A 115343-nucleotide genomic window follows, 5' to 3' on the forward strand; every position below is an offset into this window, starting at 1 on the left:
ACAGGGGTCCCGTCCAGGGTGACACGCCGCCGGGTGACGTCCAAGGTCAAGGGCCCATGGCGAATCGTTTCAGGTTCTGGAATTGCGGGTCGGCCTTTCCGGAGCGCCACGTGGAGCCGGGCCGCCAATTCCCGGGGACGCAGGGCTCGTTTCGAAATGAAATCGCACGCCCCCAATCCCAGAGCGAGAACCGTGTCGGTCTCCCGTCCGCGTACGGTCAACATGAGAATCGGGATGTCCTGGGTTTTGGGATCGCTTTTTAATAATCGACAGACTTCGGTGCCGTCCATGCCCGGCAGATTCCAATCCAGTAAAATCAAGTCCGGAAGGCCTTCCCGCGCCCGGTTCACGCCTTCCCGCCCGTCCTCGGCCATGATCACCTGAAACCCTTCTCCGGTCAGATGTTCCTCGATCAACCGTCGGAAATCCGGTTCGTCGTCGATGACCAAAACACGCGCGCCGCTCATAGGGTGGACCGGACCGGAAAAATAATGGAAAAGACGCTCCCACGGCCCGGCGCGCTGGTGAGTTCCATCCGTCCTCCCTGGGCTTCCACCAGGCCTTTGGCGATGGCCAATCCGAGCCCTGTTCCTTTCGGCCCTTTCACCTGGTCCTGCGATGGGCGGGCCTGTTCAAATCGGTTAAAGATTCGTTCCTGGTCAGCGGGGGCGATGCCGGGCCCCGTGTCGGAGACCGTTAGGCGAATTTCCCCGGGCGTGACCACGCTCGCCAGGGAAACCCGACCGCCGGCCGGGGTAAATTTAAGCGCGTTCGCCGTCAGGTTGGTCATCGCCTGGTGGAGTTTGTCCGGGTCCGCCCAGACGGTCAGATCCGCCGGGACATTGAGTTCGATAACGATGGATTTTTCAAGGGCTTTGGCGGCGAAGAGGTCCACCACTTCGCGGACCAACTCCGCCACGCGCACGGTGGCGGGGCGAACATCGAGGCCCTTTGCCTCAATCTTGGCCACGTCCAGCAGGTCGTTAATGAACCGGCCCAGCCGCGTGGCGTTGTTTCGGACGATGGTGAGATGCTCTCCGGCGTTGGCGATGCGCCCGCCCCGAACGTCTTTATCGATTAGGACGGAGTAACTTTCAATGGCGGCCAGGGGCGAGCGAAGCTCGTGGGTGACGTTGGCCACGAAATCTTCTTTCATGCGGTCCAACTCCGCCAGGCGGAGGGCCATCCGGTCAAAGTCCTCCGCCAGTCGGCCCAACTCGTCTTTTCGATGGAGGTGGATCCGGTGGTCCAGGCGCCCTTCGGCCACGGCCCGGGTTCCCTCAGCAATTCGCAAAATGGGGCCGGTTAACCCGCGCGCCAAAAGAACCGACCCCCCGATGCCCAAAAGGAGGACAACGAAGAAGGCATTCCCCCATCGCCGTGTTGTGTCTTTCAACACGGCTTGGATCTCCTGGTCGACGGCGGTCTGGGAGAACACCACGGCGGCTACGGCGGTCGGTTTTCCATTGGCGGTGACTTTCAAAGATAATCGTGTCAGGGTTTCGCCTTTCAATTTTCGCCAGGTTTGTTTTTCCATTCCTTGGGACACCGATATGGTTTTTGCCTGAGATGGGATCTCTACGGGGGACTGAAGAGGAACGAGCGGCCGCCCGACGCTGTCGGCGCAGGTCGCTTCGCGAACGGCGGGGGACCGTTGGAGGGCGCGAGCCGCGTTGATGGCCGCCAAATGATCCTGAACCAGGACGGCGTCACGGCAGGCCTGGGCGAACCCTTCCATCCAAGCCAGGCTCGTTTTTTCGGCCTGGGCCTGAAGGTGAAGTCGTTCGCTTCCGTACAACGCCGCCCCAACGGCGGCTAACGTCGCCACCAGCAGAGACACCGTCCACAGACTGATCCTCGTGCGTAGGTTCATGGGCGAGGGGCCTTCGTCCCGATTTCTTTTCTCACGCGTTCCAAGGCCCTTTGAATCTTATTATCTTCCGGAGCCAAGCGCGCCGCTTGCTCGAACAAATTTAATGCCTTGGCAAGATCTTTCATATCGTAGGCGCGCACCGCCTGCTCAAACAGTTGATTCGACCGTTCTTGCCGTTTTGTCTGGAGCGACCTTTCGATGTCTTTAGCTCGAACGGCGCTGTCTTTGTAGTTCATACCGCCGGCGCGGGATGCCTGATAGAGTCGCAGGGCTTCTTCCAGGCGGTCGTTTCGGCGAGCCTTCTCGGCGTCCTGGTAGAGGGCCTCCCGGCAAGAAGAGGCGCCGGCCTGGGCTTCTTTGGAATCTGGGACCAGTTCCAACAACGACAACCATTGGTCCAGGGCCGAGGCCCACTCTTCCTTGTCCATAAACCGGCGAGCCCTTCGACGACGGTCGTCCTGTTCCCGGCGTTGTTCCTGTTGGAGTGTTTTCGCGGCTTGGGCCAATCGGGCGGCCCCCGCCCGGGCCTCCGCGGAATCGTAGAGCGCCCGGGCTTCCCTGTGGTCGGGTTGAACCTCCAGAAGTTTGCGAAAAAAGTCGGCCGCGGCCTCGAAGCGTCCTTCTTTGAAGGCTTGGTCCCCAAGGATCAACAGTGTCTCCGGATCGAGACTTTCCGAAAAACGGGCCTCGACGGAGTGCGACAGTTTCTTCGCCCGGTCGTTGGACGGCGAAAGGGCGAAAACCTCCCTCAGGGTTTCACGGGCTTTCACCATCTGCTTCGCCTTGAAATGTTTTTCCGCCAGGGCGAGCTGTTCTTCGAGACGAGCTTCTTCCGGCAAACGCTCTCCGAACCGAACCGAAACGTCCAAGCGATGGGAATCACCCACCGTTTCTCCCGGAAGGAAGGCGTAGTTCAATTGGAACCGACCCTTCTCAAATCCAGCCCCGAAAACGAGTGTGTCCAAAAAGCTGTCGGCTCCGTGCAGAGAACGGTATCCCACCCTCACCCTCAGCCCCATGGGGAGCGGGGCGAACTCCACTCCCAGTCGGGAACGAACTGTTCCGTCCTCAAAGGGTTCCACTTGCCCGGTCACCAGCCAGGGGGAGCGCCCCCCCGGTCGTTTCGGCGCGCCGAACACCCCGGCGCCCCCCAGGCGCAGGGACGGGTGGAGGCCCACAGAACTCGTTCCAATTTTTAAGTTCGGGCCCAGGTTGTTGAGGCCCACCCCCCAGGACCAGCGTCCCTGGCGCCCCAGGGCTCCGAGGTCCACCCCCCAGGTCTGTCCGGATTCCGTTGTGAGGTCCTGTCGGATCGCCTTGGCGGTCACCCCGGCCGAGAGGGGGCCCACAGGTTGGGCGAAAGAGAAGGCCACTAAGGTTTCTTGCGGACCCGCACTGCCAGTCACCGCGCCGTCCTCCACCAGATCGAAGGATTTCACTGAGGCGTGAGCCACCCGGGCCCCCCAGGTCCGCCGTTCCTGGCCCCACCAGGCCGGCCGCACCAAACGAAGGTCGTTTCGCGATTGGTCTCCAAAATCCTCTGTGTGGCTGAAGGCGACCTCCGACAGTGGGAGTTGGTTCAACCCAGCGGGGTTCCAAAAGAGAGCACCGGCGTCGTCCGCCACCGCCGCGAAGGCGCCACCCATCCCTTCCGCCCGAACCCCCGGCGACCAGTCTAACAAAGTCAGTCCCGCGGCCGAAGATACCGGTGGTCGGAGGAACGCGCCAAGGAACGCAATGACAAAGATCGGGATCCGCACCCCGGTCGCGCCGGTTGAACATCGTTGGAAAAAAAACATTCTAGTCCACGAGGATCTTATTGGTGATCCGCTCGCCGTGGAGTTCCAATATCAGGAAGTAGACCCCCGGATCCACTCGATTCCCGTGGGAATCGGCCCCGTCCCACACCACCGGGACGATGCCGGGTTCCACCGTCATGTCCAGCAAGGGCCGCACTTCCTCGCCTTGAGCGTCAAAAACCTGGGCCCGCAGGCGGGTCGATTCCGTGACGTGACAATCGAAAGCGGCCTTCGTCCCCGGGCGAAGACGGTTGGTGCCGGTGATCACACCGGGTTCCCCCGGGGTGAGGACGAGGGAGTCCTCCGCCCTTTCGCTCTCCCGGCCCACGCTGTTGCGAAAAACCGCTTGAACGGTTTTGGTTCCTTCCCCCGAAGTAAACGTGATTTCCGGATCGCTCCGATAGGGGATCCATTGGTCTCGAAAGGCGTCGGCCACATCGCCTGAAAGCTTCATCTCCTGAGGATCCCCGCCCACCGTGATCGCCAGCTTCACCCGGGGAGAGGGGGGAACGGGGCCTGATTTGGACCGAGGGGTTGCGGAGCGGTTCGAACCCATACACCGCCTTGACGGCGCCGTAGGGGGCTTGGTACGTGATACCGAAATCGTCAAAGACCACCAGATCCCGAAACGCATCTCCGTTAAGGTCGGCAAAGGCGATGTCGCCGAAGTTTCCGTCCCAGACCAGAGAGCTCGCGTTCAAAGCGTTCAGATCGAACCCCCCCGGGCCGTTATCCGTGCTCAGCATGGCCAAAACTCTGCGGAAATTTCCTCTATTCTCCATAAGGAATAGATCGGGAATTCCATCCCCGTCAAAATCGTGGAACCCGCCCATCCCCGGTAACGAATAATTTGGGGCCAAAATCGGAAAGCTCTGCACCGCGTTCGGAGCGCTCGTGGATAAATCTAAAATCCGTCCGGCGGAGATGTCGGTCCCGGGAAAAACGGCGGCAGGGGGAAAAGAGTTGAATGGGCCCAAATGAACCAAGAGCTCGTCCCGACCATCCGCCGTCAAGTCGCCCGCGGCGGTTCCGCTTATATGTGACTGGGAGGACGCGCCCCACACCCGCACGTCCGCCGCGGGGCTTCCGAGTATCCAAAGGGAGGGGAATGTTCTCCCGCCGAACAAGATGTGAATTTCCCCGTTGTCCGTTCGACCTCCTACGTCCGCGTTGGGAGCCGAGAGAACAAGATCGTCCCACCCGTCTCCATTGAATTTTCCCTTGGTTACAAACGACCCCAAATTCCCTGTGCCCCGGATAACAGGCAGAGGGTGTGACCCAGCGAGATCGATGGTCCCCGCCAGGGGCACCGATCCGCCGAACACCAAGTAACATTCGTTCACTCCGGGGGCGCCCACCAGGAGGTCCTCCCGCCCGTCCCCGTTAAATTCGCCCACCACGAGGGAACTGCCCAGAAGAGATTGAGGTTTCCCAAGGATCACGAGATCACCGGGGGTCGTGTTGAGGTCCATCACGGAAGGAGGGGCCATGGACCCCCGGATGATATGAATCTCTCCCCGATCGCTCGTTGCGTTTTGGGAATTGCCGATGACCAACTCCTTTTTCCCATCTCCATCCAAATCCGCGAAGCCCAACGAATCGGAGTTGAAAATATAGTAATTCGCCAAGATGCGTAGGTCCTCGTCTGCCGAAAAGAGCGTTTTACCTGACGAGCCGCCAAAAAACAAACTGATTTCGTGTTGATAATTGGTCCGGGGTAGACTCACTGCCACATCGTCCCTCCCATCCCCATTGAAGTCTCCCGCCGCTAAAACCGCTGGCGTCCAATAAGCGCTTGTGGGGAAGCGGTCATTAAAAATATCGACGTTCTCTTCCCCCGATTGGACGTTGACGATGGCCCTGGCGGAAAGGGGAAAAAAAATCACCAGGAGCACACCCAATGGAGGGAAGGTTCGGTTTCTCGGGACGTCGCCCATGGGGTAAGTATAAGCCTGTTACGATTTTCTGCAAGTCTTATCGCCACCCAAAAAAACATGGATTTACAGATTTAACACAGGGGTAACCTGACTGAAATCCAGGTGAAATAGGTGTTCGGTAGACTGGTGGTAACGAAAGGCCGGGCGGTGAAACTTTTCCCCGGCGCCGGAGGAGGCAACCATGAGAAACATTCCTTGGGTTCAACGAGTCGCGATGATGCTACTGCTCTCTGTTTGGTGGGGGGTGGCGATTTTGGCCGTTTGGGGGATTTCGCGAGGAGTTCCTTCCTTGGGCAGTCTTTCCTTGTTGGGGATCTTCGTTTTTTCTTACCTCGCCTTCGGCGTCCTCCTCTATCGGACCGGAAGATTCTGGCGGCCGCTTCCCGCCGGGGAAATAATTCCCGATTCCCGCGGGGAATGGGCCTACAACGTGTTTCATCTCCCGTTCATGTTCTTCCTTTATTACCCGGCCGTTTTTTCCGGAATAATTCCGCCCCCCTTGAGCCGGCTTTTTTGTCGCCTGTGGGGAATGGAGATCAACTCCAACAGCTATCCCAGCCGTTGCGCCTTGACGGACCCCCCATTCATCCGAGTGGGGCGGGATGTTATTTTTGGCTATCAGGCGACTGTGACGGCCCACGTCATGGAGGGAGGGCGATTGGCCCATTACGCTATTCGCATCGGCGACCGTGTCACCATCGGGGTCAACGCCGTTATTCTGGCCGGGGTGACCATCGGGGAGGGCGCCATCGTGGCCGCCGGATCGGTGGTCCCGAAATTCACCCGCATCGGTCAAGGCGAAACCTGGGCGGGCATTCCCGCCCGTTGCATTCGTCGACCCTTACCAGTGGCCGAAAAAGTCGTTGCTCCCGTGCAAGTGGAGCGAATTTCATCCCCGGCAGACAACGCCAGTCTGAACAGAAGCGAACGATGAAAGCGGGCGGAAATACCTACAAAGGAGCGATGCCATGATCTCAAAATTGTTGGGCCTCCGCATCTTTGAGGTGGAAGTCTCCAGCTTCTGCAACGTCCACTGCCGCTATTGTCCACGGGAACTGGTCCCGGAATCCGGGCTGATGACGAGAGAAACGTTCTCCCGTTTTTTAGACGGCTTGAATTTGGGGCGGATGGACTCTGTCTCATTCGTCGGCATGGGTGAGCCGACGCTCAACCCGCGGTTGTCGGAATTCGTTCGGATGGTCAAGACCCGTTTCCCTAAGACGCACACGTGGGTGACCACCAACGGCACGAACTTGACGGCCAAGACCCTGCCCCCTTTGTTGGCGGCCGGGCTGGACACGTTGGGCATCAGTTTCAACGGGTTGGACCCCAGGACCTACGAGCAAAACATGCCCGGCGCAAAATTCGAGAAAACGTTGACCCATGTGGATGACTCGGTGCGTGCGGCCCGGTTGGCGGGGGGGCACACGCGCGTCCAAATCAACTACATCGTGACGGCCGAGAACGCCGAACGCGAGGCGGAAATTCAAGCCTTCTGGCGGAAGCGAGGCGTCACGCACTTTCGCCCACAACGGATGCATGATCGTGCCGGAACGGCCTCGGCCGTGCCCGGAATGTCCACGGTGGATTCAGCGGGTCTTAACGGCCGCCCGTGCGTGCGCTCGGCTGTTATGCCGTTCATCAGTTGGAAAGGCGAGGTGCTTCCCTGTGCGCACGACATGCGCCGCGTGAACGTGCTCGGCAACGTTTGTCAGGAATCGTGGGGGGACATTGAAACGCGTCAGCGGGACATCTTCCGTTGCACCCAATCGCCGGCCATGTGCGCGGCCTGCAAGGATCCCTTGCGGCATGACATGCTCAAAAAAATGGATGAAGTGGTGCGGAAGGAGTTGATAGTGCGTGTGAAAGATCGTTTGTTCACCCCCCTGCGCTCCACAGTTTGTTGGCTCCGGGGTTTGGTGCACAGGCGTGGGGTGCCGCCGGTGGGAAGCGTCGTGCTGAGTCCGGCGCCCCGTGATGTCGAATCGACGGGGCCGGTCGCGATGCCAACGGGCGATCTCGTTGACGGAGCGGAAATGGACTCCCCCCAGCCGGTTCTGTCGAAATGAGGGGATGTCGAGTTTTATGAAGTCGGATCGGGGTGCAATTTTTCATTTGCAGTCCCCGTCCTATCTTTAAGGAGGGTGTCATGGACAAGAAAAAGGTTCTCTTCATGCCGGGTTCGTTTTCTCTGGCGCACGTGGGCCGGTTGATCAGCCTGGCGGAGTCTCTGCCGAGCGATTCCTACGAGGTGGTGTTCGCCTGCGAAGAGCGGGACCAGCGGTTCATCCCGGCCCGGTTCGGCCGCCGCCGCGCTACGTCCCTCCGAGCGGAGGAGTTCCGCCGCCGCCTGGAGAAGGGGCACCCCCTGATCGACGCGCCCTTTTTGCGCCGCCAGGTCGCTGAAGACATTCATCTTTTGAAGTCGCTCCGCGCCGACCTGGTGGTGGGCGATTTCCGCCCGTCCCTCTCCATCAGTGCGTCCGTGGCGGGGGTCCCCTACATGAACGTCGTCAACGCCCACTGGAGCCCCTGGTCCAAGGAACCTTTTCAAGTTCCCGCCCTCTTGGACATCATGCCCGTCCAATGGATGGGGTTCCGCTTTGGGAAGAAGTTCCTGGACTCCATCATCCCCCTGGTTTTTCGTCTGCACAGTCGGGCTTTCAACCGGGTGCGGCGGGAGCATGGGTTGGCGGCTCTCCCGCACGATCTGCGGGGCGTCTATTCGGCGGGGGACTACACGGCCTACGCGGACCTGCCGGACCTGGCCCCGACGCCCGGGGCGCCCGCCGGACACCGCCACATCGGACCGGTTCTCTGGGAGCCGGACGTGCCTCTCCCTCCTTGGTGGGCGGATCTGCCCACCGACAAGCCGTTGGTCTACCTCTCCGCCGGGTCCACGGGTCGGACGGATTTCCTTACGAATGTATTGGCGGCGTTGGCGGATATGCCGGTGACGGTGGCAGTGGCGACGGCGGGAAGGACGACGGTGGCCCCCGTTGCCGGGCGGGTCTTCGTGGCGGAATATCTACCGGGCCTTCCGCTCTGTCAAAGGGCGGCACTGGCGATCAATAACGGCGGGGCCGGCGGCGTCACTCAAGCCCTCACGGCGGGGATCCCCGTTTTGGGGATCGCGGCCAACATGGACCAGTGCATGGTGATGAAACCCGTGGCGCGGTCGGGCGCGGGTCGGATGGTGTTGGCGGGGGAGGCGAAAACGTATGCCTGGCGGGAGGTGATCGGGGAACTGCTTTCCTCCCGCGCGGCAAAGGCGGCGGCGGAAGCTCTTTCGCGCCGGCTGGCCCTCCGATCGGCTCCGGAAGCGTTCCACGGGTGGGTGGATCAAATCCTGGGGGTTCGAAGCGAGCGCGCGGCGGTGCCGTTGATCACGTTCTTGCGTGGCGCGGTGAGCCGCTACTGGGAGCTGAACCTCTACCAAACCCTCGTTCAGGAAACCGGCGCAAACCCCCACGTGGCCGACGAATCGATCCAAAAGACGCCGGTCGCCAATGGCCCGGCGGGGAGGTAACCATGTATGCGATTGGGGAGTTCCGGTTTTTGGTGGCCACGACGCCGGACCTGCTGGACGCCGTCCACCGGCTCCGCTACCAGGTCTATGTGGAGGAGTACGGCTACGAGAAACCCGAAGATCACCCCGCAGGGCTGGAGAAAGACGCCTTCGATTCCCGCGCCATCCACATGGCCGCCCTGGACGGCCAGGGGCGGGTGGTGGGCACCATCCGGTTGATCCTCAACTCCGAGCTGGGTTTGCCCGCCTTACAGCTCGTGGAATCCCACTACCAGGACAAAAATCCCTCCTCCAAGAAGATTGTGGAGGTCTCCCGCTTCGCGCTCACGCGGTCCCTGCGGGGCAAGGCGGGAGAGGAGGGGTTCCGGGAACTGGACTTTTACTTGCGGAAGCTGTCGGTGAAACCCCCCGCGACGGCGGAGGGGCTGGACAACCGGGTGATCGTGCTCTTGGGTCTGATTCACCTGATGTTCACGGTGATGCGCGCGATCCACGCCACCGACCTCTACATCATGGCGGAGCGGCGACTGTGGCTCCTATTGAAACACCACAAGATGAAGTTCCGCCAGGTGAGCCCGGAGATCGATTACCACGGCAAACGGGCCTGTTTCGTGGCGCGATCGGTGGACGTGGCTGAACCCATGCTGGGGTTCCGCCGGGTGTTGACCCAAACCCTAGCGCGGACGGGCGCCCCGGCGAACCAATTCCAATTGCCGGCGCTTTTGGAGGCGGAAAGTTTCGACCTGGCGGGGTTCCGGTTCCAGGTGGCGAGTTCGGAGGCGGTGTTGGAGAAGGTCAGGGGCCTGAACCCTCCGGAACGAAGGGAGGGGCTATCCATTCAATTGGCGGCCCTGGACCGAGAGGGCCGGGCGGCGGGGGCGGTGCGGTTGGTGTTGAACGCGCCAGGGAGTTCGAAGAAGGAAGGGGCGATCGCGGGGTTCGCCCTGGCGCCGGAACATCGGGTGCCGATCCAGGGGGTATTGGACCCCGACGGCGGGCCGCTCTCTGTGCGGGAATGTCGGAAGGCCGCGGTGGTGGCGCTCGGGCTGATGCGTCTGCTCTACTGGGTGGGCAAAGGGCTCCGGCTAACCACCTGGCGGGTGAACCTCCCGGATTCCCTCGTCGGGATGATGGAGGGCCAGGGCATCGTCCTCCACGCGCTCGGGTCCGGAAACTACCAAATCCGGTTGTCGGAAGTGGAGGGACGGCTCCTCCACTTCCAGGGACTGCGGGAGAGTTTTAAGGAGATCCTCGCACAACGCCAGGGGAGGCGATCACCCCTGGAAGAATTACTAAATCGCTTCGAAGCGCGGGAAGAATCTCTTGAGCTAACCTCCCCAGGGGCCGTGTTTGGGGCTCGGGTCGTCTGAGAAATTTCCTATTCCACTTGACCCATCCGGCGGGCGGGCAGGCCTCCCCAGATCTCCCGAGGAGGGATCACCGTGGATTTGGGAACCACCGCCCCCGCCGCGATCACGGCGCCTTCCCCCACCGTGACGCCGCCCAGGATCACCGCGTTGACGCCGATCACGGCGTTGTCTCCGATCCGGATGGGGCTGTGCGACACCCGGTTCGCTCCTTCGATCGCGTGGGGGATCAGGGAGGATTGGTATCCCATAATCACATGGTCTCCCACCGTGACGAAACGCGGATCAAATATCATGCCGGCGCCGGGGTAAGTGTTTCGACCCAGTCGCGCGCCAAAAAGCGAAAAGAAAAGTCGGGTGAGAGGGATGGGGATCATTCCCGAAAAAGCGAGCGGATAGAACAGGCAAAACAAAAACGGCAAATAGAACACATGGTAGATGAACTCCTGCCGAGACCCCGGGGGAACGTCCCCCTCCCGCAGGGGGAAAAAGCCCATCAACGCGCGGTGGATTCCTAAGCCCACGATCACCCAGGCCGTGGCGAAAGCGAAGAAATACAAAAAGGGCCCCGCCCCGGGCAACCGGGGAACAAGGAGTCTGGCGATTCCTCCGGCAACTCCCATCCAAATCCCCATCAGAACAAAAGCGGCGATCCTTTGAGGCCACGGGATATTCCGCACGTGAGTTTCCCCTTTTTCGACTTGGTCCTCGTCCCGGTCAACGAAACCCGCAAAAGGGGCCATCGCCCCTCCCCGACCGGACGCTCCTCCCGGCTCCCGTTTTCTGCAGAGGACCGAGCCCTTGCGCAAGATGGCTCGAGGAATGGGTGCCACGGTCAATCCATCCTCCCCTTTGGATGCAGTGGGCGACGGGTTGAATCATCATTCTACTCGTCTGACACTGGACGTGCAAGGGAGCGGGGAGGTTTGCGCGAGAGACCTGCGGCGTTGGTCTGGTCTACGAAATGATCGTCCACTGGCGGATGTTGTAGCCGCTCCGGAGAACCGGTGCGGCCCAAAGCCTACGGGGACTGGGCGTGGTATCCCTCCGCATGGAGGAACACCCGCGAAGAAGAGTTCCTCGTTGCGGGCAACGCGATCCCCTTGACTGGGTGGGGTTCCCCCGTTAGACTACTGTTATGAGCGGAAAGCGGGTCCTTTTCGTCGCCGAGGCCGTGACCCTGGCCCATGTGGGGCGCATGGTGAGCTTGGCGGCGGGGCCCCGCAAGGTTGCCCACCCTCCGGCGCCGGACCGGCTGGAATTGCACGTTTCTCCTTATTTCTCGGGCCAAGAAACCTGCCGGCCGGCGGACCTGGTGATTCATAATGGCGGGAGCGGGAGCGTCAATCAATGCCTTCTGGGGGGCGTTCCATTCATCGGGGTGGCCTCGAATCTGGACCAGTTTTCCACCATGTATTTCGCCGAGCGGGCGGGGCTTGGAAAAACCATCCGAGCCGACCGCGTCGTCGCTTCCGCCGTGGCGCGCCTGGCGGGGGAACTTTTGGACGACGCCTCCCTTCGTCAAAGGGCCGCCGCCGTCCGGTCCCGCGCCCAAGCCTTCAAGCCCTCCGACATCCTGATGGAGGAATTGGATAAGATGGGTTTGGGGCGTTCCTGAAGACGGTCCTTCGGGTGTTCCAAGGAGGCGCGGGAAAAGTGGTAAAATCCCCGCGGGAGTTTGATCCCAACCACCATGACACGTGCCAGCGCTCCCCGGGGAACCCGGGACATCTTTGGTCTTGATGGGCGTTCCTTCCGCCGGTTGGAAGAGAGCGCGGCGAACTGTTTTGGGGCCTATGGGTACGAAGAGATCCGGACCCCGTCCTTCGAGAGCGCGGACCTTTTTTCCCGAGCCGTGGGGGATACGACCGACATCGTTGAAAAAGAGATGTATTTGTTTGAGGACCGTGGCGGCCGGCCCCTGGCTCTCCGGCCCGAAGGGACGGCGGGCGTGGTGCGCGCGTATTTGGAACACGGATGGGACCAGTCGGCTTCGGCCAAGAAACTCTGGTATGGGGGGCCCATGTTCCGGGCGGAACGGCCCCAGGCTGGACGGTACCGGGAATTCTGGCAGATAGGGGCCGAGTTTTTCGGAAACCCTTCTCCCCAGGCCGACGCCGAGACCCTTTTGTTGGTTCGCGACATCCTCCAACGTTCGGGCCTTAAAGAGGGCCTTCGCTTTTTGATCAATTCCATCGGGTGCGCCGTTTGTCGGCCGGGCTACCGGACCGCGTTGAGCGGGTATCTCGCCGCCCGAAAATCCGAGCTCTGTGAAAACTGCGTTCGACGGTTGGAACGAAATCCCCTGCGGGCTCTGGATTGCAAGGCGGATGGAGCGAAGTTCGGGGACGCGCCTTTGATGGCCGACCACCTCTGCGACGCCTGTCGCCTTCACCGGGACGAGGTGCTCGCCCTCTTAAAGAGCGCCGCCTTCCCCTATGAGGAGTCTCCCCGTTTGGTGCGGGGCCTGGACTATTACACGCGGACGGTTTTTGAGGTGACGGCTCCGGGACAGGGGGCCCAGGACGCCATTGGCGCTGGCGGGCGTTACGACGGGTTGGTCAAACTGCTGGGCGGGCCGGACACGCCCGCCGTGGGGTTCGCTCTCGGGGTGGACCGGGTCGCCCGGGCGCTCCAGGTCCAGGGGTTCGCGGACCGTCCGCTCCGGAAAATATTTTTGGCCCAGGCCGGGGCCGGGACCAGCGCCACGGCTTTCAAGTTGGCTTGGGACCTGCGGGTTCAATCCCAATCGGAAGGCGCCCCCGTGGCCGTTGAACTGGGGGTGTCTTCGAAAAGTCTCAAGGCCCAATTCCGCGCCGCCGACGGATGGGGGGCTGATTGGCTGGTCCTGGTGGGGGAAGACGAACTCAAACGAGGAGCGGTTGTCCTTAAAGATTTGCGCCACCACCGTCAGGAGGAAGTCCCCTGGCGGAGGTGGAGCTGAAGCTGTTCAATCGCATCGCCGTGGAGCCCCTCTCGTGAAACGAACCGTCTATTGCGGCCAAGTTCGGCCGGAGCAGGTAGGAAAAAAAATCACCCTCGCCGGTTGGGTTCATAACCGGCGGGACCACGGCGGCGTCCTTTTCATTGATCTGCGGGACCGGGAAGGGTTGGTTCAACTCGTCTTCCATCCGGAACGTCCGGAGGTGTTCGCCCAGGGCGAGGCCCTGCGGGGGGAATTCGTCGTGGAAGTGTTCGGCGAGGTCAAGCCGCGGCCCGCGGGCACCGAAAACCCCCACCTTCCGACGGGGGCCGTGGAGGTGTGGGTGGAAACCTTGGAAATCCTGAACCCCAGCCGGACCCCTCCCTTTGAAATTTCCGAACATTCCAACGCCAGCGAGGACGTGCGGCTTCAATACCGGTATCTGGACCTGCGCCGGCCCCCTCTTCAGAAAAATCTGATCCTCCGCCACCGGGTCACCCAGACGGTGCGGAGCTTCTTGGCGGACAACGGATTTTTGGAACTGGAAACGCCCTTCCTGACCAAGTCCACGCCCGAGGGAGCCCGCGACTTTCTGGTGCCTTCGCGGCTCTCGCCGGGGAATTTCTACGCCTTGCCCCAATCGCCCCAGCTGTTTAAACAGCTCTTCATGGTGGCCGGTTTCGACCGCTACTACCAAGTCGCCCGTTGTTTCCGTGACGAGGACCTGCGGGCGGACCGACAGCCGGAGTTCACCCAGATCGATTTGGAGATGTCGTTCATCGAAGAGGAAGATATTCTGAGCCTGGTGGAGGGACTGTTGAAGAACGTGTTCAAGGCCGCCCTTGGTAAGGACGTGGAAACCCCCTTCCCCCGGTTGTCCTACGCGGAGGCCATGGCTCGTTACGGTTCGGACAAGCCGGACCTTCGGTTCGGGATGGAGATTCAGGAAGTTTCCAGCGTTTTCGCTAAGACGGGTTTTCAGGTGTTCGCGAAAGCCTTGGCCGCCGGCGGCGTGGTGCGGGCCCTGTGTTATCCCGGCGGGGCCGCTCTTTCCCGGGCGGAAATCGACAAGCTGACGGAGTGGGTGAAAACCTTCGGCGCCAAGGGTCTGGCCTGGCTCAAAATGACGGAGAAGGGGGCGGAATCCTCCATTTCGAAATTCATGAGCGAAACCGAACTGGCCGAACTCCCCCGCGCCGTGGGAGCCAAGACCGGCGACATCGTTTTCTTCGGCGCCGGACCCGCCGCCCAGGTGGCGGCCTACCTGGGGCCGCTCCGGCTGGAACTGGCCAAACGGGCCGGGTGGACCAAGACCCAAGGCGTCTTCAAATTCCTCTGGGTGGTGGATTTCCCGCTTTTCGAATTCAGCGCGGAGGATAAGAAGTGGAACGCCGTCCATCACCCTTTCACTCGCCCGGCGCCCGAAGATGAAAAAATGTTGATGGAGGGGTGGACCGACCGACCGTTGGAGTCCTTGAGTTCCCGAGCCTACGACATCGTGTTGAACGGATCCGAGATCGGCGGCGGGAGCCTGCGGATCCACCAAACGGGCCTCCAATCGAAAATCTTTGAAGTCCTCGGCATCGATCCGGCCTCTGCCCGGGCCAAGTTCGGGTTCCTCCTGGACGCCCTGGACTACGGCGCCCCGCCCCACGGCGGATTGGCCCTCGGCTTGGATCGCTTGGTGGCGCTCCTGACGGGGGAAGATTCCATCCGGGACGTCATCGCTTTTCCCAAAACCCAGAAGGGGGCCGACCCCATGAGCGGCGCTCCCTCCACGGTGGATGAAACCCTTCTTTTGAGGGAACTGGCGCTCAAGATCTCCCGCCCGAGCGGACCGGTTCCGACGCCCGGCGCGCCTTTGAAATGATCGAGTCCAAGGGGGGCGATTCATGGTGACCCGACGCATGGCCCTGGCGGACCAGGAAGAAGCGGTTCTCCTCTTCGGTCCCCGGGATCGGAACATCAAGGAGATCGAACGGCGGTTTGCCGTCCAGGTCTTTGTTCGTCCCTCGGAACGGCTTCAAGAGGGGGGGCTTACCCTGGCGGTGCGGGGAAAGCCGAAACCCGTGGAGCAAGCCCTGGCCACGTTGGAAGAAATGAAACGTGCGGCGGCCCACTCCCGTCGGCAGGGCGGCCCGGTGGAGGCCGTGGAGGTTCCGAACCCCGGCGTCCCCAGCGGGCCCACCCCAGCGGACGCCGTTCTAAAAACCGTGACGGGGGAGGTCCTCCGCCCCAAATCGCCCACCCAGCGGGCCTACGTGAAAGCGGTCCAGGAAAAAGACATGGTGTTCGCCATCGGTCCGGCGGGCACGGGAAAAACCTACCTGGCCGTGGCCTGCGCCATCGCGGCCCTGGAGCGGGGTGCCGTCTCCCGCATCGTCCTCACGCGCCCGGTGGTGGAGGCGGGGGAAAAACTGGGTTTTCTGCCGGGGGATTTTTACGAAAAGGTCCATCCCTACCTCAAACCTCTCTACGACGCTTTCCATACCATGGTCGGCGCGGAGCGCTTTCGCTCTTTGCGGGAGGAGGAAATCGTCGAAATCGTGCCCCTGGCCTACATGCGGGGTCGAACCCTGGACGATGCCTTTGCCATCTTGGACGAGGCTCAAAACACGACGCCGGAACAGATGAAGATGTTCCTCACCCGCTTGGGGAACGGGTCCCGCATGGTCATCACCGGGGACGTGACCCAGATCGATTTGGAGAAAAAGAACCTGTCGGGGCTCGTGCTGATCCAGGAGGTTCTTCGCGGCGTGGAGGGGGTAGAGTTCATTCGTTTCACCGAGACCGACGTGGTTCGCCATCCGCTTATTCAGCGCATCATCCAGGCCTACGACAGCTGGGACGCCCGCCGAAAGGACCCGCCGGGCTCACCGGCCTGACCCCCATGCCGAACCTTTTCCTTCAGTTCGTAAGCCATTCCCTGAGGCCCTTCCTCCTCCGTTTGCTCCACTGGACGGAAAAAAGCGGCCCTCTGCCGGGCCCGCGGACTTCTCTCTTTTTGCACCGGGAGGTTCACGTCCCCACGTGGTTGGTGGCCCTCACGGTCTGGGCCATGCTCTCGGCGGTTCTTTTCTCCGAATTGGGGCCCGGCTTTCGGGCCTTGGTGGCGGTGTTGCTTCTGACCACGGGGCTCGTGGGCTTGTTCCGTCTCTTCATTCGCCACGACCATCCCGAACTTTACCATGACGACGACGCCATTGCTCTCGTGGGGATTCTGGTGGTGGGGGCCGTGCTTGGGATGGAATTGTGGTTCCGGCAAGGCTGGGTGTCCCCCTACGGAATGCCGCTGGCGGCGGTGAGCATCTTGGTGACGGTCCTCATCCACCCGCGGATCGGCGTCGTTCTCACGCTCGTGCTGGCGCTCCTTTTTGGACTCCTCAACGCATTTTCTCTTGAAGGATCCCTCGTGGTCTGTTTCGGCGGCATGGCCGGGGTCGCGCGATCCCTCCGCGTTCGGACCCGGCGCGACTTGACCTTGGCGGGGGTGTGGGTGGCCGGGGGGGGGTGGGCGGCGGTCGTCATACTGGCGCTCTTAGAACGGTGGCCCATGGACCAGGTCCTCTCCACCATGCGGTGGGTGGCGGGAGGGGCCGTTGCCTCCGTACTCCTCGTCCTGGCTCTTCTGCCGTTCCTTGAAATTTTCTTTTCCCGTCTCTCCAACATCCGTCTTTTGGAACTCTCCGATGTCAACCATCCGCTCCTGAAAAAGATGAGCCTGGAAGCGCCCGGAACCTATCATCATTCTCTCATCACGGCGTCCCTGGCCCAGGCCGCCGCCGAGCGGATCGGGGCGAACGCGCTCCTCTGTCGGGTGGGGGCGTATTTCCACGACATCGGGAAAATGGTCAAACCCGAATATTTCGTGGAGAACCAGGGGGCCCTCGGAAACCCCCACGAACTCCTGCCGCCCAACCTCTCCCGAATCGTTATTCAAGCTCACGTCAAAGACGGATTGGCCCTGGCTCAACGGCACAATTTGGATCGAATGATATCGGATTTCGTCTTGATGCATCACGGCACCAGCCGCGTGGAATATTTTTATCGGCGAGCCATTGAGCAGACCGGCGGTTCCGAAAGCGTCAACGAGGACCTCTATCGGTATCCGGGTCCGAAGCCCCACAGCAAAGAGACGGCCTTGGTGATGTTGGCCGATTCCGTGGAGGCCTCCAGCCGGACCTTGGAGGATCCCACCCATCAGCGGTTGGCGGACCATGTGGAACGGATCGTGGACGCTAAAATCGTCGACGGTCAGTTTGACCGGGTCCCCCTGACTCTGGCGGAGGTTCAGGAAGTGAAGGACTCCTTCGTGAACACCTTGGTGGGCGTCTACCACACCCGCGTCCATTACCCCACCAGCCAGGAAACCGACCTGGAACATCGTTCCCCGCCGCCGCGGGCCAAGTGAAAATCCTTTTCGCGGCTCGGGGGACCCCACCGGCGGGGGTGGAGAATCTCGCCCGGCGGGCGGTTCGGCGAGTCTTTGCGGGTCGCCGCCCGGTGCCCCGGGGCGAAATGAATATCGTGTGGACCACGCGGGAAGACCTCCGCCGGATGAACCGGCGGTTCCGCCGAACGGACCGGTTTACGGACGTCATCGCTTTCCGCCACGGACCTTCCGGCGTCATGGGCGAATTTCCTTTGGGCCCGCGGGGGGACGAGCCTTTCGGGGATCTCTACATTGCCGTGGACCAAGCCCGGGTCAACGCCCGCCGGTTTGGTGTTTCGCCAGCGGAGGAGCTTGTCCGCCTGGTGGTGCACGGAAGTTTGCATTTGTTGGGGTACACCGATTACGAACCCGCCGAAAAGGCCCGCATGTGGGCCGCTCAGGAACCCATCGTCCAATGCGTCGTGAAAAACGCCTCCGTCTGAGTCCTTGGTCCACGTCCTGATCCCGTGATCCTTTTTCAAATCACCGTTCTCCTTCTCCTTCTCGGCTTCTCCGTTTACTTCTCCCTCATCGAGGCGGCCATCACGACGTTGTCCGCTTTGCGGATGAAGAAGCTCTCTTTTTTCTCCCCGCGGCTGGCGCCGCTCTTTCAGGAATGGCTGGCCAACCCCCATCGGGTTCTCTCGGTTCTCATGGTGGGGAACACTCTGGTCAATATCAGTTTTTCTAGCCTGGCCGCGGTGGCGGCGGTCCCCTTGAACGATTATTTTTCCAGGGCCACCGTGAGCTGGACGGTCTGGGGCGTGGTCACGATCTCCCTCGTGGTCTTTGGCGAGATCGTCCCGAAGATCATCGGACGCACCTACCGTGAGCGCGTGGCCGAGGCGACCTTGCCTTTCCTGAGCCGCGCCACCCGGGCGCTGTATTGGATCTGGGGTCCCGTGGGCTGGGCCATTGAAAAATGGGTCCCGGCCCTCCACCAAGCGCCCGTCAATCCGCTCACGGTCGTGAGCTTGGAAGAACTTCACCACGTGGTGGCCGAGTCTCAGTCCGCCGGGCACCTTCCCTTGGATTCGGGAGACATGTTTCGTCGCGTGCTGGCCATGACCCAGCGGACCGCCGGGGAGGTCGCCCAACCCGCGGATCGTGTGGACGTCCTCGCGCTGGAGGTTTTGGACCGCCCGGACGGATGGAACCTGTTCGTGGATCTCTTGGTGGAAACGGGCCGGACGCGGGTTCCGGTGACGCGCGGGGGCCGTCCCGTCGGCTACGTGAACGTGATGGATTTTCTGGCGGCCGTCCGGTCCGGTCTCGCTCCGTCCGTGGAGGAGCGGATCCGTCCCCTCCGTTGGGTTCCGCCTGAAACCAAGGCCCTGGATCTCCTGGAACAATTTCGCGGTACGGGCGACGCGATCGCCCTGGTAGGAAACCCTGCGGCGGAAATGTCCGGATTGATCACGTTGGAGGATGTGTTGGAGGAAGTCGTGGGGGAGATATTGGACGAGTACGACCGGGAAGAGGCGGGAGCGTCGTGACGGTTCTTTTGATCAAAGGCGGGTGCGCCCTGGTCCTTTTGGTCCTGAGTGCGGGGTTCTCTTTGGCCGAAACGTCCTTCATGAGCCTTTCCCGTTTGCAGTTGGCGCGGCTCGGCAGGGCGCGGCCGGGGCGTTTGGACTTCTGGCAAAAGGATCCCGACCGCGCGCTGGCCGTCCTCCTCCTCATGAACAACGTGGTGAACGCGGGTCTGTCCGTCCTGTCCGTCTCCATGGCGCTGGACGCGGCGGCGTTCCTCCATATTCCGTTCCGCTGGGGCCGGGGGCTCTTCCCGCTGGCGAGCGGAGTCCTTCTGTTGTTATTGGGCGAAGTGGTCCCCAAAGTGGCGGCCCGGGCCCGCTCCGAATCTCTGGCGGTGGCGCTGGCCCCAGCGGTGAAGGTCCTGACGGATGTCTTAGGGCCCCTGATGCATGGATTGTTGGAAGGGGTGGAAATGTTGCTTTCCTGGCTCTCCCGAACGGTGCGCACGGATCGGGCCCAGTGGAATCAGGACGTGATCCGCGCTCTTTTGGACAACGCCCCCTTGGGGTCCCCCTTGCGCCGGGTTCTGAAGAACGTGGTCGGGTTCGCCCATACGCCTGTTTCGGCGGTCATGGTGCCTCGTTTGGAAATCGCCGCCGTGGACTTGCGGGCCGGGTTCGACGCCGTGATCGCCCGGATTTTGTCCTCGGGCTATTCCCGTCTTCCCGTCCATCGGGGGTCGATTGACGCCGTTGAAGGAATGGTCTATTCTAAGGACCTTCTGGCGCAATTGCGGAGCGGGCCGTTGATCGCTTTGGAAGATTTGGTGCGCCCCCTTCCGCGCGTTCCGCCGGACGCCCCCCTGTCCCGGCTCCTCCGCGACTTTCGCGCGGGCCATCACCACATGGCTCTTGTGGTGGAACCGGGGGGGAAAGTGTTGGGTCTCGTCACGCTTCAAGATACGCTGGAAGCCATCGTTGGAGAAATCGCCCAGGAACCCCGTCTCTTATGAGCCCCCTTCATCCCTCCGCCCTCTTCGTTCCGGAAATCAAACAACTCCTGGCCCAAAAAGATTACAGGGAGTTGAAGCAGGACCTTCTGGAAATCAACCCTGCCGATCTGGCGGAGGGGTGGGACCGTTTCACCCCCTTTGAGCGGATCGTGCTTTTTAAACTCCTGCCCATCGTCCGCGCCTCGGAACTGTTCGAGGAGTTGGACGTCCCGCAACAGGCGCACCTCTTCTCCGCGTTGGATCTGGGGGTTTTGGGCCCGATTTTGGAAGAGCTGGGGGCGGAGGCCGCGCAGGCCCTGTTCCACCGTTTGCCCGAGAGGACGGTGCGGCGCATGGCCACCATCGTGCGGCGAGCTCAGTCGGCGCGCGCGGAACGGGAATTGGTCTTCCCTCCCCACACGGCCGGTTCGCTCATGCACACGGATATTTTGAATCTGGGCCCCAAACTGACGGCCCAGCAGGCGTTGGATTTGGTTCGCGCCTCCAGCCGCCTTCACCGCATGAGCGACCTTCACGTCCTTTACGTGACGGACGAGCAGGGCCGGCTCATGGGCGTGCTGACGCCGCGGTCGCTGATCGCGGCGCCGCGGGACATGCGGCTCTCCCAAATCATGGGTCCGGTGCAACTCATCAAGGTCCGCGCCGACTTGGATCAGGAGGAGGCCGCGAAGGTCTTTTCGAAGTACAAGCTCCTGGCGGCCCCGGTGGTGGACCAGGACAACCGGCTCTTGGGCGTCCTGACCGTCGACGACATTCTCCACGTGATCAGCCAAGAAGCCACCGAGGACATCGCGAAGATGGCCGGAACCACGGCGGAAGAATTGGAAGACGCTTCCGCCGGCCGCGTGGCGCGGCTCCGGATGCCGTGGCTCATCATCACCTGCCTGGCCGAGGTGGGGGTGAGCGCCATCGTGCGGGGATTTGAGCACACGCTGGCCCAGGCCGTGGCCCTGGCCAGCTTCATGCCGTTGATCGCGGCCATGGGGGGGAACGTGGGCGCCCAGTCGTCGACTCTTTGCGTCCGCGGTCTGGCCACGGGCCACATCCAGCCCAGCCAATGGCGACGAATGGCCCTGCGGGAACTGCGCGCGGGGATCTACATGGGGTTGGGATACGGGTTCGCGGTGGGGCTGGCCGCCTCCGTCATTTATTGGGGCCGCTTCGGCCTGGCGTTTCCCTTGGTGGTGGGCGTCGGGGTTCTCTTTTCCATGACCGTGGCTTCCACCATGGGGTCCGTGGAACCTTTCGTTCTCCACCATTTCAAAATGGATCCCGCCGTGGCCGTGGGGCCTCTGGTCAGCACCATGACCGACCTCCTGAGCGTGACCGCCTATCTTTCTCTCGCCACCGCCGCCCTCTCTCTGGGATGGCTCCGCTGATCGCCTCATGCAGGTGAACGTGGAGGCGGTGGTTTTGGCGTCGGAGGCCCTGTCCGAGAAAGACAAGCGCTTGACTCTTTTTACGCGGGAACGGGGCCGGTTGTACGCCCGGGCCTCGGGCGCTCTCCGTCCCGGGGCCAAACTGGCGGCCGCCACGGAACCCGGGGTTCGGGCGCATCTTCGGCTTTGGTTGCCGGAAGGGGCGGCGGGCGGGGCGGGTGACGGGCGGCGGCCTGGTGGACGGCCATCCGAAACTCCGGGCGGAATGGGTCCGGCTGACCTCGGCGCTTTTTTTCTGCGAATGGACGGACCGCCTCACCCCGCTCCTTCACCCGTCCCCGGAAAAGTTCGATCTCCTGGCGCTGGCCCTGGTCGCTCTGGAAAATCACGAAACGGCCATGGTCCGGGGGGCCTTTCTGGCCCAGTTCGCCCGGCTGGCCGGGTATGGGCCGATCCCGGGGGTCCGGGCGGAAGTTTTGGACGCGTGGGATTTCGTTGAACCGCTTGCGGCGCCGGAGGCTCACAAGGTGGAGCGGCAAGTGATACAATTCTTCGCGCCTCTTCTGAATCGGCCTTTGAAAACGCTGGTTCAGGGGCGGGCTCTTCAACGCTTTCTCGATAAACCGCGAGTGGGACAACGCCGATGATTTTTCAAGACATCATTCTTTCGCTCCATAAATTTTGGGCCAAACAGGGCTGTCTGTTGTGGCAACCCTACGACATCGAAAAAGGGGCCGGCACTTTTAACCCGGCGACCTTTCTCCGATGTTTGGGGCCGAAACCCTGGGCGGTGTCCTACGTGGAACCTTCCCGCCGTCCGACCGACGGCCGTTACGGTGAAAACCCCAACCGCCTCCAGCACTACTATCAATATCAGGTGCTCATGAAACCCGCCCCCGCCGGCATCCAGGACCTTTATCTTGCTTCTCTGAAAGCCATCGGGATCGACCCCAAACGCCACGACATCCGGTTCGTTGAAGACGATTGGGAATCCCCCACCCTGGGGGCCTGGGGGTTGGGTTGGGAAGTTTGGTTGGACGGCATGGAGATCACGCAGTTCACCTATTTCCAACAGGTGGGCGGGATCAACCTGAACCCCATTTCCGTTGAGCTGACCTACGGCTTGGAACGGCTGGCCATGTATTCCCAAAAGAAAAACAGCGTCTACGACGTTCTCTGGACCGCCGACACCACCTACGGGCAGGTTCATCTGGAGGATGAAAAGCAATTCTCCCGCTACAATTTTGAGGAGGCGGACGTGGAAAAACTGCGTCGGCACTTCGATGATTGGGAAGGGGAAGCTAAACGCCTGGTGGAGAAGGGGTTGGTTTTGCCCGCCTACGACGCGGTCATGAAATGTTCCCACCTCTTTAATTTGCTCGATGCCCGTCGCGCGATTTCGGTGACGGAACGGGTGACCTACATCGGTCGTGTGCGCGGATTGGCCCGCCGCGCGGCGGAATCCTATCTCAAAGCCGATTCTCCCGCAGAGGCGGTTTCATGAAGGACCTGCTCCTGGAAATCGGGACCGAGGAAATTCCCGCGCGGTTCCTTCCCGCCGCCTTAAGCGGGCTTCATTCCTCGGGCCAGGCCGCGTTGGAGAAGGCCGGTTTGTCGTTTAAGGGATCGCAGGTCTATGGGACGCCCCGTCGGCTGGCTCTGGTGGTCGAGGGGTTGGTCGACAAAGCCCGGGACCAGGAACAGGAGTTTTTAGGTCCCGCCCTGGCCCAGGCCAAGGACGCGGGGGGGAACTGGACCCCGGCCGCCCAGGGGTTTGCCCGTTCCCAGGGCACGACGCCGGAAAAATTGGATGTCCGGGAAACGGACCGGGGCGCCCGCCTTGTTTTTCTGAAACGGACCCCCGGGGCCGCGGCGGAAAAAATTCTTCCCGCGTTGCTCCCCGAACTGATTCGGTCCCTCACGTTTCCCAAAGGCATGGTGTGGGAAGAAAGCCACTTGCTCTTTGTTCGGCCCATCCGATGGATCGTGGCTTTGTACGGAGCGAAACCGGTGGCGTTCACTCTGGCCGGGGTGAAGTCGGGGCGCCGGACTTGCGGGCTCCGCTTCCAGACCCGGAAACCCTTTGACGTCCCGGCGCCCAGCCGGTACGCGGCGGTCCTAAAGAACCACTGCGTGATCGTGGATCCCGAGGAGAGGAAAGACCTCATCCTGAAACAAATCCACCAGGTGGCCAAAAGCCATCACGGGCACGTGCCGGTGGAGGAATACCGGGAACTCCTGGAGGAAGTCACTCATTTGGTCGAACATCCCGTCGCGGTGTTGGGAAAGTTCGATCCGCGTTTCCTAGCGGTCCCCAAAGAAGTGCTGATCACCTCGATGAAAAAGCATCAGAAATATTTCCCGGTGTTTAAAGACGCGACCCGCCAGGTGTTGCTCCCGCATTTCATCGCCGTGCGGAACGGTTTTTCGGACAACCAATCCGTCGTCCGGGAGGGCTACGAGCGCGTCTTGTCCGCGCGGTTGTCGGACGCGGCCTTTTTCTTCGAAGAACATTCCCGCCAAACCTTGGCGAGTCGGGTGCCGGACCTCCGGGGGGTCGCGTTCCTGTCTCCGTCTCTCAGTTTGGCCGACAAAACCGAACGGGTCCAGCGCCTCACGGACCGTCTCTGCTTGGAGGTTCTTCGGACTTCGTCCGCTGTTCAGGCGGCCGCTTCTCGCGTGGCCCTCCTGGCCAAAGCCGATCTGACGACGGGCCTGGTGGGGGAATTTCCGGAACTGCAGGGGATCGTGGGGCGGCTCTACGCCGAGAAAGACGGCGAACCGTTGGAGGTCTCGCGGGGGATCGAAGAACACTATTGGCCGCTCACCGCCGACGGTCCCTTGCCGAGCGAGGAATCGTCGGCCTTGGTCTCTCTGGCGGATAAAATCGATACGTTGGCGGGAAACTTTCTCGCCGGCAAAATCCCATCGGGTTCCCAGGATCCCTATGGGCTCCGCCGGGCGGCCGTGGGCGTTCTCCGGCTGATCGAGTCCCGAGGCTGGGGCGTTCGTCTGACGGACCTGATGGCGGGAGCCCTGGACCTTCTTCCGACCGATCTGGGCGACCGTCCTCGGGCGGCGCGGGCCTTGGCCGACTTTTTTCAACAACGATGGGGTGCCTTGGCCGAAGCCAGGGGGTTCCGTTCGGACGAGATCGACGCCGCGGCCGCCGCGGGGTTCGAGGACGTGGTCGACGTCTGGGCCCGTCTCTCCGCCATTCAAGGCGTCCGCCGAAACCCCGATTTCGCGCCCCTCTCCATCGCCTTCAAACGGGCCGCTAACCTATTGAAGCAAGCGGAAAAGAAAGGGGAGTCTTTGACGGGGCCGGTGCGAAAAGACCTTTTTCGAACCGAGGCGGAAAGGGCCCTGGGATCGCGCCTGGCGGAAATTCAAAACGAGGTCGAGCCGTTCCTGGCCGCCCGCGACTATCCGAAGGTTTTGGCTCGGTTGGTATCCCTGAGGGGGCCCGTCGACGCTTTCTTTCTTTCCGTCGTGGTGATGGACCCGGACCCCGACCTCCGGCGAAATCGTTTGGCCCTCCTGGCCGGGGTTCGGTCCCTCTTCGGCCGGGTGGCCGATTTTTCCCGGCTTCAGGACACGCCGTCCGCCTCCGCCTAGATGATCGCGGCTGGTTTCACGTTGGCGGTGGTGGCCCTTTTTTTTCTGGCCCGTGGATTCGCGCGGGGGCTCGATGGAACCGATCGGCCTCGTTTCGTCCACGAAACGCCCCTCTGGCCGAAGGACCTCGCGCCCGTGGTTAAATCGGTGGACCGATGGCGGGACGAGGGACGTTTGACAGGGGAAGAACACGAGAAGTTGAGGTGGCTTCTGCGGGAAGACGCGGACCGAATCAGCCCCCGCCCTTGACAGCCCCGCGTTTTTGGATTATAAAGGGACCGGTGTTATATAAGAGAGGAATGTTGCCCGCTCATCCGGTCCGCCGAGAACATTTCCGGAGAATCATCCCTCTTCATCAGGAGGCCTTCATGAAATTCGCATCTGTGCTTGCCCTGTTGGTGGCTCTCACTCCGCTTTCGCGGGCCGCGGAATTTAATCAGGAAGACGCGACTCTGCCCTCAGCAGAGGCTCCATCCGCGGAAAACGTCAAAGCTTCCGAGCCGTCCACAGGTGGACCTGTGGAAGCTTCGGTGCCGACCACCAACGTGACCCTGGCGGCCCCGGAGACCGTTCCGGAGGCGACCGTGACTCCCGTCGCGCAAGAAACCCCGTCCGAGCCGCCCGCTGTCGTGGCGCCGAGCGGGGCTTCCCACCGGGTGGTGAAGGGAGACACGCTGTGGGATTTGGCGGGCTCTTACCTCAAGAATCCGTACCTTTGGCCGAAAATTGTTGAGGCCAACAAGGGACGGATTGAGAATCCCGATCTTATTTTCCCGGACCAAGATTTCATCATCCCGTCGGTCGAAGCGGCCGAAAACCTGGCGGTGGCGCCGGTTCCCGAAACCCCGGCGGAAACTCCCCAGGAAGCTCCGACCGCCTCTCCGGAGGTCGCCGCGGAAGCCGTGGCCCCCGTCCCCGAACCGGAGGCGGAGGTGAAAGCCCCGGCCCAGGCGGAGGACATGGACGCGGCACCAGCCCCTGCCAAAAAGACAGTGGAGTCCGTGGAGGACGTGGCGGAGACCCCGCCGGAGCCCGGGATCAATGAAACGAGCGACGAACGGGAAGCCAAACGGAAAAACAAACAGGCGGTTCCCGGAGCCGGGTTCATGGGCGGAATGGCGGATTCTTTTGTCGCCGACGAGAACTGGGAATATGACGGGTACGTCCTTCGGGACCGAGATCAACGGATGATGATTTCCCAGGGAGATGTGGTGTTCTTAAACATCGGCGCGGCGTCGGGAGTTAAACCGAAAATGTCGGCCCATGTCTACCGCGTGGGAAAACGGGTTCAGGACCCCTTCTTAAAGAAGAAGACCGGGCGGATGGTCAAGCGCGTAGGGACCGTTATCGTGACCGGGCAGATTACCGAGGAGGGCTGTACGGCCGTGGTGACCAACAGCCTGGAGCCGATCCGCGTGGGAGATATTGTCAAATTCGCGTCGCGCTGATGCCATAAACGGAGTCCAATGAAACGCGGGTTTCTTTTTTTCTGTTTTTGTGTCTTGTCCTTTTTCTATGGGTGGAACCAGCTGATCACCCACGATGGGCTTGGTCTTTACGTTGAACAGCACCCGGAAACCTGGGCGGGGGATAGCATTCTCTACGGGCTTGGAAGTTTCCACGAACTCATCAACCAAGATCGAAAAGCCTTGCGGATGTACGAACGGGTGGTTAAGTTGTATCCCGATTCTCCCCGCGGGGATGTGGCGCAATTCGGCGTGGCCTCCTCCTGCGAGCGCCTGAAGGAACGCCAGCGGTCCATGAAGGAATATGAACTCTATAAAGAGAAATACCCGAAGGGCCGGTATATCGTGTCGGTTTCCAGAAACATTGAAGTGTTGAAGGGTTTTTAGCGAGCCCCTGTCCAGGGGTTCTCACGCGCTTTCGGAAAATCCTCGATCCCGTCCCTCTCCTGATGTCGTTTCCAACGAACGAGCCGGACGCGCGTCTTCTTTTCAATCTGCACGAACCCCTGGGCCCGGTCCGGTTTGGCCGCCTTCTGAGCCATTTCGGGTCCGCCGTCTCAGCGCTGAGTTCCGGTCCGGGGCCCTGGGCCGAGGTCGAAGGGTTTGGCGACCGGGCCGTTGATTTTTTTCGCGCGCTGGAAAAAGCGCTTCCAGCCCTTGAGAATGAAAAAAAAGAAGCGGCCCGATTGGGCGCCCGGATTCTGTGTGGGTTGGATGACGAATATCCTGAGGGGTTTCGGCGTCTTCGGGACGCTCCCCCGGTTTTATACGTGTGGGGGAAACTGAAACCCGTGGATGGATTGGGCATCGCCCTCGTGGGCTCGCGGCGGCCGTCCCCTTACGGCGTGGCGGCGGCGGAGCGGTTGGCCCGGGAGTTGGCGAAGGCCGGGGTCACGGTGGTGAGCGGTTTAGCGCGCGGCATCGACGGCGCGGCCCACGCGGCGGCTCTGGCGGCCGGTGGACGGACCGTGGGTGTTTTGGGGAGCGGTTTCTCCCGTTTTTATCCGGTCGAACACCGGAAACTGGCCGAGAAAATGGCGGAGAAGGCGGCCGTGGTGACGGAGTTTCCTCTCGCCGCCGAACCCGATTCCGGCCATTTTCCCCGGCGCAACCGGCTCATCGCCGCGCTGTCCTTGGGGGTGGTCGTGGTGGAGGCTTTGGAGAGGAGCGGGGCGCTGATCACGGCGGGCCTCGCCGCCGAACAAGGCCGGGACGTTTTCGCCGTGCCGGGTTCCATTTTTTCCCCTGTCAGCCGGGGCCCCACCGTCTTTTGAAACAGGGGGCGAAACTGGTGGAGAGCGCCGCGGACGTGTTGGATGAAATCGCGGCGTTTCGTGATCTCTTGGGCTCAAGGCCGGTCGCTGGTGAACCGCCCGCCGTCCCTCTTCATGAAGGCCTCTCGAACCCAGGGCGGATTTTGTTAGCCGCCCTCTCGCTCGAACCGGTAGGGATCGACGAATTGGCGCAACAGACCGGCCTGACGGCCGCCTCGGCGGCCCGGGAACTTCTGAACCTTGAGTTAGCGGGGCTGGCTCGGGCGTTGCCTGGAAAAAATTTCGTTTGCTCGGAACGTTCACTGACACCCGATTAATGGAAAAGAGAGCCAGCCATGTCCAAATCCCTTCTCATCGTTGAGTCTCCCACAAAAGAGCGGACCATCGCGCCCATGCTGGGAAAAGAATTTGTGGTCCGGAGTTCCTACGGCCACATCCGGGACCTGCCCAAAAAGGGGCTGGGGGTCGATGTCGATAAAAATTTCGCTCCCTCCTATGTGGTTCTGCCCAAAGCGAAAAAGATCCTGACGGAGCTTGTTCGATTGGTCGCGAAGGCGGATCATGTCTACCTCGCCACCGACTACGATCGGGAGGGGGAAGCCATCGCCTGGCATTTGAGCAAGGCGTTGAAACTTTCCAAAGCCAAGGCCGAGCGCGTCACTTTCCACGAAATCACCCGGGAGGCCATCCGGGAGGCGGTCCAGCATCACCGCCCTATCGACGAATCCTTGGTCGACGCTCAAGTGGCGCGGCGGGTTTTGGACCGGCTGGTGGGCTACCGGCTGTCGCCGCTTCTGTGGGATAAAATCCGCCCGGGCCTTTCCGCGGGACGGGTGCAGTCCGTGGCCGTGCGATTGATCTGCGCCCGGGAAGAGGAGATCGAAAAGTTTAAACCCGAAGAATATTGGACCCTGACGGCCTTGCTGGCGAAAGAGGGGGCGACCTTCACCGCGGGGCTCTTCGCCAAGGGAACGGAGAAATTCGGCAAGTTCTCATTCCGCCAAAAAGGATCCGTGGACGAGGTGTTGGCCGACCTGAAGGGCGCGGCCTACACGGTGCGGTCCGTGGAGCCCAAAGAACGCAAACGGTCCCCCGCACCGCCGTTCACCACGGCGTCGCTCCAGCAAGACGCCTCGCGGCGGCTTCATTTTTCAGCCTCCCGCATCATGGTGGTGGCCCAGCAGTTGTACGAGGGAATCGAAGTCGAGCCGGGGGAAGGACCGGTGGGTCTCATCACCTACATGCGGACGGATTCCGTCCAGGTGGCTAAAGTGGCCCAGACCGAAGCGGTCTCTTTTATCAAAAAGACTTATGGGAAGGACCACCTCCCCCCCAAACCCCGGATTTACAAAACCAAGAGCAAGGGCGCCCAGGAAGCCCACGAAGCCATTCGCCCGACCCAACCCTCGCGCACCCCTGAATCGGTGAGGAAATATTTGGAGCCGGACCAATTTAAACTTTATGAGCTGATTTGGCGGAGGTTCCTCGCGAGCCAGATGGCCGACGCCCTCTACGATACGGTCACTGTTGATATTGCGGCTCAGGCCTATCTGTTCCGCGCCACGGGGCACACCTTGAGATTCCCCGGTTACCTGGCGGTCTACGGAGAAGTGGCCGAAGAGGACGCCAAGAAAGACGGGGAAGAATCCTCCACGGCGCTTCCGCCTCTGACCCAGGGCGATCTCTTGGTCCTTAAAGAGCTCACGCCCGAACAACATTTCACAGAGCCGCCTCCGCGGTTCAATGAGGCGAGCTTGGTGAAAACGCTGGAAGAGTTCGGCATTGGGCGACCCTCCACCTATGCTTTCATCATCCACACCATCGTGGACCGGAGCTACGTCCGCTTGGAAGAGCGCCGGTTCTATCCGACCAGCTTGGGACGCGTTGTGGACCGCCAGCTGGTGGATCATTTTCCCGACATCGTGAGCGTGGACTTTACCGCCACGCTGGAAGGTCAGCTGGACAGCATCGCCGAATCCAAGGCCGATTGGGTGAAGGTCCTCCGGGCCTTCTATGACCCGTTCGAGGCGGAGATCGAGAAAGCCAAAAAAGGAATGCCGAAGATCGAAATCAAACCCGAGCCCACCGACGAAAAATGCCCCAAGTGCGAGGCCCCCATGGGTCTTCGTGAGAACCGCGAGGGGCGCTATCTGGCCTGTAGCCGGTACCCGGACTGCAAGAGCACCATCCCGGTGGATCGCGAAGGAAAAAAAATCGTTCCGCAGGTGACCAACGAAGTCTGTCCCAATTGCGCGAAACCCTTGGTGATCCGCACGGGACGCGGGTTTGGCCGCCGGCCCTCCCGCTACCTGGCCTGCACGGGATATCCCGAGTGTAAAACGACTTTTTCCATCGACAAAGAAGGAAACAAAATCATTCGGCCCAAGCCCGAACCCACGGAACACAAATGCCAAAAATGCGGCCGCATGATGTGGAAACGGGTGGGCAAACGGGGCCCCTTCATCGCTTGTTCGGGGTTTCCCAAGTGCCGAAACATCAAGCCGTTACCGGCCTAATTCCGCGTGGGAATTGACGAGGCACTGGAGCGTTTTTGGATTTATTTGAGGGGAGAGCGAAGTTTGGCTCCCGCCACGCTCCGCGCCTATCGGTCGGATTTGGGGTCTTTCGCCCTTTATTGGCGCGAGAAAATGGGGGACCGGCCCGTCGCGAGCGCGGACCGCTCCGCGCTCCGCCCTTTTTTGGCGCGGCTCGGCGAGCGGGACTGGCGCCGAGCCACCCTCCTCCGGAAATACGAAGCGCTCTGGTCTTTTTTTCGGTTTCTCCAACGCAAAGGGATTTCTCCACAGATCGCCACCGAAGGACTCGTCCGCCCGAAACCCGAACGGCGGGTCCCCGGTTTTTTGAACGAGGGGGAGGTGGCGCGTCTTCTGACGCCACGGGAGGCGGGCCGCCGCAAGGGCGGAGCCCTGCGAGCCTCCCGAGACGCGGCGCTCTTGGAACTGCTCTATTCCTCGGGGCTCCGGGCGGAGGAAATATCATCGTTGACCGTGGCGTCCTTGGACCCCTGGGAGGGGTCGGTACGGGTCTTCGGGAAGGGATCCCGCGAGAGGCTGGTTCCTGTCGGGGAGTCGGCCCTGTCCCGCCTGAGGGTCTATCTTCAACAGCGGGGGATCGACCTTTTGACCGGCGTGGGCGGGGGAGCGTCCGTGCCGTTGTTCGCCGGCCTAAACGGAAAACGAATGGACGTGCGCACGGTGCGCCGCGCGGTGGAAAGCGCCGGTCGGGCGGCCGGCCTCGCGCGGGTGTATCCCCATCTTCTGCGGCATTCCTTCGCCACCCATCTCCTGGACCGCGGTTGCGACCTGAGGTCCGTCCAGGAAATGCTGGGACACAAAAACCTGTCGACCACCCAAATCTACACCCACGTGACGACCGATCGACTCCGCCGCGTTTATGAAAAAGCGCATCCCCGCGCCTGACCGATGATCCCCGATCCCCATCCTCCGGACAAAATCCAACTTCTGATGGAGGAGACCTCCTGCGACCGGGCGGAGGCGGAACTGGCCATGTCCCTGGCGGGGTTCGACTTGGAAAAAGCGATCCGCACCATCGGATCCCTGCTCCGCCACATTGTCGTGGTCAAAGGCAAGTTTGTCGACGGCGACCGGAATCTCCACGGACTGTTGATCCTGATCGCGGACACGCGGCGGGAGCACCTGTTCCGCGCCCGCGCCGTCGTTTCTTACAATCCCGGCCTCCATGAGACTTCCCTGGACCACCCGTGGTATGAATTCGAACGGAGCCTCTACGCCGCCCGTCTCGGCGAGGGCGCCCTCCAGCAGTTGAGCCAGGATCTGGAACGCGCTTTCACGGAACGGCTCGAATCCCAGCGGGATCGATTTTTTTCCGCTCTTAAATCTCCTCAACATGAGGGCCTTCCGGAATTTCTCAACGAAGGGCTCTCGGCCGCTTTTCCGGGCCGGGTGGAGGCGGTCTACGTGCCGGAAGTGATCGATTGGGATCAGTTTCATCGCTTTCCCATCAAGGGGGAGGAACGGGCGTTTCCGGGAGGTCTTCCGTCTCGGCCTCACCCCCCCGGGGAAAACCTGGCGCTCCACCTCGACTTGATGCCCGAGGAGCAGGGGGTCGCCGCGCGGGACATTCGCGTGGGAGACACCGTGACGGCTCTCTTGGCGGATGGTCGGGACATCGCCCAATATCTGGCGAAACTCTTCGGAGCCATGGCCGAAACAGGGCCGCGACCTTTTGAAGCGCCGGTGGAAACCCTGCGGAACGAAAACGGGCGGGTGCGATTTCATCTGCGGATTTCCGCCGGGATCCTCGGCGTGGCGGAAGTTTCCGAAGAGTCCCGCGTGCGGGTCCGACGGCGGCGCGCCGAAAGCGGGTGGCGCCGTTGGTTGGGTGTCGGCAACGCCCCGTCCGTTTCTCGTCGTTAGAATTCCTTTTCGTTCCTCTCTTCAGGTCCCCAAAAAAGCCCCCTAAAAAGATCTTGACAAACCCGGCGGTCTTCACTATGCTTAAACAGTCGTGGAAGAAAGTGGGGTTCAATGGGGACAATTGTGGAAAAGTGGGGAAAACAAATTCCGTTTCTCAGCGGCGAGCATCGGCACGGGCTCGACGAAAAAAGGCGGCTGGCGCTCCCGGCCCGCCTCCGCCAAAACCAGCGGCGCTGGGTGATGGCGCGAGGGTGGGAGGGGTGTCTCGCCCTCTACACGGAGGTCGAATGGAAGAAATTGATAGCGAAGTTAGATGCGCTTCCGGTCGCCAACAAGGTTCATGCTCGCGCCTTCAAGCGGCTTTTAATTTCCGGGGCGATCTTGGCGGACGTGGATGGGCAGGGGCGCCTCTTGGTCCCCGAATCCTTAGGGCTCTACGCCGGCATTCAAAAAGAGGTGACCGTTGTCGGAATGGAGACCCGGATCGAACTTTGGTCTTCGGAGCGCTGGGATCGGTATAAGAAAACAGCGGAAAAAAGCGCGGCTCGGATCGCGGCTGAAATTGATTTGTAGGCGGGGCAAGGCGGGAACTTGGACGTGATTGAAGAGGGCGCCCATCGGTCCGTGATGGCGGCCGAAAGCCTTTCGGGGCTTCAGGTGAAGCCCGGGGGTGTTTACGTGGACGCCACCGTGGGTTTGGGCGGGCATGCGGAACTGATCTTGGAGGCTTCCGGGCCTGACGGGCGGGTGACGGGTTTGGACCGGGACCCGAACTCTCTGGAAGCGTCGCGCCAACGGTTGGCGCGATTTGGCGACCGGGCTCGGTTTGTGGCGGGAAACTTTAATCGTTTTGACGAGCGCGCCGGTTTGGGTCCCGCCTCGGTGGATGGGATCTTGGCAGATTTGGGCGTTTCCTCGCCCCAATTGGATCGGGCGGAACGGGGGTTCAGCCTGCTTCGATCCGGTCCGCTGGACATGCGCATGGATCCCACCCAGGGGCTCACGGCGAAAGAAATGTTCCAACGCGCTTCCGAAGAAGAGATCGAGGGGTGGTTGCGGGCGGCGGGGGAAGCCCGCTTTGCGCGGAAACTGGCGCGGCGGTTAAGGGAGGCGGCTCCCGGTATTTCAACGACGGAGGATTTAGCCGGGGCGGTGTCTCGCTGGGTTCCAAGGCGGGGTCGAACCCATCCGGCGACCCGGGTCTTTCTCGCTTTCCGGATGGCCGTGAACCGGGAATTGGAAAGTTTGGATGAATTTTTGAGGAGGGCGCCGGCGGTCCTGAAGCCGGGGGGGCGGCTTGCGGTGATCTCGTTTCATTCGGGAGAGGACCGAAAGGTGAAGTGGTTCGGTCGGGAAGCGTCGGCCGCGGGTCTTTTAAAAATCGTGGTCAAGAAACCGCTGGAACCTTCCGATGCGGAGCGGCGCGAGAACCCCCGAAGTCGGAGCGCGAAATTGAGGGTGTTCGAAAAAATTTAACGGCGACAACGCCGCAGGTTCAGAAAGTATCTTTACTCGGCGGATGACCCGCTCTTTTTTGACGCCGCGAGCGCGCGGCGAACGGTTCGGGGATCGGGAGTTCCTCTCGGCGGAACGCCCGGTCTCCTTGACACCACGAGCGACACACCCCGGGACGGGAGGGAGAGGGGAACCCCCCCTTTCCCTCCCTCCCGGGTATTTTTGATTCCATCGGAGGGGGCGCGTGCGGAGTTGGCGGAACATTCTTCCCACGGTTGTGATCCTGGGCGGGGGGCTCTTTGGCCTGTTGTCGTTGTCGGGCTGGCTCCAGGTTCAGGCGGTCCGTCTTTCCTATCGGGCCCAAGCGGTCCGCCGGGAATTGGATCAGCTGGACCGGCGTGAACAGTCCGACCTTCGCCGACTCGACGTCGCTTTGTCCTTGGCCCGCCTGGATGAGAGAGCGCGAGGACGACGGGGGCTCGCTCTCCCTCGCTCCGAACAAATCCGACTGCTCACCGATTAATCGTGCGTAACCGTTTTCGCCTGGTGGCCGGGATCCTCTCTCTGGGTTTCCTCGCGGTCCTGGTCCGGTTGGGTTATCTCCAAGTGTGGCGGCACCAAGACCTCTCTCTTCGGGCCGACGAGCAGGCTCGCCGCTGGGTGAGGGAAGCCCCGTGCCGCGCCCCCATTCGGGACCGGAACGGCGCCGTTCTGGCCGAATCTGTCCGCGTCGCCTCCTGTTACGCCGATCCGACCCTTCTTTCCCATCCCGAGCCCACCGCCCGCCGTTTGGCGGGCCCTCTGGGCCTCTCGGCGGCCACTTTGGTGGATAGGATCCGCCAAGCGCCTGGCGCGTTCGTTTGGTTGAAGCGCCGGCTTTGCGCCGAAGAGTCCCAGGCCGTCGAACGCGAGAACCTTCGGGGGATCGGACTGAAGTGGGAATACCGGCGTTTTTATCCTAATGGCGATCTGGCGGGTCCTCTTCTAGGCATGGTGGGCGAGGAAGGCCGGGGTCTCTCCGGGTTGGAATACGCCTTTAACGAGGATTTCGTTGATGACCAACCCCCCGTCCAGACGTTGCGGGATGGGCGCGGCCGGCGCCTTCCCCTGGTGGGCGCCTCGGAGCGAGTTCCCGCGGGGGGACTTCGGCTTTCGATTGACCGTACTCTTCAATTTATCGCCGAACGCGAACTGGACTGGAGCGTTCGCCGTTCCCGCGCGCGGGGGGGGATCGTGGTGGTCCAGGACCCGCGGACGGGAGAGATTTTGGCGATGGCGGGCCGGCCCGCCCTTTCCTTGAGGGGGGAAGAAGGGCCCAGCCCGCAGGAATTGATGGTGGGGGCTGTGCAGTGGTCCTTTGAGCCGGGGTCCACCTTTAAAGTGGTCACCGCCGCGGCGGCGTTGGAAGGGCAACGGGCGCGGCCCGGAGACCTCTTGGACTGCGAATCAGGTCATTGGACGGTGGCGGGGGCCGCCATCAACGACCACGAACCCCAGCGCGTGATCACCTTCGCGCGGGCCATGGAGGTGTCCTCCAACATCGGGTTGGCGAAAATCGGTCTTCGCGTTGGAAAAGAGAAACTTTATGATACTATCCGAGCCTTCGGTTTCGGCGCGCGCACCGGTTTCGATCTGCCCGGGGAATCCGCCGGGCTCTTGCGCCCGCCAGCCCAGTGGAGCGGCGTGTCTCTTCCCGTCGTTTCCTTCGGCCAAGAGGTGGGGGTCACCGCGCTTCAGCTGGCGTCGGCCTACAGCGCCATCGCCAACGGGGGCCTCCTCCTGGAACCGCGGCTCTGCCTCGACGCCGAATGGCCTTCGGGCGCCCATCCCCGTTGGCCCTCCGTGAGCGAGATTCGCCGGGTCATTTCGCCGGAGACGGCCGCGACTTTGACGGGCATGCTGGAGGGGGTGGTGACCCGGGGAACGGGTCGGGACGCCGCTCTCCCGGGGTGGGCGGTAGCGAGGAAGACCGGAACGGCTCAGAAGATCGACCCGCGGACGCGGGCCTACTCGGCGGACAAATACGTGGCGTCGTTCTGCGGGTTTGTCCCCGCCGGCCGTCCGCGTTTGACGATCGTCGTCATCATCGACGAACCCAAGGGAATTTCCTGGGGCGGCTACAACGCGGGTCCCGTGTTCAAGAACATCGCCTGGCAAGCCCTCTCTCTCCTGGGGGTGCCGCCGGACGTCGCGCCCCAGTTCGCAGAAAAGAAAACCAAAGGACTGCCTCCCACGTGAAGCCCCTGGGATCGTTGCTGGACGGAGTTCCCGCCCCGTGGCAGGCCCTGCCCATTTCCGGCATCGCCGTGGATTCCCGCGCCGTCAAACCGGGGAATCTTTTCGTCGCGGTCAAAGGGGCCCACCACGATGGCCATCGGTTTGCGGAAGAGGTGGCCCTCTCCGGCGCCGCGGCCATCCTGGCGGAACAGCCCCTTTCGGCGTCGATCCCCGTCGTGCGCGTTCCTTCAACGGGAGCCGCCCTTTCGGAACTGGCGGCCCGATTCTACGACCACCCCTCCCGTTCCATGGATGTGGTGGGCATCACGGGAACCAACGGAAAGACCACGATCACCTATTTGTTGGAGAGCATCTGGCGAACGGAAGGGACGGCCGGGGGCGTCCTGGGCACCGTGGATTATCGCTGGCCGAACCATATGGAAAAGGCGGTGAACACCACGCCCCACGCCCTGGACGTTCAACGCCTGCTGGCGGCCATGCGGTCCGACGGAGTCACGCGGGCCGCCATGGAGGTGTCCAGCCACGCGCTGTCGCTGGGCCGGGTGGAGGACGTGGTCTTCGCGGTGGGCCTCTTCACCAATCTCACCCAAGACCATTTGGATTTCCATGGGGACATGGAAGGCTATTTTCGGGCCAAGGCCCGGCTGTTCGAGCTTCTCGCCCGTTCGCCCCGTCCTCCGCGAAGAGCCGTGGTGAACCTGGACGATTCCTGGGCAAAGCGGTTTCTCGAAACCGTTCGGACTCCCGTTTGGACGTACGGCGTGGAGGGAACCGCCGATTTTCGCGCTGAGGGACTGACCCTGTCGGGGGAGGGGTCGCGGTTCCGGGCGGTGACCCCCCGGGGCACGCGGGAAATGCATCTGGCTCTGGTCGGCCGACACAATGTCTACAACGCGCTCGGCGCCTTGGCGGCCGCCGCGGCTCTCGGAACGGAGCTCGATACGGCGGCTCGCGGCCTGGAGGCCCTGGCGGGCGTTCCCGGTCGGCTGGAACGGGTGACCGAGCATCCGGCCGGATCGCGGAATCCGTCGGAAATTCCTTTTGGGGTCTTCGTGGACTACGCCCACACGGATGACGCTCTGCGGAACGTCCTCGAAACCCTGCGTCCCCTCACCCGGGGGCGGATCATCGTTCTTTTCGGATGCGGCGGCGATCGGGACCGCACCAAGCGACCGAAAATGGGCGAGAGGGCGGCTCGGTTAGCCGACCACGTGATCGTGACGTCGGACAATCCTCGTTCCGAGGATCCCCAGACCATCGCCCGGGAGGTGGAAGTCGGGGTCCGCCGGGTTTCCGGCCGGTCCTACGACGTGGTGGTGGAACGGGGCGAGGCCATCGAGAGAGCTCTTTCATTGGCAAAAGAGGGGGACGTGGTTCTCCTGGCGGGTAAAGGCCACGAAACCGTTCAGATTTTTGGGGACCGGAGCGTGTCGTTCGATGACCGCGCCATGGCGCGGCGCCTTTTGGCGGGCCGCGCGGGGCGCTGACCGATGCTGACCTATTCCTGGTCGCAGTTGGCGGTCTTATGCGGGGGACGTCTGGCGGGGGCGGGCGCGGAAAACCCGCGCCGGGTGGTGATCGATTCCCGGGCCGTTCAGCCGGGGGACCTCTTCGTTGCGCTCCAGGGCGAGCGGCGGGACGGCCATGAATTTCTGAAGGACGTCGCCGCCGCCGGCGCGGCCGGCGCCCTGGTGAGCCGCGAGGTCGGAGATTTGCCGGCCACCTTCGGCCAAATCAGGGTGGAGGAAACCTTGGCCGGTTTTCAACGTTTGGCCCGGGCCCATCGGGAAAAAATGAATGTCCGCGTGGTCGGGATCACGGGCTCCAACGGGAAGACGACGACCAAGGAGATGCTGGCGCATCTTTTTCGGGAGAGCGGGCGGACGGTTTTGGCCACCCGGGGCAACCTGAACAGTCAGGTGGGCCTGCCCTTGATGCTCTTGGAGTTGGATTCCTCCCACAGCCACGCGGTTTTTGAAATGGGCGCGTCGGGCCCGGGCGACCTCGCCCGTTTGGCGGAATTGGCGCGGCCCCACATCGGCGTGGTCACGGGCATCGGGAAGGCCCATCTGGAAACTTTCGGTTCCTTGGACGGCGTTCTGGCGGCCAAGTGGGAACTGGTGGAAGGATTGGGCAAGGACGGAATCGCCTTTTTGAACGCCGACGATCCGCGCCTCCTCTCCCGCCGAGCCACGGCCCAGTGTCCCGTCGTCACTTTCGGGCGGTCGGCCCAGGCCGATGTCCGGGCCGAAAACCTCCGAGTGGATCCGAACACGGCCTTCGACCTGACCGTGGGGGGCGCGCGGGTCCCGGTCCATTTGCCCGTGACGGGCCTCTTCAATGTCACGAACGCTCTCGCCGCGGCCGCGGTGGCTCTCTGGGAACGGATCCTTCTCCCGGAGGTGGCGCGCGGACTGGGCGGTTTTGCTCCGCCGGCCCAGCGGATGCAGATGCGGCGCCGCATCGACGGGTCTCTGTTCTTGATCGACGCCTACAATGCCAACCCCGACTCCATGGCGGCGAGCCTGGCCAGTTTCGCCCAGGCCTTCCCACATTGGCCCCGGGTGGCGGTTTTGGGTAGCATGCTGGAACTGGGCGCCTCGGCGGAACCGGAACATCGGGAATTGGGCCGAACGCTCGCGGGCTCCCGTTTAGATAAAATCCTTTTCGTCGGTCCGGAGGGGCCTTGGGTGCGAGAGGGGTATGAGGCGGCGGGGGGAAAAGGGTTTTTCAAGGCGGGGGAAGATCGCGAAGAGATCCGGCGAGAACTTTCCAAAGTCATCACCCCCGACTCGGTGGTCCTGTTTAAAGCGTCGCGGGGGGTTCGTCTGGAAGACATCTATGAGCCGTTCTTGGTTCCGGGAGAGGGTGGAATTCAACCCGGTAGGGTTCATGGCGGCTGAGTTTCGAAGTCGGTCTATTTAAGGAGGTCGCATGCTCTATTTTCTTTCCACCTGGCGGGACCTCTACTCCCCGCTAAACGTTTTTCAATACATAACCTTCCGGTCCGGCGGAGCTTTCCTGACGGCCCTGGGGTTGTGTCTTCTGTTCGGGGGCCCGCTGATCGGTTATCTCCGACGGTTGAAGATGGAGCAGTTCATTCGGGAATACGGGCCCCAGTCCCACCTCAAGAAAGCGGGAACGCCGACCATGGGCGGTCTCCTGATCCTGGGGGCCATCCTCGTGGCCACTCTCCTCTGGGCACGGCCGGACAACCGTTTCGTCCTCCTCGTCTTGGCCAGTCTCCTCTACCTGGGGGTGATCGGGTTCATTGATGACTACCGTAAATGGTTAAGCAAACATCCCGCCGGCGGGCTTTCGGAAAACGTCAAGATGGCCTCCCAGGTGTTGCTGGGCCTCGCCATCGGGTGCTATTTTTATTTCGATCCCCCGAACGGGGCTTTCGCCCAGAGGATTTCCATCCCCTATCTGAAAGGCGTTTCGATTAACCTCGGCGGTCTCTCCGTGGCGCTCTCTCTCATGGTCCTGGTGGGATCGTCGAACGCCGTCAACCTGACCGACGGATTGGACGGACTGGCGCCCGGCACCCTGCTCGTGAGCGCCCTGTCGTTCAGTCTGTTTTCCTATTTGGCGGGCAACGCCAAATTGGCGGACTATTTGAGGTTGGTTCATGTGCCCGGCGCGGGAGAACTGACCGTGTTTCTGGCGGCCATGGGCGGGGCCTGTCTGGGGTTCCTTTGGTTCAACGCCCCGCCGGCCGAAGTGTTCATGGGGGACACGGGGTCGCTTCCGCTTGGGGGAGCGTTGGGGGTGGTCGCGCTGAGCGTGAAACAGGAACTCCTCTTGGTGATCATCGGTGGAATCTTTGTCCTGGAGGCCCTTTCCGTTTTGCTTCAAGTGGGATCGGTTCGGTTGCGGAAAGGGCGGCGGATTTTTCGCATGGCGCCCTTGCATCACCATTTCGAAGTCGGGGGGATGCCCGAAACCAAAGTCACGATTCGCTTCTGGATCGTGGCCATGGTTCTGTCGTTGGTGGCCCTCACGTCGTTAAAGATCCGATAACGTGTTTCCGCTGACCCAACATCCTCTCCTCCGCGGTTGGTGGGCGGGTCGGCGCGTCCTCATCCTGGGCCTCGGAAAATCGGGGTTGGCCGCCGCTTCCCTCCTGTCCAAATTGGGTTCCCGCGTGGCCGTGTCGGAAAAAAAATCGGAGACGGAAAGCCGGGCGTGGATCCGGGATTTGCCCCCCGGGGTGGAAATTGAAACCGGGGCCCATGGGTTTCTGAACCGGTCCTGGGATCTGGTGGTCGTCAGCCCGGGGTTCCCTCGTCGGTCTGGTCGTCGGCGCGCCAAAGGGGCCTCACGGTTTGGGGGGAAATGGAACTGGGATATCGGGTCTTGTCTCTGGCGGGCCGATGGCCGGCGTGGTCCGCCGCCGTCACGGGGACCAACGGAAAGACGACGACCACGGCGTTGTTGGGGGCGATCTTTCGCGCTTCCGGCCGTTCGACGGTGGTGGCGGGGAACATCGGCACGCCCCTTTGCGCCGTAGCCGAGCGACTGACGGAGGCGAGCGCCCTGGCGCTGGAGGTTTCCAGCTACCAGTTGGAAACGGCCGAGGCGTTTCGGCCGGCCGTCGGCACCGTTCTGAACGTGACGCCGGACCATTTGGCCCGTCATGGAACCCTCGAAGCCTACGCCCGGGCCAAGTTCCGACTTTTTCAATCCCAGGGGCCCCGCGACATGGCCGTCCTGAACGCCGGCGACCGTTGGTGTCGGCTCCTCTCCTCGTCGGCTCCGGGACAGGTGGTTTGGTTTGGGGAGAAACGTCCGGGGCCGGGTTTGGAATGGGACGGCCATTACCTGCGTGGACTTTCCGGCCGGTGGGCGGCCCCACGGCACCTTCCCGGGCGGCACAACATCGACAACGCGTTGGCGGCCGTGGCCTGCGCGCGAGCGTTGGGTGTTCCCACGGACGCCATCGCTCAGGGTTTGGCCCGATTCCGCGGCGTCGAGCATCGGCTGGAAATCGTCCGCACCTGGAGGGGAATCCGTTTCGTGAACGATTCCAAAGCCACCAATGTGGATTCCACCCGGGTCGCGCTGGAAGCTCTTTCCGGTCCCCTCACCGTGATCCTGGGCGGAGAGGACAAGGGCGCGCCCTACGGTCCGCTGATCCCACTGCTCCGAAAAAAGGCCCGCGAAGTCCTTTTGATCGGAGAAGCCTCCTCCGTGATTGAGCGCCAGCTGGGTGGGAGCGCGCCTTTGGTCCGTTGCGGAACGCTCGACCGGGCCCTGTCCCACGTCGCGCGGACGGCTCGTTCGGGAGAAGACGTCCTCCTCTCGCCGGCCTGCGCCTCCTTTGATCAATTTGATAACTTCGAACATCGCGGGCGGCGGTTCAAAGAGCTCGTGGCCGCCCTCTGATGGCTTCCCTCGATAAAACCCGGCGGCCTCCCGACCTGGGCCTTTTGCTTATCACGGCCACTCTGGTGGTGTTCGGCTGGCTCGTGCTCTATTCCGCCAGCGCGCTCGTGGCCGAGAGCCGTTTCGGGGACCAATATTATTTTTTAAAGCGACAGGTCCTGTGGAGCGTCTTGGGGGCGGTGGCGCTGGGGGTCTCCATGCGGTTCCCGCTTCGCTGGGTTCAAGCGGGAGCCCGGCCGCTCTTGGTGGGGACGGTGATCCTTCTCGTCTTGGTCTTGCTCGCCGGGCACGAAGTGGGCGGCGCCAAACGCTGGCTCCGCATCGGAGGTTTTGGGTTCCAACCGTCGGAAATCGCCAAGCTTGCGGTCATCCTCGCCTTGGCGGACTACCTGGACCGCAAGCAGAGCCGCCTGAGCCGGTTTTTGGGAGGATACGTTCCCGCCCTCCTGGTGACGGGCGTGGTCCTCGGTCTTATCGTTCTGGAACGCGATCTCGGGACGCCTCTGCTCATCGGCTCCGTGGCCTTGGGCATGATTTTTCTCGCGGGGGCGCGTCCGGCCCACCTGGCCGCCACCGCGCTGGCCGCCCTCCCCGTCCTTTACGGGGCCGTTTTCCACGTGGCCTATCGTCGCCAGCGTCTCTTGGCCTTCATGGATCCCTGGAAGAACGCCCAGGGGACCGGCTATCAATTGGTCCAATCTCTCCTGGCGATCGGGTCCGGGGGAGTGTGGGGTAAAGGCGTGGGGGAATCCACCATCAAGATGTACTATATGCCGGAGTCCCAAACCGATTTCATCTTTCCGATCTTTGGGGAAGAATTCGGTTTCGTCGGCACGTCGCTCCTGACGGCGGGCTACTTCTACTTGAGCTTTGCCTGTTTTCGAATCGCTTTTCGCGCGGTGCATTGGTTCCATGCGCTTCTGGCCGGGGGGGTGGGCCTGATGTTGGGGGGACAGGTGCTGGTCAATTTGGGCGTCGTGACCGGGCTCCTCCCGACCAAGGGGATTCCGCTCCCGTTTCTTTCCTTCGGCGGTTCCTCGGCCTTGGTCCTTCTGACGGCCATCGGCCTGGTCTTGAACGTTTCCCGCCAGTGCGGGACGCCGGTGATCCTGGCGGGCCCGTCCCGACGGAGAGCCTGACTTTTTCCATGCGCGTTCTGATCGCGGCGGGGGGAACGGGGGGCCATCTTTTGCCGGGATTGGCGGTGGCCAAGGCGCTTCGCGAGCGGAATCACCGGGTTCATTTTGTCGTCAAGAAAGACCGGGATTCCCAGTCCTTCCTGGCCCGGGAGGGTTTTCCTTCCTCGGCCTTCCACTTCGAGGGCTTTCCGCGGACTTTGTCGCCGCGGGCGGCTCTTTTCCCTTTCGCGGCCGGGGCGGCTTTGCTGGCGGCGCGCCGGATCGTGAGGCGGGAGGCGCCGGACGTTTTTCTCGGAATGGGAGGGTATCTTTCCGTTCCGGCGGGCCTCGCGGCGGTTCTCCGCCGAGTGCCCATGGTCCTGCATGAGCAGAACACCCACGCAGGACTGGCCAATCGATTCCTTTCCCGTTGGGCGCGGACCGTCGGTCTCAGTTTCGATCCGACCACGGGCCTCTCCCCTCGCGTCGGCCGCACGGTTTGGACGGGCCTTCCTCTCCGCCCCGACTTGGAGCCGCGGGACCCGGCGGAGGCCCGCCGCTCTTTGGGGCTGGATCCCAACGCTTTTACCCTGCTCGTGTTCGGGGGAAGCCAGGGCGCCCGGGCTTTGAACGCGGGAATTCTGGACGCCATCCCCCGACTGGCCCGGGAGCGGCCCGATTGGCAGTTCATCCATCTCACGGGGGCCGCCGACGAAGAGAAAGCCCGAACGGTGTACGCGGGGACTTCGCGGAGGGCCTTCGTTCGCGCCTATTTTGCCGATATGGCGGCGGCCTATTCGGCGGCGGATTTCGTTGTGGCGAGGGCGGGGGCCAACACCGTCATGGAGCTTTCTCTGATGGGTCGGGCCGCCCTTCTGGTCCCGTTCCCCCACGCCACGGACGATCACCAGCGGTCCAACGCCCGTTTCCTTGAAAAAACGGGCCAAGCCCGCGTTCTTTTGGAGAGGGAGATGGACGTGGGAAAATTGACGGAACTTTTAGGGTCTTTGCCGGAGCGGGAAATCCTTCGTCGTGAAACAAAAGAGCGGTTGTCCCGCGTTCCTCCGGAAATGCGGACGGCCGCCGGGCGATTGGCCGATTGGGTGGTGGAGGGGGGAGAATGAAACGAGCTCAAAAAAATATTCTGGTGGTAAACGATGACGGGATTTACGGCGAGGGCCTGAAACCCCTGGCCAAGGCCCTGGGGGTCCTGGGGCGGGTGACGATCGTGGTTCCGGAACGGGAACGATCCGCGGCCAGCCATGCCATCACTCTGCACAAACCGATCCGGGTTCGGAAGCTGGAAGAAAACCTCTACATCATGAACGGAACCCCCGCGGACTGCACGCGGTTCGGGGTCATCGCGATGTTGAAGGAACGGGCGGACCTGGTGGTCTCCGGCATCAACCACGGGGCCAACCTGGGGGCGGACACCATGTATTCCGGAACCGTGGGCGCCGCCAAGGAAGCCTGCATGCTGGGCATCCCCGCGCTGGCGGTGTCGGTCGCGACGAAGGAAGAAAATCCTCACTTCGCCACCGCCACCCGGTTCAGCGTTTTTTTGGCTCGGCAGTTGTTGGCTCGTTCCATCCCGAAGAACACCTGCCTGAACGTGAACGTGCCCAACCGATCCTGGGGAAATATCCAGGGGGTCGCCGTCACCACCTTGGGGAAGCGAATTTATGGCCGGGCCCTGTCCCCCCGGGTGGACCCGCGGGGGCTGACCTATTACTGGATGGCCGGGGCCGTGCCCCGGGGGGTCGGCGAACCCGGTTCCGACATCGCCGCCATCGAGGAAGGGAAAATCTCCGTCACGCCCCTCAAACTCTATTTGACCGATGAGGTCTTTCTTCCGGACCTCCGACGATGGAAATGGCCGAAGTGATCGGGCGTTTCCCCCGTGGACCGTTTCGAAATCGTTTCCAGTTTTAAACCCGCCGGGGACCAGCCCGACGCGATTCGCCAGCTGACCGAGGGCCTGAGGGCGGGCCTGCCGCACCAGGTCCTCCTGGGCGTCACGGGGAGCGGGAAGACCTTCACTGCGGCCAACGTCATCGCCCAGGTCAACCGCCCGACCCTGGTCATCTCTCCCAACAAAATATTGGCCGCCCAGCTCTACTCGGAGCTGAAGGCCTTCTTCCCCAAAAACGCCGTGGAATACTTCATCTCCTACTACGATTACTACCAGCCGGAGGCCTACGTCCCCTCGAGCGACACCTACATCGAGAAGGACTCGTCCATCAACGACGAGATCGACCGTTTGCGGTTAAAGGCCACCTCCTCGCTCCTCGAACGGCGGGACGTGGTGGTGGTGGCCTCGGTGTCGTGCATCTACGGGTTGGGGAGCCCCCGCGAGTACAAAGAAATGTGCGTTTCCCTGGAGCGGGGCGCGCCCAAAAACCGGGAAGACCTCCTTCGCGAACTGGTCGACATCCAATACGAGAGGAACGAAATCTCATTCGTTCGGGGGAAATTTCGGGTCAAAGGCGACGTCGTCGATATTTTTCCCGCTTACCTTGAAACGGCTCTCCGGGTCGAACTGGACGGCGATCGGGTCTCCCGTTTGAGGGAGATCGATCCCCTCACGGGACGCACGATCCAGGAAAAGGACCGAACGTTCATTTACCCCGCCAAACATTTCGTGACGACGTCCGATATCATTGAACGCGCGCTCGGGGACATTCGAGCCGAACTCGCCGAGCGTCTGGGGGTCCTCCGGGGCCAGAATAAATTGTTGGAAGCCCAACGCCTGGAACAGCGAACGCGTTTCGACATGGAAATGATGAAAGAGCTGGGGTTTTGCCACGGCATCGAAAACTATTCCCGCCATTTGTCCGGCCGCCCGGCGGGGGAACGCCCGGCTTGCCTCTTCGATTATTTCCCGAAAGATTTTTTGTTGGTCGTGGACGAATCCCACGTCACCGTGCCGCAGATCGGCGGGATGTTCGAGGGCGACCGTTCCCGGAAACAGACCTTGGCCGACTACGGGTTCCGTCTCCCCTCCGCGCTGGACAACCGGCCGCTGAAGTTTCCCGAGTTCGAGGCGCTGGTTCCCCAGGCGATTTATGTGTCCGCCACCCCGGCCCCTACGAGTTGGGCAAGACCGGGGGGGCGGTGGTGGAACAGGTGATTCGGCCCACGGGTCTGGTGGATCCCGAGGTGGTGCTCCGTCCTTCCCTGGGCCAGGTGGAGGACCTGGTGGCGCGGATCCAGGAGCGCGTGGGAAACCAAGAGCGGGCGTTAGTGACCACGCTCACCAAAAAAATGGCGGAGGACCTGGCGACGTATTTGGGCGGCCGGGGACTTCGGGTCCGTTACCTCCATTCAGACATCGAAACGCTTAAACGGGTGGAAATCTTAAAGGATCTGCGGAAGGGGACTTTTGATGTTCTCGTCGGGATCAACCTCTTACGGGAAGGTCTCGACCTCCCGGAGGTCTCGCTCGTGGCGGTTTTGGACGCCGACAAGGAGGGTTTCCTGCGTTCGGAGACGACGCTCATTCAAGTCTGCGGCCGGGCGGCCCGGAACGTCCATGGCCAAGTGGTATTTTATGCCGACCGGGTGACGGGATCCATGCGCCGGGCCATGGACGAAATGGACCGCCGGCGAAAAAAGCAGGAGGAGTTCAATCGCCGCCACCATGTGACGCCTAAAACCATCCTCTCGGCCATACACGATCTGGAGGAATTCCAGCTGAAGGCCAAGGTCGAAGGGCTCCCTCTGCTCTTTCGCGAGGCCGGGGAGCGTTATTTGTCCGGGAAAGACCTGCCGGGCCTCGTCCGGAGTCTCGAAACCCAAATGAAAGAAGCTGCCGACGCCTTGGATTTCGAACTGGCCGCTTTATTTCGGGACAAGCTCTTGGAAATCAAGGACATGCGTTCCGGAATTCAGACCCCGGGGAAGAAAAAGAAAAGGTGATCGGTTGTCGCCCTTCCGTAAGGAGGGGGAGGTTCCTCCCTCACCCTCCCCTTGGGAAGGGGAGGGGATTCAAAAAAATCAGGCGAAACCGGATTGTTGGGAGGGGGTCAGGACGGTATGGAAACCGTCTGAGGGCCGGGCGCGGGTGGGGTTTCCACGGGGTTGTCAGCGAAGCGTTCCATGACTTCGACTATTTTGGGGAAGATGTTTCGGAAGGCCTCAACGAGTTGGGGATCGAAATGCTTTCCGGCCCCTTCGTCGATGATTTTGGTCGTGTCGTCCAAAGAAAAAGCCGGTTTGTAACAGCGGCGGGACGTGAGGGCGTCAAAGACGTCGGCCAGGGCCACGATGCGCGCCTCCAACGGGATCGCTTCACCCGAAATTCCCAAAGGATAGCCGGTTCCGTCCCACTTTTCGTGGTGGCCACGGGCGACGCGTTCCGACATCCGGAGAAGTTCATTTTCGGAGTTGGCCAGGATATCGCCGCCGAAGAGAGGGTGCCGGCGCATGTCCACCCATTCTTCTTCAGTCAGTCGTCCGGGCTTTTTTAGAATAGCGTCGGGGACCCCCAGCTTCCCGATGTCGTGCATGGGGCTGGCCAGGGCCAGGCGGGCGCACCAATCTTCCGGCATCCCCCGTTCTTCGGCGATCAGCGCGGCGTAGCGGCTGACACGTTCCAGGTGATTGCGGGTGTCGTGGTCTTTGAATTCGGCCGCCGCAGCCAAACGAAAAATCGTGTCTTTGTAGGCGGCCTGAAGTTCATCATAAAGCTGGGCGTTCTCCACGGCCGCGGCCGCTTGTTCGGCGAAGAGGACCAGCATTTTCTCATCGTCCGGGAGAAACGATCCCCCCGTCTTGTTCAACACCTGCAGGGCGCCCAGGACATCCCCTTGGGTTTTAATAAGGGGGGCGGTCAGCAAGGTTTGGGTGCGAAACCCGGTCGTTCGGTCGACGTCGGGGTTGAATCGGTCATCGGCGTAGGCGTCGGTGATGTTGATCACCCGGCGATGGGAGATGGTTTCCCCCACGATCCCGCGGTGGGCGGGGACGCGGATCGTCCGTTCTCCGGTGGCGACCCTCGACCAAAGCTCGTTATTTTTTTTATCCAATAGGAAAACCGTGCACCGTTCCGCTTGAAGGATTTCCCGCGCGGCCTCCACCACCAAACTCAGGAGAGATTCCAGGTCTTTCCGGAGCGACATGCGGCGCGTGTAGTCGAGCAGGAGGTTCAGCCGACGGCGCCACTCGCTCAATTCCTCCATTTCCACTTTCGCGTCGTTCCGCTCCTCCGGCAAGGGGTCCGGCGGGAACGGCCGAGGGGCGGGGGCGGGGTGCATGGCTCTAAGCCTACCAGAGGTTTCTGCAAATTTCCAGGGGGGGCCTACGACCCCATGGCGCGGGGCCTTTGACAGGCTCGGCGTGCAGAGCTAGAATGGTCCTATGAATTTCCGACGAGAAGCGCGGCGGGCCCTGGCCGAAGACCGAGCCCGGCGGGACGTCACCTCAAAAGGGTTCGTTCCCCCCGACGCCCGGGGCCGGGCCCGGGTGGTGGTGAAGGAGGCGGGGGTCCTCGCGGGGGGGCCCGTGGCCCTCGCTGTTTTTCGTGAGATGCACCCGACCGTTCGCGCCCGGTCCTTGGCGCCGGACGGGAGCGAGGTCTCGGTCGGCCAAGCGGTGCTGGAGGCTAGCGGCCCGCTCCGCGCGCTTCTCTCGGCGGAACGCTCCGCCCTCAATTTCTTGACGCACCTGTCCGGCGTCGCGACCTTGACCCGTCGTTTCGTCCAAGCGGCCGGGCCCCAAGGGCCGGCGATTCTCGAAACGCGGAAGACCTTGCCCGGCCTGCGGGATCTGGAAAAATACGCGGTGCGAATGGGGGGCGGCCAAAACCATCGCCGCGACCTTTCGGACATGGTTCTGATCAAAGAAAACCACCTCGAATTTTTCAAAGGCCCTTCCGGCCGCGCGGACCTCGTTCGCCGGGTTCGCCGGGCGAGGGGTTCCGGCGGCGCGGGTAAAAATCGGTCCCGTCGTCTGGTGGAAATGGAATGTCGGAACCGGGACGAAGTCCGGTGGGCTTTAGAGGCGGGCGCCGATCTTTTGCTCCTGGACAACATTCCCCTCCGGGACCTTCCGGCTTTTGTTCGTTGGGTGAGAGCCGAAGCCGCCCGTCATCCCGGCGCGCCCCCTCTTCTGGAAGTTTCCGGAGGCGTGACGCTGGCGGCCATTCCACGTTTGGCCCGGACGGGGGTGGACCGTGTTTCCGTGGGTCGGCTCACCCATTCCGCTCCCGCCCTGGACATGAGCTTGGACGTGGAGGTTCAATGAGAACCGATTCCCTTCTTGCGCGCCTGCGGGCGGCCGACGGACCGCTTTCCGGGAGCGCCCTGGCCGACTCGCTCGGAGTGACGCGGGCCGCCGTCCATAAACGGATCGAAAAGCTTCGGGTTTCGGGACACCGTATTTCGGGGACCCACCGGGTGGGCTACCGGTGGTCCGGGTCCACGGGTCGCCTGGACGCCTCCGTGTTGCAGGGGCCCCTGGCGCGAGACGTGATTCATCGCCGAGTCCTCGCTTCCACTCAGGACACGGCCAAGGCCGGCGCCGTCCGCGGCGCGGCCGAAGGGACCCTCGTCATCGCCGACCGGCAAACCGCCGGTCGGGGCCGGATGGGGCGCCGCTGGTCTTCACCGGCGGGGGGTCTCTGGTTTTCGCTCGTTCTTCGCCCTGCGGTTCGCCCGGACCGCGTTCCGCCTCTCCCTTTGGTGGCCGCCTTGTCGTGGGTGGAGGTCTTGCGGGCGCGGGGCGTACCCGCTGGCGTCAAGTGGCCCAACGACGTTTGGGCCGACGGAAAAAAAATAGCCGGATTCTTGACCGAAATGTCCGCCGAGACCGACCGCGTGCAGTGGGTGGTCCTCGGCGCGGGGGTGAATGTCAACAACCGGCCTCCCTCTTCTCTTCCCGGAGGCCTGCCGGTTCCCGCGGGGGCGGTCGCCCAGTGGACGGGGCCGGTGGTCCTTGAAGAACTGTTGGGAGATTGGTTGTCCCGCTTTTCCCGGTCCTACTCCCGGTTCGTCCGTGCGGGATTCTCTCCATTTCGGCCGGCGTTCGAACGATGGTCGGTGCTCCAGGGCGAGCGGGTGTTCTTTGAGGGGCCTTCGGGCCGGTGCGAGGGCCGCGTGATTGGGATCGACCGGGAAGGCCGGTTGCGACTGACCTCGGCGCGGGGGGAAACGACCTGTGGGGCGGGCGAGGTTTCCTTGATTCGCCCCGAACAGAGGCATGGCCGACCGAGGTCTTTCCCATGAGTTCTTCCGTTCCGCTCCGCCTTCTGATCGCCGACCAAGATCCGGCTTTTGTGAAACTCTTCGCCCGGCGCATGGCGGAACTGACGGCCTGGACGGTCACCGTTGAATCCTGTGGGGCTGGAGCCGAACTTTTGCAACGCATTTACGCCGAACCCTTCGATCTGGTGTTTATGGACCTGGGGCTGACCGACATCGGCGGTTTGGATTTGTTGGCCCGGCTCGCTCGGACCTCCTTGCCCCTGCCGGTGGTGGCCCTGTCCTCGGAAAACGAGGCCCGTCCTGCGGTGGAGGCGATGAAGCGGGGCGTTTTGGACCATGTGATGAAGGAGGACTTCGCCACCATGGACCTCGGGGGTTTTCTGGGGCGGCTCACCGAGACGTTTCGACTGAAACGGGAGAACGCCGAACTCCATCAAATCGGCCAGATGAAAAACGATTTCCTCGCCACCATCTCCCATGAGCTTCGCACGCCGCTCACTTCCATCCTGGGACTGAGCGAATTGCTTATGGCCGGACGGATGGGGCCGGTGGCGGACAAACAGGCTGATGGCCTGCGGAAAGTGATCGAACAATCTCAGAACCTTGCGCGCCTGATCAATCAACTCTTGGACGTGCAAGACACGATGTTGGAGCGGGCGCAGGGGGATTTCCGGCCTGTGTCTCTCACGGAAATCGTTGATCGCCACGTCACCTCTCTCCGTCCGTTGTTCGAGAAAAAGGGGATCCAGCTGGCGCTCTTCCTTCCCGGCGAACCGTTTTTTGTCCATGGGCACGGGGAATCTCTGGGGAAAGTCATGGAGCAACTTCTCTTGAACGCCCTGAAATTCACGCCGTCCGGAGGAGGTGTGACGGTTTCCCTTCAGGGCATGCCTCCCCAAGGGGCGCTCCTCTCCGTCCAGGACACCGGCCAAGGAATTCCGAAAGAGGCCTTGGGGTTCGTGTTCCAAAAATTTTTTCATGCCGACCCCAGCCTCACCCGGACCACCGGGGGTTTGGGTCTCGGGTTGGCCTATTGCCAGCATGTCGTGGAAAGCCACGGCGGTCGGATCTGGGTGGAATCGGCGGGTTCCGGGCAGGGGACGTGCGTTCATATCTCGTTGGCGTGTCTGGCCAGGAAAGGTTTTCCCCCTCCGGTGCCCGCGCGGGATCATCAATTGGTTCTGTGGGTCGACGACAACCCCAACATGCTCGAATTGATGGAGGTGGGGTTCGCTTCCCTGCCGGAAACGGTCCACCTGGTGACGCGTCAAAGCGGCCAGGCGGCCCTTGAAGAAGCCCGCGCCCGGCCCCCGGACCTGATCGTCCTGGACCTCATGATGCCGGACATGAACGGCTTGGAAGTGTTGAGCCACCTCAAGGCCGACCCCGCGACCGCCCGGATTCCCGTTTTCGTCGTCACGGGTTACCGCGAGGCGGCTCAGGAGGCCGTGGCCCAGGGCGCGGTCGACTCTTTCCTGAAACCCTTCCGCATCCCGGAAATATTGGAAAAAATCCGAGAAATCCTTCGCCTCCCGTCGTCCGCCCAGAAGTTGTAGAATCGCTCTCATTCGATTCTCCTGCGAGAGGGGTGCCCTTTGCCGAAACGCCAGCGTTCCACCGAACCCGTCCGCCTCGCCGTCATCGGCGGGAGCGGGCTTTACGATGTCCCCGGAATTGAAGACGTCCAAGAAATCCGGGTCAAAACGCCCTTTGGGGACCCCTCCGACGTTTTCGTGGTGGGCCGGCTGGCCGGGGTTCGTTGCGCCTTCCTTCCCCGCCACGGCCGCGGCCACCGGCACCTCCCGACCGAGGTCCCCTCGCGCGCCAATATTTACGCTTTGAAATCCCTAGGCGTCGAACGCGTCATCGGCGTCGGCGCCGTGGGGAGCCTGAAGGAGGAACTGGCGCCGCGGCATTTCGTCGTTCCCGATCAGGTGTTTGACCGCACCAAGCTTCGGTCGACGACGTTTTTCGGCGACGGGATCGTGGCTCACATCGGAGTGGACCAGCCCTTCTGTTCGTCTCTCAGCGGGGTCCTGGCTCAGGTGGCCGGGGAACTCGGGGTCACCGTTCATGGGGGCGGCCAGGACGTCTGCATCGAAGGCCCCAGTTTTTCGACCAAAGCGGAATCCCAGGTGAACCGCGCCCACGGTTTTTCGGTGGTCGGCATGACGCTGGTCCCGGAATACAAACTGGCTCGGGAAGCCGAGATGTGTTACGCCACCGTTTCTCTCGTGACCGATTACGACGTCTGGAAAGAGGGGGAGGAAGTGTCCGTCGAAAAGGTCGTGGCGACCATGCAGGCCAACGTGGCCCACGTGAAGGACCTCCTCCGGGTTCTCTTGCCGCGATTGACGGGCCCCCGGACGTGCGCCTGCGGCACGGCTCTCCGGAACGCCGTCTTCACCGACCTGAAGGCGATGAAGCCTTCCACGCGGCGAAAACTCGATCTTCTTTTGCGCGGGCGCGTTCCACCGATCCCCTAGTCCCCGGCCATGCTGAAGGATTTCCACCAATTCTTTCCGCTGTTTTCCAACGTCGTCATGCCGGTCATCGCCGGGCTGATCTTTTTCGCCATGGCGAAATACGTCAAACGGATCGGTCCCCTGCGGACCTTGATCGCGGGCGAGCTGACGTACAAAGGGGCCTACCTGGGGTTCTTTTTCCTCGGCCTTTACCTGGCCACGCGCCCTGTCCAGATTCTTTTTCCTCATCCTTGGCCGCTTATCGTTAACAATCTCCGGGAATTCTGCATGATCGGGGTTTTTGGCCCGGCAGTGTTCCTCGCGATCCTGAGCCTGGTTTTCGGCCACGACAATATCCCCAGCCGACTGGTGTGGGGCATGGGAATTTTCGGCTTCGTCCTGGCGCTGGTGTTCGTGATCGCGAACACCTTCGCCATTGGGGGATCGGAACCGATTTTCCATGTGGGCCGGCTGACGGCCTATGACGGCCTGTGGTTCAAGAACCCCGACCTGGGACGGCGGGCGCTCATGCCCATCCTTTTCGTGGTGCGCGTTTTAGATCCGATTCTTTTGGTGTTGGCGGCCGGCACGATCGTTTTTTGGCACGCCGCCACTTACCCGGTGGAAAAAAAGATGTTGTACGACAACATGCCGGTGAAACTCTATTTCCTGGGGTTTGCCTGCTTCGCCTTCGCGCTTTCCATGCTGTCGGTGGGCCTTTTGTTCGTCTTCGCCCGGATCCCGAATCAGTGGTGGATCTATTATCTGGGCGCCCTGGCCTCCGGATTTTTGGAAACCCTCTCTTTGGCTCTCCCCATGAAAAAACACGTGCAGGTGAGCGAGCACCAATGACCTCCCGCTGGGTGGAGCGGCCGGTTCGCCGGCGGCGGGTGTACCGCGGCCGGGCGGTGGACTTTTGGGCAGACACGGTTCGTTTGCCCTCCGGCGGCACCTCCGTGCGGGAATATCTGGGCCATCCGGGAGCCGTGGCCGTGGTGGCCATCGCGGGGGGAACCGCCAGGGACCCCGACATCCTGTTCGTTCGTCAGTACCGCTACCCGGTCAAAGAGGTCACCTTGGAACTCCCCGCCGGGAAACTGGACCCCGGGGAATCCCCGAGGGTTTGCGTTCGACGGGAGTTGGAGGAGGAAACCGGTTTTCGGGCCCGATCGGTGAGTCGAATGCTGTCCTACTGGCCCACGCCCGCCTTCGCCGATGAGGTGATCCATTTGTTTCTGGCTAGGGGCCTCTCCCCGGGCCGTTTTTCCCCGGACGAGGACGAATTCATTGAACCGGTCCGACTGCCATTGAGCCGCGCCCTGGAGCTGGCCCGCCGGGGCCGCCTCAAAGATTCGAAAACGCTTATCGGCCTCCTGGCTTTCGACCGGGTTCTCCGAAAGCGGTGATTTCGGGATGGGACGCCGCACCGTGGTCCTGGTGTTCGTCCTTCTCCCCGCCCTCCTCCGCGCTACGATCCTCATCAACGAAATCGCTTTCGACGAACCGTCGGGGTCTCCCGATTGGGTGGAACTTTTCAACGCGGGACCCGGGGCCCAGTCCGTGGACCGCTGGACCTTGACGGACTTGGACACCGCGGCGGGAAAAGAAATATACCTCGCGTTCCCAACGCCGATTCCCGAGGGCTCGTTTTTGGTGGTCTTCGTGGACGCCGTGGGGCCCGCCGATTCGGATTTCTCGGATGGGACCGGTTCGGTTTACAGCGGGACGGCGACGACGGTGGATTTGAACGCGACGGAAGACGAACTCGCGCTGTTCAACGGCCCGACGGTGTCCACCGGAACCCTGGCTGATTTTATGGCTTGGGTGACGGTGCTCCCCTACGATGGGGAGACCAACGGGGATCAAACCTTCGCCGTGGCCGCCGGGGTTTGGACCCTGGGCGACGTCTTTTCCCTTTCCGATTCCGGCGGTGGTTACAGCATCGGTCGAGGGCGGGATGGGGTCGACGCCGACCGTTCCTCCGATTTCCGGTTTTTTCAGCGGCCCACCCGAGGCCTCTCGAACACCCCTCCCCCCTCGCCGTATCCGTCCGCGTTGACCGTCGATCCCGCCCGCCGCGCGTTTTCACCCTTCGATCCCGACCCTTGGTTCCAAACGACGCGTTTTTATTTTAACTCGAACGCCGAGGCGATGAAAACGATTCGCGTCTTGGATGTTCGAGGCCGCGCGGTGAGGACCCTCGTGGAAGGCGACCGGGAGGTTGGGGGGGCGGATTTTTCGGGGACGGCGAGCGGAAGCGTTCCCTGGGATGGGCGGGATGACGCCGGAACCGTCGTCCCTCTCGGCCTCTACCTGGCCACCCTGGAGGCGGCCGATCCTGGGTCGGGGGAAACCCAGCGGGCCCGGGCTTCGGTGGCGGTGGGGAGACCCTGAGTGCGCCGGAACCGGGCGGCGGGAAGCCGGTTCCGTTCCCTCTGGGCGGGGAGCGTCCTCTTCCATGTTTGCGTGGGCCTCCGTCTCTTTGCCGCTTTCGAAGGAAAACCCTTTTCGGCCCGTTCGGCCGCGCTGGGGGAATCCCTCGTGGGCGCCACCGTCGGTTTGGACGCGGCCCACGAGAACCCGGCCTCGCTCGCTTTCTCCGAGCGCTCCGGCGTCTCGTTCGCGCACGCGCGCTTGTTTGGCGAAAACGATCTGCCGATGAATTCCATCGGCGGGGTTTTTAGGACCGAACATCGGGGAGGCTTTGGGGGGTTCCTGACGGACTTCGGGTCGTCCCTTTATCGGGAAAGAGAAATGGGGCTCTCTTGGGGGGGACGGCTGGCGGACCGGGCGGGCCTGGGCGTGACGTTGAAACGGCAAGATCTCACGATGGACCGTTACGGAGGCTTTGGGGCTTATCAGGTGGACGTGGGGGTCTTCGGCCGTCTCCTTCCCGTTTTGTCCGCAGGAATAACCGTCAAAAATCTGACGCAGTCCCCTTTAGGAGGCACACCCGAGGCGCCTCCGGCTATTTTTTCCGCGGGGGCCTCGCTGGATCTGTTGGCCCGGGGATCCACCTCCCTGGCCGTCGTTCAGGAGTCGAGCGGGCGAGTTTCCTGGCGGGCGGGGCAAGAGGCCTGGCTCCACCCGGCTTTCGCGCTTCGGGCCGGTTTTGAAACCGGGCCCAATCGATTCGCCTTGGGGATGGGTTTTCTCCGTCCGCTCTTCGCCCTCGACTACGCTTTCCTCACCCATTCCACCCTGCCGGACCAACATCAGTTTACGTTTTCTTTTTTCTTTCGAGGTTCGTGATCCCTCGGCCAGTTCCGACGGCGGCCGTTCTTCTTTGTTTCCTCGGTTCCGTGGGCCGGGGAGAAGAGGACGCCGTGAGCCACCTGGAACGGCGCACCGAAGACGGAGAGGACCCGGAGACGGCGCCTGGGCTTGGGTTCTCCGGAGAGGTTCGGGTTCGCGCCCGGGAGGTGCTTCCCCCGGGATCCACCTACGACGCCGCGCCGCCGGAACTCCAACACAATGTCTATTTTTACCAGCGGACCCGGTTGGCCCTGGGACGCGTGGGCGCCGGATGGCTGGCCAAGCGGGCCAGTGTGGGCCCCGCTCTTTCTATGGAAAATTTAAACCGTTACGGGATTTTAAAAGGGGCCGTGGAACTTCGGGACTGGGGTCCCGTCGCGCGGGCCGTGGCCGGAAACTTCACGATGGCTTTGGGCCAAGGCCTCCTGTTCTATGACGGGTTCGGGGAATTCGTTCGTCCGGTCCAGGTCAAAGACAAGGGGCCCCGCCCCGACTATACCACCAGCGCCAACGACCATCTCCGGGGGGCGGCGGCGCGGGTCCACCTCGGCCCTTTGGGGGTGGACCTGTTCACTTCCGAAAAACCCCTGGATTTCCCGCTCAACCCGGACGGAAGCGTGAACGCCAACCTCGACACCCTACACGAGGGAACGGGCGACGTCCAGACCGCCGAAGCCCTCGAGAACAACAACAGCGTCTCCGAACAGCTGGCGGGGGGGCGGCTGGCTTGGCGGTGCGGGGTCCTCCAGGGCGGCCTGTCCGGATTCGGCCTCCGGTTCAGCCGCCCTTTCAATCCGGTGGACGACCAATTCGCCGATGCCCGGGCCTTTCGCGGCGACGGCTTGACTCTGGTGGGCGGGGACGTGGAAGCGGCCATCCAGGAATGGCGGTTCGTTTTTGAGGCCGCCCGTTCCCGCTCCTCCGGCCCCGGCATGGTCAAGCCCGGCGGGCCGGCGTGGACAGGGTCCGCTCTTTGGGGGGCGGGGCGCTCCCACTTCTGGCTGGGGCTCTTCGACTACGATCCGGATTTCATTTCTCCCCATGGAAAAGGATTGGCCTTCGGCGTTTCCGGCGGGCCCGAAAACCTTCCCCGTAACCAGAACGGCGGTGTGCTGGGAGGAGAATGGGTCGTCGGGTTCTGGGCGGGACGGGTCAACGCGACCTTCGCCCGGTTCCCGGAGGCTGTGGGTGACGGCACCAACACGGGGCCCATCGCTCCATCCCAGGCCCGCTACCTTTTGGCGGACCAGCGCTGGGCCGCTGGAAAAGATCTCGAACTTCGACTTATGTTTCAGGAGCGGTTGGAAGACAAAAATCTCCCGGACCCGGTTTCGGGGTTTCCTCGCCAGGTCGCCGAACGGACGCAGAAATGGAGGGGCGCCGTGGCCTGGGACCCGACGCCCGGGGTTCGCTGGACGCTTCGTCACGACCTCCGTCTGGAGCGGACCCCCGCCTTTGGGGTAAGCCAGTCGGGGCGAATGTGGGTGGCCGACGCCGCGTTCGCCCCGCATCCGGGAACGCGGATCAAAGTCCGGACCTATTTTTTCAACTCTCCCGAGGCCTACCTCACGACGGGACCCGAGGAAATTTGGGACGGCGTGGTTTACGACCGCTTGGCGGGAAACCAGGGAAACCTTCGCGGGTCGCCGGGGACGAGGACTTATGTGATCTTTGGACAGAACATCGGTCTCTCGCGCCTCTGGGGAAAATTCGAAATCACCAGCCGTCCGGAACAGGCGGAGGGACGATCGTCGAATCCGGCCCCGGCCCGGCGGGCGTGGCACGTTCAATGGGATGGACGTTGGGGCCCGAAATTATAGAATGAGGGCGGGATGAACTACGACGCGATCGTCATCGGGGGGGGCATCACGGGCGCCGGCGTTTTGCGGGACCTGGCGCTTCGCGGGGTCCGGTCCCTCCTGGTGGAAAAAGGCGAGTTCGGCCGGGCCACCACCGCCGCGTCCAGCCACCTGATTCACGGGGGCCTCCGCTATCTCCTTTACGATCGTCTGACCACCCACGCCACGTGTTGGGATTCCGGCCACATCGTGCGCATGGCCCGCCCGCTCCTGACCCGGCTCCCGATCCTCTGGCCTGTCTACCGCGACCATCGGCGGGGCCTGGACACCGTGGAAACCCTGTTGGAATCCTACGACGGTTTTCAACCCATGAAAGAGGGCCGGTCCCACCGGCGCCTCAGGGCGGAAGAAACCCTTCGGCTGGCGCCTGGATTAAAACGCGACGGATTGCGCGGGGGCCTGCTCTTCGACGAATACTGGGTGGACGCGGTCCACCTGGTGGCGGCCAACATCGATTCGGCTGTTCGGGCGGGCGCGGAGGCCCGGACCGGGGTGGAGGTGATCGGGTTCGAACGGATGGGAAACTCCTCGGAGATTCGGGGGGTTCGCCTTCGCGGCGTGGACGGGAAAGAAGAAACTCTTTTGGCTCAAGTGGTGATCAATGCGGCGGGCCCCTGGGCGGACCGCGTCGCGGCCCTGGCGGGCGCGGAGGTTTCCCTCCGACTTCAGAAGGGCTCCCATTTGGTTTACCCTTCGAGCCCCTTGGGGGCCATGCCGCTGAAAATGGGCTTTTGCTGGAGGCGGTGGATCGGGAGCGTTACGTGTTCATCCTTCCGGGGCAGGGAAAAACCTTGGTGGGCCCCACGGACCTGGCCGCCGCGGAGAGTCCGGACCATTTGACCGCCAGCGGGGAGGAAATCCAATACCTGATGGCCTCTTGCCGACGGTATTTTAAGGGGTTTCCGGAAAACTTTACCGAAACGTCGGTGGGGGTCCGGCCCATCCTGGGGCAGAAAGGCCCTGAAAAACTTCTCTCCCGGGGTTTCCGGGTCATCGATCATGGGCGGGAGGGCGCCTCCCGTCTTGTCACCGTGGCGGGGGGGAAAATGTCAGACTTCCGTCTTATGGGGGAAGAGGCTGGGGACGCGGTTTCTCGATACCTTAAAACCGCAGGGCCTTGCTGGACCCGAACCCTGGCTCTGGACGGACAGAAAATCACGGACGCCACCGTCGGAGGGCCTCCTTCGACGCGGCTAAAAGAGTGGCTGGATCTCCATCCTCGCTTGCGCGAGGCCCACGCCCTGGGGTGGTTGGGGGTGGCCTTTGCCCGGCACTTGGCACGGAAGGTTTTTGGCGGAAGTCGTCCGTCGAACGTGGAAGACGTTTTGGTGCATTACGCGAAATAAGACTTGAAAAATCGGCCCATCGGGGCCATGCTTTCGGCACGAGGTAACCCTATATGACGGATGTTCAATTTCCAAACGGTCAAAACGAAATGCGGATTTCCGAGGATTCTCGGACGGAGTCCTTCAACGCCTGGGACCCGGAGATCACCGCCCAGATCGACGCCCTGGTTCAGCGGGCCCGCGCCTCCAACGTGGCGGAGGAAGACATCAGCGACTTGGTGCGGGAGATCGTCGTGACGGCGCTCAAAACCCAACACAGCCAACTGGGCCGGGGTGACGCCAAAATCTTGAGCCGCGCTTTGCGGGAACTTCGTTACGGTTTCCGCGTCTTCAGCCCGTACCGCCACCGGCGGAAAGTCACGATTTTCGGTTCGGCCCGTACCCGCTCTTCCGACGTGGACTACAAGCAGGCCCGGGCTTTTGCGCGGAAAATGGTCCAGCGCGGGTTCATGATCATTACCGGGGCCGGCCCCGGTATCATGCAAGCCGGAAACCAAGGCGCCGGTGCCGAACACAGTTTCGGCATCAACATCCGCCTCCCTTATGAACAGGGCACCAACGCTTTCGTGGACAAAGGCGAACGGTTCATCGATTGCCGTTTTTTTTTCACGCGCAAACTGATGTTCGTGAAAGAGGCCAACGCCGTGGCGCTTTTCCCCGGCGGGTTCGGCACCCATGACGAGGGGATGGAGGTCCTGACCTTGATTCAGACCGGGAAAGCCGACCCCATGCCCATCGTTTTCATCGACACGCCGGGCGGCGATTATTGGAAAGACTGGGAGCGATACGTCCGCAAGCACCTCCTGCGGCGGGGTAAAATCGCCGAAGAGGACTTCAACCTTTTCCGCGTCACGGATTCCATCACCCACGCGGCGGACGAGATCGCCCACTTCTACAAGAACTACCACTCCCTCCGCTATGTGCGGGACCGCATGGTGATCCGGCTCCAACGCCCCATCCCGCAGTTGAATCTGGATGTCATGGAACGAGAATTCAAAGACATTCTCCTGAAAGGCTCCCATTTCATGAACCAAACGGCCCTTCCCGAGGAGTCGGAATTTCCCGACCTCCCCCGGCTCGTGTTTCCCTTCAACCGCTTCAATTTCGGCCGACTCCGCCTCCTCATCAACGCCCTGAACGAATTCTGAAAAAGCGCCTAAAAAAAACCGCCGCCCGGTCATTCCACTCCCTCCACGCTGTTCGAGGAATGATAAAATAAGTCACCGCACCCCCCGGGATTTTCTCCGGGGTCATTCGGAGGAGATTCCCATGAGCGAAACCGTGAAGTATTTCCTGGACGAAAAACGCATCCCGAAATTTTGGTACAACCTGGTGGCGGACCTGCCCGTTCCGCCGCCCCCCGTCCTTCACCCGGGGACACACCAACCCGTGGGCCCTGGCGACTTGGAGCCTTTGTTCCCCATGTCTCTCATCCTTCAGGAAGTGTCGCGGGAACGTGAAATCGAAATCCCTTCTCCCGTGCGAGAAATATACCGTCAATGGAGGCCGTCGCCCTTGTATCGGGCCCGGCGACTGGAAAAGGCGCTGGATACCCCGGCCCGGATCTATTACAAATATGAAGGGGTGAGCCCGGCCGGCAGCCACAAACCCAACACCGCCGTCCCCCAGGCGTTCTATAATAAAGAAGCGGGCATCAAAAAGATCGCCACCGAAACCGGCGCCGGCCAGTGGGGGTCCTCCCTGGCCTTCGCCGGGGCGCTGTTCGGCATCGATGTTCAGGTCTTCATGGTCCGGGTCTCCTACGATCAGAAACCCTATCGCCGGGCGCTGATGGAAACCTACGGCGCCCGGTGCGTGGCCTCCCCGTCGGAGGAAACCAACGCCGGCCGTGCCATCTTGGCCAAAAACCCCAAACATCCGGGGAGCCTCGGCATCGCCATTTCGGAAGCGGTGGAGGTGGCCGCCCAGCGGGACGACACGAATTACGCCCTGGGTTCGGTCCTGAACCACGTTCTTCTCCACCAAACCGTCGTCGGTCTGGAATCCATCGAGCAGATGGCCATGGCCGACGATTACCCCGATGTTTTGGTCGCTTGCACCGGCGGGGGGTCGAATTTCGGCGGGTTGGTGTTCCCGTTCCTGGGAGCGCAACTCCGGGGCGGAAAAAAAGTTCGCGTGGTGGCCGTGGAACCCGCCGCCTGTCCCAGCCTCACCCGGGGCAAGTTCGCCTACGATTTCGGCGATACCGCGCACCTGACCCCCTTGACCAAAATGCACACCCTGGGCTCGACCTTCACCCCTCCCGGCTTCCATTCGGGGGGCCTTCGGTACCACGGCATGGCCCCGCTCGTGAGCCACGCCATGGACCTGGGCCTGATCGAAGCCACGGCCTATCACCAGACGACCTGTTTTGCCGCCGGGGTCCAATTCGCCCGGGCCGAAGGCATTCTCCCCGCCCCCGAAGCGAATCACGCCATTCGTGGCGCCATCAACGAGGCCCTGAAGTGCAAGGAGGAAGGCGTCTCCCGGGCGATCCTCTTCAACCTCTGCGGTCACGGGCACTTCGACATGCAGGCCTACATGGACTACAGCGCGGGCAAACTCACCGACCAGAAACTGGACGAGGGCGAACTCGCCATGGCGTTGGCGGGCCTGCCTTCCGTGTCGGCATGAACCAGGACCTAGGCATGCGTCGTTTCGCCGGCCGGCTCTCGTCCTTTATCCTTTTCGGAGTCTTCGTGTCCTCGGCGTTGGGAGCCGCGGACGGGGAAAAATTCCAGGGCCGGGTGGTGGGAGTGGCCGCCGGTCACGCCGTGACGGTTTTAAACGAGGGCCGGAGCGCCCGAGTTCGTCTGTTCGACGCCCAATGTCCCCGATCGGACCAGCCCTTCGCGACCGCGGCGAAAAAATTCACCGCAACGGAAGTTTTTGAACAATTGGTGACGGTGGAGGTCAAAAGCCGGGATGCGAACGGCGTCATTTTCGCCAAGATCCGTCTTCCAGGCGGGCGATCCTTGAGCGAGATGTTGGTCAAGCAGGGGCTCGCCTGGTGGAACCGCACCGCCGCCCCCGACGACCGTCGGTTGGAGCGCCTCGAACGGAAAGCCAAAGAAGCCCGACGGGGTCTCTGGTCGGACCCCAACCCCGTCTCTCCCTGGAAGGTTCAGAAGTAGCTTAGCGACTCTCTTTAGGTAAATCGGATCGATTGGCCCCGTTTTAGCCCAGGTGGTGAAATCGGCAGACACACAGGACTTAAAATCCTGAGGGCCGCAAGGCTCGTGCGGGTTCAAGTCCCGCCCTGGGCACGCTTTTTGAACCATCACTTAAGAGGTCCCGGAATTCCGGGGGGGAGGAACCATGACGAAGTCCTTGGATGATGAGGGGTTTGGGCGGGAGAGGCCGAACGTGTCGGCCTTGGCGGTCCCGGCGGCCTTGGGCGTTTTGCTTTTGGTCATCGCGATTTTTCGATCGATGGTGATCATTCCGGCCGGGTATGTGGGGGTTCGGGACCTTTTCGGAAATATCTCCGACCGGCCCCTGTCGGCGGGGCTCCATTTGATCAATCCGCTGGCGCGCGTGCACAAGATGTCAGTTCGGACCCAGGAGATCAAGGAATCCGCCAATGTCCCCTCCAAAGAGGGCCTGGTTCTCCAACTGGAGGCCTCCCTCCTCTACAGTCTAAAACCGGAGAAAGCGGCGGAGGTCTACCGGACCATCGGGCCCGTATTTGAGGAGGTCGTCGTGCTTCCCCAACTCCGGTCGACCATTCGCGGCGTCACATCGGTGTACGAAGCGAAGGCGCTCTATACCTCCGAGCGGGAGTTGATTTCCAGCGAAATCAAAAAACTTCTCGCCCCGCTCCTTGAAACCCGCGGCATCACCATGGAAAATGTCCTCCTCCGAAACATCGCCCTGCCCCCGGTGCTGGGGGCCGCCATCGAAAAGAAGTTGGAGGCGGAACAACAGTCGGAGCAGATGAAATTCGTTTTGGAAAAGGAACGGCGAGAGGCGGACCGCAAGCGGATTGAAGCCCAAGGCATCGCCGATTTCCAAGCGATCGTCACCCGCGGGTTGAACGACAGTTTCCTTCGCTGGAAAGGGATTGAAGCCACCAAGGACCTCGCCAACAGCCCCAACGCCAAAATTGTCGTCATTGGAAGCGGCAAGGACGGACTCCCCATTATTTTGGGGGACAAGTAGTTGCTTTTGGTTCGAGGCTTCGCTCTTCTCATCCCGATCTTCCAAATCCTCGCGGCCGTCCACGCCTTTCGTAACGGCCGAGAGTCCTATTGGTTGTGGATCATCCTTCTCTTCCCCGGAGCGGGAACGCTGATCTATTTCTTCTCGGAAATTCTTCCCGACATACGCCGGGGATCTCTCTGGGATCTTTGGGAGGAGACTCTGTCGTCCTGGATCCCCGGTCGACAGTTGAAGCGTCTGCGGGAACAGCTGGAAATGACCGATACGGTCGCCAACCGGCAAGCCCTGGCCGAGTTCCTCCTGGAACTCGGGCGGGACCCAAGCTGGCCCTTTTTCAGGAATGTCTGGAGGGCCATTGGAAGGATGACCCTGAAATTCTGTTGGGCTTGGCGCGGGCCCATCTGATGGCTGGGTCGCCCGATCTGGCCCTGGTTCCATTGGAGCTCCTGGAAAAGTCAAAACCCGAAGTCCAACCGGCGAAACGGGAACTCCTTATCGCGAGAACGCTCGAGAAGAAAGGTCGGGTGGACGACGCCCTGCGCTTCTATGAACGGGCCGCTGCCCACGCCTCCGGCGCCGAGGCCTTTTTCCGGCAGGGGCTCTTTTTGGCGCGGTTGGGCCGGAAAGAGGAAGCTAAGAAGATTCTTGAACAGGTCCTCTCGCAGGCGAAAAGCTCGGGAAAAATCTACCGGCGCCTGGAGCGCGACTGGATTCAACGAAGCAAGCGGGTCTTGGCGGAATTGCGAAAATAAATAGAAAAACGAAGGGAATGGGCCAAGTCCTGGTGGAAGTTTTATAATCTCTAACATTCCCGGACGGCGCGGGGAGACCAACCATGCCCCTTTCCCTCGTTTGCGGTCCCTACGGTTTCCTTGAAAAAGCCTTTGTCTCCCATCTGACGGCCCGTCCCCCGGGACCGGCGAGACGGGTGGGGGTCGTGACCACCTCCCAACGCATGGCGGAGCGGCTCCAACGTCTCTTGGCCTTGGAGCGCGGCTTGGCCTTTTTCAACCTTCGCTTCCACACCCTCCACAGCCTTTCTCTGGACCTCCTTCGCGCGTCGGGGGCGATTCTTCCCGCGGTCAACAACGACGACCTATTTCACGAGCGGTTGGTGGAGACGCTCTTGATCGAAAGCGGAGGGTGGGAGCCGGATCGCGCCCGCGCCTTGGCGGGGGCCCATCGAGCCACGCTTCGAGACCTGGTGGAAGCGGGGGTGGAAACGGCGAGTTTCCGTGAACACTTCGGCGATATGGAGATCCCCGGCGAAGGGAAGCTGTATCGTTTTTTGAACCTGGCCGACCGTTACCGCGAGCGGTTGGCGAGTTTGAACGTGGCCGGGTCCGCCGATCTGGGCCGGATGGCGACGGTCGCCGTGGAAGGCCACCCGGAAATTTTGGCGGGGTTTGACGAATTGCTTTACTATGGGTTCTATGATTTAAACGGGGCCCAATCGGATTTTTTGAGCGCGGTGGCCGGCCCAGGGCGGGTGACCCTTTTTTTCCCCTGCGTGAAAGGGCACGCGGGCTGGAAATTCGCCGAGCGATTTCTGGACCTTAAAATATCCGTTGGGGTCGGCGGTTCACGTTACGAAACGGCGATCGGTGAGGGGCCACTGGGGGACGCGCTGGGCGGATTGTTTGACCCAGGGTCGCCGCCCGTTCAGGCGGGAGAAAATGTTCGGATCATCGATGTTTCGGGAGAACGCGACGAGCTTTGGCAGGTGGCCAAAGAAATACTTCAGCTTCGGGAACGTCGGTCCCCTCTGGAGTGGGAGGACATCGGCGTGGTGGCGCGGGGGTTGGACGCTTACGCGGAATTAATTCCGGAGATTTTCGGCGCCCATGGCATCCCCTATTCCATTTCAGAAGGGGGGCCGCTCCTGTCCCACCCGGCGGCGCGGTTGGCGTTGGACCTGATGGAGATATCCGGTCGGGGTCACGAACGCGACGCTCTTTTGGACGTCATCGGTTCCCCTTGTCTTCAAGATGAGGTCTTCGCGGGGCCTTCCCGCTCGGAAGCCCGGGCTTACTTGCTCCAAGGCGGACCCCGGGCGGGCCTGGCTCATTTGCTGGAGGGGTCGCCGATGGGACGCGAAGAAAACCCCGACCCGCTCCGGCCCGCGCTTCCTCCCCAGGCCCTCAAAGATTTTGCGGTTCGTGTGAGCGCGGAGACGGAGGAACGAATTTTTCCTTGGGTGGAACACGCCCGCCGCGCCCGGCGGCGCATGGAACGGCTGATCGTTAAAAACCCGGAGACCGTGCCGGTGCTGGATCAAATGGAGGCCATTTTGGAACGCCTGGAGGAACTGGACCGTTTCTCCCCGCCGGTGGACGACGCGGAATTTTCGGAGACCTTCGTTGAGGCCCTGCGCCGCGCCCGGCGCCCGGGGACCGGGCCCGCGCAGGGGGTGCGGGTTTTGGGGGCCATGGAGGCGCGGGGCGAGAGTTTTGGCGCCCTCTTTCTCGTGGGTCTCAAGGAAGGCGTGTTCCCCCGGGTGGTTCGGGAAGATCCTCTTTTGGGGGACGACCTACGACGGATTCTTCGGGACCCCGGGGGCTACTGGATCCTTCCAAAACTGGAGGGGTACGACGAGGAAAAACTCTTGTTCACCCTGCTGGTCTCTTCGGCTCGGGAAAAACTTTACCTGCTTTATTCACGCTCCCGGGAGGACGGCCGGGCGGAAGTCCCCTCTCTCTATTTGAGGGAACTCGCGCGGGCGGCCGGAATGTCGTTGGACGAGGCGGAGCGCTTGCCTCGCCCCCCCTTGGAGAAATGGAACGCCGTTCCCCGGGGTCTTTTAACGGTTCAAGAGGCGGGATTGGCCGACCTTCTGGAGGCTCGACCTCTTTCCGGCGAATGGGGCCGGATCGTCCAGCGGGCCGCCAAGATCTCGGCGTGGGCGGGGCCCACGGGGGTGGACGGTTTGGTGGGGCGCCCTGAGGCGTACCTCTCCCGGCGCGCCTCGCGGGGGCTCTCCCCCAGCGCGCTGGAGACTCTTGGCGATTGCCCCTTCGAATTCTTCCTTTCTCGTCTGGTGGGTCTCAGGGATCCCCGCGCGACCTGGGACGGAGAGAGCGTGAGCCCCTTCTTCGTCGGCACTCTTCAGCACGCGATCCTCCAACGGGTCTACGCCGGTTTCCTTTCCCAGGATCTTCCGGCCCCGGAAGAGGCCGTGGTCCGGGTTCGCGCCGAAACCCGGGCCCTCTTCTCTTCGTCGGGGGACCCGTCGGGCGGACCGTACCCCCTTCTTTGGGAAGCGCTTCAAAACACCGTCGAGCGCCAATTGGTTTCTTTCGTGGACCGGGACCTGGCGAGGCTAAAGGCGGAGGGGTTCCGACCGGAAAAATTAGAGTGGGGGCTTCAGGCCCCCATGGGGAACGGCGAATTCCTTTGGTCCGGCCGGTTGGACCGGGTGGACTGGAACCCCGTGTCCCGTCGGTATTTTGTCGTGGATTACAAGAACCGAATCCGTGACAAATCCCTGGAAGAGCGCGTGCTGGAGGGGCATGTGCATCAGGCGCCGGCCTATCTGGAATTGCTGGAGGCCCAGAGAACCTGGGGACCGGAAACCCGTGCGGCCGGGGTTCGCTTCGAATACCTGGCGACCAACGAGACGGAAGAGTTCTCTGAGGCGGTTTGGCGGGAGAAACGGGGTGAAATCGAGGTCCGGCAAAGAGCCCTTCTTTCCACTCTCACCAACGGACGCTTTCTCATCCGCCCATCGGACGGCCCCGCGGGGCACTGCCGTTTCTGCGATTTCGCCCGAGCCTGCCGAAAAGCCCATGGACCTACCCGAAAAAGATGCGAAGGGGACGTGGGTTCCGAGACCCCAGCGGACCTGGCCCCCGCGGGAAAAGAAGATCTCCCATGACCGCTGACCGGCCTTCCCGGGACGTCGCCCGGAAACAATTGGATGTGAACGTCGTCGTGGAGGCGGGAGCCGGAACGGGGAAAACCACCCTCTTGACGGATCGCCTCCTCTTTCTCCTTTTGGCGGGAGGGCCGGAACGGGAGGGCCTTTCCGTCACTCGGATCGTCGCGCTGACCTTTACGGAGAAAGCGGCGGGGGAAATCAAACTGCGGCTGGCCGATCGGTTGAACGATCTCCTGCGACGGTTGGAGGGACGTCCCTTGGCGGCGAAACGCGGGGAGCGGACGGAGGTTTGGCTGGCGGAGGCCCGGGCCGAATTCGGGGCGACGGAAGAACGCCTGCGCCTCATGGCGGGGGACGCGTTGCGGGACCTGGACCGCGCCCCCATCGGCACCATCCACAGTTTTTGCAAAACCCTGCTCCAACTGTTTCCCTTAGAAGCCGGGTTGAACCCGAACTTTCAAGTGGATAGAGGGGACGCCTTCGAGGAACTTTTCGAGCGGGAATGGGGACGTTGGTTGGAGGGAGAACTCATTCCCGGGGGGCCCGCGGTGGAGCTGTGGCGGGAGGTTTTGCCCCGGGTGGGGTTGGGGGATGTGGCGACCCTGGCTCGCGCTCTGGCCCGTTCTTCGCCCGCTCTATTGGATCGAACCTTCTCCGCCGATCGTCTGGCGGAATGGCGGATGGCCCTCGAACGGGTGCCGGTGGGAAAACCCAAACCCCGACGGGGGAAAATGCTGGAGTCCATCCAGCGGATTGCCGAACGCCTCCGCGCGGTGGAACAGGTGGCGCGGGACCCCTGGGGTCCGTGGCCCGAGGCGGACGACTGGAAAGAAGCTCCTAAAACGTGGCCCGGCGAGTGGGAAGAGTTAGAAGGGGAAACGGTGTACGAGGACGCCTGCGCCGTGGCGAAGGCGGTTTCTCCGGTTGGCGAAGCGGCGCTGGCCCGCGTGCGGAAGCTTTTGTCTCCTTTTCTGGACCACTGCCGGGCCCGTTACCGTGCTGCCGGGTGGATGGGGTTTGACGATCTTTTGAGCGGTGCGCGGAACCTGTTGGCCCAGCACCCTGAAGTTCGGCGGGAATTGAAATCCCGCTACGGGGCGATTTTGGTGGATGAGTTTCAGGACACGGACCCGCTCCAGGGGGAACTGTTGCTCTTCTTGGCCGAGCGGGCGGAATCCGAGGCGGCCGCCTGGAAGGAGGTGTCGCTCGCGCCTGGAAAACTATTTATCGTCGGGGACCTAAAACAATCCATTTATCGGTTTCGCGGCGCCGACATTCGAGCTTACGAAGCGTTTGTCTCTCTTGTTATCGCCCAGGGCGGGCGCAAGTGCGATCTCCAAACCAGTTTTCGGACCCACGAAGGAATCGTGGGTCCGGTCAACCGACTTTTCACCGACTTGATGCGGGAGGCCCCCGGTTTGCAACCCGCCTATTTGCCTTTGCTCCCTCGGCCGGGAGGAGGGCCGGACAACGGAGGCGTTGAACTGGCGATCGTTCCGGCGGGTTCAAAAGGGGAGGACTCTTCTTCCTTGGGTCAGGAGGCCGAGGCTCGCTGGATCGCCCGATGGATCGTGGACCGATGCGGACCGGAGGGGTCCGGGCGTCCCTGGCGGTTGGGCGATGTGGCCCTCCTCTTTCGGTCCACGTCGGCTCTAACGGTCTATATGGAGGCCCTGAAGGCCGCCCGGATTCCCTATTTGGTGGAAAGCGACCGGGCTTTTTACGGCACGCCGGAGGTGATGGATTTTCTTAACCTTCTTCGTGTCGTGCAGGATCCCGCCGACCGGGTGTCTTTGGTGGGACTGTTGCGGTCCCCCATGGTTCTTTTGGAAGACCGCCACCTCCTGGCCCTGGCCGAAGCGGGTCGACTGGACGATCGGCTGCTTCCCCCCGAGGGGCTTCCCCCGGAGGTCTCTCGAACGATCGCTGATTTCTTCGGTGTGTTGGGACAGCTCCGCGCGGCGGCGCAACGAGAAAGTTTAGGCGAGGTGTGCGCCCGTCTCCTGCGGGAAACCCCGCTGTTGGCCGCTTCCGCCGCCGCCTATTACGGCGAACAAAGCGTGTCCAACCTGTTCAAACTGGCCCGATTGGCGGCGGAGGCGGGCGCGGCCCGGGGAGAAACCCTGGACGGGTTCGCCCGCCGACTCATGGCGGCCGTGGCGGAGGGCCGGGAAGAGGGGGAAAGCTCCTTGGGGGAGGAAAAAGTGGAGGCGGTCCGGCTTTTGACGGTCCACAAGGCCAAAGGGTTGGAATACAAGGTGGTGTTTTTGCCCAACCTTTCCGCGAAGGTCCAGGGCGGCGCCCGTCATCCTCCGGCCCTTCGTCAGGATTGGGCCGAGGGGCGGGTGGGTCATCGTCTCGTCCAAAAGAAATGGGCGGACCTTGAAATGGTTTTCCTGGAAAGCGACGAACGCCGCCGGGAGGCGGAGGAGTCCATTCGGCTCTTTTACGTGGCCGCCACCCGGGCCCGGGAACAGGTGATCCTCGTCGGAAATGAAAAGATCGCCCTCGGGTCTTTCATGGGCATGTTGAGCGGGGCGGCCCGACGGGGGGTAGGGGCCTGGGAATGGGCCGATGGCCTTCGCCTGCCGGTCACCGTTGTCTCGCGGGAGACCGGGGGCGAACCCCGTTGGCCGAAGGGGGAATCCCCAGGCAAAAACCGTCTGACGCCCTCGCTCGTCCGTTCTTGGGAAAAACGGAAGGTCCTCGGGGCGGAGATCCAAGGGCGGCCCCTGTTCCGCAGTCCATCGTCAAAAACCCAGGAGTCGGAGAAGATCGCGGGGGGAGAGCCCAGCCTCCCCTCAGCGGAAGCCGCCCTTCTGGGTCGTTTGTGCCACGCGGTCCTGGAAACCTGGGAGTGGGGAAGCCCCACCGACGTGTCCCCCGCGGTGGGCCGAACCGCCGCTCTATTAGCGCCGGAGCATCCGGCCGCCGATTGGGCCCGATGGACGGAGGAGGCGACGGGGATTCTTTCCGCTTTCCTTCAATCGCCGGTTGGGCGGTCCTTCGCCCAGGAAAAAATATTAGCCCGGGAGGCGCCGTTCCTTTTCGGGGAGAAGGAAGGCGTGGTTCGCGGCGTCATCGATCTTCTATACCGTCGGGGCGCGGCGCTCTGGGTGGCCGACTACAAAACCGACCGGGTGCGCCCCGGTGAAGAAAAAGAACACGCGCGCCGTTATGCCGAACAGGGAAGAGATTATCGCGCGGCCGTTCAAAAAGCCTTGGGGGAGCCCTGCGGGTTCGAGGTGATCTTTTTACGGACCGGGGAGAGTGTCGTTCTGGAGGAACCGCCTCTTTCTCTGGAGGCTTAAGAATCTAAGGTTGAGGAAGGGGTGTCTCTTTATCGTTCCGAAGCGATTTTTGTAGTTGCCCGATTTATCGGGCGGTCTTCCGTTAGAAGAACTCGCCCCGGAAAACGGTGGCCCCTTAAATGGGGCCACCACAAAAGCCATGCTCCGTCGGACGCAACGGGCGGCTAAAGAGATACAGGAAGGGTTTACCTCCCCTTAATCCCCTCCTTGGGAAGGAGGGGATTAAAAGAGACCACGACAATCTCATGGTTTTTCTCCCTCCCCTTGGCAAGGGGAGCCCGTCGCAGAGCTCCGGACACTTGGGGCGCCAGAGCCGCTGATGCGGGGCCGGGGAGGGGTGGTCTTTGACGGTGTCTTTTTATCCGATCGCCAGGCGGCCCGTTTCTCCCGTTCGAATCCGAATGACTTGGCCCAAATCGAGAACAAAGATTTTCCCGTCGCCGACGTTCCCTGTTCGCCCGGCCGATTGAATGGCCTCCACCGTCGGCTGAACATATTCCTCGTTCACCGCGACTTCCACCTTCACTTTCTTAAGCAGGCTCCCGCCCTCTTTGTGGCTCCGGTAGACTTCCGAAATGCCTTTTTGACGGCCCCGACCCATGACGTTCGAGACAGTGACCAGGTGGATGGCCTTCTGTTCCAAGGCGTCCAGCACGTCGTCCAGCCGGTCCGGTTGAATGATGGCAACGATGTATTTCATAGGGTTTTCTCCTGAAAAAAGATTAGTCGATGATCGTGTAGGCCGCTTCGCGGTGTTGGGTGAGATCAAGGCCGATGCGTTCGTCCTGATCGGAAACCCGGAGCCCCACCAACACATCCACCAGTTTAAGCAAGACGATGCTGAGAACGAAGGAGTAGATTCCCGTCACCAGTACCGCCTTGGTTTGGATCCAAACCAGCCCGGGGTTCCCGTGCAAAAGCCCATCGGCCCCCGCGGGATTGACGGTTTTCGTGGCCCAAATCCCCGTGGCGATGGCGCCCCAAATGCCGCCCACCCCGTGAACGCCGAAGGCGTCCAGGGAATCGTCATAACCCAATTTCACTTTCACGTACATCACGGAAACGAAACAAATGAGGGCGACTGTGATCCCGATGGCCATGGCCCCGAGCGGCGTGACGTACCCCGCCGCCGGTGTGATGGCCACGAGCCCCGCCACGGCCCCCGTGATGGTGCCCAGCATGGTGGCGTGCCGGTTCACGAGGACATCCAACCCGGCCCACACAAGCCCGGCGGTGGCCGCCGCGATGTGGGTGGAGACGAAGGCCGTGGTGGCGAGACCCCCGGCGCCCAGGGCGCTCCCGCCGTTAAACCCAAACCAACCGAACCACAACATCCCCGCGCCCAAGACCGCGAAGGGAAGGTTGTGGGGCGGAGACAGGCGGGTGGGGAACCCCCGCCGTTTCCCTAAAACCAGAGCCGCGGCCAGCGCCGCCACGCCGGCGTTGACGTGGACCACGGCGCCGCCCGCGAAATCCAGGGCCCCGGACAGTTTCAAAAACCCTCCCGTGCCCCACACCCAATGGGCCACGGGGTCGTAGACGATGGTGCTCCAAAGAAGGGAAAAGAGAACGTAGGCGGAAAATTTCATCCGTTCGGCGAAGGCGCCCAAAATAAGGCCCGGCGTGATGATGGCGAACATGCATTGGTAGATCATGAAGGCCTGGTGCGGAATGGTGGGCGCGTAGTCGGTATTGGGCGTCAGTCCCACGCCGTTCAACCCGAGCCATTGAAGGTTTCCAACGAGGCCCCCAATGGTGGGCCCGAAAGAGAGGCTGTACCCCATCACCACCCATTGCACCGTGATCAGTCCCATGACCGCGAAACACTGCATGAGAACGGACAACATGTTCTTTCGTCGCACAAGCCCGCCGTAAAAAAAGGCGAGGGCCGGCGTCATCATCAAAACCAACGCGGCGGACACCAGCACCCAGGCGGTATCTCCGGAACTCACGGCGGAAGGGGTGATCTCTCCCGCGGTTTCCGCCCATAGGGCGGGCGCCAGGAGCGAGGCAAAAATACCAAGGACCAAATGTCGAATTCGTTTCATGTCAGCAGTGACCTCCTTAAATGGTTCAGCGGGGGGCGGAATAAAAAACGCCTCGCGTCGCGGCAAGTGCCGCGCGGCGAGACGTCCATGTCTCCGACCCCGTCCGCTCTCAGGTCCCATTGGACCGGAACGTCGTTGTCTGAATCTGTCGGCACAGCGCTGTGCCGACAAAGGATTCTACACTGCCCTGATGGTCGCTGTCAATTTATTCAGTAACTGAATTTTCCGAGTTCGACCTTTCCGCGGAAAACCTAAAAGCTCCCGGCGGTGTAGGCCAGGACCATGGGCATGCCGAGGAAAACGATCAGGTGCATGATCGCGAGGTTTTTTTCGGAGGGGTCTTACGAGGCGATGATTTCTCCATCCCATAGTCGGCGTAGGAAATCGGCCCAGGGAAGGACGTGCACAAGGCCCATTTGACGCGGGCGGGGGTCGTGCGTCACCAGGATCAGCTTTTTGACCGTGTATTCTTCCGCGAAGGCCATGAGACCCTTGGCGTGGCGTGGTTGGGCCATGTCCGTGGATTTAACTTCCACCGCGACCTCGTGATCTCCGAGAATGAAGTCAACTTCCAACTGGGAGGCCGTGCGCCAATAGGAGAGGGGATACCGTATCCCCGAGTAATGGCTGTGCGCCAATAATTCTTGAAAATGGAAGTGCTCAAAAGCTTTTCCATAAGATTCGCTTTTCGGAACGATGGGTCCCCTCTTGAGAAGAAAATTAGCGAGTCCCACATCAAAGTAATAAAATTTCGGCGATCGGATCACCCGCCGTTTCGGCCTTTTTTGAAAAACGGGGAGAAAGCGACCCACCAACGTGTCCTCCAATATCTCAAAGTATTGCCGCACGGTGGGACCGCTGACGCCGCACTCTTGGGCAATATTCAGTTCATTGACGATTTCCCCATTGCTGAAAGCCGCCGATTCCAGGAACCGATGGAAAGCGGGAACATTGCGCACCAGCGCCTCTTGGGCGATCTCTTCTCGGAGATAGTCGACAACATACGACTGCATCATTTCCGTGTAATTATTGGAAAGGTAGTGCCGGGGAATCAACCCACGGTTCAAAGCCCAGTCCAGGCGAAAGCGGGGGATTTCCCGGGAGACCAAGGGAAACATTTCATAGCGAAGGGCTCGCCCTCCCAGCAGGTTCCCGCCCCCTCTTTTAAGTTTTCGAGCGCTGGATCCACACAGGATGAACTGGAATTTTGAGTGGGTGATCAGCCATTGCACCTCATCGAGAAGAGCCGGCACCTTTTGAACTTCATCGATAATGATGGGACGACGGGCGAGGGTCGGGTTTTCCAACAGTTCTTCCCGCAGAAGAGCAGGTCTTTTTTGAAGACGGTCATAGTCATCCGACAAAAGCAAATTATAAAACCGGGCCGTCGGGAACGATTTCTCCAGCCAGGTGCTTTTGCCCACCTGCCGGGGTCCCCAAAAAAAGCACGTCTCGCGCTTTAATCGGGGAAATGTTTGCATGCGATTAAACATGATAAAAGAAAGTATACTTTGTTTTATCATGATGAAGAAGGGCCTTTTTCCGCCCGGCGCGTCGCGCCGGATCAATAGCTGAACTTGCCCAGCTCCACTTTCCCTCGGAAAACCCAATAGATGACGGCGGTGTAGGCCAGGACCATGGGCATGCCGAGGAACGCGATCAGGCGCATGATCGCAAGGGTTTTTTCGGAGGAGGCGGCGTTGTAGATGGTGAGGTTGGCGGCGGGGTCGAGGCTGGAGACGGCCAGGTTGGGGTAAAGGGCCAGGCCGAAGAGGAAGACGAAAGCGGCAATGGACGCTCCGCTGGACAGAAACGCTTCAAAGGGCCTGCCGCGAAAAACAGCCCGGGGAATGTTGGCGACCGCCAACACGTTCAACACGACCACGGCCCACGCCCAAGGGTGGTGGGTGAAATTTTCCACGGCGCGGGGAACGGAAACCAGGGTGAAGATCGTCGTCAATAAATAGGTGATTAAAAACCAGCCGAACAGCCGCCAAATCCATCCCTGCAAACGCGCCTGGATCGGCCCCTCTGTTTTAAGGTAGAGATAAATGGCGCCGTGCATGGCCGCCGTGACGATGGCAAAAAGGCCGACCAGAACAGGATAGGGGGTCAGCAAGCCAAAAAATCCAATTCTCAGTTCTCCGTCCAACCCGATCGGAAGGCCGCGGAAACAGTTTCCCACGGCGGCGCCGAAAAGGAGGACCGCGGTGAGGCTTGATCCGAAAAAAGTCCAGTCCCAAAAAGATCGCCAGATTTTAGAGGGGCGCTTGCTCCGGAACTCCATGGACACCGCCCGGAGGATCAGGCAAAGGACCAACAGCATAAAGGCCGCGTAAAGGCCGGAAAACATCGTCGCGTAGGCCCGGGGAAAGGCCGCGAAAAGGGCGCCGCCGAACGTGACCAGCCAGACTTCATTGCCGTCCCAGAGGGGGCCGATGGAGTTCATGAAAATCCGACGTTCCTCATCCGTCCGAGCCAGGGGATGCAGGATCCCCACGCCCAAATCGAACCCATCCAAAATCCCGTAACCCGCCATTAAAACGCCCAACAAGACAAACCAGAAAATGTGTAAGTCCATTGCGCCTCCAAAAAAAGTGGAATTTAACAGGGTGTCGTTGCTAAGACCTCCCCCAGCCCCCTCCTTGCGAAGGAGGGGGAACACGGCTCCTCCATAAATGGGATTTCCCTTCCCAGGGAAGGCCCGTCGTCCGGATCCTCATGATCCGGGTTGCAAAAAGACCCACGCGGGCTTGTCTTTTTTTCCCCTCCTTCCCAAGGAGGGGATTAAGGGGAGGTTAAAGCTTTGATGCCGGTTCAAAACCTCCGTGTCCAGCCCAAGCGGATGGGGGAAAGGGACTTCCCCGGCCGAGGGTGTTTCTTACTCTTTTCCTTCCGTCAGAGATCCCCCGGCTTTTAGATCTCCCACGGTTTGAATGAACCCGTGGGAGGGATCCCCTGGGGCCAGGAAGGACATTTCCTCGGGGCCTTGTTTGATCTTGTGGTCGATCACGGAAACCCAAACGGCAAAAAGAAGGGCGTAGATTACGCCGAACATCAGGATGGAACCCAGCACTTGGTTCGCCCGCACCACGGGGGAAAGGGCTTCGGAGGTGCGAAGCAAGCCATAGACGATCCACGGTTGGCGTCCCACTTCGGCGGCCACCCATCCCAATTGGTTGGCGGCCACGGGAGCGAGAACGGCGAAAACGAACGTCCACAAAAGGCCCCGCTGTTCAAACAGTCGGCCGCGGGCTCTCAGCCAGGCGGCCAGGCCCGTCAGTCCCATCATGAAAAATCCGAGGCCGACCATCACGTGGTAGGAATGAAAAGAAACCGCCACGGGCGGCCGGTCTTCTTTGGGGAACTTGTCCAAGCCGGTCACCGGTTTTTTGAAATCGCCATACACCATGAAACTCAGGAGGCCCGGGACGGCGATGCCTTTGGTGGTTTCTGTTTTCGCGTCGGGATGGCCCACGACGTAGAGAGGGGTTCCTCCCTCGCCCGTTTTGAAATGGCCCTCAAAGGCCGCCAGCTTGGCCGGCTGGTGTTCCGCCACCACGCGGGCCTGGTGGTGGCCGGAAAGAAGTTGGCCCCAACTGGAGAGCGTGGCAAGGAGGAGCGCCACCGAAAACGCTTTCTTAGAGATGTCCAGGTGGCGGCCTTTCAGGATGTAATAGGCCGTGACGCTCATCACGAAAAAGCCTCCCATCGAGAAGGCGCCCAGCCAGACGTGGACCAGCCGGTCCATACTCGAGGGGTTAAACACCACGGCCCAAAAATCGGTTATCTCCGCCCGGGCGGCCAGTCCCTCTCCAACGATGTGGAACCCCGCGGGAGTCTGTTGCCAACTGTTGGCGACGGTGATCCAAACCGAGGAGAAGATCGATCCCAGAAACACCATCACGGTCGAAAAGAAGTGCATGCGGGGGGAAACTTTGTCCCAACCGAACACCAAGACCGCCAAAAACCCCGACTCCAAGAAAAAGGCAAAAATCCCTTCCGCCGCCAGGGCCGACCCAAAAACGTCTCCCACGAAACGGGAGTAGTTGGCCCAGTTCGTCCCGAACTGGAATTCCATGACGATCCCCGTGGCGACGCCCACGGCGAAGTTGACGGCAAAAATCCGCGTCCAGAACTTGGCCATGGATTCATACTGGGGGTCTTTCGTTTTTAAATACATGCCTTCCATGAAAACCATCAGCGCTCCCAGGCCGATGGCGAGCGGGGGAAACAGGTAATGAAACATGATGGTCAGCGCGAATTGAAGACGGGAGAGGAAAAGAACGTCCATGGGACACATTGTGAAATAAGAAAGGGCGGGGGTCAAGGACCCCCGCCCTTTCTGGTGAAGCGTTGGGAACGGCTAGCCGATGGCGGCTTTGCCCTTTTCTCCGGTGCGGATACGGACGACTTCTTCGAGAGGGACCACGAAGATTTTTCCGTCGCCGATGTTCCCGGAACGCGCGGCCTTGGTGATGGCCGCGATGCAGGGTTCGACATACTCGTCGTTCACGGCGATATCGAAGCGGACCTTTTTCAGGAGGTTAACCTCATACTTCGCGCCGCGGTAGCTTTCCGTGTAGCCCTTCTGCCGGCCGGAGCCGAGAACGTTGGACACCGTCATGAGGTGAATTTGGGCGTCGTCCAGGGCTTTTTTAACTTCCGCCACTTTGTGCGGTTGAACCATGGCAATAATAAGTTTCATGGATGATTACCTCCCGGACCCGGCCAATTTAGGCTCGGGTTTTGAATCACCGCTGTCGCCGGCGGGGGCCAGACCGTATTCCGTCATGTAGATTTGGAATCCAGCGTAGGCTTCCATTCCGTGTTCGCCGATGTCAAGGCCGCGGATTTCTTCTTCGCGGCTCACCCGGAGACCCATCATGGCTTTCACGACCAACCAGAAGATGACCGAGAGCACGAGCGTGAACAGGATCGTGGTCACGGACCCCAATAGCTGAACTCCCAGGAGCTTGAATCCGCCTCCGTAGAAGAGCCCGTTTCCGGTGCCGACGCCGGTGATTTTGTCGACGGCGAAGAGACCCACGGCGAGGGTGCCCCAGATGCCGTTGGTCAAGTGCACGGCCAAGGCGCCCACGGGGTCATCCACCTTGATTTTGTCGTAGAACAATACGGCAAAGACCACGAGGATTCCGCCGATGCCGCCGATGATAATAGAGGCGGGCAGAGTCACATAGGCGCAAGGGGCGGTGATGGCCACCAATCCGGCCAAACAGCCGTTGATGGTCATGCCCAGGTCGGGTTTCCCTAAAACCATCCACGCTGTGATCGTCGCGGTCAAAAGGCCCGCGGCGGCGGCCAGGTTGGTGGTGTTCAGGATGTGGCTGATGGCGCCGGCATCGGCGGCCATGGTGGACCCGGGGTTAAACCCGAACCAGCCGAGCCAGAGGATCAAACACCCTAGGGTCGCGGAGGTCAAGTTGTGACCCGGGATGGCGTTGGGGGTTCCGTCGGGACGGAACTTCCCAATGCGGGGGCCCAGGATCAAAATCCCGGCCAAGCCCGCGACGCCGCCCACGGTATGAACCGCGGTGGACCCGGCAAAGTCCCAGAAGCCTTTCTGGGCCAACCATCCGCCGCCCCATATCCAGTGGCCGGTAATCGGGTAGGCGATGCCCACCAGGAGGGCGCTGAAGACGATGAAGCTCACGTATTTGATCCGTTCCGCGACGCAACCGGAGACGATGGTGGCCGCCGTGCCCGCGAAAACCAATTGGAAGAAGAATTTCGCGGAGAGGGGAACGCCCGTCCAGTTGATGGCGTTATAGACGCCGGAATAGGCCGACCCCGTGGCGGGACTGTTGTCCGCCCCGGAGATCATGAAGAGGCCTTTCAACCCCATGAACCCGTTGCCGTCGCCGAACATGACGCCCCAGCCTAAGACGTAAAAGGCCAGGGAACTCACGGCGAAGACGATGAAGTTTTTGGAGAGGATGTTGACGGCGTTTTTCGCGCGGCACATGCCCGATTCCACCAGGGCGAACCCGGCGTTCATCCAGAACACCAGGAAGGCCGTGACGAGAACCCAGATGGTGTCGGCGACGACTTTCCGATCGGTGAGGCCCTGCTCAATGGCGGCCAAACGCGATTCCAGGGCCGGGGCCTGATCGGCCACCGCCACCGTTCCAGCGGGAGCGGGGGTGGGTTCCTCCGCTCGGAGGGCGACCGGCAAGAGACCGGCGCCCCAGGTCAAAAGCGCGAAGAGTCCACCGCGCCAAAGACAACGTTTTGTTTTTGACAGCATAAGTTCCTCCATTTTATTTAAGCGCCCGAGGGCGCTGTTGATTTTTTGGAGACAGCGCTGTCTCGTGAAAACCGGCACAAAAAAAAAGCCCTTTCCGAAACAGCGGAAAGGACAGTCTTTGTCCAGACGATGCATCAACACACCCGTGTGTTGTATGGGCAGATTTTAGCAAATTCTACCCGATTGTCAAGTTCTTTCCTGAGCAACCAAAATCCGGGGAGGGCCGTCTGGTCTTGTTCCAGGCGCGCGGGGGAGGCGGTATTCCGGCCGGGCCGATCGTTTCTCAGGCGGGGCGGAGAAAGGTATTCAGCGGTCGTCGAAAGGTGCCTTCCGGCACAGGGGCGGCGTAGCCTAAACGGAAAAGCATGATCAGCCCATTTCGATCGAAGTCCACCTGGGGAAACCAAGGTCGAGCCAGTTCCATGGCCCGATGCAGATGCCGGCTCGAGTGCGGGGGGAAAGGAGCGTCTCCTTCGGAGCGCCAAACGGTCCAAAAGAACACGAGGCTGGCGTTGGGTTGTAGCGCCAGCCCGTGGGCCGTGGCGGTCAACCAGACCCGTTCCCAGGCTCTTCCCCCGTGAAAGAAATCGAGCAGGTCATCTCCCTTCATGGTCAGAAGGCCCACGGCGGAGGAGGACAAAATGGAGTCCCTTCCGATCTTGGCGACCAAGTTCCCGATCCCGCAACGGTTGGCCAGGTCCATGACGGGCCAAGGACGCGTCAGCGTCAGGAAAATTCGCCCGTCGATCCCGGCCATGAGATTGTTGTAGGAAAAACCGTCGCCGCGGGAGCGGGCCTCCGCGGCGTTTTTCCGAATGGACTGGTACAAGGGTTTATGGCACGGGCGTAGGGTGACCCGGGCCCGGTCGGCCCAGTAAACGGCTTCGGCCATGGACTCGATTCCCGGGCGGTCCGTCACCAGGTGCAACGCCGCCCCTCGCTCCGCGGCGGAGGAGACCAGGGCGCGCTGGGTTTCGAGGGGGATGGGCCGTTTGTCAAAAAGGCGCCGGTTGGTGTCCCGTTCCCAGACCATATCGGCCAAGGGGTCCCGGGCTTTTTCCGCCGGGACGAACCGGATGGACGCCACCCGCTCGTCCTGTTGCCCCACCGGTTCGGCCTCCACCACCGTTTCAAGGCCGAAGGCCGACGCGGCCACCGTCATGTTTTCCAAAATGGCTCCGTTGGAAATCAGCGTGGCTCTCTGCTGGAAGTTGAAAAACGAGGGATCCGCCTCCGCGTTCAAAAGAATATCGACGCGGTCTCCTTTCTGCCGGAACGCCCAGGGCTGAATGTTGTCGCCCGAGGGGGCCTGCAGTCCGGCGTGGAGGAGGAATTCCATCACGTTCGGCGGAATCGGGCCCCGTCGATCCCATTCCGCCTTGGGCGCGGCGGACCGAAAGGCATTGGTTTGTCTCGCGATGGCCCGACGCCCCAGCCAAATTTTAAGTCGTTGGAGCGGGCCTCGGTTCCCCCACCGTAGCCGCCCCTGGCGGAACAAATGGAGATAGGCGTCGAATTGAAAATGCCACGGAGCCGGTTTGAGGCCCGGACGCCCCAGGATCAAACGGAGGACTTCCGTCGCGGCCAATCCCGAGGCCAGTTGACAGGCCAATCCCAGGGAAGGCCCGCTTTTTTCGGCCAAGCGAATACGCCCCGGGATCATGTATTTCGTGTGGAGGAGGGTTGGGGTGATTCCCAGATAAAAACGGAGATATCCCTCCAGAAGGGGCGTCTGGTCGTTGAGGTCAAAGTAGTTGTCAAAACTCATGCTGTCCGGAGTGAAGACGATGAAGGGGGACCCGAACCCGATGGGGCCCGCCGTGACGACGGGAATCCTTCTTTCTCGGGCGCGTCGAAAGAAGAGGCGCCTGGCCGGAAGAGCGAAAAAATCGAGGCCGTCCAGGGCCACGTCGACCCCGTCCAAAAAGGCGTCCACGTTGGCCGGGGTCACCCCTTCCGGAAAAAGGCGAACGTCGGCGAAGGGGTTGATGGCGAGGATGTCTTCTCTCAACACTTCGGCTTTGGGGCGGCCGAAGGTGGCCACGCGGGCGCCCTGTTGGCGGTTGATGTTCACCGGGTCAAAACGGTCAAAATCGGCCAGGTGAAACCGGCCCACCCCGGAACGCGCCAGGGTGGTCGCGTGGGATCCGCCCACCCCCCCTCCCCCGGCGATGGCCACCCGCGAGCGGGCGAGTTTTTGCATGTCCGCCCGGGTCAAGATCCCGACGTTCCTTGAAAAAGCCGAGGCCCAATAAGCTTCAGCGTTTCCGAGGTCCCAGGTTTTTAGTTGGGCGACGAGGTCTTCCGGATTGAACAAAGTCATGGAGATAACCGCTCCTCTTCTTGTGAAGGATTTCAACCAAAACATAGCCCCAAACACCCTTATTGTCAAGAGCGTTCGTCAAAAAAATCGGGGAAGCACCGGCCGAGCATTAAAAGGGTTGAAAAATACCGGAACCGGGGATAGGATGGAAGCGATTCGAACGGGACGGACGGCGCCCCGGACATCCAAAGGGGAAAACGAGGCGGATCCATGAACTTTCACGGCCATACGATCGTTCTCTGTAACGGGGCGAGAACCCCCTTCGGCGCCCTGGGAAAACTGTTGGCGGACGTGTCCCCCGAAGAACTCATGGGGACGGTGTTCGCGGAGGTGATGAAACGGGCCCGCCTGCGTCCGGCCCAGGTGGACGGGGTGATGGTGGGCTGGGTCGGGGAGGATTCCCATGCCTTGAATATCGCCCGGGTCGCGGCCCTGCAGTTGGGCTTGCCGGTCAGCACCCCGGCGCTCACTCTCCAAGCCAATTGCGTGGCCGGGCTCGAAGCTGTCTGCGCGGCCGTGGGGCGCATCTTGGCGGGAGATGGGGAACTTTTCCTTGTGGGAGGGACCGAAAGCATGTCCCGCGTCCCCTTCGCCATTCGCGGAACGCGGTCCAGCGCCCTCCTGCGTTCCTTGGAAACGGTGAAAGCCCATTGGGCCGAACTCCTTCAATCCGCGGACGTTTCTCTGGTGGACATGTTGGAGGAAGGGCTCACCGACCCCGTCGCTCACATCAACATGGGGGCGACGGCGGAAGTGCTGGCTCAGATTTTTCGCATTGACCGGGCCGCCCAGGACCGCTATGCCATGGAAAGCGTGCGCCGGGCGGTGGCCGCCACCCGGGAGGGGTTTCATTCCTCCCATATGGTTTCGGTGATGCGAAACGGCGTCACTCTGTTGGAACACGACGAAACGCCGCTCCACCGTTCTGTGATCCTCGAAAAACCGAGGCTGATGGAAAAAGCGCCGGCGCTTTTCGATAACGGTGTTTACTCCCTGGGCGATTTCTATCGAGACAACGCCGTCCACCTGGGGGATGCGCCCCTCACCGAAACAAGCCACGGCACCGTGACCCTTTTGAATTCCTGCGGCCGATCCGACGGGGCGGCGGGGTTGATCGTCACGACGGCGGAAAAGGCCAAGGGGTTGGGGTTGGAGGTCCTAGCGGAAGTGGCCGGATGGGCCTTCCGCGGGGTGGAGCCGGAACGCATGGGTTTGGCCCCCGCCGTGGCGGCGCAGGAAACCTTAAAACGGGTGGGCCTCTCCTTTGACCAATTGGATTTGATTGAACTTCACGAGCCCTTTGCCGCCAGCGTGTTGGCGCTCTTTAAGTTCGCCAAGGAGACCTTCGGCCACGATTGGGAGTCGGCCCAGGCGGCGGGCCGGGTCAACGCCAAGGGGGGAACCTTGGCCCTGGGCCATCCCATCGCGGCCACGGGGATCCGCATTCTCCTCACCTTGGGTTATGCCCTGAAAGGGCTCCATCGGCCCTGTTGGGGCATGGCCGGCGCCTGCGCCTCCGGGGGCATGGGCGGGGCCATGGTTCTTCGGCGGCCGACTGCTTGAACGAGAACCTTAGAGGGGGGGGAGACGGCATGACAATTCCGTTACAGAGAATCCAAAATAAATCCCGGTGGTTCGGAAGGGTTGTCGCTTATCTTCAACGTCTCTGGACGGTGTATGTCTTGGAAGGCTGGGTCCTCCGACGATCTTTAAAGGAATTCTATCTCGTGATGGGCGGCCATATTTATTTTCAATCGGTGGCCGCCGCCGTTCGATTCGACCTCTTCAGTTTGTTGGCCGGGGGGAAGCGCCTGATGGCCGAGGACCTTCGCCGGGCCATGGGGATCGAGGATCAACCCTGCCGAATTTTACTGCTGGGGTTGACGTCCCTGGGGTTGTTGATAAAAAAAGGCGAATCCTACGCCAACAGCCGGATCGCCGAACTTTTGCTCACCCGCCAGAGTCCCCGGAGCATGACGAACATTGTTCTGTGGCAACACCACATCAACTACAGGGCCATGTTCTTTTTCTTCGAGGCCCTAAAAGAAAATCGGAACGTGGGTTTAAAGGAGTTTCCCGGTTCCGAACCGACCCTCTATCAGCGCTTGGCCCATGACCCTTTCCGTGAAAATATTTTTCAGGACGCCATGGAACAAATTTCCCGGCAGGCCACGGACCTCCTGGCCCGCTACGTGGATTTCCGGGCGGTCCGCCACCTGGTGGATGTGGGGGGCGGGAACGGCACGAACATCCTCCATATCGCACGGGAAAACCCCCACCTCACGGCCGACGTATTTGATTCGGACACGGTCTGCGCCCTCGCGCGGGAAAACATCCGGGCCCAGGGGATGGAGGGGCGGTTGGGCGCGGTGACCGGGGACTGTTTCAAAGACCCTTTTCCCCAGGGAGCCGACGCCATCCTGTTCTGCCATTTCTTCACCATCTGGTCGAAACAACGGAACCTGGAACTGTTGAAAAAGGCCTTCCGGGCCCTGCCGGAAGGCGGCCGGGTCCTGATTTTCAATATGATGCAAGACGACGACGGGAAGGGCCCTTTGACGGCGGCCATGGGATCGCCCTATTTCCTGACCTTGGCCACGGGGAAGGCATGCTCTACCGTTGGTCCGACTATGAACAACTCTTTCTGGAGGCCGGTTTCACCGATTTGCAACGCCTTCGTCTTCCAAAAGATCATGGGGTGATGACGGGTTTTAAACGTTCGGCCTAAAACAAGGGGGCAGGGCTTCGACGGTTTTCGTTCGGGGGGAAGGCCTCGCAGGACCACCCCGGTCTCTAAACCGCGGCCTCTTTGGAAAAAACGTATCCCGGGTTCAGCCAGAAGTTTTGAGGAACTCAGCCCAGGTTTACTATCTCACCCAATCCGTTTTTCCCGTCTTTAAAGTCCATCGATTGAGCCTCTCTTCCAGCAGGGTTTGACGGGTCCAGGAGGGGCCGAGCCGTTCTTTCCAGAGGGGGGTCAAATAGTCGGTGAACGGGTTGGTTTTCCAAAAGGGGCGAACAAATAACCGGGTCCGGTCCGCGGGCAGGCCCAGGAGGCACTGCATGGAGGGGACAAACCGGGGTGTCCAATGCACCCACCGGCGCTCCGTTTTTTGAGGGACGGTTTTTCTGAATTCGTCCATGGTCCAGGCCGCCTCCATGGAATTTTTGAAATCCTCGAGAAAATAGTTCAACCCCTGCCGAACATAATCGTAACCCAACGACTCCACATAGAGGTCGGTAATTCGTCGGGTTTTGAGGCGAATGATATCGACGACCAACACGAGCCCGTCCGGGCGCGTGACGCGGTCCATGGCGGCCAAGACTCGGGAGACGCTGTCCAGGTCCCTCAGGTGATGGGAGGCGTCCGTGAACGTCGTCAGTTGGAAACGGTGGTCGGGAAACGAATCGAGCCGCGTGGCGTCCTCGGATTGAAAGGACACCCGATCGCCGAGGCCCAGTCGGGCGGCGTTGGCCGCGGCTGTCCGGATCATGGGTTCGGATAAATCCACCCCGGTCACCCGGGAATAATTCATAAACCGGGCCAGGGCGAGGGTCAAATGGCCGGGTCCGCAGGCGATGTCGAGCGCGTCGCCGCCGCTTTTCTGGGGGCGCGTTCGGTGGATGAACTCCAAAATGGCCGAGTAAAGAAGGGCCATCTTGGTGAAAAGGACCCGATCGTAATTGGCGACCGCGCCTTCGTGGGCCGTCAACGCCGTCGGTTCCGGCGTTCGTTCCAGGCGCTGGGGATATATTTTCTGAAGAATCGCCGAGGCGATGAGGCGGACGGTGTTGAGCCCTTCCATGACCCTATTGTGGGGCGGAAACTCTCCCTCGTCAAGGGTTTTGCCACCCCCCCCTCTCAGATTTTAATGGAGACAGGTGGAGAGTTTGCCTTCTGCGAAGATCAGGAAGGTCATGAAAAGGGCGATCTCAAGAATGACCGGGGTCATGGCCTTGATCCACTGGAAAGGCGTGAAGCGGGCGTCGATTTCTTTGTGAATGAAGGGGTAGGCCACCACGGATTGGGCGGACCCGATATGCGTCCAGCATCAATCAAACGGCTAGGAAGGTTAATGGACTAACGTGAAACCGGATGGCGAGGCGGCGAATTTGGGTTAGATTTAGTTTTCGCTTGCCGGAGAGAACGGAGGAAGCGTTGGGTTGGCCGCCAAAATCTTCGGCGAGGTCGGTTTGGGTCAATCCGTGTTGCTCGATCAAAAATTTCAAAGTATCCAGGGGCGTGGAGTCGGAAGGAAATTGGTCGCGCTCGTAATGAGAAATGAGATCTTCAATCACGCGGGCGTATTGAGCGCAACCGTCCCGTTGTTCTTCCAAAGAAGGGTTGTTTTCAATTTGGTTAAGCAGGAGGCTGATTTTTTTTAGCGCTTCCAGAAAGACCTCGTGCTCTTTGGCCGTTACGATGGGGCGCGGTGGGAGTATGCGCATGAGATTTAGGAAAAAGATGTTCTCCGCTGGAGTTTTTGACTCCAGTTTTTTTAATTCCTGATCGAGTTCTTGAAGAAGAGTCACTTTAGTGTCCTCCCCCATCGGGCGTATTCTTCATGCGTCATCACTTTTTCAACGATGCACCGATTTTCGCGATAGACGACGATGACCGCTACGCGGTAACGGTTCCCCCGGATATCAAAAACAGTATACGGGCTATTCTTCACGAAATCAACAGATGGGAACACGGCGCGAAGCGCCATAAAATCTTTGAAGCTATTTTTTTCAATGACCGCTTGCCATTGCGACAATGCTTTTCGCGCATCGGGATGCTTTTTTTTAAAGTCGTCCAGCGCGGATTTGCCAGTTAAGAGCACGCTTTATCTTATATCATACTGATATAATTTTGTCAAGGGATTTGTGCGGAACGCTCGGGTTTTAATGAAGCCAGGCGGAGAGTTTGCCTTCTGCGAAGATCAGAAAAGTCATGAAAAGGGCGATCTGAAGAATGACCGGGGTCATGGCTTTGATCCACTGGAAAGGCGTGAAGCGGGCGTCGATTTCTTTGTGAATGAAGGAGTAGGCCACCACGGATTGGGCGGACCCGATATGCGTCCAGCATCCGCCCAAGGCATACCCGGCAATCTGGGCCATGGCGAACAGGTGGATCAGAACCACGTCGAGATTCTTCAGCGCCCGGCCCAGGAAGTCGGCCACCACATTATTGTCCAGCAGGGCCGAAAGAACCGTGGCGAAAGCGAATTGGCCAAGGGCCACGGGGGTTTTTCCGTAGTTCTCCACGCCCGATTGGATGAAGTGGGCCACCTGGTCAAAGAACCCGGTTTTTTGGAGAAGCGCGATGGAGAGGAACAAGGGAAGAAGGAAGAGGTATTCCTTGTATTCGTGCGCCCCGTCGTGCAACGCCAGTCGGCGGGTTTTGGGCCAGGCGACGATGCTCAGAAAGGCCACGCCGAACCCGACGAAGGACGCCAAAAAGAGCGGCACCTCGTGGTTCACGGCGTGAAGGATGAGGAGCCCGATGAAGGGGACGAAAGACAGGACCCCCACCCACTGGGCGCTCCTTCGTTTTCGTCGTGTGGCGTCCAAAACCTCGCCCAGTCGCCGAGAGGATTCCTCGGCCTTATGATCGTTTCGGCCAAAGGTATGGACGTAGTAATTGTCTAGGTCCTGGGCCAAGGACTCGTCCAAATAGTCGGCCAGAAGCGGGACCCTCTTTTCGGAGGGTATATGTTCGTTGACCAACGCCTCGCCAAAGGGGATCCCCTGGTGGATTCGTTTCATCACCCCATCGTATTTCGCCCCGATGGCTTCAGCGTGGGATTCGGCGAATTCGACGGCCGTAAAAACCTTCCCATGGCGGGACGCTTGAAGGAAACGGACGTCGGCGGTGTGCCGGTCCAAAATATCCAGTTTGCGAAGATCCACCGTCCGTCCGGCAAACCGTTTTTTCATGTTCCAAAACACGATGGCGTAGCTTCCCACGGCGGCGGGAAGGCAGTAGCGAAGAAAGAAGGCGTTGTCCAAATGGGGATAAAGATTCGTTTTCATGATAAGGTTCGGCGGTTCGCCGTAGGCCAACCACATGCCGCAAACAGTGGTGACCACGGTGGACACCATCACGGCGTAAACCACGTGGTCGTCCTTCACCTTGGCGAGAAAAAGCAGGATCACGAGGGTTCGGATCATCAGACCGATCATGGAAACCCCGTCCAACACGCCCGACGCCGCCGCCACGATGGCCGTGAGGGCCGCCACGGTGGGGACCAGTCGACCCCCCGCCTGGTCTAAAACGGTGAAACTCACGGTTTCCAGCAGGCGCGTTTGGGCGATGGCCGCCACGAAGAAAGTCAATCCCAGGATGAACAGCATGGTGTCGGCATGGATCACTTGGTCGAGCCCCTCTAGGGTCAATAGGTAGTGCCGGGCCGTATCCCAAACGTGTCCCCACCAGGACAGACCCGCGGCGGCCACCGCCGGGCCTCGCGTGGCTTGCCATAGGGGCCAGAAACTGGCCACGATCACCAGGCCGGCGCCGTAGGTGAGAGCATTTTTGTCGATCCGATATTTGATGGATCCGAATACGAAAAGAGCCAGGATGGTGACCAAGACCTCTCCCGCCAAGAGGGCGGGAGGGAAGGGTTTGGCGGAGCCCATAAAAAGCGCGGTCACCGCGACCAGCGCGCACCCCGCCAGGAATTTAACGGAAGAGATTTGGACTATTGGTTGGTCGTTTGAACTCATTTGAACCTCCGTGGATGAACAGGTGTCATTTGGGCAAGGCTGTCAATTTGAGCCGCACCCGGATCGGGAGAATCACCGCTTGGTACCCGGCGAAGAGCAGACGGCGTTGGAGCACGAAAGACGTTCGGTTGTGGAGGAAGCGGGTCCAAAAGGTTTCTCCCTCAAAGGCCAACTGGCCCATGAAGAAGACCCTTTTGGGCCACTCCCGGCCCACCTGCTCGCAAATCCGTTCCAAGCCCTCGATGACGTCGGTTTCTAAAATCATTTTCGATTCCGAATAAAGGCCCATGCGTTGGGAGAGCTGGACGTATTTGTCCAGGTCCGCCTGGACGGAGCCTTCCAGGTTTTCGATCTCGGCCTTGCCCTTGAACCGATCAGAGTCGATGACTCCAACGGAAACGAACACGAAATTCTTGAAGTGGCCCGGAAAAAGGCGATGAATGGAGAGGAGCGAGTGGATCCCCATGCCGTTGTAGCCGTTCACGAGTAAGACCGCCGTGGGTTTGGAGGGTTGTTTCTTGGTGACCGGGGCTTCTTCCGGGAGTGGGAGATGGGTGAGGATATCATCTAAATGTTGGAGCGCCTTGGCGGTGTCTTTGTAGTGCCGGTGAACCCAAACGCAGAAAGCAATGATCGCTCCGGTGAAAAGCAGGGTGACCCATCCGCCTTCCCGAAATTTGATGAAAATGGTCACGAGGAGGATCAAGGCGGTCATCAGCATGCCTATCCCGTTGATCATCAACTTTTTGCCCCATTGGGGGCCCTTGTCCTTCACCCAGTGCCGGACCATGCCCAGTTGCGATAAGGTAAAGGTGAGAAAGACGTTGATGGAATACATGACCACGAGGATTTGAACCGATCCCTTGGTGTAAATAAGGACGGCCAAAGCGGAGAGGCCCATAAAAAGAACGCCGTCTTTGATCACCAGCCGATCGGACAAGTTGGTCAACCGTCGGGGGAGCCAGTTGTCGATGGCCATGTTCGACATGACGCGGGGCCCGTCCAAAAATCCGGTTTGGGCCGCCACGAGCAAAAGCGCCCCCTCGGAGAAAAGCGTGATGAGAAGGATGGTCCGGCCCAGAGGCCAGTGTTCCGTCACCTGACCGATCAGCACCGCGTTCAAGGTTTGGGTTTGCCCTGGCACGTGGCGAACGCTGTTCAGCACATAGTTAATTAAAATACCACCCGCAGTGAAAGCCAGGCTGAAGGCCATGTATTTCATGGTGCGTTTGGCCGTGGACACCCTGGGTTCCCGCAGGATTTGGATGCCGTTGGAGACGGCCTCGATGCCAGTAAAAGTTCCGCCTCCCAGGCAAAAGGCCCGCATGAAAATGGCGGCCATGGCCAGGATCCCGATTTCGGAGATGCCCTGGCGGGTTTCCTGGACGGTGTCGTGAAGCATGGTGGGGAGTTCCGCCCCGTGGCTGAAGATGCCGTACAAAATGATGGCCGTGTGGGTGAACACAAAGATCAAAAAGATCGGGGTCAGGAATTGGACCGATTCTTTGATCCCCCGGAGGTTCAAGGTCATGAGCAGGAAGAGCGCCGCGAGGATAGCTGTGAACTTGAAGGCGAGGAGGTGCGCCGGTAAAAAGCTGAAAATCGCGTCCATGCTGGACGCGACGGAGATGGCCACCGTCAAAATATAATCTACGAGGAGCGCGGACCCGGAAATTAAACCCGGGTATGGCCCCAAAAGTTTGGAGGAGACCAGGTAGCCCCCCCCGCCCGAGGGGAAACATTCGATGATTTGGGAATAGCTCGCCGAAAGCAGGAAGACCGTGACCGCCATGGCCAGGCCCAGGGGAATGGCCAGGTGAGAGTAATGCCCCAGGGCCCGAAAGGCCTCCTCCGGACCGTAACAGGAAGAGGAAAGTCCGTCCGCCCCCAACCCCACCCAGGCGAAGAAGGCGATTAACGAAATATTATGAAAGACACTTGGATCCAGCGGGTTTTTTGGTTTCCCCAAGACCCAGTTCTTGATGTTTTTGACCATCCACCCCCCTAAAAAAAAGCGCCTCGTTCCGAAGGGAACGAGACGACGCGGATTACACCGATGTAAGGGCCTGTCGTATGCCGCCGTCTTCCCGTTAGGAACGTCCGGCTGGGTAAAATCTTACCAAATGCCCCCAGCTTGTCAAGGGCGGAAACCCTCACTTTTTTCCAGGTGGGGGTCCTTTGACCAGACGTGGCGCTTCGGTTTACGGATATTGGGGCCCGATTAAATCAAAGGCCTCCGCAAGGTGGGGACCTGTATCTAACCCTCCATTAAGTTGGTTGAAATGGTGCATCTAAACCGAATAGGGAACAACGGGGTCTTTTAGTGAAATCGGGCGTGGTGACATGGGGGGCGTTTGATGTTAAACAAGTTTAAAGGGCTCGAATTGGTTTTTATACCAATCGTTTTCGCCCTGGCGATTTCAAGAAGCGCGGGGGCGACCACTCTTTTCCAGGACGACTTTGAGGGGGGAAATTATTCCCAATGGACCGATACCTCCCCGTTGTCGGTCTGGTCCGTTACCGGGAACCCCGGAAACCAGACACTTTATCAAAGCAATACCTCCACTGGCTTGCACGCCCAGATATATCGCTATCAATCCCTTCCGGCGGATTTCTCCATCCGTGCCAGCGTGCGGCCCATGGATTTCGGGACCCTCGGCGGCCGAATTAATCTTTGGTTCAGCCATAACGACGCCAACAACACCTTTTTCCTTGAAATCTCCTCCTTTTCGATTCGCATGGACAAAAAAGTGGGTAGCCCCAATACCGTCTTTGGCCCCCCCGTTTTTATGCCCTTCCTTCCCAATACCACTTACGTGGTGGAAATAACGGCGATTCGTTCCCGCTTGAGAGTTTATATCGACGGCGTATTGAAAATCGATACGGTGGATACGGACCTCCGGGCCGGAAGAAAGTTCGGGCTATCCACCTGGCAAGCCGCCGCGAAATTCGATAACGTCACCCTGGGGTCCATCGTGAACGAAGAGCGGGACTTCCCCCTCGGGGTCAACCGGCCGAACCTGTACTGGTACGGGACCTTGGCCCAGGAACAAGCCCTTCTGGATACCATCGTGACCTCCGGCGTGCGCCGGGTGCGGCTCAACATGAATTCCATGAAAGACAAACAGGACGTGAAAGAACACATCCTCGCCTGCAACAGCAAGGGGATAGAGGTCCTCCTCTTTTTGACCCTGACCGCGTTCAATGCCGATGAGTTTTATCCGCCGGGAACCGTGCCGGTGACTCCCGCGGCCAACTTTCGCGGATGGCATTGGCCGAGCTACCGGTTGTCGGACCTGGATACCGGGCTTTTTGACGCGCGGATTCGGGATCTCTTGACTTTCTTTAAGGCGAACCACTGCCGCCTTCGCGCGGTGGAAGTTGGGAACGAACCCGGTTGGGCGGCCTTCAACGGGGATTTGCCCCTGGGCGGTTCCTTCCGCGTGTACGACGACAGGGTGCCTGGCAATGACCCGGATTACCAGCGGATTCGCGTGGGACTGCGCAAACTGGGTCAATGCGTTCAATCCGCCAAAAACGCCGCCGACGAGATTTATGGGAGCGGTGAAATCTTGGTGGTGCTTGGCGGCCTCAATAAGCCGAAAAATCCTTATCTGACATCGATCGGGGCCAGCTTCACGCCGCCCGACGTGGTGATCGATATCTTGAAAGGAACCCACCGAAGCCTTCCGCCGGGGTCCACGGATTACTTGAATTACCTGGATGGGATCGGGGTCCATATTTACCCCGACCTGGGCCCCTTCAACCCCGAGACGGTCTCCGATTTGATAAAGACCGACGTGGATGACCTCATGACGCCGCTCCTCCAAAAACTCCCCGCCCAAAAACCCGTTTGGGTGACCGAATTCGGTTTTTCCACGGCCGCCTTCGCGGCGGGAAGGGATGAGCAGAGGCTGGGCGCCCTCTCTTGGCTGGTCCGCGGTTTATCCGATGACGCCTTCGCCAACGTCAACTGGAACCGTCTCTACCTGTTCACCTTCGACGATGATTCTTTCCAAGTCTACAACGGCGGCCTTATGCCCGCCGGGCGAATTTTCAGCCAGTATCCCTACGTCCCCATAACCGTGGAGCCGGACAACGCGCCGCCGTGGTTTCCCGGGGCCCCGATGGCCGTCGGGGGGGACCGATCGATCTCTTTGACTTGGCCCGCGGCGGTGGATACGGGCGGGAGCGGGTTGTCCACCTATCGACTCGATGTCTCCAGCGACCACTTCGTCACTTTTGTTCCGGGGTGGAACAACGTGGCGGTGGGCACCGGAACGGCCCTCACGGTGGCCGGACTTGATCCCGGGACGCTGTTTGAATGCCGCCTTCGCGGCCAGGACGGCGCCGGGAACCTTTCCCCCGGCGTCACGGCCTCCACCACCACCCGGCCCTTCATCGGTCCCTCCGGTTCGATCATCGCGGTCACCGCCCGTTCCGTTTCCGCCGCTTGGGCCCCCGCTCCGGGGGCCGTCCGTTGCACCCTCGCCGCCGCCCTTTCCCCCGGCGGTTTGACCGATCCCACCACGGTGCAGGCAGGGACCGGCGTTTCCGGGGGCTCCCTTTCCGGACTTTCTCCCAACACCGTTTATTGGCTCTTCGCCAGCGCCTGCGACAACAGCCTCTGCACCCCCTTTGTTCTATTGGATTCCACCGTCACTTGGGCCAATACCCCTACGGTGGCGGCCGCTGGGGTTCGCCCCCAGGAGGTTCAACTAACCATCGATCCCCAGGGAAACCCGCCCGGAACGGTTTACCGCATCGAGAAAAGTGAAAACGGCGGAGCGTTTACAACCCTGGCCGCGGGTTCCTCCCTTCAATACGTGGCGTCGGGGCTCACCGCCGGCGCCCGCTACGTATTCCGGGTCCTGGCGCAAAACCGCTCGGGTCTGTTCAGCGGGACCTCTCCTCCCATGGAGGTGGTCCTTCCCCGGAAACGGTGGAGGCCGCCCGGGCTTATCCGTCCCCTTTTCAACCCGGCCGGGGGGCCCGGGCATCACCTTTGATCAACTTCCGCCCCAAACGACACTGCGTATCTTTACCAACGCCGGGGAATTGGTGGCCGCGCTGACCACGGACGATTCCGGAAAAGTCCTATGGGACCTGGCCAACCGGGAAGGAACGCCCGTGGCCAGTGGGGTTTATTTGGGTGTGGTTGAACAAAACGGTAGTAGAAAGATTTTGAAAATCCTGGTGCAAAAATAATGGCTTGGTGATGGGCGTGGGAGGAGCGGAAATGAAAATTAAACTTTGGATGGGTCTGGGTTTAATTCTGTGCGTGTCGCCGTTTCTTTCGGCCGAAACCTATTACGTTGATTCACAATTTGGACAAGACGCCTGGAACGGAAAATCTTCTGCACTCCCTTCAACGGGATGCTCTTCTAACTGTGCCGGTCCCTGGAATACCCTTGGTAAAGTTTATGCCAGTTCCGCTTCTTTTCGTCCAGGCGATTCCATCTTGCTGAAGAAGGGAAGCGTTTGGGGAGAGGGGCTTACTGTCAAATTCTCAGGAAGTCCCAGTGACCCGATTTTGATGGGGGCTTACGGAGCCGGTAATGCCCCTCTCATTTATCCTCCCATCCCCATTGTTTCTTGGATAGGGGGGCCCTACGTTTGGGAAGCGGCTGTCCCGCAAAATCCCTCGGAGAATGTCTGGGTGGATGAGATTCGGCAAGAAGTGGCGAGGACGCCCAACGCGGATGCGGCAGGGAATCCGGTGTATTTTACGATTGAATCCACCGGCCCTCTGGCCACACAATTTGTGGTCAAGGATGAAGCGAGTTTGCCTTTTCCGATGGCCAACGAGGTCATTGGGTCAACCGTCGCCCTCCACATGACCAAATGGACACTGGAAAAGCTTGTGGCGACGGCCTATGACTCCAACACCCGCCGGGTCACCCTTAGTACAGCACCCAAGGACTGGGTTTTGGTTCCCGAAGGCCGGTTTTTTCTCATGGGGAAAAGCAGTTTCATTGACCAGCCAGGGGAATGGGCGTGGGAGAATGGCTCCCTGTATCTTCGCCCTTCCGATGATCAAACCCCGACGGGCCGTTCGGTCACTGTGTCGAGGAGCGCCGGAGGCTTGGTGGTCCGTGGGGTTCAAGATATTCAAATTGAAGGCGTGTCTATCCAGGGGGCCGATCCTCAGGCTGTTTTAATTGAAAACTCAAGCGGAATTTCGCTAAAAAAGCTCCAAATCAAAGATTCCGGAAGAATTGGAATCCTCTCTCAACTATCAAACAACGTTAAAATCGATGATTGCGATATCTCGAATAGCGGTAAAAATGGAATCCTGAATTATTTGACCGACGACGTCACCATTTCGAACAACAGAATTAAGAACAGTGGAACCACGGTCCAACATATTGGTTGGGGTGCCATTTTCACGGCCTCATCCACCCGTGTCAATATTTTAAACAACGCTATAAACAATAGCGGGTATCATGGGATATCGGCCAGCGGGGACGATACCCTCGTTCAAAACAACATCATCGAAAACGTTTGCTGGCTTTGGGACGATTGCGGCGGCATCTACACGAACGCGAACAACGGAGAGCGTCCGAGAACCGGAACGATCCGGATTATCGGCAACATCGTTAACGGCATGAAGAACACCCTTTCCGGAGGCATCTATCTGGATGACTTGTCCCATAATGTCATCGTGCAGGACAACACCATCCAAGACGTGGCTGGGTTCGGCATCTATATACACAATAGTTACAACAATTCGATTTCTGGGAATACCATTTTTAATTCGAAAAACCCATCGATCTGGTTCCGGGAAGACAACGGAAATTTCCCGGTTGGAGTCACGCACGACAACACATTAACCGACAACCTCTATTTCCCGGGTCCCGAAGCCTGGTCCATGGTGGAGCATGTCCGATTTTTTCCACACGAAAACTTTGGCACCTACGATCGAAATGTTTTTTGGCACGATTTTTTCCACCAGCGCCGGAAACACCAAGGATTATCAAAAGAATAAAATATTCTATTCCTTGTCGGATTGGCGCACCCATTTGATTACCCAGGATCCCCAGATTGCCCGGGGTCCCCTGATTGAGAATAATTCCTCTGAAACGGCTTCGTTTTATGAGTTCCGCCCGCTCCGTCCCATTGAACCAGAACTTATCGCGAATGGAACGTTCAATTCAAATGCCAGCTCTTGGTCCCAATGGACAACCACCGGGGGAGGGGCCATCGCCTGGAACGACACGGTCGCTTGCGGACATGCCGGCGGTTGCCTATCCGCCGTTTATAGCGCCGGTTCCTCAGACGCCATGACGGTGAGCACTCGTTTCCCCGTGGATACGACGAAACTTTACGAGGCTCGCTTGGACCTACGGAGCCAAAAACCCGGAAAAATGTGGCTCGTCATTCGACACAATTCGCTTGGGAGTCCAGATATCCGATATGAGTTCAATATGACGCCGGGGTCGTGGAAAACTATTTCCCACGTCTTCACGGTAACCGTTACGACCCCGGCGGCCAGCTTCTGGCTGGAGACCCGAGGCGACACCTCGGATTATCAGTTCGACAACGTCTCTTTCCGGGCTGTGAATGTCACCCCGAACGACTTGACCAAAGCGGTTGAATTGCGGGTCAACCAGCAGGCGACTCCCCAAACTTTCCCGCTGTCGGGTCCCTACGTGGACGCCCGGAATAACACCCTGGCGGGCGCCGTGGTTTTGCCTCCATTCTCGTCAATGGTCTTAATCCCCGCGTATAACAACGACGACGGTTCCTGCAACAACCTGGAAACCCATTTCACCGCGCCCGGCGATTGCCCCACGGCGGGACCGCCGGACGTTACCCCGCCTACCGTTGCGCTGTCGTCGCCGAGCGCCAACCAAACGTTCACGACCCATCAAACGGTTTCAATCGAGGGATCCGCGAGCGATGATGTTTATATTTCAAAAGTTCAATTTTTTCTGGACGGCGTTCTTTTCAGCACGGACACCACGTCTCCGTATTCGACCCCATGGCCCATAACGAAGGCCGACAACGGAAATCACACGTGGTCGGCCACGGCCTTCGATGCGGCGGGAAATTCTTCCACCACGGCCGTTGTCCCGGTCACCGTCACCATTGAAACGATTCCTCCCACCGTGACCCTGAGTTCCCCGACAGCCAACGCGCAGTTCTTTACGCGCAAACGGTGCCCTTGTGGGCCGCGGCGACGGACAATGTGGGGGGGGGGATCCGCCGGGTAGAATTTCTATTGGACGGATCGGTTTTTGCCACCAGCACGGGCCCTTTCAGGGGATCTTGGCCCATCACGGCTGTTCAGAACGGGACGCACACCTGGTGCGCCCGGGCCTTTGATTTGGAAGACAACAGCGCCGTTTCTTCCACGGTCACGGTCCATCTCAAAATCGACGACGCCCGGTTTGTCTCCCAAACCGTCCCAGCTAAGATGGTGGCGGGCCGTGTTTACCCTGTCTCCGTCGCCATGCGAAACACCGGAAGCGTTCCTTGGACCCGTGGGAACCAATACAAATTAGGTTTCCCCAGCGGGATAGGAACGCCGGACACCCTCTGGCTTGGGACCACAAACCGTGTTCTCCTTTCCACCTCCGATTCTGTGGTGAACGGTGAGGATAAAATCTTCGCGTTCACTGTAAAAGCCCCCACCACCACAGGAAACTACAATTTCCAGTGGAAAATGGTCCAGGAAGGGCAACACTGGTTTGACGACATGTCCCCAAATGTCGCGGTCAACGTCTTTGTGGACACCACCCCCCCGCAGATCCTATTGTCCACTCCGACGGCCAGGATCCGGGTAACGTCCCCACAAACCCTGTCGATCCATGCCGATGCCGCCGATGACGATGGAATCGCCAAGGTCTGGTTCATCTTAGACGGCGTCACGGTGTCCACGGTGACGACCGCGCCCTTCACGTATGATTGGTCGATCACCTCGGCCCTGAACGGCACGCGCACCTGGTCGGCGACAGCCTTTGATTTCGAGGGACACAGCACCACGGTTGTTCCCGTCCCGTTGACCGTGGATGTCGACGTCACAAATCCGCTCGCCCCCGCCGCGTTGGCCGCGGAGGGCAAAACAAGGTCGCTGGTTTTGACCTGGCCCCCGTCCACAGACAGCGGGGGGAGCGGGCTGGCGGGGTATCGAGTGGGCGTGGCCCTGGACGCCGGCTTCGCCGGTTTTGTCGATGGATGGAACGATTTGAACGTGGGCTCAACAACGACCGTGACGGTGTCAGGGGTCGAGCCGGACTCGGTGTATTACGTCCGCGTCCGCGCTTTTGACGGAGCCGGTAACTTGTCTAACTTTCGGACGGTCTCCGTTCGAACGTTGCCGGAAGCCTCTCTCACGGTGGACACGGCCCGGGCCTACCCGGTGCCGTTCCGCCCAGGGCGCGGGGCCACGGGGGTAACGTTCGACCGGACGCCGGAAGGAGCGGACATCCGTCTTTTCACCAACGACGGCCGGTTGGTCAAAACCCTCGCGGGCAATTCCAGCGGCATGGCGATCTGGGACCTCACCAACGACGAAGGCATACCCGTGGCCAGCGGAGTTTACTTGGCGATTATTGAAAAAGACGGGGGGCGGAAACGCTTGAAGATCGTGGTTCAGAAATAGAATCCGAAGGCTTGGGTGGGAGAAGATATGAATAAATGGTTATGGGGTCAACGTTCGCTACTCATGGCATGTTTGGCGATGGGTTTAAGCGCCTATGCCGAATATCCAACGTGGGTGGGCGAACACGTTTCCGTTGGGCAAAAGGTCGCCGAACTGGTGGGCCCGGGTCCCGCGGGGGCAGAACGTTATTACGCCAGCTACATTTATGAGGGCACGGGAGGTCATTTCGACCTCGTGAGCGTTGACCCGCTCACTGGGGTTATGGAGGTCTTTCCCGGGCCGTCCGAAGAGGGGGCCCGGGGGTTGGCGGTGGGCCAGGACGGGAAAATATACCTGGGAACGGTTTGGCATGCCAAAATCATGGAGTTTGACCCGCAAACAGGAACGATCACTGATCGCGGTCGACCCGGCGGGGCCTACGCGGAAACTTTCATCGCTGAAATTGCCTCGGGCCCGGATGGCAACATATACGCCGGGACCTATCCGAACGCCAAATTAATTCGGTACCGCCCCGACACAAAGTCCGTGGAAGACCTGGGAAAAATGGGGGAACCCAATGATCAATACGTCATCAGCGTTGTGGTCAGCACAGATGGCTTTGTGTTCGGTGGCACCGGACCTATAAATTCAAAAATTGTCGCATACAAAATAAGCACGGGAGAGAGACAAGTCATCTTAACAACGAATGAGAGTGGATTTGTCAAATTATTTCATGGAAGGGACGGAAAAATCCATGCCAAATGCGATGATGGTCGAATGTACCGGCTGAATGGGTTTAACGCGCCGGTATCCGTCAACGGGTTCCCTTGGGTGTATAAAAACGAACTCAACAATGGATCCAGGCTCAACATGCCTGTCGGCGGTTTCGGGGATGTGACCATCACCCAGGGGACCACCACCGTTAAATCGTTCCCGTTTTCCTATAAAGGGAAACCCCGCCGTATCATGACGTTCGCTTCCTTGCGCAACGGGCCGGCCATGTATTGTAGTGGCATTCTTGATTTTAACTTGTTTTCTCTCCAAGATAACACCTTTACAAATATCGGATATCTTGGGGGCGGTGAGGCGTATACAATGATCCCGAACGCCGATTCCACCAAGGTGCTCATAGCCGCCTACTCCGGGCTGGCACCCCTCATGTTGTATGACCCGGCCGTTACCTTCAACCCTGGGATTAACCCCGTTTTCGCTGGTATGGGCCGAATTGACTCTTCGTGGAGACCTCATACGATGGTTGTCCTATCGTCCAGCGTTGTCGTGGCCGGTGGTCAACCCGGATACGGGAAATTCGGGGGGCCGTTGGTGAAGTGGAATTTTGAAAGCAACGTGGTCGAAACATGGATTCCCATTCCCAACGAAAGCCCGTATTCGCTCGTCAAGTTCGGTGGGAAAATCATCGGCGGCACCATCACCAAAAACGGGACCGGCACCACGCCCATCGAAACCCAAGCGACCTTGTTCATCTGGGACCCGGACACAAAAGAAGTGGAATACGCCATTAAAATGCCCGGAAGCGTCATCACCAATCTGGTCGTCAGGGAAGGGTTTGTATACGGTTTTTGCGATTCGAAATGGTTTCGGTTCAATCCCGAAACTCGCGCACTCGTACAAAGAACTCAGCGCGGCGTCTGGGCGCTGAGCAAAAGTTTGGTTGTCATGCCGGACGGAAACGTCTGGGGGCTCGCTGAGTCCGGGATTTTCAAAGTCGATCCCCAGGTGGATCCCGCCCATCCAACGATAAACCCGGTGACCGTGGTCCTTTCGACCACCGCCCTGGGCATGCCGCTAACGGCGGGATTTGCCGCCAAAGGGAACGATCTTTATTTCGCCTCCCTCACGAAGTTGTTCAAATTCACAATACCGTCACCTGTTCCCGACACCACCCCGCCGACCGTCCACCTTAACCAACCGGCGTCCGGCTCCATTTTTTCCAAAGTCCAAACGGTGTCGGTGAAATGTACGGCCAACGACGACACGGAGGTCGCGAAAGTCTGGTTTCTCCACAATGGGGTCGTGGTGTCGACAGACACGACTGTACCCTTTTCCTACGCCTGGCCGATCACGGAATCGGACAATGGCCCCCACACCTTGACGGCAACGGCGTTTGACGCCGTGGGGAACAGGTCCACGACCGCGATCATGTCCGTTCTTGTTGACATAGATGCCACACCACCGGTGGCTCCTGTATCGTTGACGGCATTGGCGGTCTCTTCCTCCTCCGTCCACCTGTCCTGGTCTGCGAGCACGGACAACGTCGGCGTGGCCGGGTATCGGGTGGACGTGGGCCTGGACGCCGGCTTCGCCGGTTTTGTCGACGGGTGGAACGATTTAAATGTGGGGTCCACAACCACCGTGACGGTGTCAGGGGTCGTGCCGGACACGGTGTATTACGTCCGCGTCCGCGCTTTTGACGGAGCGGGGAACCTGTCCGATTTTCGAACGGTTTCCGTCCGGACATTGCCGGAAGCCTCGCTTACGGTGGACACCGCCCGGGCCTACCCGGTGCCGTACCGCCCAGGGCGCGGGGCCACGGGGGTAACGTTCGACCGGACGCCGGAAGGAGCGGACATCCGTCTTTTCACCAACGACGGCCGGTTGGTCAAAACCCTTGCGGGCAATTCCAGCGGCATGGCGATCTGGGACCTCACCAACGACGACGGCACCCCCGTGGCCAGCGGGGTTTACCTGGCGATCATTGAAAAGAACGGCGCGCGGAAGAAATTGAAGGTGGTGGTGCAGAAATAGGGGGCACCCACAGCCGGGAGCCCACGGGAGGACGCAGGGGCATTGTCCGCCGGACTTGGGTTTGGGTGGCGCAAACGGACGGTGGACTATGCGTTCGTCAGCCGCGGAGATTTAGATCCCAGATGAGTTTTGTCTATCGGCTACGGTTTTTGACATGAAGCGCCAGCATGGGACACGGGCCAGCAAGAGGGATCCATCCAGATACCATCTAAAGAAAACCCTTGAAAAAAACCGGGGGGGGGGTATACTTATAGAGAAGGCGGGTGTTTCAGACGGAGGGGAAAATGCGTCCTGTGCGCGGTCAACCTTCGGGCTTCACCCTGATCGAGCTGATGCTCGTGGTGGCGATCATCGGTCTTTTGGCGTCTATCGCCATTCCCAAGTTTGCGGGCCTCATCATCAAATCGAAAGAGGCGGGTGAAAGGACAGTTGGGCGGGTTGCGGAGCGCCATCAGTATTTATTATTCCGATAACGAGGATTTATCCAGACCCATTTACTGATTTAGCGGCGACTCTACTAAAAATACATTGACGCGATTGCTTCCATTCGAATTCCCACCGTTCCCTATCGACCCATCCCTATGCCAAACGTTCCAGGCCCGACAGGGACGATTCGGCGTGGGGCGCCGTTTTGACGAGTTGGTATTACGACTGGTCCACCAGAGAACTTTTTGTCAACTGCACCCACCTCGACTCCACCGGCCGGGTGTGGTCCACGTATTAACGATTCCCTTTTCTGGGACCATGGTGGAATTAGGGGACATGATTGACTAGTTGACTTCCAGCCAGGAGGCCAAGCCTGACGCTGGAAATATGACGTCCCCTCGTTGTCTCGCGCGCGTCGCCGCACCGTCTCCCATCTTCGTCATGAGCGCCATCTCCCGGTTCGTACGTCCGAGATACTCCACCCCGATATGGATGAACAGGGCCTTCGCTTTCGATACCCGCGCGGTCCTGTCCCTTTTGAAGAGAATGTCTTTAGATACCTGAGCCTCTTCAGCAATCCGCTCCGCCACCTGGCTCAGGGTGACCCTTTTTCCTAAGCCGGTCCTGTGCGGTCTCCTCCACCTCCACGGCTTTCATGATTTCCTGAACAAAGTCCCCCGATCCCAATATCCTGGAATCATAGGCTTCTCGCTCCCCCGCACGCCCGGCTCTCAGCACGTTTCGAACACCGCCCATCGATCGGATCAGGCCTCCTCCGGTTAAATCCGTTCTTTTTCCCCGGCGGAATCCCTCCTCGACAAATTCTTCATACATTTTTTTAGCCTTGAAATGGTTGGACGAAAATCGCCCCCATACTTCGGCGATTTCCTGCCAGGGAATTCGCCTCTTTCCCATTAACGCACCGTGGCCGCAGTAAGGATAATTCGACAGCTCCTGCGTGTCCTTGACAAGCTTCGCCCGCAACGGATTGAGGTGAATGTAGCGCACCAGTTCCAACAAGTAAGGTTCTTCTTCACAAATGATCGATTTGTATCGATTCCCAAAGAGGTGGCCGGATCGCTTATGACGGACATTGTAGGCCGTCGCATACCCCGTCATTACTTTTCGCATGAAGGGCACAAGCCCAGTCTTGCCAGAGCGGACCAGGAGGTGGAAATGATTCGGCATCAGGGACCATGCAAGGATTTGACTTGGATATCTTTCGTTGGAGGTTTCCAGCCGGGCTTGAAAATCAGCGTAGTCCCCTGGACCCGAAAAGAGAACCCGCCGCTCGATGCCTCGCGCCATCACATGGTGCAACAGCCCGGGTATATCAACTCTCGCCTGGCGTGGCATGCTCCAAATCTACCTCCTCTCCAACAATAAGTCAACTAGTCAATCATGTCCCCTATCTCGTATCGGCTACGGTTTTTGACATGAAGCGCCAGCATAAAACACGGGCCAGCAAGAGGGATCCATCCAGATACCATCTAAAGAAAACCCTTGAAAAAAACCGGGCGGGAATACTTATAGAGAAGGCGGGGGTTTCAGACGAAGGGGAAAATGCGTCCTGTGCGCGGTCAACCTTCGGGCTTCACCCTGATCGAGCTGATGCTCGTGGTGGCGATCATCGGTCTTTTGGCGTCTATCGCCATTCCCAAGTTTGCGGGCCTCATCATCAAATCGAAAGAGGCGGCGGTGAAAGGACAGTTGGGCGGGTTGCGGAGCGCCATCAGTATTTATTATTCCGATAACGAGGGGATTTATCCAGACCCATTTACTGATTTAGCGGCGACTCTTGTACCAAAATACATTGACGCGATTGCTTCCATTCGAATTCCCACCGTTCCCCTATCGACCCATCCCTATGCCAAACGTTCCAGGCCCGACAGGGACGATTCGGCGTGGGGCGCCGTTTTGACGAGTTGGTATTACGACTGGTCCACCAGAGAACTTTTTGTCAACTGCACCCACCTCGACTCCACCGGCCGGGTGTGGTCCACGTATTAACGATTCCCTTTTCTGGGACCATGGGTGCTGTGGTCCCCCCTAAACGCATGAACGGGTCCTAATGGGAAAAGGGGAGAAGCGGCTTACTGTAGGCGGAAACGGACGAGGACGGGGAGTTCTTTTTCTTTGAAGCCGTCGGGGAGGGGGGGGAAGGGGGCGGCGGCGGAGACGGCGTGTTTGGCGGTCATGTCGAAGAGGGAATCCCCCGAGGACATTTTGATCTTGATGGCCTTTACGGTTCCATCTTTTAAGAGAGTGAACCCCACTTTGCACTCCCGGGTGCCGGCGTCGGTGCGATCCCAAGCTTCCCAAAGACGTTTGTAGACCAACTCGCCATACCACTTAAAGGGGAACTGTTTCGCCCCTCCTCCGCCCCCGCCGGGGCCGAACCCACCGATCTCAAGGGACGTCCCCACGCCGCCCACGGGGCCTGTTTTGGCGCCTTGGAAATCGCCGTGGCCCAGGGGGGAATTTCCGCGACCGTCTTTCTTGCCGCCCTTCTTGGGGAGGTTTTTGGGGGCTTCCGGGACCTTTTTTTCTTCTGGTTTTTCGGGTATGGCCACACGGTTTGGGTCTTCCGCCACAGGCGGGGGCTCCGCCAGGGGAGGTTCGGTGACGGCGGGTCGGCCCACGGGGGAGGCCGTCGGGGACGGCGCGGGCTCCAGCCTCCCGGTTCCGAACCCCGATTGTCCCCCGAGGAATTGGAACCCATAGTAGACCTGGGGTTTTTCCGTCCAGAACAGGGCCAGGGAAATCACTCCCAGGAGCACGCCGTGGAGGGTGGATGAATAAATGAGGTATCGGTTCATGGGGATTTGGAGCCGGAACTGTTTAGTCTTTTGGAATTCAATAAACGGTCGAAACTTGTCAAGTTACGACTTGTCAAGTCATGACTATCAAATCCAGAAAATCCGATAAAGCGGGAATTTAGGGATTCCTTCCCCCCTGGAGGGGGAAGGGTGGATGGGGGGCGGCCTCCGTCTTCGTTGGTAAAGTCCCCCCCCACCCCAACCCTCCCCCTCGGTGGGGGGAGGGAGCCACAGCCGTGCCTGTTTTTCATCAATTTGGTGAAACCCGCCTCTGACGGAAAAAAGTTCTTATCGGAGTATTTGAGTTTCAAAGTTAGATCCTACCCCGGGCTTTATCATCTTATGGGAAAAGCTCAGGGGACCGGCGAGGGCTCCGGCGTTTTGGGCGCCGGTGGAGGTTCTTCCGCGCTGGTGAGGACGGCCACGCCGACCTTGGCGGCTTTCGACTTTTGGGCGGCGTCCAGGGCCAGGATCACGTTTTTAAAGGAGACGTCCCGGTCGGCTTCAATCAAGACGGCGCGGCGGGCGTTGGTCTTCAGGGCCTGGGCCAGGAGGTCGGCGAGGTCGTTACGCAGAACGCGCCGGTCGCCCACGTAATAATCGCCGTCCTGGGTGATTTTGACCCGGAGAGGGGTGTCGTCGTCTCCCGGTTGACCGGCGGCGCGGGGGAGGTTCACCGGGATTTGGGACTGGGCGATGAAGGGGGACAGGATCATGAAGATGATCAGGAGCACCAACACCACGTCGATGAAGGGCACCATGTTGATCTCGGTGATGAGGCGTTTCTTTTTGTGGGAGCCCAGGTGAACTTTCATCGGTCAGTCCAGGCCCGCGGTCTCCATGAGTTTCTCGTTATGAAAGGTGAAATAATTGAAGATCATGCTGGCCGGGATGGCCACGGCCAGACCGGCGGCGGTGGACACCAGCGCTTCGGAAATGCCGCCCGCCACTAGCGACATGCCGCCCCCTCCGCCGGAGGCCTGGCTGATGGTGTGGAAGGCCCGGATGATGCCGATCACGGTTCCCAGGAGCCCCACGAAGGGAGCCGCGTTCGCCAGGGTTCCCAGCAGAGCCAACCGTCGCTCCGCCCGGTCGAAAAGGGATTTTAATCCGGCGCCGTCCCCCCCCTTGTTCAGGACCGATCGGATCCCCCGGTGCAGGGACCAACATTCCAAAAAGATCGATACCGTAAGAATGGAAAAGAGAAACAGGATGGAAAGCACCGGCCATCCCAGGATGAGCGTGTGTTTGAGGTCGAAGGTTGAGATCATGCGAGCACCTTTTCTTTTTCAGGTTCCGGCGCCGGCCGGGTTGACGGTCGACGGACGGTACGGATGGAATCGGCAATCAACAAAAGGGCGAGGCCGCTTAAAACGACGGCCACCACCGGGATGGTTTCCCAGTGGGGCTGGGAGACGAGCGAGGACGCCCAGGGGGCGATGGTTCGAGCCAAGGCCCAGAGGGTCATGGCCATCATGAACGCCATGGGCCCCGCGGTCACGAGCCAAAGTTTTCCGCCCCGTTCCCTCAGCCAAACGGTCAATCCCAGGAGCGTCAGCCCGGCCAGAAGTTGGTTGGACGTTCCGAAAATGGTCCAAAACATTTTCCACGCGGGCACCGGGTTCCCCGCCGGATCCACCAGGCGAAGCGTGACGAAATAGGCCGGGAGCGCCAGCGTGAGTAAAGTCGCGGCCATGCCTCCCCGAAAACTTTTCCAGCCGGTCAATTCCTGGAGCATATAACGTCCCAGCCGGGTGGAGACGTCCAGGGTATCATAAATGAACGTGGCGAAGGCCAGCAGGGCAAAACGCCGGGCCAGGTCCGGGTTGATGCCGAACTGTTCCACGAACCGGGACAGCCCCGCGGCGTAGATCCGGTCGGGGCCGAGCCCCAGGCTGGCGTCCCCCGCCGGAAGGATCATGAGCGTGGCCAGGGCCACCACCGCCACCAGCGCCTCCAGGAGCATTCCCCCATAACCCACCAGTCGGCAGTCCGTCTCCAGGTCCACCTGCTTGGAGGTGGTGCCCGAGCCCACCAGCCCATGAAACCCCGAACAGGCTCCGCAGGCCACGGTCACGAACAGCATGGGGAAGAGCGGCATTCCGTTGGCGCCCGTCCAGCCCAGGAGGGCCGGGTAGCGGATCTTGTCCCCGCCCAAGAAAAGGCCCACGAGCCCGGCCAACAGAGTTCCGTAAAGGAAATACCCGCCCAGATATCCCCGTGGTTGAACCAAAAGCCAAAGCGGAATGAGGGAAGCCACGAAGCAATAGGCCAGGATGGAGAAATTCCAAGCCACCTGGGGACGAAGCCACCCGGCGTCGGGAAACCGAAGCGGCATGGACGGGCCCCAGGCGATGGCCAGGCCCACCAAGGGAAGGGCGACCAGGGTGGCGGCCCAGAGGGGCACGCGGGCCTTGGTCAAAGCCAACCCCAAGGCCAGGCCGATCAAAAGATAGAGGGTGGAGGAAGCGGCGACTCCTCCGCCGAAGGCGGGCTCCACGAAGCTCGCGCTGGTGATGTCGGTGAAGGCCGTGATGACGTAGACCAGGGAAAGCCAGACGAAGGCCGCGAAGAATTTGTAGGCCCGCCCGCCCACGTGTTCGCGCAGGATCTCGGCCACCGAGGTGGCTTTGTGGCGAATGGACCCCACCAGGCTGGAATAATCATGCACCGCGCCCATGAAGATCGATCCGAAAACGATCCAGAGGAGCGCCGGAAGCCAGCCGAACCACATCCCGGCCAGAATAGGGCCCACGATGGGTCCCGCCGCGGAAATGGCGGAGAAGTGTTGGGCCAGGAGAAGAGGTCCCTTGGCCGGGACGAAATCCACGCCGTCTTGATAGGTGTGGGCGGGGGTGACGCGGCGCCGATCCAACGCGAAGGCTCGGGAGAGGAACCGGCCGTAGACCCTGTAGGCGATCAGGAAGAGCGCGCAAGAGAGAGCGGCCACGGGGGCGAGGGTCATGGGTTCATTCCTAGGAGGTGAGGTTCATTCGTCGATGGCGTTAAGAATGGTATTATAGAATTTCAGGGGTGGAGAGTGCAGGGGAGGATGGCCATGCGTGTTCTCGTTTCCGGTTCCACGGGTTTGATCGGCGGGGCTTTGGTGAAGGCCCTGGAAAGGAAAAAAATACGACGTGGTTCGACTCAGCCGAACGGACGCCGTTTCCGCCCCGCGGCTCCTGTGGGATCCCCAAAGGGGCCGGGTGGAAACGCGGCTTCTGGAAGGGTTTGACGCCGTGGTCCATCTGGCGGGCGAAAGCATCGCCGCTGGGCGGTGGACCCCCGCGTTGAAAGAAAAGATTCGCGACAGTCGGGTGCGGGGGACCACGTTCCTCGCCAACACCTTGGCCGGCCTTTCCCGCCCGCCCAAGGTGTTGGTTTGCGCGTCGGCCGTCGGCTTTTACGGAAACCGGGGAGAGGAACGGTTGACGGAGGAGAGCCCGGCGGGGGAAGGTTTCCTTCCCGAGGTGTGCCGCGCCTGGGAAGCCTCTTGCGCCCCGGCGATGGAGAAAGGCATTCGGGTCGTGAACCTGCGTTTCGGCGTGGTTCTCAGTTCCGGGGGCGGAGCTTTGAAAAAGATGATCCTTCCGTTCCGCTGGGGGCTGGGGGGAATCATCGGAAACGGCCGCCAATGGTGGAGCTGGATCGGTTTGGAGGATGTGGTGGGCGCCATTCGGCACGTGATGGGCACCGAGGGTTTGTCGGGCCCCGTCAACGTCACCGCGCCGACGCCCGTGACCAACGAAGGCTTTACGAAAGAGTTGGGCCGCGCCCTGCACCGGCCCACGCTCCTTCCCATGCCCGCCTTTGCCGCCAAATGGGCCCTCGGCGAAATGGCCCAGGCCCTCTTGCTCGCCAGCGCCCGCGTCGCCTCGAAAAAACTCATCGACAGCGGCTACCCGTTCCGCCACCCCGACTTGGCAGGGGCGCTTCCCTCACTGTTGCGGAGGTAGCTCCGTTTGCGCCAGGTTAGCGCTTCCAATCGAATTTTGTAGTTGCCCCATTTATGGGGCGTCATTTTCTCAAGACAGGTTATCCCGACGGTAAACCGCCCGATAAATCGGGCAACTACAAAGGGCATGCTTCGTCGGGTGAACCAGGCGGTTAAAGAGATACGTCTTTTTTATGCACGCCGCCCGTGTTTTCCAGTCGGAGCTTGAGCTCTTTGTTTTCCTTTTGCAATTCCATGAGTTTCAAGTGAACCTTGTTCAACAGATAGTTCCCTAGAAAAAGGGAGAGGAGCGCCAAGGCCCAACCGGACCAGGCCGCGATTTTTCCCATCCGGGCCAAGTGGGCCTTCGTTTTTTCGGTTTCTTCATCCACGGCAGACCCTCAAACGTTGAACCGGAAATACACCACGTCCCCGTCCTTCATTTCATAGTCTTTTCCTTCGATGGAAACGAGGCCTTTTTCCTGGAGGGCCTTGTAAGAACCCAGGCGCACTAAATCTTCATACTTATAAAGTTCAGCGCGGATGAAGCCCCGCTCGATGTCGGTGTGGATTTTGCCCGCGGCCTTCACCGCTCGGGTGCCCCGGGGAATGACCCAGGCCCGGGTCTCCTGGGGCCCCGCGGTAAAAAAAGAAATCAAGCCCAGGAGGTCTTTCCCCGCGGTGGCCAACGCCGCCAGGCCCGGGGTTCCGATCCCCGCCGATTCGTAATAAGAGGCTCGTTCTTCCTCGGGCAGTTGAACAATTTCGGCTTCGATTTTGGCGCAGAGCGGCACCACCCGGGCGTTTTCCGCCTTGGCCCGTGCCTCCAGGGCGGCCAGCATTTTCGGTTCCGGCCCTTTCTCGTCGGTGTTCGCCACGTAGAGCACGGGTTTTCCCGTGAGAAATCCTTGTTCCAACTGGACGTCGGCGGGCACGTTCTGGGACCGGGCCGACCGTCCTTCCCGAAACCCCTTCACCAAACTTTCCATCAGCTCGAGTTTTTCCTTTGCTTTCTTTTCGCCGGAGCGGGCGGGGCCCTGGAGTTTGTCCAGGGCCTTTTCGGCCTGTTGGAGATCGGCCAGCAAAAGTTCGGTTTCGATGATGTCCGCCGCTTCGCCGGGGTTCAAGGCTCCCAGCACGTTCACCACCTCGGGATCCTCGAAACAGCGGACCACGTGGGCGATGGCGTCCACGGCGCGGATGTGGGAAAGGAATTTGTTGCCGAGCCCCTCCCCTTGGCTCGCCCCCTTCACCAACCCCGCGATGTCCACGAATTTGATCCCGCCGGGCGTGACCTTTTCGCTTTTGAACATGTCCCCCAGGACGGTCAATCGTGAATCCGGGAGCGGGACGATGCCCACGTTGGGGTCGATGGTGGTGAAGGGGAAATTGCTGGCCGCCGCCGCGGCGCCGGTGAGGGCGTTAAAGAGCGTGGATTTTCCGACGTTGGGAAGACCGACGATGCCGATGTCCATAAGGAAAGACTCCTTTGATTTAAAAGTGGGAGGAGCGAGGGCGCCCGAGGGCGTCTCCGTAACTCCGGCGGATCAGGCGGTCGGCGAAGGAGGGCAGAAGCGCGCTGACCCAAGCGCCCGGCCGGATCCACCAGGGGACAAAATATTCCGTGCCTCGCCGCTCCACGGCTTTGGCCACGGCCCGGGCCGCCCGGCGGGCCGAAATACGGACCCCGTCCCGTTCGGGGTATCCGGTGGGGAGACGGGACCGGTCCACGCCGTTGGGCATCTCCGTTTCGGTGCCGCCCGGGAGGACGAGGCTGAAGGTCACGTTTTGGGCCGCCCATTCCACCCTCAGGCTTTCCGTGAGGCCCAGGAGGGCGAACTTGCTGGCCGCGTAAGCTCCCATGAAGGGAAGGCCGCGCCGGCTCACCCCCGACCCCACTTGAACCACGTGACCGCCGCCTTGTTTTTCAAAAAGGGGAAGCGCGGCGCGCACCGCCTCGATGGTCGCCCAGAAATTCGTTTCGAAAATTTCCCGCATTTCCGCCACCGGCATGTCTTGAAAGGTGGCCATGCGGAGGATTCCGGCGTTGTTCACGAGAACGTCCAATCGGCCAAAATGGGAAGCGGTTTGCTCAACCCCTTTCCGGGCCTGGTCCGGTTTAGAAATATCCACTGGGCAAACGAGTGCCGGGGAACCGCCATTATTTTCAATCTCTCGGGCCAGGGTTTCCAGTCTTTCTTTGCGCCTCGCCGCGAGTGCGAGCCTCCACCCCCGGGACGCTAAAATCCTCGCGGTTTCCCATCCGATGCCGCTGGAGGCGCCCGTGATGAGGGCGACGGGTGATTCCTTTTTAGGGGGGACGGGTGTCATCGGTTCACTCCCCCGTCGCTTTGAATTTGTTTGTGATGGGCATGCGCCGGTCCCGGCCGAAGGCCCGGGGGGTGATCTTGATGCCCGGCGGTGTTTGGCGGCGTTTATATTCCATGGCATCGATGGTACGGATCCATTTCGCCGCGACCTGGCGGGGAACACCGGCCTTGACGATCCGCTCCAGGCCTTGGTTCTCCTCCACATACCGATGGACGATGGTGTCCAAAACCTCGTAGGGGGGCAGGGAGTCCTGGTCCCTCTGGTTCGGCCTCAGTTCGGCCGTGGGGGGGCGCGTGAGCGTGGTCTCCGGGATGAGCGGGCGCCCGCCCCGGGCGTTTCGCCAACGGGCCAGGCGGTACACCAGGGTTTTCGGGAGGTCTTTGATCACCGCGAAGCCCCCGGCCGAATCGCCGTAGAGCGTGAAATAACCGGCCGACAGCTCGGATTTGTTCCCCGTGGTCAACACCAACCAACCCAACTTGTTGGAAAGGGCCATTAAAAGGGTCCCGCGCACGCGGGATTGGAGGTTCTCCTCGGCCACGTCGGGCGCGCGGTCTCCGAAAAGAGGAGCGAGGGTTTTCCGGAAGGACTGAACCGTCTCCTCGATTGGGAGGGTGTGGAACTCGATCCCCAGGTTTCGCGCCACCGCCTCGGCGTCGTTCCGGGTTTCATCGGAATTGAAGCGCGAGGGGAGCGTGACGCCCACCACGTTTTCTTTGCCCAGGGCGTCGGCCGCGATCACCGCCACCAAGGCCGAGTCGATGCCGCCCGAGAGTCCCACCAGCACCCGGCCGAACCCGTTTTTTCGAACGTAGTCGCGGGTTCCGACGATGAGGGCGGAATAAATTTCCTCCTCCGGGTCCAGGGGCGGCGCCAGAAAGGAGGTGTTGGGCGCCCGATCTTCCGACCGTCGCGGGATTTTGACGGCCTTGGCGTTTTGGAGCGAAACGGGTTCCAAGGGCAGGTCGGTGATCAAAAGGTGTTCGTCGAAGGCGGGGGCCTGGGCGACCACGCGGCCCTTGGCGTTCATGACCAGACTGGAGCCGTCGTAAACCAATTCGTCTTGGCCGCCCACCAGGTTGCCATAGGCGATGGCCGCCCCGCATTCCCGGGCTTTATTTGTTAAGACGGCGACCCGTTCCTTCCCCTTGCCGGCATGGAAGGGGCTGGCGGATAGGTTCAGAATCAGGGAGGCGCCTGCTTTGCTCGCGGCCAGGGCGGGCCCTTCCGGACGCCAGACGTCCTCGCAGACGGTCAGCCCGATCCGCACGCCGCCCAAGTCCAGCAGAGCGGGCTCTTGGCCGGGGAGGAAATACCTCTGTTCGTCGAACACTCCGTAGTTGGGCAGGAACCATTTGTGAAAGCGTACCCGAATCCGGCCGCCGTGGAGGGCCACGGCGGCGTTGAAGAGCGCCCCGGGACGCCCCTCGGGCAGGCCCAACACCACCAGAAGGTCTTTGGGTAACCGAGGGAGGAGTTGATGGAGCGCCTTCTCGCATTCCTCCAAAAAGATCGGTTCCAACAGGAGGTCTTCGGGGGGATATCCCGTGAGGGACATTTCCGGGAAAAGGACCAAATCCGCTCCCGCCGCCCGAGCCCGGGCGCTGAAATCCACGATCCGGGCGGCGTTCCCGGCCAGATCCCCAACGGTGGGGTTGATTTGGGCGAGGGCGAGACGAAGGAGCATGTGGGACGGTCTCCCAGGTTTAGAAAAGGGGCCCCGCTGGGAGGTCACCGGGACTGGCCGAGGTCTTCGGCCAGGAGGATGGCTTCGGCGATTTCTTTCATGGTTTTTCGTCGATCCATGCTTTGTTTTTGAATTTCGCGGAAAGCCTCGGGTTCGGAAAGACCGCGTTTCTTCATGATCGCGCTTTTGGCTCGTTCGACCAGTTTGCGGGTTTCGAGGGCTTCCTGGGCGGACAATTTTTCCTGGAGAAGCCGGGTTTGCATGATGGCCGAGGCGCACTGATTGGCCACGGATTGCAGGACGGAAACGTCTTCCTTGGAAAAATCGTATTCCTGGGCGGTGTAGGTGTTGATGACGCCCAACACCTTGTCCTTGAACATCATGGGGAGCGACAGCAGGGACACCAACCCTTCGGAGACGGCGACGTCGGGGAAAGAGAAACGTTTGTCCTTTCTGACGTCGGAGATGATGACGGGTTTCTTCTCCAGGACGGCCCGGCCGGAGAGGCTCTGGGCCACGGGGACGGGCGGTTTGTTGCGGTAGGCGTCCGAGAGGGACTGGGTGGCCGCGATGCGGAGCTGGTGGGATTCGTCGTCCAGCAACATGATGGAGCAAATCTTGGAGCCCATGAGGGAGGCCGTCATGGCCACGATCAACTGGAGGATCTCCTCCATAAACCGGTCGGAGGTGACGGTGCGGCTCACGGCGGAAAGCGTTTGAATGGCGTCGGCCTTGCGGCGGGTTTCCTCGTAGAGCCGAGCGTTCTCGATGGCGCCGCCCACTTGGCGGGCGATGGTGCTGAGGAGCTTGAGCGCGTGCTCGCTGTGGGCGGTGGGTTTCTTGTGTTGGACGTTGATGACGCCCACCACGCCTTCTTTGACCAAAATCGGGACGGAGAGGAACCCCTCGAACTTGTCTTCCGGCAAGTTGTGGAAAAATTTGAAGCGATGGTCCTCGTGTGCCTTTTCCGGGATGGACAGCGGTTTCTTGTGTTCCGCCACCCAACCGGTCAACCCTTCGCCCATACGAAGGCGCAATTGGTCGATTTCCCCGGGGTGGGGGGGTTTGGAGGCGGAGAGCACTAAACTCCGGTGGGAGGGTTCGTGCAGATAAATAAAACAGGCGTCGGCTTTGGTGAGTCCGCTCACCAACGTCACTATTTCCTGAAGGATGGTGCGAAGCTCCAAGGTGGACCCGATGATTTGGGTGATGCGGTGAAGCAGATCCAACTCTTCGGTGGTGCCGAGAGAACGGGTTGAGACTTTAGCGCGGGGCATGGCTCGCTCCTAAGTGGGAAAATGGAGAGGGACTAAAGGAACCCCCACTCTATCAACTTTCCGCCGGAGCGTCAAACCAGGAGCCGTCAAAAAAACAGGGACCCCCTGGAGACTGAGAATCTCTGTAAAAGGGCTCGAGACCTTGTGTTCGGAGTTTCATCCCTCCAGCAGGCTTCGGAGCATCCAGGAGGTTTTTTCGTGGAGTTGGAGGCGTTGGGTGAGGAGGTCCATGGTGGCTTGGTCGGAGGCTCGCTCGGCGGCGGGGAAGGCCCGGCGGGCGGCTTGGATCACAGTTTCATGGCCTTCCAGTAGCTGGCGGATCATGTCTTGGGCTTTGGGAACGCCGACGGCTTCTTTGACGGAGGTGAGCTTGCCGAACTCGGCGTAGGACCCCGGCGCGTGGTTTTCCAAGGCGCGGATGCGTTCGGCCACCAGGTCCACCGCCAACGCCATTTCGTTGTAGTGCCCCTCGAACATCAAGTGGAGGGTTTGGAACATGGGCCCCGTCACGTTCCAATGGAAGTTGTGGGTTTTGAGATACAGCGTGTAGGTGTCCGCCAACAGCACCGCCAATCCCTCGGCGATTTCTTTCTTCTGCTCTTTCGAGATCAATTTAGATTCGGTCATGGAATTCTCCTCTTCGTCGTTGTTTGGATATTTTAGCATCATCAGGACGTCCGCTCCAGTGGCTGGGTTAAAAATAGAGCAGGGCGTCTTGTCTCGCTTGGCGGAAGCTTTGAATCTCTCGCCGCCATGACTTTTCCAGTGAAAGAAGTTTTGCACCGCTTTCCATGGCGCGGCGGATTTGATCGGTGCCGCAGAGGATGTCCATAGGCTTCTTTTTGGTTTCGAATTCGTAGGGGGGAGCTTTCCAGCGGAATTTGGGGGAGAGTCGTCGAACGGTTTGGATCAAGCTCAGACCGGTTCGGAAGGACTGGAACTGGGCGGGATCGGTGACATGGATTTGGACGCCGCCGCAGAGTTGGCCGGCCCATTTGTTGAAAGTGGGGCGGAACTGGAGGGCACGGAATCGGACGCCCGGAAGCTTTTGGGCGGCGAGCGCCTGGGCGAGACGGGTGCCGTCGACGAAGGGGGCGCCGACGATTTCAAAAGGCCGCGTGGTTCCGCGTCCCTCGGAAAGGTTAGTGGCTTCCAAAAGGCACATGCCGCCATAGACGGTGGCGGTTTCCAGGGTCGGCATGTTGGGGGAGGGGAGGACCCAGGGCAGGCCCGTTTCGTTAAACCGCATGGACCGGCGCCAACCCGCCATGGGGACCACGTGCAAATCGGTTCCCCATTTTTGCGTCCGGTTGAAATGGCGGGCCAATTCGCCCACGGTCATGCCGTGGAGGACGGGGAGGGGATGTCGTCCAACAAAAGAGGCGAAGGCGGGGTCCGGCAAGTTGCCTTCCAATTTCTCCCCGCCCAGGGGGTTGGGGCGGTCGAGCACGATAAGGGGTTTGTCCTTCTCGGCGCAGGCCTTCATGGCCAGGGCCATGGTCCAGATGAAGGTGTAGTAGCGAACGCCGATGTCTTGGAGGTCGAAGAGCAGGGCGTCGATGTTTTCGAGCATGGCGGGGGTGGGGGACAGATTTTTTCCATAGAGGCTGTAGACGGGAAGGTTTGTCCGAGGGGCCCGGGCGCCCTGGACCGGGGCTTGGTCTTGAAGTTCGGCCGCCAAGCCGTGTTCGGGGGCGAAGAGCGCGGTCAGTCGGAACCCGGAGCGGCGGAGGGCATCCACCGCGTGTTCCAGCGCGCCGGTGACGGAGGCGCCGTGAACAATGGCGCCCAGCCGTTTCTTTCGCCAGGGGCGTCCCAGGGGGCCTAAAAATCGATCGAGCCCAGCCTGGACCGGGGGGGTCACGCGAAGGCCGACCCCGTGTGAAGGACTGTTCTTTGCCGCCGTGCCTCCATCAATAAAATCCCCGCCGCCACGGCCACGTTCAGCGACTCGACCCGGCCGGCCATGGGGATTTTAATTCGCTGGACGGGAAGGGCGCCGAGCGATGGGAAATTCACCCCGCGCGCCTCGCCGCCCAAAAGGAGCACGCAGGGGGCGGTCCAATTCCACTGGAAATAGCTGTGGGATCCCCCGGCGTCGGCCGCCAGCAGGGCGGGAGAGGTGGGGAAGGCGTTTAAGATCGTTTGGATCGAGTCGGTTCGAAAGATCGGTATTCGGAAAGCGCTTCCGGCGGAGGCCCGCAGGGCTTTGGGCGAGAGGGGGTCCGCGGTTCCGGGCAAGACTCCCACGGCGGTCACTCCCGCCGCTTCGGCCGACCGAAGAATGGCGCCCACGTTGGCGGGCGACTGAAGGGCGTCCAACAGGAGGATCAAGGGGGGCGGGGTTCCAAGCCCCGCCACCGTGGCCAGGTCAAAACCGTGGGGCCGGTCCGCCCGTACGGCGATCCCGGGCGGGGTTTCTACATCGGAAATGAATTCCATGACTGAAGACGTGACCGCATGAACGGTGGCGCCTCGGTCGCGCAAGGCTTGGATGAGCGGGGCGGTTTTCGGATCTTTTTCGCTTTGGGGGATCACCGCCGCTTCCCGGGGCGTGAGGGTCGAATCCAACAGTTCTTCCAAGAGACGCCGCCCCTCGACAAAAATGGAGCGTCCGTCCTTTCCGTCCCGCGCGGCCCGAAAGCGGGCCACCGTGGGGTTGGACCGGGAGGCGATAGGGGTCACGGGAGGGGGGGGGCCGCCGTGGATCCGGAGATGGAGGAAATTTCTTTTTTTTCCGTCGCGCGGGCCAGCTGTTCGCCGTAGATTTTGGCGAAGGCGAGGACGCTCGCCACCGTGAGGGGGCCCACCAGGAGGCCGATGGGCCCGTAGGCCTGAAGACCGCCCAGGGTGCCGAAAAAAAGCAAAGCGATGGGGATCTTGGCTTTGCTCCCGATGATGAAAGGGCGAAGAAAATTATCAACGGTGCTGACGACCAAACCGCCCCAAAGAAGAATCCCGACGCCTTGAACCACCCAGCCTTTCAAAA

General features: G+C 60.8%; 97 protein-coding genes, 1 tRNA gene and 5 pseudogenes (2 of these 103 only partly in view). 68 read left to right on the forward strand and 35 right to left on the reverse strand.

Annotation, left to right across the window (positions count from 1 at the left end):
• The 5 genes in view from IPP35_11365 to IPP35_11385 are tightly spaced (at most 40 nt apart) and all read right to left on the reverse strand, a layout consistent with a single transcriptional unit that may run on beyond the window.
• Window positions 1-467, reverse strand: the 5' portion of a protein-coding gene (locus tag IPP35_11365; GenBank protein MBL0059675.1) for a response regulator transcription factor. 229 nt of this gene lie to the left of the window's left edge; the window shows 467 of its 696 coding nt (coding positions 1-467); the start codon lies at window positions 465-467; its stop codon lies beyond the left edge, outside the window.
• Window positions 464-1873 (reverse strand): HAMP domain-containing histidine kinase, encoded by a 1410-nt coding sequence (locus tag IPP35_11370; GenBank protein ID MBL0059676.1) that lies wholly within the window; start codon window positions 1871-1873, stop codon window positions 464-466. The genes IPP35_11365 and IPP35_11370 overlap by 4 nt, the downstream gene beginning before the upstream one ends.
• The gene (locus tag IPP35_11375; GenBank protein MBL0059677.1) at window positions 1870-3633 is read right to left on the reverse strand and encodes a PorV/PorQ family protein; all 1764 of its coding nucleotides are present in this window, start codon (window positions 3631-3633) and stop codon (window positions 1870-1872) included. The genes IPP35_11370 and IPP35_11375 overlap by 4 nt, the downstream gene beginning before the upstream one ends.
• 40 nt (window positions 3634-3673) lie before the next feature.
• Window positions 3674-3940, reverse strand: coding sequence for a hypothetical protein (locus tag IPP35_11380; GenBank protein ID MBL0059678.1), 267 nt, complete (start codon window positions 3938-3940; stop codon window positions 3674-3676).
• On the reverse strand, window positions 3846-5558 hold the full coding sequence (locus IPP35_11385) for an FG-GAP repeat protein (protein ID MBL0059679.1): 1713 nt from the start codon (window positions 5556-5558) through the stop codon (window positions 3846-3848). The genes IPP35_11380 and IPP35_11385 overlap by 95 nt, the downstream gene beginning before the upstream one ends.
• 499 nt (window positions 5559-6057) lie before the next feature.
• Between IPP35_11385 and IPP35_11390 the strand changes: the two genes are divergently transcribed.
• From IPP35_11390 to IPP35_11405, 4 genes are all read left to right on the forward strand, one after another.
• Window positions 6058-6543, forward strand: coding sequence for a hypothetical protein (locus IPP35_11390; protein MBL0059680.1), 486 nt, complete (start codon window positions 6058-6060; stop codon window positions 6541-6543).
• Window positions 6544-6577: 34 nt separating this feature from the next.
• Window positions 6578-7678, forward strand: coding sequence for a radical SAM protein (locus IPP35_11395; protein MBL0059681.1), 1101 nt, complete (start codon window positions 6578-6580; stop codon window positions 7676-7678).
• 80 nt (window positions 7679-7758) lie between these two features.
• Complete coding sequence (locus IPP35_11400) at window positions 7759-9138, forward strand: glycosyl transferase family 1 (protein MBL0059682.1); 1380 nt, start codon at window positions 7759-7761, stop codon at window positions 9136-9138.
• 2 nt (window positions 9139-9140) lie between these two features.
• Window positions 9141-10508 carry a PEP-CTERM/exosortase system-associated acyltransferase gene (locus IPP35_11405; GenBank protein ID MBL0059683.1) on the forward strand — a complete coding sequence of 456 codons (1368 nt, stop codon included), beginning with the start codon at window positions 9141-9143 and terminating at the stop codon, window positions 10506-10508.
• Between the two features lie 8 nt (window positions 10509-10516).
• On the opposite strand, the gene IPP35_11410 is transcribed toward IPP35_11405, so the two are convergent.
• Window positions 10517-11248, reverse strand: coding sequence for an acyltransferase (locus IPP35_11410; protein MBL0059684.1), 732 nt, complete (start codon window positions 11246-11248; stop codon window positions 10517-10519).
• 395 nt (window positions 11249-11643) lie between these two features.
• On the opposite strand from IPP35_11410, the gene IPP35_11415 reads away from it, so the two are divergent.
• The 33 genes and pseudogenes from IPP35_11415 (at window position 11644) to uvrB (ending at window position 46620) form a co-directional block, all read left to right on the forward strand.
• Window positions 11644-12123 (forward strand): hypothetical protein, encoded by a 480-nt coding sequence (locus tag IPP35_11415; protein ID MBL0059685.1) that lies wholly within the window; start codon window positions 11644-11646, stop codon window positions 12121-12123.
• Between the two features lie 75 nt (window positions 12124-12198).
• Window positions 12199-13449 (forward strand): histidine--tRNA ligase, encoded by a 1251-nt coding sequence (locus IPP35_11420; GenBank protein ID MBL0059686.1) that lies wholly within the window; start codon window positions 12199-12201, stop codon window positions 13447-13449.
• A 34-nt stretch (window positions 13450-13483) separates the two neighbouring features.
• Complete coding sequence (gene aspS / locus IPP35_11425; GenBank protein MBL0059687.1) at window positions 13484-15298, forward strand: aspartate--tRNA ligase; 1815 nt, start codon at window positions 13484-13486, stop codon at window positions 15296-15298.
• A gap of 22 nt (window positions 15299-15320) precedes the next feature.
• On the forward strand, window positions 15321-16313 hold the full coding sequence (locus IPP35_11430) for a PhoH family protein (GenBank protein ID MBL0059688.1): 993 nt from the start codon (window positions 15321-15323) through the stop codon (window positions 16311-16313).
• Window positions 16314-16318: 5 nt separating this feature from the next.
• Complete coding sequence (locus IPP35_11435) at window positions 16319-17839, forward strand: HDIG domain-containing protein (protein ID MBL0059689.1); 1521 nt, start codon at window positions 16319-16321, stop codon at window positions 17837-17839.
• Window positions 17836-18303, forward strand: coding sequence for an rRNA maturation RNase YbeY (gene ybeY / locus IPP35_11440; protein MBL0059690.1), 468 nt, complete (start codon window positions 17836-17838; stop codon window positions 18301-18303). The genes IPP35_11435 and ybeY overlap by 4 nt, the downstream gene beginning before the upstream one ends.
• Window positions 18304-18327: 24 nt before the next feature.
• Window positions 18328-19356, forward strand: coding sequence for an HlyC/CorC family transporter (locus tag IPP35_11445; GenBank protein ID MBL0059691.1), 1029 nt, complete (start codon window positions 18328-18330; stop codon window positions 19354-19356).
• On the forward strand, window positions 19353-20348 hold the full coding sequence (locus IPP35_11450; protein ID MBL0059692.1) for a DUF21 domain-containing protein: 996 nt from the start codon (window positions 19353-19355) through the stop codon (window positions 20346-20348). The genes IPP35_11445 and IPP35_11450 overlap by 4 nt, the downstream gene beginning before the upstream one ends.
• Window positions 20345-21727, forward strand: coding sequence for a magnesium transporter (gene mgtE / locus IPP35_11455; protein ID MBL0059693.1), 1383 nt, complete (start codon window positions 20345-20347; stop codon window positions 21725-21727). Before IPP35_11450 ends, mgtE begins: the two co-directional genes overlap by 4 nt.
• A gap of 7 nt (window positions 21728-21734) precedes the next feature.
• Window positions 21735-21914: pseudogene (locus IPP35_11460) on the forward strand (recombination protein O N-terminal domain-containing protein).
• 31 nt (window positions 21915-21945) lie between these two features.
• Window positions 21946-22374: a DNA repair protein RecO C-terminal domain-containing protein gene (locus IPP35_11465; GenBank protein MBL0059694.1), complete on the forward strand. Its 429-nt coding sequence runs from the start codon at window positions 21946-21948 to the stop codon at window positions 22372-22374.
• The gene (locus IPP35_11470; protein MBL0059695.1) at window positions 22371-23231 is read left to right on the forward strand and encodes a glycine--tRNA ligase subunit alpha; all 861 of its coding nucleotides are present in this window, start codon (window positions 22371-22373) and stop codon (window positions 23229-23231) included. The genes IPP35_11465 and IPP35_11470 overlap by 4 nt, the downstream gene beginning before the upstream one ends.
• A complete protein-coding gene (locus IPP35_11475) occupies window positions 23228-25345 on the forward strand; it encodes a glycine--tRNA ligase subunit beta (GenBank protein MBL0059696.1) in 2118 nt (705 codons plus the stop codon). The genes IPP35_11470 and IPP35_11475 overlap by 4 nt, the downstream gene beginning before the upstream one ends.
• Window positions 25346-25594, forward strand: a complete 249-nt coding sequence (locus IPP35_11480) for a hypothetical protein (protein ID MBL0059697.1) — start codon at window positions 25346-25348, stop codon at window positions 25592-25594. It begins immediately after the preceding gene.
• A 119-nt stretch (window positions 25595-25713) separates the two neighbouring features.
• Window positions 25714-26793 carry a LysM peptidoglycan-binding domain-containing protein gene (locus tag IPP35_11485; GenBank protein ID MBL0059698.1) on the forward strand — a complete coding sequence of 360 codons (1080 nt, stop codon included), beginning with the start codon at window positions 25714-25716 and terminating at the stop codon, window positions 26791-26793.
• An 18-nt stretch (window positions 26794-26811) separates the two neighbouring features.
• Window positions 26812-27198 carry a tetratricopeptide repeat protein gene (locus tag IPP35_11490; protein MBL0059699.1) on the forward strand — a complete coding sequence of 129 codons (387 nt, stop codon included), beginning with the start codon at window positions 26812-26814 and terminating at the stop codon, window positions 27196-27198.
• Window positions 27199-27260: 62 nt separating this feature from the next.
• Complete coding sequence (gene dprA / locus IPP35_11495; protein MBL0059700.1) at window positions 27261-28085, forward strand: DNA-protecting protein DprA; 825 nt, start codon at window positions 27261-27263, stop codon at window positions 28083-28085.
• A 17-nt stretch (window positions 28086-28102) separates the two neighbouring features.
• A complete protein-coding gene (locus tag IPP35_11500) occupies window positions 28103-28402 on the forward strand; it encodes a hypothetical protein (protein MBL0059701.1) in 300 nt (99 codons plus the stop codon).
• A gap of 18 nt (window positions 28403-28420) precedes the next feature.
• Window positions 28421-30601, forward strand: coding sequence for a type I DNA topoisomerase (gene topA, locus IPP35_11505; protein ID MBL0059702.1), 2181 nt, complete (start codon window positions 28421-28423; stop codon window positions 30599-30601).
• Window positions 30602-30664: 63 nt separating this feature from the next.
• Complete coding sequence (locus IPP35_11510) at window positions 30665-31525, forward strand: tyrosine-type recombinase/integrase (protein MBL0059703.1); 861 nt, start codon at window positions 30665-30667, stop codon at window positions 31523-31525.
• A 3-nt stretch (window positions 31526-31528) separates the two neighbouring features.
• Window positions 31529-32503 carry a hypothetical protein gene (locus IPP35_11515; GenBank protein ID MBL0059704.1) on the forward strand — a complete coding sequence of 325 codons (975 nt, stop codon included), beginning with the start codon at window positions 31529-31531 and terminating at the stop codon, window positions 32501-32503.
• 123 nt (window positions 32504-32626) lie between these two features.
• A complete protein-coding gene (gene mraZ / locus IPP35_11520) occupies window positions 32627-33076 on the forward strand; it encodes a division/cell wall cluster transcriptional repressor MraZ (protein ID MBL0059705.1) in 450 nt (149 codons plus the stop codon).
• A gap of 54 nt (window positions 33077-33130) precedes the next feature.
• The gene (rsmH, locus tag IPP35_11525) at window positions 33131-33979 is read left to right on the forward strand and encodes a 16S rRNA (cytosine(1402)-N(4))-methyltransferase RsmH (GenBank protein ID MBL0059706.1); all 849 of its coding nucleotides are present in this window, start codon (window positions 33131-33133) and stop codon (window positions 33977-33979) included.
• Between the two features lie 223 nt (window positions 33980-34202).
• On the forward strand, window positions 34203-34481 hold the full coding sequence (locus tag IPP35_11530) for a hypothetical protein (protein MBL0059707.1): 279 nt from the start codon (window positions 34203-34205) through the stop codon (window positions 34479-34481).
• Window positions 34482-34483: 2 nt separating this feature from the next.
• Window positions 34484-36196 (forward strand): penicillin-binding protein 2, encoded by a 1713-nt coding sequence (locus tag IPP35_11535; GenBank protein MBL0059708.1) that lies wholly within the window; start codon window positions 34484-34486, stop codon window positions 36194-36196.
• Complete coding sequence (locus tag IPP35_11540) at window positions 36193-37683, forward strand: UDP-N-acetylmuramoyl-L-alanyl-D-glutamate--2,6-diaminopimelate ligase (GenBank protein ID MBL0059709.1); 1491 nt, start codon at window positions 36193-36195, stop codon at window positions 37681-37683. The genes IPP35_11535 and IPP35_11540 overlap by 4 nt, the downstream gene beginning before the upstream one ends.
• A gap of 3 nt (window positions 37684-37686) precedes the next feature.
• The gene (locus IPP35_11545; GenBank protein MBL0059710.1) at window positions 37687-39099 is read left to right on the forward strand and encodes a UDP-N-acetylmuramoyl-tripeptide--D-alanyl-D-alanine ligase; all 1413 of its coding nucleotides are present in this window, start codon (window positions 37687-37689) and stop codon (window positions 39097-39099) included.
• Window positions 39100-39130: 31 nt separating this feature from the next.
• Window positions 39131-40219 carry a phospho-N-acetylmuramoyl-pentapeptide-transferase gene (locus IPP35_11550; protein MBL0059711.1) on the forward strand — a complete coding sequence of 363 codons (1089 nt, stop codon included), beginning with the start codon at window positions 39131-39133 and terminating at the stop codon, window positions 40217-40219.
• 231 nt (window positions 40220-40450) lie between these two features.
• Window positions 40451-41584, forward strand: a complete 1134-nt coding sequence (gene murD / locus IPP35_11555; GenBank protein MBL0059712.1) for a UDP-N-acetylmuramoyl-L-alanine--D-glutamate ligase — start codon at window positions 40451-40453, stop codon at window positions 41582-41584.
• Window positions 41584-42723: a putative lipid II flippase FtsW gene (gene ftsW / locus IPP35_11560; GenBank protein MBL0059713.1), complete on the forward strand. Its 1140-nt coding sequence runs from the start codon at window positions 41584-41586 to the stop codon at window positions 42721-42723. Before murD ends, ftsW begins: the two co-directional genes overlap by 1 nt.
• Before the next feature lie 8 nt (window positions 42724-42731).
• A complete protein-coding gene (murG, locus tag IPP35_11565) occupies window positions 42732-43826 on the forward strand; it encodes an undecaprenyldiphospho-muramoylpentapeptide beta-N-acetylglucosaminyltransferase (protein MBL0059714.1) in 1095 nt (364 codons plus the stop codon).
• A complete protein-coding gene (gene surE / locus IPP35_11570) occupies window positions 43823-44587 on the forward strand; it encodes a 5'/3'-nucleotidase SurE (GenBank protein ID MBL0059715.1) in 765 nt (254 codons plus the stop codon). The genes murG and surE overlap by 4 nt, the downstream gene beginning before the upstream one ends.
• A 15-nt stretch (window positions 44588-44602) precedes the next feature.
• A pseudogene (gene uvrB / locus IPP35_11575) lies at window positions 44603-46620 on the forward strand (excinuclease ABC subunit UvrB).
• A gap of 107 nt (window positions 46621-46727) precedes the next feature.
• Here uvrB and IPP35_11580 read toward each other — a convergent pair.
• Entirely contained in the window at window positions 46728-47957 is a 1230-nt protein-coding gene (locus IPP35_11580; GenBank protein MBL0059716.1) for a GAF domain-containing protein, read from the reverse strand.
• A gap of 103 nt (window positions 47958-48060) precedes the next feature.
• On the opposite strand from IPP35_11580, the gene nadC reads away from it, so the two are divergent.
• The 20 genes from nadC (at window position 48061) to IPP35_11680 (ending at window position 70178) form a co-directional block, all read left to right on the forward strand.
• Window positions 48061-48945, forward strand: a complete 885-nt coding sequence (nadC, locus tag IPP35_11585; protein MBL0059717.1) for a carboxylating nicotinate-nucleotide diphosphorylase — start codon at window positions 48061-48063, stop codon at window positions 48943-48945.
• The gene (locus tag IPP35_11590; protein MBL0059718.1) at window positions 48942-49925 is read left to right on the forward strand and encodes a biotin--[acetyl-CoA-carboxylase] ligase; all 984 of its coding nucleotides are present in this window, start codon (window positions 48942-48944) and stop codon (window positions 49923-49925) included. The genes nadC and IPP35_11590 overlap by 4 nt, the downstream gene beginning before the upstream one ends.
• Entirely contained in the window at window positions 49922-51460 is a 1539-nt protein-coding gene (locus IPP35_11595) for a response regulator (GenBank protein ID MBL0059719.1), read from the forward strand. The genes IPP35_11590 and IPP35_11595 overlap by 4 nt, the downstream gene beginning before the upstream one ends.
• A 39-nt stretch (window positions 51461-51499) precedes the next feature.
• On the forward strand, window positions 51500-52390 hold the full coding sequence (gene mtnP / locus IPP35_11600) for an S-methyl-5'-thioadenosine phosphorylase (protein MBL0059720.1): 891 nt from the start codon (window positions 51500-51502) through the stop codon (window positions 52388-52390).
• Window positions 52391-52399: 9 nt separating this feature from the next.
• Window positions 52400-53221 carry a hypothetical protein gene (locus IPP35_11605; GenBank protein ID MBL0059721.1) on the forward strand — a complete coding sequence of 274 codons (822 nt, stop codon included), beginning with the start codon at window positions 52400-52402 and terminating at the stop codon, window positions 53219-53221.
• Window positions 53218-53775, forward strand: coding sequence for an NUDIX hydrolase (locus tag IPP35_11610; protein ID MBL0059722.1), 558 nt, complete (start codon window positions 53218-53220; stop codon window positions 53773-53775). Before IPP35_11605 ends, IPP35_11610 begins: the two co-directional genes overlap by 4 nt.
• 7 nt (window positions 53776-53782) lie before the next feature.
• On the forward strand, window positions 53783-54763 hold the full coding sequence (locus tag IPP35_11615; GenBank protein MBL0059723.1) for a lamin tail domain-containing protein: 981 nt from the start codon (window positions 53783-53785) through the stop codon (window positions 54761-54763).
• On the forward strand, window positions 54764-55621 hold the full coding sequence (locus IPP35_11620) for a hypothetical protein (GenBank protein MBL0059724.1): 858 nt from the start codon (window positions 54764-54766) through the stop codon (window positions 55619-55621).
• Window positions 55622-55695: 74 nt separating this feature from the next.
• Window positions 55696-57444: a hypothetical protein gene (locus IPP35_11625; GenBank protein ID MBL0059725.1), complete on the forward strand. Its 1749-nt coding sequence runs from the start codon at window positions 55696-55698 to the stop codon at window positions 57442-57444.
• A 12-nt stretch (window positions 57445-57456) separates the two neighbouring features.
• Window positions 57457-58323 carry an FAD-dependent oxidoreductase gene (locus IPP35_11630; GenBank protein MBL0059726.1) on the forward strand — a complete coding sequence of 289 codons (867 nt, stop codon included), beginning with the start codon at window positions 57457-57459 and terminating at the stop codon, window positions 58321-58323.
• Window positions 58275-58829 (forward strand): hypothetical protein, encoded by a 555-nt coding sequence (locus IPP35_11635; protein ID MBL0059727.1) that lies wholly within the window; start codon window positions 58275-58277, stop codon window positions 58827-58829. The genes IPP35_11630 and IPP35_11635 overlap by 49 nt, the downstream gene beginning before the upstream one ends.
• Before the next feature lie 53 nt (window positions 58830-58882).
• On the forward strand, window positions 58883-59977 hold the full coding sequence (locus IPP35_11640) for an LOG family protein (protein ID MBL0059728.1): 1095 nt from the start codon (window positions 58883-58885) through the stop codon (window positions 59975-59977).
• Window positions 59978-60098: 121 nt separating this feature from the next.
• The gene (locus IPP35_11645; protein MBL0059729.1) at window positions 60099-61463 is read left to right on the forward strand and encodes a TrpB-like pyridoxal phosphate-dependent enzyme; all 1365 of its coding nucleotides are present in this window, start codon (window positions 60099-60101) and stop codon (window positions 61461-61463) included.
• Between the two features lie 14 nt (window positions 61464-61477).
• Window positions 61478-61963 (forward strand): thermonuclease family protein, encoded by a 486-nt coding sequence (locus tag IPP35_11650; protein ID MBL0059730.1) that lies wholly within the window; start codon window positions 61478-61480, stop codon window positions 61961-61963.
• A gap of 46 nt (window positions 61964-62009) precedes the next feature.
• Window positions 62010-62095: transfer RNA gene (locus tag IPP35_11655), tRNA-Leu, on the forward strand.
• 52 nt (window positions 62096-62147) lie between these two features.
• Complete coding sequence (locus IPP35_11660) at window positions 62148-62990, forward strand: prohibitin family protein (GenBank protein MBL0059731.1); 843 nt, start codon at window positions 62148-62150, stop codon at window positions 62988-62990.
• 6 nt (window positions 62991-62996) lie between these two features.
• Entirely contained in the window at window positions 62997-63395 is a 399-nt protein-coding gene (locus IPP35_11665; GenBank protein MBL0059732.1) for a hypothetical protein, read from the forward strand.
• Window positions 63371-63742: a tetratricopeptide repeat protein gene (locus IPP35_11670; protein ID MBL0059733.1), complete on the forward strand. Its 372-nt coding sequence runs from the start codon at window positions 63371-63373 to the stop codon at window positions 63740-63742. Before IPP35_11665 ends, IPP35_11670 begins: the two co-directional genes overlap by 25 nt.
• Window positions 63743-63825: 83 nt before the next feature.
• Entirely contained in the window at window positions 63826-66864 is a 3039-nt protein-coding gene (locus IPP35_11675; protein ID MBL0059734.1) for an exodeoxyribonuclease V subunit gamma, read from the forward strand.
• On the forward strand, window positions 66861-70178 hold the full coding sequence (locus IPP35_11680; GenBank protein ID MBL0059735.1) for a UvrD-helicase domain-containing protein: 3318 nt from the start codon (window positions 66861-66863) through the stop codon (window positions 70176-70178). Before IPP35_11675 ends, IPP35_11680 begins: the two co-directional genes overlap by 4 nt.
• A 358-nt stretch (window positions 70179-70536) precedes the next feature.
• Here IPP35_11680 and IPP35_11685 read toward each other — a convergent pair whose 3' ends face one another.
• From IPP35_11685 to IPP35_11720, 8 genes are all read right to left on the reverse strand, one after another.
• Complete coding sequence (locus IPP35_11685) at window positions 70537-70878, reverse strand: P-II family nitrogen regulator (GenBank protein MBL0059736.1); 342 nt, start codon at window positions 70876-70878, stop codon at window positions 70537-70539.
• A gap of 22 nt (window positions 70879-70900) precedes the next feature.
• Window positions 70901-72226: an ammonium transporter gene (locus IPP35_11690; protein MBL0059737.1), complete on the reverse strand. Its 1326-nt coding sequence runs from the start codon at window positions 72224-72226 to the stop codon at window positions 70901-70903.
• A 341-nt stretch (window positions 72227-72567) separates the two neighbouring features.
• The gene (locus tag IPP35_11695; protein MBL0059738.1) at window positions 72568-73719 is read right to left on the reverse strand and encodes an ATP-binding protein; all 1152 of its coding nucleotides are present in this window, start codon (window positions 73717-73719) and stop codon (window positions 72568-72570) included.
• A 71-nt stretch (window positions 73720-73790) separates the two neighbouring features.
• A complete protein-coding gene (cydB, locus tag IPP35_11700) occupies window positions 73791-74807 on the reverse strand; it encodes a cytochrome d ubiquinol oxidase subunit II (GenBank protein ID MBL0059739.1) in 1017 nt (338 codons plus the stop codon).
• 300 nt (window positions 74808-75107) lie between these two features.
• Window positions 75108-76520, reverse strand: a complete 1413-nt coding sequence (locus IPP35_11705) for a cytochrome ubiquinol oxidase subunit I (GenBank protein ID MBL0059740.1) — start codon at window positions 76518-76520, stop codon at window positions 75108-75110.
• A gap of 72 nt (window positions 76521-76592) precedes the next feature.
• A complete protein-coding gene (locus tag IPP35_11710; GenBank protein ID MBL0059741.1) occupies window positions 76593-76934 on the reverse strand; it encodes a P-II family nitrogen regulator in 342 nt (113 codons plus the stop codon).
• Between the two features lie 6 nt (window positions 76935-76940).
• Window positions 76941-78506 (reverse strand): ammonium transporter, encoded by a 1566-nt coding sequence (locus tag IPP35_11715; protein MBL0059742.1) that lies wholly within the window; start codon window positions 78504-78506, stop codon window positions 76941-76943.
• Between the two features lie 271 nt (window positions 78507-78777).
• Window positions 78778-80817: a ThiF family adenylyltransferase gene (locus tag IPP35_11720; GenBank protein MBL0059743.1), complete on the reverse strand. Its 2040-nt coding sequence runs from the start codon at window positions 80815-80817 to the stop codon at window positions 78778-78780.
• A 210-nt stretch (window positions 80818-81027) separates the two neighbouring features.
• On the opposite strand from IPP35_11720, the gene IPP35_11725 reads away from it, so the two are divergent.
• Together IPP35_11725 and IPP35_11730 are read left to right on the forward strand one after the other, a co-directional pair.
• Window positions 81028-82380 carry a thiolase family protein gene (locus IPP35_11725; protein MBL0059744.1) on the forward strand — a complete coding sequence of 451 codons (1353 nt, stop codon included), beginning with the start codon at window positions 81028-81030 and terminating at the stop codon, window positions 82378-82380.
• A gap of 29 nt (window positions 82381-82409) precedes the next feature.
• Window positions 82410-83545 (forward strand): annotated as a pseudogene (locus IPP35_11730) (methyltransferase).
• A gap of 139 nt (window positions 83546-83684) precedes the next feature.
• On the opposite strand, the gene IPP35_11735 reads toward IPP35_11730, so the two are convergent.
• From IPP35_11735 to IPP35_11760, 6 genes are all read right to left on the reverse strand, one after another.
• Window positions 83685-84623 (reverse strand): class I SAM-dependent methyltransferase, encoded by a 939-nt coding sequence (locus tag IPP35_11735; GenBank protein ID MBL0059745.1) that lies wholly within the window; start codon window positions 84621-84623, stop codon window positions 83685-83687.
• 63 nt (window positions 84624-84686) lie between these two features.
• Entirely contained in the window at window positions 84687-84839 is a 153-nt protein-coding gene (locus IPP35_11740) for a hypothetical protein (protein ID MBL0059746.1), read from the reverse strand.
• Between the two features lie 34 nt (window positions 84840-84873).
• Complete coding sequence (locus IPP35_11745) at window positions 84874-85350, reverse strand: hypothetical protein (GenBank protein ID MBL0059747.1); 477 nt, start codon at window positions 85348-85350, stop codon at window positions 84874-84876.
• Window positions 85347-85643, reverse strand: coding sequence for a type II toxin-antitoxin system HigB family toxin (locus IPP35_11750; GenBank protein MBL0059748.1), 297 nt, complete (start codon window positions 85641-85643; stop codon window positions 85347-85349). Before IPP35_11750 ends, IPP35_11745 begins: the two co-directional genes overlap by 4 nt.
• 61 nt (window positions 85644-85704) lie before the next feature.
• Entirely contained in the window at window positions 85705-87528 is a 1824-nt protein-coding gene (locus tag IPP35_11755; protein MBL0059749.1) for a hypothetical protein, read from the reverse strand.
• Between the two features lie 25 nt (window positions 87529-87553).
• Window positions 87554-89524: an APC family permease gene (locus IPP35_11760; protein MBL0059750.1), complete on the reverse strand. Its 1971-nt coding sequence runs from the start codon at window positions 89522-89524 to the stop codon at window positions 87554-87556.
• Window positions 89525-89885: 361 nt separating this feature from the next.
• On the opposite strand from IPP35_11760, the gene IPP35_11765 reads away from it, so the two are divergent.
• From IPP35_11765 to IPP35_11795, 7 genes and pseudogenes are all read left to right on the forward strand, one after another.
• Window positions 89886-92537 carry a fibronectin type III domain-containing protein gene (locus IPP35_11765; GenBank protein MBL0059751.1) on the forward strand — a complete coding sequence of 884 codons (2652 nt, stop codon included), beginning with the start codon at window positions 89886-89888 and terminating at the stop codon, window positions 92535-92537.
• Window positions 92538-92589: 52 nt separating this feature from the next.
• Window positions 92590-92736: a hypothetical protein gene (locus IPP35_11770; protein ID MBL0059752.1), complete on the forward strand. Its 147-nt coding sequence runs from the start codon at window positions 92590-92592 to the stop codon at window positions 92734-92736.
• A gap of 451 nt (window positions 92737-93187) precedes the next feature.
• The gene (locus IPP35_11775; GenBank protein ID MBL0059753.1) at window positions 93188-94516 is read left to right on the forward strand and encodes a right-handed parallel beta-helix repeat-containing protein; all 1329 of its coding nucleotides are present in this window, start codon (window positions 93188-93190) and stop codon (window positions 94514-94516) included.
• Window positions 94410-95744 carry a hypothetical protein gene (locus IPP35_11780; protein ID MBL0059754.1) on the forward strand — a complete coding sequence of 445 codons (1335 nt, stop codon included), beginning with the start codon at window positions 94410-94412 and terminating at the stop codon, window positions 95742-95744. The genes IPP35_11775 and IPP35_11780 overlap by 107 nt, the downstream gene beginning before the upstream one ends.
• Entirely contained in the window at window positions 95690-97135 is a 1446-nt protein-coding gene (locus IPP35_11785; GenBank protein MBL0059755.1) for a fibronectin type III domain-containing protein, read from the forward strand. The genes IPP35_11780 and IPP35_11785 overlap by 55 nt, the downstream gene beginning before the upstream one ends.
• Before the next feature lie 27 nt (window positions 97136-97162).
• Window positions 97163-99880 (forward strand): fibronectin type III domain-containing protein, encoded by a 2718-nt coding sequence (locus tag IPP35_11790; GenBank protein ID MBL0059756.1) that lies wholly within the window; start codon window positions 97163-97165, stop codon window positions 99878-99880.
• A 284-nt stretch (window positions 99881-100164) separates the two neighbouring features.
• Window positions 100165-100266, forward strand: a pseudogene (locus IPP35_11795) (prepilin-type N-terminal cleavage/methylation domain-containing protein).
• Window positions 100267-100876: 610 nt separating this feature from the next.
• Here IPP35_11795 and IPP35_11800 read toward each other — a convergent pair.
• On the reverse strand, window positions 100877-101662 hold the full coding sequence (locus tag IPP35_11800) for a transposase (protein ID MBL0059757.1): 786 nt from the start codon (window positions 101660-101662) through the stop codon (window positions 100877-100879).
• A gap of 207 nt (window positions 101663-101869) precedes the next feature.
• Here IPP35_11800 and IPP35_11805 point away from each other — a divergent pair, with 207 nt between their 5' ends.
• Complete coding sequence (locus tag IPP35_11805) at window positions 101870-102316, forward strand: prepilin-type N-terminal cleavage/methylation domain-containing protein (GenBank protein ID MBL0059758.1); 447 nt, start codon at window positions 101870-101872, stop codon at window positions 102314-102316.
• Between the two features lie 83 nt (window positions 102317-102399).
• Here IPP35_11805 and IPP35_11810 read toward each other — a convergent pair whose 3' ends face one another.
• The 4 genes from IPP35_11810 to IPP35_11825 form a co-directional block, all read right to left on the reverse strand.
• A complete protein-coding gene (locus tag IPP35_11810) occupies window positions 102400-103125 on the reverse strand; it encodes a TonB family protein (GenBank protein MBL0059759.1) in 726 nt (241 codons plus the stop codon).
• A gap of 353 nt (window positions 103126-103478) precedes the next feature.
• Entirely contained in the window at window positions 103479-103940 is a 462-nt protein-coding gene (locus IPP35_11815) for a biopolymer transporter ExbD (protein MBL0059760.1), read from the reverse strand.
• Between the two features lie 3 nt (window positions 103941-103943).
• Window positions 103944-104396 carry a MotA/TolQ/ExbB proton channel family protein gene (locus IPP35_11820; GenBank protein MBL0059761.1) on the reverse strand — a complete coding sequence of 151 codons (453 nt, stop codon included), beginning with the start codon at window positions 104394-104396 and terminating at the stop codon, window positions 103944-103946.
• Complete coding sequence (locus IPP35_11825; GenBank protein MBL0059762.1) at window positions 104393-106090, reverse strand: carbon starvation protein A; 1698 nt, start codon at window positions 106088-106090, stop codon at window positions 104393-104395. Before IPP35_11825 ends, IPP35_11820 begins: the two co-directional genes overlap by 4 nt.
• Window positions 106091-106183: 93 nt before the next feature.
• Here IPP35_11825 and IPP35_11830 point away from each other — a divergent pair.
• Window positions 106184-107081, forward strand: a pseudogene (locus IPP35_11830) (TIGR01777 family protein).
• A gap of 151 nt (window positions 107082-107232) precedes the next feature.
• On the opposite strand, the gene IPP35_11835 reads toward IPP35_11830, so the two are convergent.
• From IPP35_11835 to IPP35_11875, 9 genes are all read right to left on the reverse strand, one after another.
• On the reverse strand, window positions 107233-107451 hold the full coding sequence (locus IPP35_11835) for a hypothetical protein (GenBank protein MBL0059763.1): 219 nt from the start codon (window positions 107449-107451) through the stop codon (window positions 107233-107235).
• Between the two features lie 9 nt (window positions 107452-107460).
• Window positions 107461-108534: a redox-regulated ATPase YchF gene (gene ychF, locus IPP35_11840; protein MBL0059764.1), complete on the reverse strand. Its 1074-nt coding sequence runs from the start codon at window positions 108532-108534 to the stop codon at window positions 107461-107463.
• 19 nt (window positions 108535-108553) lie between these two features.
• Window positions 108554-109390 carry an SDR family oxidoreductase gene (locus IPP35_11845; GenBank protein MBL0059765.1) on the reverse strand — a complete coding sequence of 279 codons (837 nt, stop codon included), beginning with the start codon at window positions 109388-109390 and terminating at the stop codon, window positions 108554-108556.
• 4 nt (window positions 109391-109394) lie between these two features.
• Complete coding sequence (locus IPP35_11850; GenBank protein ID MBL0059766.1) at window positions 109395-111077, reverse strand: NAD+ synthase; 1683 nt, start codon at window positions 111075-111077, stop codon at window positions 109395-109397.
• A gap of 44 nt (window positions 111078-111121) precedes the next feature.
• Complete coding sequence (locus IPP35_11855; GenBank protein MBL0059767.1) at window positions 111122-112354, reverse strand: GAF domain-containing protein; 1233 nt, start codon at window positions 112352-112354, stop codon at window positions 111122-111124.
• Between the two features lie 156 nt (window positions 112355-112510).
• Complete coding sequence (locus tag IPP35_11860; protein ID MBL0059768.1) at window positions 112511-113020, reverse strand: DNA starvation/stationary phase protection protein; 510 nt, start codon at window positions 113018-113020, stop codon at window positions 112511-112513.
• A gap of 28 nt (window positions 113021-113048) precedes the next feature.
• Window positions 113049-114173, reverse strand: a complete 1125-nt coding sequence (locus IPP35_11865; GenBank protein MBL0059769.1) for a DUF1343 domain-containing protein — start codon at window positions 114171-114173, stop codon at window positions 113049-113051.
• A gap of 41 nt (window positions 114174-114214) precedes the next feature.
• On the reverse strand, window positions 114215-115039 hold the full coding sequence (locus IPP35_11870; GenBank protein ID MBL0059770.1) for an RNA methyltransferase: 825 nt from the start codon (window positions 115037-115039) through the stop codon (window positions 114215-114217).
• Window positions 115036-115343: the end of an AI-2E family transporter gene (locus tag IPP35_11875; protein ID MBL0059771.1), read on the reverse strand. 844 nt of this gene lie beyond the right edge of the window; only the last 308 of its 1152 coding nucleotides appear in the window; its start codon lies beyond the right edge, outside the window — the gene reads right to left on this strand; the stop codon is at window positions 115036-115038. Before IPP35_11875 ends, IPP35_11870 begins: the two co-directional genes overlap by 4 nt.

Source organism: Elusimicrobiota bacterium, from assembly GCA_016721625.1.
GTDB lineage: Bacteria > Elusimicrobiota > Elusimicrobia > FEN-1173 > FEN-1173 > JADKHR01.

What these genes read in the sequence shown, in the direction of transcription:
- IPP35_11735 (MBL0059745.1), bottom strand. Translation starts at nt 84,623, where the DNA reads ATGGAAGGGCTCAACACCGTCCGCCTCATCGCCTCGGCGATTCTTCAG.
- IPP35_11370 (MBL0059676.1), bottom strand. Translation starts at nt 1,873, where the DNA reads ATGAACCTACGCACGAGGATCAGTCTGTGGACGGTGTCTCTGCTGGTG.
- IPP35_11705 (MBL0059740.1), bottom strand. Translation starts at nt 76,520, where the DNA reads ATGGACGTTCTTTTCCTCTCCCGTCTTCAATTCGCGCTGACCATCATG.
- IPP35_11675 (MBL0059734.1), top strand. Translation starts at nt 63,826, where the DNA reads ATGCCCCTTTCCCTCGTTTGCGGTCCCTACGGTTTCCTTGAAAAAGCC.
- IPP35_11860 (MBL0059768.1), bottom strand. Translation starts at nt 113,020, where the DNA reads ATGCTAAAATATCCAAACAACGACGAAGAGGAGAATTCCATGACCGAA.
- topA (MBL0059702.1), top strand. Translation starts at nt 28,421, where the DNA reads ATGTCCAAATCCCTTCTCATCGTTGAGTCTCCCACAAAAGAGCGGACC.
- IPP35_11710 (MBL0059741.1), bottom strand. Translation starts at nt 76,934, where the DNA reads ATGAAACTTATTATTGCCATGGTTCAACCGCACAAAGTGGCGGAAGTT.
- dprA (MBL0059700.1), top strand. Translation starts at nt 27,261, where the DNA reads ATGTCGTTTCCAACGAACGAGCCGGACGCGCGTCTTCTTTTCAATCTG.
- murG (MBL0059714.1), top strand. Translation starts at nt 42,732, where the DNA reads ATGCGCGTTCTGATCGCGGCGGGGGGAACGGGGGGCCATCTTTTGCCG.
- IPP35_11765 (MBL0059751.1), top strand. Translation starts at nt 89,886, where the DNA reads ATGTTAAACAAGTTTAAAGGGCTCGAATTGGTTTTTATACCAATCGTT.
- IPP35_11395 (MBL0059681.1), top strand. Translation starts at nt 6,578, where the DNA reads ATGATCTCAAAATTGTTGGGCCTCCGCATCTTTGAGGTGGAAGTCTCC.
- IPP35_11615 (MBL0059723.1), top strand. Translation starts at nt 53,783, where the DNA reads ATGGGACGCCGCACCGTGGTCCTGGTGTTCGTCCTTCTCCCCGCCCTC.
- IPP35_11725 (MBL0059744.1), top strand. Translation starts at nt 81,028, where the DNA reads ATGAACTTTCACGGCCATACGATCGTTCTCTGTAACGGGGCGAGAACC.
- ychF (MBL0059764.1), bottom strand. Translation starts at nt 108,534, where the DNA reads ATGGACATCGGCATCGTCGGTCTTCCCAACGTCGGAAAATCCACGCTC.
- IPP35_11605 (MBL0059721.1), top strand. Translation starts at nt 52,400, where the DNA reads ATGCTGAAGGATTTCCACCAATTCTTTCCGCTGTTTTCCAACGTCGTC.
- IPP35_11435 (MBL0059689.1), top strand. Translation starts at nt 16,319, where the DNA reads ATGCCGAACCTTTTCCTTCAGTTCGTAAGCCATTCCCTGAGGCCCTTC.
- IPP35_11855 (MBL0059767.1), bottom strand. Translation starts at nt 112,354, where the DNA reads ATGCCCCGCGCTAAAGTCTCAACCCGTTCTCTCGGCACCACCGAAGAG.
- IPP35_11400 (MBL0059682.1), top strand. Translation starts at nt 7,759, where the DNA reads ATGGACAAGAAAAAGGTTCTCTTCATGCCGGGTTCGTTTTCTCTGGCG.
- IPP35_11405 (MBL0059683.1), top strand. Translation starts at nt 9,141, where the DNA reads ATGTATGCGATTGGGGAGTTCCGGTTTTTGGTGGCCACGACGCCGGAC.
- IPP35_11680 (MBL0059735.1), top strand. Translation starts at nt 66,861, where the DNA reads ATGACCGCTGACCGGCCTTCCCGGGACGTCGCCCGGAAACAATTGGAT.
- surE (MBL0059715.1), top strand. Translation starts at nt 43,823, where the DNA reads ATGAAACGAGCTCAAAAAAATATTCTGGTGGTAAACGATGACGGGATT.
- cydB (MBL0059739.1), bottom strand. Translation starts at nt 74,807, where the DNA reads ATGGACTTACACATTTTCTGGTTTGTCTTGTTGGGCGTTTTAATGGCG.
- IPP35_11485 (MBL0059698.1), top strand. Translation starts at nt 25,714, where the DNA reads ATGAAATTCGCATCTGTGCTTGCCCTGTTGGTGGCTCTCACTCCGCTT.
- ftsW (MBL0059713.1), top strand. Translation starts at nt 41,584, where the DNA reads ATGGCTTCCCTCGATAAAACCCGGCGGCCTCCCGACCTGGGCCTTTTG.
- IPP35_11550 (MBL0059711.1), top strand. Translation starts at nt 39,131, where the DNA reads ATGCTCTATTTTCTTTCCACCTGGCGGGACCTCTACTCCCCGCTAAAC.
- IPP35_11815 (MBL0059760.1), bottom strand. Translation starts at nt 103,940, where the DNA reads ATGAAAGTTCACCTGGGCTCCCACAAAAAGAAACGCCTCATCACCGAG.
- IPP35_11780 (MBL0059754.1), top strand. Translation starts at nt 94,410, where the DNA reads ATGTCCGATTTTTTCCACACGAAAACTTTGGCACCTACGATCGAAATG.
- mgtE (MBL0059693.1), top strand. Translation starts at nt 20,345, where the DNA reads ATGAGCCCCCTTCATCCCTCCGCCCTCTTCGTTCCGGAAATCAAACAA.
- IPP35_11720 (MBL0059743.1), bottom strand. Translation starts at nt 80,817, where the DNA reads ATGACTTTGTTCAATCCGGAAGACCTCGTCGCCCAACTAAAAACCTGG.
- IPP35_11415 (MBL0059685.1), top strand. Translation starts at nt 11,644, where the DNA reads ATGAGCGGAAAGCGGGTCCTTTTCGTCGCCGAGGCCGTGACCCTGGCC.
- IPP35_11760 (MBL0059750.1), bottom strand. Translation starts at nt 89,524, where the DNA reads ATGGTCAAAAACATCAAGAACTGGGTCTTGGGGAAACCAAAAAACCCG.
- IPP35_11790 (MBL0059756.1), top strand. Translation starts at nt 97,163, where the DNA reads ATGAATAAATGGTTATGGGGTCAACGTTCGCTACTCATGGCATGTTTG.
- IPP35_11825 (MBL0059762.1), bottom strand. Translation starts at nt 106,090, where the DNA reads ATGACCCTCGCCCCCGTGGCCGCTCTCTCTTGCGCGCTCTTCCTGATC.
- IPP35_11850 (MBL0059766.1), bottom strand. Translation starts at nt 111,077, where the DNA reads ATGCTCCTTCGTCTCGCCCTCGCCCAAATCAACCCCACCGTTGGGGAT.
- IPP35_11515 (MBL0059704.1), top strand. Translation starts at nt 31,529, where the DNA reads ATGATCCCCGATCCCCATCCTCCGGACAAAATCCAACTTCTGATGGAG.
- IPP35_11470 (MBL0059695.1), top strand. Translation starts at nt 22,371, where the DNA reads ATGATTTTTCAAGACATCATTCTTTCGCTCCATAAATTTTGGGCCAAA.
- IPP35_11685 (MBL0059736.1), bottom strand. Translation starts at nt 70,878, where the DNA reads ATGAAATACATCGTTGCCATCATTCAACCGGACCGGCTGGACGACGTG.
- nadC (MBL0059717.1), top strand. Translation starts at nt 48,061, where the DNA reads ATGAATTTCCGACGAGAAGCGCGGCGGGCCCTGGCCGAAGACCGAGCC.
- IPP35_11695 (MBL0059738.1), bottom strand. Translation starts at nt 73,719, where the DNA reads ATGTTTAATCGCATGCAAACATTTCCCCGATTAAAGCGCGAGACGTGC.
- IPP35_11645 (MBL0059729.1), top strand. Translation starts at nt 60,099, where the DNA reads ATGAGCGAAACCGTGAAGTATTTCCTGGACGAAAAACGCATCCCGAAA.
- IPP35_11475 (MBL0059696.1), top strand. Translation starts at nt 23,228, where the DNA reads ATGAAGGACCTGCTCCTGGAAATCGGGACCGAGGAAATTCCCGCGCGG.
- IPP35_11630 (MBL0059726.1), top strand. Translation starts at nt 57,457, where the DNA reads ATGAACTACGACGCGATCGTCATCGGGGGGGGCATCACGGGCGCCGGC.
- IPP35_11410 (MBL0059684.1), bottom strand. Translation starts at nt 11,248, where the DNA reads ATGGCCCCTTTTGCGGGTTTCGTTGACCGGGACGAGGACCAAGTCGAA.
- IPP35_11420 (MBL0059686.1), top strand. Translation starts at nt 12,199, where the DNA reads ATGACACGTGCCAGCGCTCCCCGGGGAACCCGGGACATCTTTGGTCTT.
- IPP35_11640 (MBL0059728.1), top strand. Translation starts at nt 58,883, where the DNA reads ATGACGGATGTTCAATTTCCAAACGGTCAAAACGAAATGCGGATTTCC.
- IPP35_11820 (MBL0059761.1), bottom strand. Translation starts at nt 104,396, where the DNA reads ATGATCTCAACCTTCGACCTCAAACACACGCTCATCCTGGGATGGCCG.
- IPP35_11660 (MBL0059731.1), top strand. Translation starts at nt 62,148, where the DNA reads ATGACGAAGTCCTTGGATGATGAGGGGTTTGGGCGGGAGAGGCCGAAC.
- rsmH (MBL0059706.1), top strand. Translation starts at nt 33,131, where the DNA reads ATGGCGGCCGAAAGCCTTTCGGGGCTTCAGGTGAAGCCCGGGGGTGTT.
- IPP35_11650 (MBL0059730.1), top strand. Translation starts at nt 61,478, where the DNA reads ATGCGTCGTTTCGCCGGCCGGCTCTCGTCCTTTATCCTTTTCGGAGTC.
- IPP35_11610 (MBL0059722.1), top strand. Translation starts at nt 53,218, where the DNA reads ATGACCTCCCGCTGGGTGGAGCGGCCGGTTCGCCGGCGGCGGGTGTAC.
- IPP35_11590 (MBL0059718.1), top strand. Translation starts at nt 48,942, where the DNA reads ATGAGAACCGATTCCCTTCTTGCGCGCCTGCGGGCGGCCGACGGACCG.
- IPP35_11480 (MBL0059697.1), top strand. Translation starts at nt 25,346, where the DNA reads ATGATCGCGGCTGGTTTCACGTTGGCGGTGGTGGCCCTTTTTTTTCTG.
- IPP35_11390 (MBL0059680.1), top strand. Translation starts at nt 6,058, where the DNA reads ATGTTCTTCCTTTATTACCCGGCCGTTTTTTCCGGAATAATTCCGCCC.
- IPP35_11490 (MBL0059699.1), top strand. Translation starts at nt 26,812, where the DNA reads ATGAAACGCGGGTTTCTTTTTTTCTGTTTTTGTGTCTTGTCCTTTTTC.
- IPP35_11845 (MBL0059765.1), bottom strand. Translation starts at nt 109,390, where the DNA reads ATGACACCCGTCCCCCCTAAAAAGGAATCACCCGTCGCCCTCATCACG.
- IPP35_11580 (MBL0059716.1), bottom strand. Translation starts at nt 47,957, where the DNA reads ATGCACCCCGCCCCCGCCCCTCGGCCGTTCCCGCCGGACCCCTTGCCG.
- IPP35_11755 (MBL0059749.1), bottom strand. Translation starts at nt 87,528, where the DNA reads ATGAGTTCAAACGACCAACCAATAGTCCAAATCTCTTCCGTTAAATTC.
- IPP35_11805 (MBL0059758.1), top strand. Translation starts at nt 101,870, where the DNA reads ATGCGTCCTGTGCGCGGTCAACCTTCGGGCTTCACCCTGATCGAGCTG.
- IPP35_11430 (MBL0059688.1), top strand. Translation starts at nt 15,321, where the DNA reads ATGGTGACCCGACGCATGGCCCTGGCGGACCAGGAAGAAGCGGTTCTC.
- IPP35_11595 (MBL0059719.1), top strand. Translation starts at nt 49,922, where the DNA reads ATGAGTTCTTCCGTTCCGCTCCGCCTTCTGATCGCCGACCAAGATCCG.
- IPP35_11545 (MBL0059710.1), top strand. Translation starts at nt 37,687, where the DNA reads ATGCTGACCTATTCCTGGTCGCAGTTGGCGGTCTTATGCGGGGGACGT.
- IPP35_11810 (MBL0059759.1), bottom strand. Translation starts at nt 103,125, where the DNA reads ATGAACCGATACCTCATTTATTCATCCACCCTCCACGGCGTGCTCCTG.
- IPP35_11715 (MBL0059742.1), bottom strand. Translation starts at nt 78,506, where the DNA reads ATGGAGGAACTTATGCTGTCAAAAACAAAACGTTGTCTTTGGCGCGGT.
- IPP35_11800 (MBL0059757.1), bottom strand. Translation starts at nt 101,662, where the DNA reads ATGCCACGCCAGGCGAGAGTTGATATACCCGGGCTGTTGCACCATGTG.
- IPP35_11690 (MBL0059737.1), bottom strand. Translation starts at nt 72,226, where the DNA reads ATGAAACGAATTCGACATTTGGTCCTTGGTATTTTTGCCTCGCTCCTG.